This window comes from Mesorhizobium sp. WSM4846 (assembly GCF_055811415.1).
The window spans coordinates 1-115,343 of the sequence record NZ_JBVVPZ010000002.1 but is presented as its reverse complement, the minus strand read 5'-3'; the positions used below and the strand labels follow the sequence as shown (position 1 = coordinate 115,343).

Here is a 115,343-nt window from a genome sequence, read left to right as displayed (position 1 = left end):
CAGACCCTCATCGGCCGCTGGCCGCGGCTGGTGAACTATGCCGAGATGCGTCGTGTCGCGATCAACGCCTTGCAACGTCTTGGTGTTACCTTCGATGTCGATCTAGCACTCCACCACTTTCCCATCGCACAGCGGCAGATCGTAGCAATCGCCCGCGCCCTCGTCGGTGAGGCCAACCTCGTCTTCATGGACGAGCCGACGGCGTCGCTCACCCAATCCGAAACCGACTATCTGCTGGACGTTGTGCGCAATCTGTCGGCGTCGGGCGTCGCCGTTGTGTTCGTCAGTCATCGCCTGGCGGAGGTTCTTGAAATCTCCACCCGCGTCACCGTGCTGCGCGACGGCGCCCTGGTTGGCGTCTATCCAACCAAAGGCCTGACCCAGTCGCGCATCACCGAGTTGATGACGGGCAAGACCTTCGACTATTCCGTCCTGCATCGGGATTTGAGCAGGAGCCCGGTCATGCTTGAGGTCAAGGGACTGTCGCGGCCCGGCGAATTCGACGACGTGTCCTTGACAGTCCGGCGCGGCGAGACGCTCGGCATCACCGGGTTGCTCGGGGCAGGGCGCACCGAATTGGCGCTGACATTGTTTGGCATGCGCAAGCCGAAATCGGGCTCTGTCGCCCTGGATGGCAAACCCGTTCGCTTCGGTTCCAACCGTGACGCGATCGCCGCCGGCGTCGCCTATCTTTCGGAAGACCGGCTGTCGCTCGGTCTCATTCAGCCCCAGGCAATCGCCGACAACATGGTCATCGCCTCGCTGGACAAGATCCTTACAGGCGGTTTCATTTCGAGCGATCGCAAGCGATCTCTGGTCAATCGCTGGATAAGGGACCTCGGGGTCAGGATCGGAAAGCAGGACGACGCGATCTCGACCCTGTCAGGGGGAAATCAGCAACGTGTCGCCATTGCAAAATGGCTGGCGACCGACCCGAAGCTGCTTATCCTCGACGCACCGACGGTCGGCGTCGATGTCGGCGCGCGCGCCGGCATTTTCGACATCGTTTCCAAGCTGGCGGACAGCGGCCTGGCCATTATCCTGATCTCGGACGAGGTGCCTGAAGTCTATTTCAACGCGGACCGTGTGCTGCACATGGCTCAGGGGCGCATTGTCGGCGAATTTACGCCGGGCGCTACGACCCTCCAGGCGATCGAGGAGGCGGTCTATGCGTAGGTTTGTCCGCTCCCACGCAACGGAACTGGCTTTGCTCGCCGTTATCGCAGTCATCTGCGTCTTCCTTTCGTTCGCGACAGACCGGTTCTTCACCCTCGGCAACGCGTTTGACCTTCTGAACACCAGCTCGGTCAACATCATCTTCGCCGTCGGCCTGCTGGTCGTGCTGATCGCCGGCGGCATTGACATTTCCTTCGCGGTTGCTGCCTCCGTTGTGCAATATCTGACCGCGACCGTCCTCGGCTGGATCGGCGGCGGGAATTGGATTGTCGGCTTCATCATCGCTGGCGCATTGGGCGTCGCGTTGGGCTGCATCAACGCCTTCCTGATCCACGGGTTCAGGATCATCTCGATCGTCGCCACGATTTCGACTTTCAACATTTTCTTCGGCTTGCTGATGTTTTTCACAGGCGGCGTGTCGATCTACAACCTGCCGGACTGGCTCACCACCCGCGTCGTGCTGTTCGAGCGAGAGATGGCTGACGGGACCTGGGCGGAGATCACCCTGCCTGTGCTCATTATGGCCATATGCGTGTTCGCTACCTGGGCGTTGATCACGCGCACCACCACTGGCCGCCAACTCTACGCATTTGGCGACAACCCGGAGGGCGCGCGCCGCTTCGGCATCAATATCGGTGCCATGCAATTTATCGCCTTCGGCTGGCTTGGCCTGATGGCGGGTATCGCCGGTCTCGTCCAGGCGCATTACGCGCAGGAGGTTGTGCCGAATGCCCTTTATGGGCGCGAACTCGACGTCCTGGCAGCGGTGGTCCTTGGCGGTGCGCGGCTCGGCGGCGGCAAGGGCAGCGTGCTCGGCTGCATTCTGGGCGTTCTGTTGGTCTCGATTACCCAGAACGGACTTAATTTGATGGGCGTGTCGCCTTTCGCGTTCAAGATGATCGTCGGCGCCATCATTCTTGCCGCAATCACGCTTTCGAATACCAGCATCGAACGCCTGCTGCCGTTCCTGAAAAGCCGACGGGTGCCTTCATGACGGTTTTGATTGAACGCGTCCGCAACGCGCTCGGCCCCGAACTTACAGGTCCGTTTGCCGCGTTCGTAGCTGTCATGATCGTGTTCGGTTTTGCCGCGCCGAACTTTCTTTCCCGCGCTACCTTTGGATCCGTCGCCTTCCAACTGCCGGAACTCGGCCTCCTCACACTCGCCATGCTGCTGCCGATCCTGACCGGCGGCCTGAACCTGGCCATCACCTTCACGGCCAACATGGCCGGCTTGACGCTGGCTTGGGTACTGCAAAGCCAGGGAGGTGTCGAAGCGGGCGTCGGCGCCTTTGTGCTTGGCTCGGTCCTTGCCATCTCGGTCGGCGCACTGAGCGGGCTGATCATGGGGCTCGTCATCGCCTACACCAAGGCTCACCCGATCCTGGTCTCGCTGTCGATGATGATCTTCCTGCGCGGTCTCGGCGAATTCCTGACGCGCGGCGGCGACGTGTCCGGCATTCCCGGCTTCCTGGCGCCGATCGGCTACGGTTCGATTTTTGGCATCCCGGTGCCGTTGCTCATCTTCATCGCTTGCGTGCTGATCTGGCACGTCTTGCTGACGCGCATGAAGCTAGGCTTCAACACCTACATGATAGGCTCCAATATCGAGGCCACGCGCTATTCCGGTATCAATACGCGCAAGGTGCAGGTTCTCGTCTACACGTTGTCCGGTGCGATGTGCGCGGTCGCCGGCATCATCATGCTGGCGCGCTTCAATTCGGTGCGTGTCGGCCACGGCGAGTCTTACCTGCTGATCACCGTGCTTGCCTGCTTCCTTGGCGGGGTCAATCCGTTCGGCGGCTTCGGTCGGGTGATCCCGGTCTTCGTTGCGCTCGTCGTGCTCCAGCTTCTGTCCTCGGGACTCAATCTGATGGGCGCAAGCCAGCATCTTGCGACGGCAGTCTGGGGCATCCTGATGATCACGGTGATGATCCTGCGCTGGCTTGCCGGGCGCCTCAAATTCCTGAACACAAACAGAGGGTGAGTTAGATGCATGGTTTTGGGGTCCACACCTCGATGTGGACGATGAACTGGGACCGGGCCGGCGCAGAGAAGGCGATCGCGGCTTCCGTCAAATACGGGATGGACTTTATCGAGATCGCGCTTCTGAACGCGCCGGCGGTCGATGCCGCGCACACACGCGCCTTGCTCGAAAAGCACAATCTTCCTGCCGTTTGCTCACTTGGCCTGCCGGAGCGCGCCTGGGCCTCGGTGCGGCCGGATGCCGCCATCGAACATCTCGAAGTGGCGATCGACAAGACTGCTGAAATGGGCGCGCTGGCGCTTTCCGGCGTGATTTTTGGCGGTATCGGCGAACGCACCGGCCTGCCACCGACCGAAAAGGAATACGACAATATCGCCCACGTGCTGACCGTCGCCGCCAAGCACGCCAGGAAGCGCGGCATCGAGCTCGGAATCGAGGCGGTGAACCGCTACGAGAACCATTTGATCAACACCGGCGCGCAGGCCGTCTGGATGGTCGAGAAAGTCGGGGCCGACAACATTTTTGTTCATCTCGACACCTACCACATGAACATCGAGGAGAAAGGGGCCGCCAACGGCATTCTGGCTGCCCGCGACCACCTGAAGTACATCCACTTGTCTGAGAGTGATCGCGGCACACCAGGCACCGGCAACTGCCCCTGGGACGAGATTTACGCGACGCTGGCGGCGATCGGCTTCAAGGGCGGACTGGCCATGGAAAGCTTCATCAACATGCCGCCGGAAGTCTCCTACGGCCTCTCGGTCTGGCGGCCGGTTGCCAAGGACGAGGCCGAAGTGATGGGCAATGGCTTGCCGTTCCTGCGCAACAAGGCTCGCCAATACGGTCTGATCTGAGACGATGGGTGACGGGCAGAAGGCGGACGGCGCAAGGATCGCCGTCTTCGATGTCGGCAAGACCAACATAAAGCTCTCCGCAATGACGCTCGACGGCGTGCTCGTGGAGAGCCTCTCTGTCCGCAACGAAGTGCGGCCCGGTCCACCTTGGCGGCGGCACGATCTCAATGGCATTACCGACTGGCTGTTCGGCTCGCTCGCCACTTTGTGCCGACACCATCCGCTGGAAAAGCTGGTCGGCACCGGACATGGCTCCGCAGGGGTCTTGGTGAACGCAGATCCCGACGAGACTTGTGCCCTGCCGATGATTGACTACGAGCAGGATCTGCCGCCTGCAATTCGCGATGGCTACGCGCCGCTTTCGGGCGATTTCTTCGATCGCGGCAGCGCGATCATGCTGAAGGCTGCCCACCAGGCGCGCCAGCTGTACTGGATGCAGCAGGTTGATCCGGAGCGCGTCGCTCAGGCTCGTTGGTATCTGGGCTTGCCTCAATATTGGGCCTGGCGGCTGTCAGGCGTGCCATCGGCCGAAACGACGATCCTCTCGGCGCAATCCCATCTGTGGAACAATGTGCGCAAGCAGTGGTCGCCCATTGTGGCGGGGCAGGGATGGCAGCGCCTCATGCCACCATTCCATCCGGCCTGGGAGAGGTTGGGGCCAATCCGGCAGGATCTGGCGCGCCGACACGGCATACCGGAAGAGCTGTCTGTCCTGACCGGCGGCCACGACAGCAGCCTGAACCTCTACCGCTATCAGGCGGCAGGCATGCACGACGCCTGCGTGATCTCTACCGGAACCTGGATTGTCGGAATGTGCGCGGCGACACCTCTCGACCGCCTCGATGAAAATCGCGGAATGGTTCTGAACAGCGACGTGACAGGACGCCCGGTCGGCGGCGTTTTGACCATGGGCGGACGTGAGTTCAGTCTTGTGGCAGGGCACGGGGTGGCAGGGCAGGGGCAAGAAGGAACTGCAGCCGACGCTGCGCTGGTCAGCTTGCTGATTGAGCGCGGCACTTTCGCATTGCCGTCGTTCGGCGACGATGACGGCCTGTTTCGAGGCAGCGCTGGGCTCGGCCGGTTTGAAGGGCCGCCTGCAGAAACCCCTGCAGAGCGCAAGGCGCTCGCGGTGCTCTACGCCGCGCTGCTGACGGTGGAATGTATCGATGCACTGAACGAAACCGGGCTGGTTGCATTGGATGGCACCTTCCTGCGAGACCCGCTCTACGCCACGCTGGTTGCGGCGCTGCGGCCAAACGCCGAAACGGTCTACAACCTCGACTCCTATGGCACCGCCTCGGGTGCGGCGCTACTTGGCGAACACGAAACTCGTGACACGCCGGCTCCGATCGCGCTCAGCCTGCCGACTGCCTTTGCCAGCGATCGTGAGACGCTCGCAGCCTATGCACAGCGGTGGCGCGACCTGGCGAAGCGAAACAACCTGCAACGGGCCAAGACCAGCAAAAGGAACGATCGATGACTGATGACAGCGCTCTGCGCCGCGAGATGGTGGATGCTTGCCGCCGGATGAACTCAAGCGGCATCAACCAGGGCAATGCCGGCAATTTGTCGGTGCGCTCTAGCGACGGTTTCCTGATCACGCCCTCGTCGCTGCCCTACGAAACGATGACGCCCGAAGACATCGTCGAGATGAGCTTTGACGGCACCTATGTCGGCCGACGGCCCTCCTCGGAGTGGCGCTTCCACCGTGACATTTTGAGGGAGCGGCAGGAGATCGACGTCGTGCTGCATTGCCACTCGCTCTACGCCACGACGCTGGCCTGCCATCACAAGACGATCCCGAGCTTCCACTATATGACGGGAGTGGCGGGCGGCACGACCATCCGCTGCGCGGAATACGCAACCTTTGGCACGCAGGCCTTGTCCGACAATGCCTTGGTTGCGCTCAAGGATCGCCTCGCCTGCCTGCTCGGCCAGCACGGCCAGATTTCGCTTGGCAAGACCATGGAAGCGGCGTTGTGGCTGGCGAACGAGGTCGAAACCCTGTCGCGCATGTATGTCCAGGCGCTTAGCCTTGGCGAGCCGCCGGTCCTTTCCGACGAGGAGATGGCGCGGGTGATCGAGCAGATGAGGAAGATGAGCTATGGCCAGGCGCCGGACCCGGAGGGAACGAACGACCTGGCGCGGCCACGAGACGCTGCGGTCTAGCGCTGCTCCGGCAGATTTTAGTGAAGCAGGTCTTTCTTCGCGCTGGGTGGCAGGTGAAGACTGAGTTGTCCTCCTTACGGCAAACGGTGAATCAAATCGTTCAGCAAAAGCAGCGACGCACCGGCGAAGACAGCCGCAGCCGCGTCGTCCAGCATGATGCCGAGTCCACCCCTTACCTTCTCATGCACGATGCCGATGGGCCAAGGCTTGGCGACGTCGAAAAACCGGAAAGCAAGGAAACCTGCTGCCCACCAGACCGGGTCTAGCGGCAGCATGGAAAGCGTTGCGGCGGTCCCGAAGGTCTCGTCAATGACGACGATCTGCGGATCCTCCGTCCTGGTATGGGAGACGACATGCGACGACGCCCATACTCCCACGGCGAATAAGCCCATATAGGCTAGCACGATCAGCCAAGGCGATGCAGGTATCAGGACCGCGGCAACAGCCACTCCGACGCCTGCGCCGGCGGTGCCTGGCCATACCGGAGATAATCCCGCGCCGGCAGAGGTCGCGAGCAGGTAAGCAAGCCTGGGCAGAAATTTACGCATGGCGTTTCGAACGGCCGACAGGGTGAATTGCGAATATGCGTTGTATCAGTCTTCCAGTTACTTCCGCTAACGCAGGTCGCGCAAAAGCATGCCCTCGGGCGTGACCCGGTCAGGCGCGATGCGCTATAGACCGCCAGTCGATTTGCGACAGCGGACACAACGGGCATTGCGCTGACCACCTCGATCGGCGCCGACGGGCTGGAACGAACCCTCAATTTGCCGGTTAAACGTCGCGGAGCGACATCATCAGAGGAGCCAAGTCATCATGATCGCCGGTCTCATGAAACGCCGTATCGACCCGCTATGGGAGCACGCCGCCTCTCCGCTGATCGGGATCGGCATGACCCCGAACCAGGTTACGTCAGGCGGGCTGGTGCTCGTCGCCTTGTCGTGCGCCGCCTATCTGTACCACCAGTCAAGTCTTGCCTTTGGCCTTTGCCTGGCGTTTGCCTTCACCTTCGACGCGCTCGACGGGGCGGTTGCTCGCCGCAGACATATGAGCACCAAGGCGGGTGGCTATTTCGACGCCATGGCCGACCGTTATCAGGAATTCGCCGTGTTTGCGGCAATAGGCTGGGTCGCCGATATGTGGGCAATCGCCATGCTCGCGTTCGCCGGCGGACTCCTCACCAGCTACGCCAAGGCGCGGACGGCGATCGAAATCCCCATAGAAAACCAGGCATGGCCGGATTTCTTCGAACGGATGGAACGCCTGGTGTTCATTTGCGTGCTGTTGGTCGCCGACGGATTGGCGACCGCCATGGGCGCCGCTTCGCCCTGGATTCTGACGGGCGGGTTCGCGCTGTACGCACTCGTGGCCAACGCGACAGCGCTGCAACGGATGAATCGCGCATTTGCGATGCTCAAACGATCGGACGCGAAGCAGCCGTGAGACGGCCAAATCCCATAAGGATGAGGCGCCCGGCGCTCCCTGCGTGCCTGTTGTCCGCACCCCTCGTTAGACCGTTTCGAGCCGGCTGAACCGAACCGGGATGATTTTGCGGGTCTTCAGTTGTCCTGCCGAATCCTTGTCGATGACCGTCAGCAACTGCCCTTGTTCAGGGCCTACAGGCATAACCAAGCGGCCCCCCGGCTTGAGCTGCTCGAGCAACGCCGGCGGCGCCCGCCCCGCCGCGACGCTGACCAGGATCTTGTCGAATGGCGCGTGCTCGGGCCAGCCGCGAGACCCGTCCCCGACACGAATGCTGACATTGGACAGACCGAGGTCCTGCAGCAGAGCCTCGGCATGGCTTGCGAATTCCTCGATGATTTCGATGCTCCAAACGTGCCCGGCGAGTTCCGCGAGAATTGCGGTTTGGTAGCCCAGGCCGGTGCCGATCTCGAGCACCGCCTCGTGCGGTTGGAGCGCAAGGAGATCGGTCATGAGTGCGACAATGAACGGCTGCGAGACGGTTTTGTCGAAGCCGATCGGCAATGGCATGTCCTGGTAGGCATAAGGCGCGACCGAGCTTGGCACGAAGAGATGGCGCGGCACCCGCTGCATCGCTGCCATCACCCGTTCATCGAGCGCCGCCTTGCCGAGCTCCTCGCTTGTAAGGTCGGTATGGATTGCAATCATCTCGACCATGTGCCTGCGCAGCACTGCGAGGTGCTCTTCGTTCATTGGCTTCATGACCGTCAGGCTTTCTTCAACCAGGCTTGCTGCCTGATACGCTTATATCCTGTTCGTCACAGCAACGCCCGTCATCGTTTCCAGTTGCGGGTGGCCCACGGCGACCGGAGGTAATTTTGGCGTTGCGTCTGGTCGATATCGGCGGCGGGCCTGGAGATCCGGTGCCATGTAGCCATAACGGTATGTCCTGGCTCGCGGTGATTTGAACGATGAACGGCTGAATCGCGTGCATGCGTGGGCAGCCGGCGATCTCGACCGGGGCGTTGTCGTTGTAGTGGTGGACGCCTGTTTCACCGATGCGACTGCTGCATGGCTTCGGCAGCGGAATGCCGCGACGGGTGGTTCCTAAATATCCAGCTAAAGTTCGGAAGCCGCTACTTTATCGCTTCCAGGAGTGCTGAGTGGAACTCGCCGGGGCCTCTGCCTTGCCGTTCGGCCGTCGTGGTTGAATCCTCATCAGCTAAAGTAGTGAAATCTGATGGAACTACCGGCCCTGATGTGCCATTTTACCACGTCGTGAGAGAAGACGAAGGCAAATGAGCCAGCACAATGCCACTGTGATAGGCGTCGTGGTGCCCATGTTCAATGCCGAGAGAACCATTCTCCCGACGCTGACCAGCATCTGCCAGCAGAGCCACCAGGCGCTGGACATTATCGTAGTGGATGATGGGTCGACGGACCGGTCCGCGTCAATCGTGGCCGCCTATGCCGAGCAAGATCGGCGTATACGCCTTTTCAGGCAGCCGAACGCGGGTGTTGCGCACGCACGCAACAGCGGCGCCGCTGCCACCGATGCGGAGTTTCTAGCGTTCGTGGATGCGGATGATCTTTGGGCTCCATCCAAAATCGCACTGCAACTGCGCGTCCTGCAGGAAGGAGGCTCGTCAGCTGGCCTGGCATATTGCTGGTTTGCGGAGATCGACGAGGACGGTCGGATATTTTCATTCAAACAGCCCGATGCCGATGGTCGCGTGCTGCAACGCATGTGCAGAAACAACTTTGTCGGTAACGGAAGTTCGATGCTTGTACGTCGCTCTGCATTCGAGCGGGCGGGACAGTTTGATCCCTCCCTGAGGGCGAGGAACGCACAAGGCTGCGAAGATTTTCTAATGTGCCTCAGAATAGCGGAGAATTACGAGTTTCGTGTCGTGCCACAACATCTTGTGGGTTACCGGAGGACCATCGGCAACATGTCGAGCGATGTCATGCAGATGTTTCGTTCGTATGAAATTGTCCTAGCCGAGTTTCGCGAGAAATATCCGCAATTTGGGAGCGATCTCAATGCCCATCTGCTTGACACGATCAATGGGCTTGCCGTGAGGGCTTTGATTCAGGGGCGGCCTTCCGCAGCCTGGTACCTGTCGAAGAAGCTCTTTGTCCTGGAGCCGCACACGGCCATTTCACGTCTGCCTCACACGGTCGACGTCTACTGCCGGGGGCTGGTTCCTCGCTGGATCAAGGTTCGAGTGAATCGGATGCGAAACGCCGAGTCTCGGCCTCTTTATAAGAAGATTTATCTGGAGAGGTGAGCGCGTCACTGTTCGGGCGTGCCGAGCCGGAGCTGTTGAAGCTACATGCTTGATGCCAGGCTTTGGCGGCGCACGCGGCAATCACGTCACTGCTCGGAACCTGAGCGGCTACCGGAACGATCTTGGCCCGGACCACATTTCCATAGGACACGTGCAATTACGCGCCGCCTCTATACAATATTTAATTGTTTAATTCGCGACCGCCGCTCCTGGTGGGGCCTCCAGCGTAATTGTGATGGTGTCACCCGGAGCAAGCAGAGTATCTTCAGTCGCCTCGGTCGTCGCTGCCCGTCCGTCAGTGGAGCGGGTTACACCGATCGTAATTCGGTCCCCTTCGCCTACAAGGTCGCTGCGCATCTGCATCACGTAGGCGATTTGTTTGGTCAAGGAATCCATCTCAGCGCGCATTTGCGTCATCGCCGCGCGTTCAGTCTGCAAATTAGCCAACAGGTCAATTCGACCCTGGTCGATAAGCCTATCAAGACTGCGCTGCAAATCCCCTTGGTCGCGTTCAAGTCGAGCGATCTCAGCATTGGTTTGCAAAGCGCGGGTCGCTGACAAGAGCACTGCGCGTTGAGCAGAGTTGACGCTAGTGATCTGGACCAGACCTTTTTCGAAGAGCTTCTTGAGGCGATCAAGTTCCGCCGCATCTGCGGCTGCGCCCGCTTGATCCGCCTTCTGCTGCTCCTTAAGATAGCCCATTCGTTCCGCCGCCTTGGTTGCGGCCAACTTAATTGAAGCGCGCTCCTTCTCCTGATCCGCATAGACAGCTTCAAGATGCTTCCCCTCCTGCTGCAAAGCTTCGTCGCGACGAGGTTCGAGGCTCGGGTCACGTTCTGCGTCCGGAAGCTCAATCGCTCTGGCGCCGCTCAGCTGCGCCTCTATGCGAGCAGCCTTGATTTCGCTTTCCTGGTACCTGATACGCAGAATGTGGAGGCGGCCGCCAAGGTCCGCTGCTGTCATTTCAGGGTTTTGAAGCTCACCGCGACCGAGTTGGTAGCCGCCGCCAGCCGCCACAGCTTGTCGGACAGTCATGCCTGGTCTGAAGGGCTGAATCCCAGGAGAGGCAATGTCCCCGTCAATATAGATGGGTCGGTATTCCTCAATATCAACTACAATCTGATCCGGGTAAAAACCAGTCCAAGTCTCAGTGCCGTCGGCGGATCGTTGCGGAAGGGATTTTGGTTTTAAAACCTCAATTACCTCCTTGCGAACATCCCCTATTGTCTTCCCGAGAACGTTTAGGGGGCCCAGGGCCGGCAACACAATTACACCGCTTTGGTCGATCACAGCTCGCTTTTGCATCTCGGGATACCCTATGACGGCGAAGCCGATCACGTCGCCAGTCTGCAGACGGTACTCGCCGACATTGTGCTGCTCTGCTAGGGCAAGGCCAACCGATAGATTCGCGTTTGCGAACAACAGAAACATGCATGCGAGCGCAGCGCAGCTGCCTGCCCGCATCCAGCGCACCGATCTATTCAACATTCGCGATCACCCCGCAATGCTTGAGCGTGACATCGACGCAGACCTTTCTCACAATGCCATTCTTTTGAGGCGAATTTACGCTCTGAACAACGGCAACATGGCAGCCGATGTTTCGAGATCGCCCCACTCTGATCATCATCCGGCTGGAAGAACACAACTATCCGGCGGCCAGCGCGATCGCGGCGATCATGGTTTTGCTATCGTTCGCGATGCTCCTGGTCGTCAATCTGGTGCAGTCGTGGAGCCGCAAACGCTATGGCTGACGTCACGATCGTGTCGCCGATCGGAAGCGACACCGCCGGCCAGCGAGCAGCCAGTCGCGCTACCTGCTGATGGCAGTCGCGTTCGTCTTCCTGGTGGCCTGAGCGGCATTGGCCCGTCTGAGGCGGGGCCGCCATGTCCGCCGCTCCGCTAAACACTGAAGCTGCGCGGCGGACACACCAACGTCGAAGCCATCCCATTTTGCTCAACTTGACGCACACAACTCGATTCAGCCTCTGCCTAAATCCACATCGCATGGCATGGCCGGTCCCGCCTGGAAGCAAGCCTCCTGGCACAGGTTGGGGGTATTTATTCGCATATTCTAATATATCGGTCGCTCTGACCCGTTCCGATATGTTATGATGGTTAACGCGCTGAGGCCTGGATAGCCAAGGAGCGCGTCACGTCAGCGGCTGCGAGTGGGACGGCGATGTCCTTTTTGCTTTTCTTGCGAGGCCTTATCATAGTACTGTGGCATTCGCCATCAGTATATATTTGCTCACCGGCTCCCTCTGGGGCACGTTTGTCCAAACGTTAATTTGTGGGATCTTGATACAGATTGGGTACTTTGTTGCTGTCATGCTGCTAGTGTGGCGCTCGGTCTCCAAAGAATCGGTGACTCCGAAGTCACACATCGCGCGTTGAGTCCGAAAGGGAGCAACTGCCGAGCCACTTAGTGAGGCGGGCCACTCTCCGCCTTTATAGGCTCTGGCTGCTAGAGCAGGACGATCAGCAAGATGACACCCCACACCACGAAACAAAATGTGACTGCAACCTGTCTCATTCGGGCAGCGGAGAGGCTTTCCGCGAGGCGCCAGATGCGCGCAGGATCTTTGCGGTGATCGTTATCGCGCGTCTGTGATCGACGAGCCATTCCTGTTTCCCGCAGGACAGGCTCAACCGGAGCCCGGAATCTGCTCAGATGTTTTGCCATTTGGCAATACGACTCAATTTCTTCTTTCAATTGGAGCTTACGACATGCAGCGGAATTGCGGCAGTCGGAGCATGGGCCGCGTCAGGTTATTGCATCGAGGTTAAGGAGTTGCGCCTTTGGCGAAGAGCGGGCTGATGCCCGCCCCGAGCGGTGCGCCTGTGCTCCACGGGCGTCGATACTGAAGACATTAGTCAGATAATGTGGTATAGCGTTTGTCACTACAAATGCGCTGCCAGTCTCATCCCACAGGTTTGAAGGCTTATGCTCCGCGAAGTTGAAAAACACCCGGATTCTGCCTTCACATTCGGCGATCCTCAGTGGGGAACGATTGATCTCGAAACACTCGTGGCGGCAGCGCAACGGCAGTTGAGGTTAGTCGTTACATGCGCGCTCGCAGGACTTGTGCTGGGGCTGGCGTATCTTTGGGCCGAGGTGCCCTTGTACGAGTCGACGGCCAGAATCCTGATCGACAAGAACCAGCCATCCATCGTAACGGAGTTAACAGAGAGCGGAAGCTCCGCACCGCTTGACCCGATGATGCTGAGTCAGGTCGAATTGTTGCTTTCCGACCGCATCGGGCTAAAGGTCATTGACAGCCTCGGTCTTGCTGCCGATCGCTCTTTCTTGTCAGCGCCACATTCATTGCTCAACAGTCTCACAGGATCGGTCGCTCGGTGGCCATTCATCGGCAGTTCCGAAGCAAGCGGAGCGCCGGTGGAATCGAGTGCCGCGCGAGGTTCGGATCCTCGATGGCAGGCATTTGGCATTCTGGCTGAGAATATAACGGTAGCTCGTGTAGGGGATTCTTACATACTGCAAGTCCAATTTCGGTCGCCTAGCGCCGAAATGGCGCAAAAAATAGCCAGTAAGTATGCAGAAATCTATATCTCTGACCAAGTCGGAGCCAAAGACGAGTCGATTATCCGAGCTCGCAGCGCACTGGCGGAAGAGGTCGAGACGGTGCGGAAGCGATCGGTCGATGCCGAGCTCGCAATCCACAGGTTCCGAACAGACAATACGCTGACCAAGGAAACGCTGGTTACGTTGCGCCAGCTCGAACTTGAGGCGTCCTCTCTCAAGTCGCAATATGAACAGGTCCTGCAGCAGTACCAAGCGAGCCTGCAGAACCTTTCGATGGCGTTGACGGAAGCGCGGATTATCTCGGAGGCACCGTACCCCAGCGGACCGAGTTCTCCGAACAGAAGTCTTACGATGGCGTTCTGTCTCGTGCTCGGCGGCCTGGTTGGCGCCGGTGTGGGCGGAATTCGGGAGTACCGGGAGCGCTTTTTCCGCACGACGGCTCAAGTGCGCGATGAACTCGGACTTCAGACGCTCGGAATGATCCCTTTGCTGGACGGGAAGCCAATTCGCCGAAACAAGCACGATCGTGCGGCCGGAGAGCCGTCATTCATCGAGGTGGGGAACAGCGCTTTCAACTGGGTAGAACAACATCCGCGCTCGGAATTCGCTGAAGCGATGCGAACTGTGAAAGTCGCTGTTGACGTCGAGTTACCAAGCAAGAGCACCAAGGCGCTCGGCATCGTTTCTTGCCTCCCGGGAGAAGGGAAGTCTCTGATCGCTGCTAATTTAGCGATGGTTCTTGCTATGCAGCGTTGTAAGACGTTGTTGATCGATGCCGATATCCACAATCCTGGCTTGTCCCCTATGTTAGCCAACGGCTGGGAACGAGGCCTGGCCAACTTGTTGGCTGGAGAACTCAATCCGAGTGACTTGCTGGCCCATCAGTCATTGCCATTGAGGTTCCTGCCCGGTGTGAACCAGAGCCAACAAAAGCTCGCAAACACCGTGCAGCCTATCGAGAAAATGGGCGACTTTCTGCTCAAGGTGGGCCCTATGTTCAATTACGTCGTCGTTGATTTGCCCCCGTTGGCTCCAGTCGCGGACGTGAGGTCCTTTGTCCAGCACCTCGACGGCCTTGTTCTGGTTGTTGAATGGGGTGTGACCGCTCGTACATTCGTGCGCGAAATTCTCAACAACAACCCGATCCTGGCGGATAAATGCATCGGCGTTCTGCTCAACAAGGTTGATGTCAAAAGAATAAAGCGGTACCAAAAGTTCGGCAGTGCCGAATTTTACAGTGAACGTTATAGTCAGTATTACCAGGCCTAGTTGTGGAGCAGGCATTGTTTTGTCTTGAGCAGATAGCCCAAGGAGGGGATTTGACGAAAAAACTCCGTCCGGGCCTATCCGCGCGAGACGCAGGAGATGGTGTTCGTCGGCAAGGACTGGCGATACATCGTCGCTTCCTCCAGCCGGCGGGCTGCGCGCTGGCATCGGACTGGAGAAGGGCCAGGTCGAGAACCTGTCGAACAGGTGGGATGCCGAGCAGTCGGAATTCACGATCGGCCCGGCTATCCTGGTCGTCAGTGCTTTGCCGGTCCTTACATTCCGCCACCCAACACCGCCGCAGCGCGGACACGCAAAGCATCCTGCGAATAGGCCTCCAGCATATCGTGTCGTGCCTGTATTCCGATCTCTTTGCGAAGCGTTTCATCGCCCGCTAGCACTAACACTTGGGTCACCGCCATGTCCGCTGAGGGCACAGTAAGCTTCAGCATATTCTCTCCATGCTTGCCGTAATCCCGAATACCGCCGACGTCGGTCGCGATAATCGGAAGGCCGGCAAGCATCGCCTCGGCGACGACGATGCAGAACCCTTCGGTATCGGACAGATTAATGAACATGTCACGATCACAGGCTAGCTCGAACCAGCGTGCGACATATCCATGGAAATGCACGCGATCTCGAATGCCGAGCTCATCCGCCTTGCGCGAAAGCGCCTGCCGTTCCGGCCCATCGCCGTAAAGATCGAGGCTTGCAGAAACGCCGCGGTCTTGGAGCATTCGGATGGCCTCGATCAGGCGGTCAAAGTTCTTTCGCGCCATAAGGCGTCCGGCTGCAGCAAGGCGCAAGGGTGTGTGAAGCGCGTAGTCGCGCTTGTGGGAGGAAGCCCCATCGGCACGAAACAGAGGCACCACATGCGACCGGCGCCTGCGGGGCAGGAAGTATGCTTGTGTCTCCCGGAGCGTATTTTCGCAATCAGCCCAGATTTCGTCGACACGCCAGGACAGCGCCTTGAGCACAGGGCCATAAACGCCTTCAGCACGCCGGGAGCGATAACGGGCGATGTGCTCGAATGAAACGCAGCGAAGCCGAGGAGCGAACATCGCAGCGAATCGTCCCAGGAGATTGGCCTGCTTGAGCGACAACACAACCATATCCGGCCGCCACTCCCGGCTGAGGCGTAACATTATAAAGAACGTGCTCACGAAGGTGCGCAAGGAAGGCTCGTCGCTCTGCGACGTCAGGATAAGATTGTGCTCTCCGATCTTTGCGGCGATTTCGTCGGCAAGAGCCCCGCGACCACGGCAACAGGCTAGAATCTTCAGCTCATGCCCGCTGAAAAATCCTGCTTGCAGCAAGGTCAGCAGCCCGTGCTCGGCACCACCGGGATCGAAGCCGTTGATGAAGTAAAGAATTCGCATGTGATACGGAAGCGTTCCCGATTGCCTTGTGCCTCTAGCGCTGAGCGCCCCGATACTCGTCAATGCCGCTCCCTTTGCGCAGGGCGCGGTAGAACAACAGCTTGGCTGCGCGGCGCACCTGGGGCTCCACGCCCCTCGGCAGGACGCAAAGAAGGATGTAAACGTAGACGCGCCATGACAATGGATTGTGCCACATCGCGCGAATGAGCAAGCGCGCTCCGCGTTTCTTTTCGCCTTGAGCCACGCAATCATTGGCCGCCTTGGCGTACAAACGCGCGTTGCGCCGACGCGCGAGGTGCGTAAGTTCCGGCCGTCGCATGACCCATTCTCGCGTGAGGCGTTCGGCTACCGGCAGAAGCGCGTCGAGTCTGCGGGTCATGTTCGAGCCATGGCGCCGTTTATAGACGAGTGCTCCGGCCACATGTTGAAATGTCCAACGCTCGGCTGCGCGCAAACAAAACTCTGTATCCTCTCCAGCCTTGAATGCCTCGTTGAATACCCCGATGTCTTCGACCATCTCCCGCCGTATAACCATACTGGAAGGAATAATCGGCCCATCAAGCAGAAAATATTTCGGCAGCGTATCGCATTGGTCCGCGCGATAGCGGCGCACCGAGACGTGTAGAGCATCGGACAGATCCGGAGCGGAAAAATCGACAAAATCGCCATAGACAAGACCTGCCTTGCAGCCATTGCCCAAGACGGCTAATTGACGCTCAAGCTTGTCATCGGCCCAGAAGTCATCGCCGTCGAGAATTGCAATAAGATCGCCGGCAGCATGTCTGATGGCAAGATTCCTCGCCGATGAAAGCCCGATACCCGCCGTCGTCAGGACATGTACGCGCGGCTCCCTGCGACCCAGCGATGCAATCACTTCCGACGAGCCGTCCTTCGAGCCATCATTGACAATGATAATCTCTTTGATGTGGCTCGACGCGGTCTGATTGATCACGCTTTCCACTGCCTGCACGATGAAGCGTTCTTCATTGTGGCATGTCATGATAACCGAAACACTCATCTCGTGTTTCCTGGCAAGGGGTTCCCGAGAAATCGAGGATGTCTCATGCTCCTGGGGGGGCTCCTCCGCATCCTGTGCAATGATAGGTAAAGCCCGTGCCGCGTCAACTCAGGCAGGAGCGAGACAAGGATTAGTGTGACGAAAGCTCGTGTGCCGGAGGCTTCTGTTCCAACGTAAAAGGCGCAAGGAACAAGGAGCACGAGGGGCAGAAGCCGTGCCTGGACCGCTCCGATCAATCCGTGAGAAAGGGCCCAGCTTAGAGTACGGCTCAAGCGAAACCATGCAGCAACCCATATGAGAACATAGAGGCTGAGCCCAATGATGCCGTTCTCGGTGAGGATACGTTGAAACTCGCCATGTATCGCCAGCCGCAACTCGCCAGGAAGTCCGCTGAAATCCGTATCGATAATATTCTTGAATTGGTTCGTACCCACGCCCATCAGGGAATGTTCGGAGATGAGTTGTCTGGACAGATTGAAAGCAAACGCGCGCTGGACATTGCTCGGCGTGTCTCCAGGGGCATATTTCCCCTTCGCCGCCAGGTATTCGTGTTGACCCATGCTCAGCGGATCGAGGATGGTCTGCAACTGCTTTCCGACATATGAGTTTTCCACTGTGGTCGCCAGCACGAAAAGACCCACGAAGCCGACGGCGATCGCTGGCACCATCGCAGCGAGCCGTCCGCGCATCAGAAGCGCGGCGGTCAGAAAGAGATAGATCAAAAACGCCTTGCGTTCCCCAGATAGCACGAGCAGGGGAAGTATCCCCGCCCATACAAACCAAAGGGTGCGCCGCTTGTCCCGGTTGACGAAGAGGAGGAGCCCTGCGAGCGCAATTGGAAGGAAGGTGAACGCGAGCCTCGGATCGACCAGATGCTTCCAACCGACCGAGTAGCCATGGGCGACATGCCAGGTGATCGTATAGGCGAGAATCAGCACCATGCCGAAAAGCAAGATGTTGACGGCCTTCTGCGTCTCGAGCCATCTAGCCTCCTGTGCGATGGCGAACGCAAAGGCGCCCACAATGGACATCTGCAACAGCTCGCGCAGGCCGTTCTTTGCGTCCACGCTGAAGGCCGAGACCATGTGCCAGCCCAGGAAGGGCAGGAGCAGTAGAAAACCGGCTGAAAAAGCCAAATTTCGCCAACGACCCGTCGCCATGCCAATCACGAGCATCAGCAATGCGATCAGCTCGAACGGACGCAGCAATACAAGACCCGTCTCGAGCCTGATTGGCAGGAAGAGGCTCAGTATCGCGAATGTGAGGAGATAACGCATCACAGCCCCCTCGCGGCGCGATATTCTTTTAGCATGTTCTCTTTTCCGGAGACAGAACTTGTTGGATGTATCAATGCCAGCGGGCGAAGAAAGACTTCGCCATGCTCCAGCCGACGACCCCATCGTTCCGCCCGCTGTGGCAATCGCATATCGAAGAGGTTTCCGCCTGTTGGGAAAACTCACTCTCCTCGCTTGCGGTTTCGTTGCGGGTAGGATTACTAGTGGCAGAGCCCATCAGGCAGTCCGACGAGAGTGATGACGCATCCTGACGGCGCGCAGTCGATGACCTAGCCGACGGTCTCGCTCTCCGGGGTCCAGGCTTCTGGCTGGTCGAGCACAGAGACCGCGCGAACATGGCAGCGAATCTTATGCCCGACATCCCGCGAACTGAGCTCATAGCTTGTGCCGGTTTCGACCACGATCGGAACGCCGTCACGATACCATAGACACTCTATTTGCGACGCAATAACGTTCGGTACGACGGTCAACGCCTGGCCCGGTGAAGCCTGGCCCGAGAAGGCCGGCAATGCGCTGAAGCCCGTCGGGACCATAGCCAGATCCGTTTCCGTCTGCCGGACCCTTATATAGTCAATGACCATGTCATACGTCTGCGACGGGTCCGGTTGAGCGCGCCCCTTTTTTTCATCGTAAGCGAAATCCACCATGATATATTTTTTCGCTGCGAGTTCCGGTGTCGTCGGAACGCGCGCCACTTCATAGCCGTCGATCACGAAATAAGTATAATCATCTTCGATCTGCGCGCACCAAGTATGAAATTCGCCATCGTATACGTCGATGGTGCTGGGAAAACCACTTGATGGATCGACTTGATAGCCGGCGATTTTCCGGCGCACGTCACGTGGCGCGATATGTGGATCTGCATAGCCGAGTCTGGGTTTGTGCACGTGCTGGCTGATGTTGATATAGGCCCCATTGAGACCGTCATATTCCCAAAAGTCCGTCTCAAGACGATTGCGCGTCCGCCAGAATAGATGCTCCTTCCCATACGCCCAGAAAGCAGGGAAAAATCCAGGGCGGGGCGCTGCGATCTTCGGCAGTCTGGCGCGGATCTCAAAGATCCCCTTTCCCCAACACCGCCCCTGGCCATTGTTGTTCACGGAAGAGAAGGCACCTGTTCTCCAATGGCGGCCTTTTTGCAAGAGCCGGAGCGCCAGCGTGTGGCTGGTGGCGTCGTGCACATATGAGGAGGGCGTCGCCGAGATCCGCTGGGTAATGGCGTCAACACCGACGGTCGTCAGATGGGTCGGCGCATACCAGATGCTGCCTTGCGCGCCTTTGGAATCATCCACTACCGTGTTGGAAACGAAGTCGTCAAAAAAAACCGTTGTGTAACCGTGGATCGGGGGCGCCGCCTCACCACGATGAGCATATCGCTCATTGCCGATGGCCGCCCAGGACGCCCACGAGGCTGAATCGAACTCATAACGTGCGGGTTCGTCGTTCGCATCCACGGCTGAAGGAGGGCTCTGGCGATAGGGATGATCGTCGGGCAGGGCGGACTGCCGGCCGACGCGCCACATGCCCCATCCCATCAGTTTGTCGACCTGCGAGTCATTCAGTTCGCTTTGCCCGATGATGACGCAATCGACCGCGACATCGGCCGTCATCGGATTGTTCACATCGCCCATGAAGCTCTGCGATTTCATCAGGTTGGGTTTCAATGCATGAATCGCCTGGCCGGCCGTCTTGACCCCATTCACCACCGCCTGCATCACGAATCCGCGGCGGTACCCGACCATGACATTCCAGTCGTCAAAATCGGTCGAGTACTGCCCTTCCTCGCTCTTGAGCTTGCCGTCATGGAGCCGCGAAACGAGTGTGCCGGCCGAGGGCTTGAAACAAACCTGGGGCTGGCGATGCACCGAGCCACCCTCCGCGCCATTGACGCAAAGAACGGAAACGTTATCCGCACCGGTGTTGTTCACCGAATGGCACCGGGCGATCACGAGCCACCACCGGTGGAGATAGGGAGCATCCTTATCGACTGGCCAGGTCAACGCCTTTTTCGTGCCCTTCTTGAAGAGGACGCCGCCGTTATTCGGAAGCTTTGTCGGGCGCAGGGAAGGCTCGGCTTGCACCGCAGCCACCGGTTTCACGCCGCCGGATTGCCACGAGGAGACTTCGCCTTCGGCCAGATCCTCCTGATGCCAGGATTTCACGATCAACTCGGGGAACAGACCAGGATGCCAGGAGTGAGCTTTCGGCTGTGAGCCTTGCGCCGGACCGGCAGCGCGAGCGTCCCGTCCTGGGCGACCGGATGCCGTCAGCACAAGGGCGGCGCATGCGGCCAGCGCCAGATCCCGGCGAGAAATGCGGTGGGTCATTATCGTGTGCCTTACCTATCTCACATCGCGCCAATATCCGCTGGTTTCGAGCTAAGGCTGCACCACGACGCCCGTTACCGATGTTGCGCTTCTCCTCGCAAAGACAATTCGCCGCTTTAGTTTGGCTTTTCAATGACACCCTGCGGCGCGCCGAAGGGCAACAGATTCCTTCGAAACGGAGTGTCTGCGAGCGTCGAGATAATTTGGAACGAGCCGTTATCGTCATTCGTTCGGTCGAGGGGGGCTCGAACATACGGGTCAACATGATCGCTGCCTCTCTCTCGACGTAAGATGGCCGCAGATAAGTTCGGGCAATTCTGCTGCAAGGGGCTTAGCTTGCTCCGAAGATCTATCCGCGCGCCGGAACCCACTTGGTCAGGTCGTCTCCCGCGAGTTCAATGTGATGAACTCCGCCCGTCCTAGTACCTCCTTTCAGAAATCGGATTTCCCATGCGTTTCGTGTGGTACGAATAGCGCTTGCAGTGCTGTCCGGCACGCGGCGATGAAGCTGGCGCGCTCCTGACGATGGTCGACAACCAAAAACACGCGCGCTACGGGTACAGTGACACGAGCCTTTACGACGCAAGGGTTAGGAAATACTATCGCCCAATACACTCAGACAGGTCAATAGCGCACTGAACCGCAATCCCTGGACCCCAGAATGGATCGAGCCATTGTCATAAATTCCTTCGGCCGCGGCGGGTCGAACATTCTGGCGAATATGATCGGCTCTTCGCCCGGCGTCCTCATGACCTTCGATGAGTTTTGGCAGTTCTACTACAACGGCGGCTGGAATCTTCCTCCAAAGGTCTATCGGCGTCTGGGAGTCCGGGCGGGCAAGCTTGCCTCCAGGTCAGTGTTCTACGCGAAGCGATTTCAGAAGCGTCTGGAAAGAAGCATCCAAGCGTCGATCGCCGCTGACTACCAGCTGCGGAAGGAAAGGGGGCTCGATCTCGCGCTCGCGCGCCACGTCCTCTTCAAGGTGACTGAGTACGACATCTTCCTGAACTCTGAAATCGAGAAGCAGTTCGAAGAGACGATCTTCGTCGGGCTGGTGAGGAACGGCTACGGCCTTTGCGATTCATGGAAGCGCCGAGGGGTGCCGGCCATGATGGCGGGTCGAGTCTACAGCCACATTGCCGGCGAGATGCTTGAGGAACAGGCTGCCAGAAACAACTACCTGCTTGTCAGGTTCGAGGATATGGTTGCCGATCCTCTCCGCTTTCTGGATCGTTTGTATGCACATTTGGAGCTGCCGCGGCCGCGTGAGGACGCTTATATTCACAACCCGAAGGGTTATGGGCCCGGCCAGGAAGCCGCGGCGTCTGCCAGTCGCACCATGCGCTTAGTGGATAAAAGCTATTGGGCGTCACTCCTGGCTGAGAACATTAATGCTGCTGCGATGGAGCGACTGACGAGCGACGACCTGAAGGATTTCAACACATATGCCTCAGGCGTCATGGAGTCCTTGTACGAGGTTCGGTGGAGCAGCCCGGCCCCTGAACGCGCAGAAGGTTGAGCAACCTAACGATGCGAACGGTGATAGCGATGATGGCCTGTGGCAACAGGTGTCGCACACTGTAACTAGCGCATGGGGAATGCTCGCCGATGCATCCGAATGAAGCCAAGCACACTCAGGCGATCTTGGCTTCGATTCCGAGCGAGCAGTGAACCTCTGCCTGAACATCGGCTCCTCGACGGCCACTTCCGGGCGGTGGATTAGTCCCACGTCAATTTGGTTGAAGACATGCTGAAGCCGGCGCTGCAAGAACAACTGGGGTCGCTCCATCCATCCGCGGTACTTCACCTACTACCGCAGGGCAAAGGGCCGCAAGCGTGGCTCCGTCTCGGGCGGATAGTGGGACTGGAACAGCATGAACATCCCGGTTATCATCCCGGTCCGGAACAGAGCGGCCGTTATTCTGCGCGCTAGAGAGCGCGCTTTCGCGAGGCCTGCCCGGAGGGCGCTTGGACCACCAGCCAGTTCACTGTATGCTATTGATGTTGGAGTGTTGGTAGATGCATTCAAGATCCGATACCCTCTATACAGGTCCAAAAGGCGCGCAATATTTTGAGCAGCGGGGCAGTAGCCGAGCCGATACCGTACAGAAATCTAGAGCAAGGCTTTTTGAGGGTTTCAGCAGCCATACGGATGTCGTTCTGGATTTCGGCTGTGGGACAGGCAGTATCCTCTCGTGCTTGCCAGCGGTGAAGCGAATTGGCGTGGAGATCAACTAGACCGCTGCTAAGCAGGCGTCTGCACAGTTGGACCTTGTTGTTGGCTCACTTGCGGATATCCCGTCCAGCACGATAAACAAAATTATCAGCTATCGCGCTCTCGAGCATGTCGACAGCCCTTCGACGGTGCTCCGAGAAATGTTGCGCGTCCTAAAGCCCTCTGGCGAGATGAAGGTATTCGTACCGTGCGAGATGCCGATCATTGCTCAGCAGCATCGCTCATGGTCAAACAATCCCCACATGCATCTGCATTCGTGGACCCCGCTCACCTTGGGCAATCTGTTTACGGTGCTTGGCTTTGAGGTGACTGCCGCCCGCATGCTTCCGGGTTCTGAAGGTGGAAGGCTCGGTGCGATCTTTCCGAAGGACTCGGCTCTTCGTAAAGCTGCGGCTTTCTTAAAGGCATGTCGGACGGGAAGGTTTCATACGGCGGTCACCGCGCGTGCTCCTGCTGATTTACAGCACGACAGTTAGAATCACCGTGAAGGGTGGTATTAGGTCGTAAGTCAGCGTGGAATCCAATTGAGCCATGCTGCTTTCTTGGACGTTACGGCTTGCAGGACTTCCACTCCGCATTTCCCGAACAGAAGTGAAGCTCTCAAATAGAGAGTAACGGCAGATAGCGTGCCTATCATAAAAGCCCCGATCGCCAGCACAAGATAGTACGGCGAGCCGGCGAACAGCATCCTGATCGCAGAACCGGCAGCGTAGATGACGGCAGCGAAGACAATTGGCGGGATATGGACGAGCACGAAATCCACGAATGGCAATCCGGTCATGCGGCAGGTAATGAAGGAATAAAGGACGAAAGTCACTAGAATGGCACCCGACACCGCCGCCGCTGCCGCACTTACTCCGTAAGGCGCCGCTAAAAATACGAATGATGTGACAAGCGCCGCATGGAAAATCTGCATGGACGCGCTGCGGTAGCCACTGCCGGTGGCGAGCATAACGGCGCCGCATAATTTAAATGCGACCCGGAAATACATTGCCGCGGCAAATACGGCAATCGGAACCACTGCGTCCACCCATCTAGGGCCGAACATTGTCAGTACGATCTCCTTGGCGAAGCAGCACAGGAACGCGCTGGTTGGTAGGGTGAGGGCTGCGGTCAAGGCATAGCCCTTCAGCTGTGCGCTGCGCAGCCTGGCCCCGTCTGTCTGCACTTTTGACAGCAACGGGAAAACGACCGTTCTACTCAGGTTTCCGAATAGATTCGCCGGCATTGCGATTAGAGTGAACGCCCTCGTGTAGATGCCAAGCTCCGCGGTCCCGAGCAAACGCGCGACGATGATCTTGTCCATGTATTGGCCGCCGAAGGCCAAAACTCCAGCCAAGGAAAATCCTAGGCTCTGCGTGCGGATATCGCGGTAGGACTGCAGGTCGAAGCGCGGCTTGGCGAGATATTGTCGCGCGGTGATCAAGTAAATGCCAGAAAGAAAAATTGCCTCGGCCATGGCCGCGATCACCAGAGCCCAGTAGCTCAATCCGAGATAGGCAAGCGGAATAGCCAAGCCGACGTTGGCGACGGTCCATGCCGTCAAGTTCGCCATCGAGGAAACTTTGAATTTCAAGTTCCGCGATAGAACCGCCTCGGCCAAAAGGTTGAACGCGTTTGCAAACATAATGAAGGCGAGCACGCGCGAAACAATGTTGAGCTCTGGCACGCGAAAAAGATCGGCGATCACGCCCGCAAACACCCATTGAAGGACAGCGAGGCCTGTGGCGATGAAAAGGGACAGGAATGCCACGGTTCCCATATGGCGCTGGTCGAGATCCGCCCGCTGGACCACGACTTGCGACATGCCCAGATTAGCAATGACATTGCCGATGTCCACCATGATCAGCGCGGCGCCAACAATGCCGTACTCTTTGGGGGAAAGCAGACGCGCGAGAATGGCCGTAACCGGGAGAGTCAATAAGACCCGGGCCAGCAATGCGGCTCCCGACCACGAGAGCCCCTTGGCCGCCCTTCGCGTCAAGTCCTTATGTTCAATGTTCCCGTCCACGCTCGGTTGCCCAAAACTGTCCCATCATTATGCTGGCACTCCCTCCCTCCCACACGAGCTATGAAGAATATTTGCTGCTTCGGCGGGAATAGGCAAGAGACGGATATAGACAACTTTCTTGCTACTCATTCGTTGACTACCCGCAAGAGACGGAGATGGCAGTCATTCACTGAAACCGCCGAGCTGCCTCCAACAGCAATCTGCGGATTCCGCTGGTGTGCACGACTTCGAAAACCCCTGAGAGAAAGGGCAGCCGCCTCCGCGTCAAGTAGGTCCACCGCTTCAGAAGGCGCTCCAGACGGAAGCCAATCTGATCTTGAACGGCCTTGTGGTGGAGTTCGATCTCCCGTCTCTTCTCCAACGAAAGTCCCGGATAGGGTTGCCAGGCGGCCTTGGCCGCGTCGAGATCAAATACCGGAAAACTAGGCAGACAGAACTCCGTGCGTAGACGCTCCATGCTGGGCTGCAACTTCGAAAGGAGGCTGGCTCTTTCATCGGGTGAAAGATATTCGTAATTATTATTGGGGCTCGTCACTCTCCGATCGACCAATTCATAAATCGTGCGTTCCAGCTCCCGTTCAGAAAAAAGAATGTGCTCGTTCCTGAGGCGCTTGTATTCCAAGACATCCCGACTCAGGCGTTCATTGGCGCGCAGACAGAGCCATATAAACGCGGAGATATCGTCGATGCCGACGACATTCTTCATGAAATCATCGATCACGTTCGGCTGGGTCGACTCGTACACCCGTGCCGAACACGCGTTTGTCCCAAAGACCTCGCGCCAAATTGAAAGGCAGCGATGATAGTCTAGCATATCCTCGATAATGTTCAGAAAATCGATGACGTCTCCCGTGAACAGAACACCGCGCTTTATGTGCTGATTGTACAACGACTCGAGATAATGATCAGGTCTTCTGACGTAACACAATACATGACATTCCACCTCCGCCGGAATTGACGCGCGCAAACGTTCGATCAGACTGCGTTCCGACAGGACATCAGCGCTGGACGTCTTGCCCATAAAGCGCATCAGGTGCATGGCCATAGAATAGAGATTTTCTGAACTTGCGATGATTGTGTGCGCTCCGTCTCGTTCAGCCTTTCTCAGATGATGTAGAAAGAAAGGCCTGAATTTATCCGATCCGCACAGCGACTGCGTATTGATCTTGAAATTGAACTCGTGCGGAGAGGTGGCATAGTGAATGCCGTGCTCGCCGAGGTTCTTTGCATTCGCGCACAGGAATTGCTGTAGCGCCGTGGTGCCCGTCTTTTGAGTGCCGATGTGAAGAATGAGCTTCATGTTAGGTTCATATCCGGGACGCGGAGCGAAGATGTCTTTTCTTTGAGGAGAGCCGCGTAGAGCTCCATTTGCTGCAGGACGACGCTTTCCATGCTGAATCGCGCAGCGACAGTTTGTACTGCGCGGCGCGCCATCTCATAGCGCTCGGCTTCCGATAGGCCGAGCGCGCGACGAAGAAGCCCGGAAAACTCGGCATGCGAGCGGGCCAGAAAACCGTTGCGCTCATGTTCCACAATGTCGGACGCACCGCTGACATCGGTGATGATTGGGACCACGCCGCAGCTCATGGCCTCGAGCAGGGCGTTTGACATGCCTTCCGACGCCGAGGTGGAAAGATAGAAATCAGCCTCCCACAGAAAGGGAAACACATCTTCGACCGCGCCGGCGAAAGTGACCCTGCTGGACAGGCCCAACCGGGCCGCCTGCTCCTCGAGGGTGGCGCGGCACTGGCCATCGCCCAAGATGGTGAGTTGCACCTTTGCGTCGGCGGGAAGTGCCGCGAACGCATCGATCATGTGCCCGAGGCATTTTTCCGGATCGAGACGGCCAAGGCAGATAAAGCGTCGGCTGCCATCGGCGCTCGGCTCGCGGTGCGGCATGCGGGGCAGATCAATCCCATTCGGAATCATATGAATGCGATCCGCGTCGATGCCATGTCTCTTCAGATCACCAGCGATCTGGCGGCTATTTGCGATGAAGGCCGTGACGTGATGTTTAATCAAGGCGGACGCCCAGCGACCGATGATCTTCTTTTCGCGCACAACGTCGAGATCGAAACACCGTCCGCCCCGGGCCAATTTTGCGAGAACCGGTTTGCGCAGGAGGGCTCCTGCCAATGCCGCCGGAACAGCGTGAAGTCGGGCATGGATGATATGTACGACATCGAATTCGTCGCGACGGCGCAGCATCCAGATCAAAACCTGGACACACCACGACAGGAACGACAGCATATGCCGCCCGCCCAAATACGGAGCCGCGCGCAAACGAAGGCGATGGATAGGCACCCCGTCGATGGCCGACCGTTTCGGGGTCGAGTGCGACAGTCTGGGTGCCAAAATGGTTGCGGAAACGCCGCTTTCAACCAGCGCCCGAGCAAATCGCCGCGCCTGTTGTTCGCCGCCGCCATATGACTCAGGAAAATAGGTTGGGAGCACGAGCAGAACACGTATGCTGGGAAGAGCTTCGGCTCGCGGGGTCTTCGTCGGATGAGCAGAGGCAACTTCTGTTACATTCATATCAATCCACCGAATTTGCCGCCAACAAATCCGGCAATCTGCCCGATCTCTGTAGGGCACTTCATCGCGGAAGAGCCAGATTTCGAACAGGAGGCCTAGTCGACGCTCCCTTGCTCGCCAGATGCTGGTTGAGAGCATGGCGGTAAATGGAGTCGATCCGCTTGCCCATGCGATTGGCGTCCCAGTTCGAGAGGTCCGTCGCTGCGGCACCTTGGGCGAGGCAAGCCAGTTTTTCGCGATCCTCCAGGAGGGCGGCCGTGGCGTCGGCCATGGCGCTCAAGTCGTCCGGGGGTGTGATCACGCTATTGGTGCCAGGACGGAGCACTTCGCGAAGACCTGGCAGATCGCAAGCGACGCAAGGCTTGCCGCCGGCGAGATATTGCATGAGCACGCGGGGCAATCCCTCCCGCATGGAACAGAGCAGGCAGAGATCCGCGAGTGCGATCAGCCGCTCGGGGTCGTCCCGATAACCGGCAAAGACCACGCGGCGTTGGAGCCCCAGCCGGTTGACTTGCAATTCGGCGATCGAACGAAGCGGCCCATCGCCTGCGAGCACAAGTACCGTGTCGGGTAAGCGCGCGGCGATTTTCACGAAAAGCTCTAGAAATTCCGCGTGTCGTTTGCGTTGCTCGAATGCCGCAATCATCAAGAGCACAGGCGGGTGCGGCGCGTCCGGTGTCAAGCGCAGCAAATCGCGCCAATCGTCGGGCGGACGGGCGTTGCGGAAACGATCAAGGTCGAATCCGGAATGGACGACATAATGTTTGTCTGGATGTCCCACTCCTGCGCTCAAATATAAGTCACGGACGCCCTCGCTCACGCTGATGAACGCACTGGTGACTGGTGCTGCAAGCTTTTCCAATGCGAGATAGACAAACCGCTCGGCGACGCCGACATTGACAAAAGGCACGATATGCACGCCATGAACGATCGCTGGAACGCCCGCCGCCCAGGCCGCGAAACGCCCGAGAATGCCTGCCTTGCTGGTGTGCGTATGTACGATGTCGGCATGCAAGGCGCGGAACGTCCGGGTAAGCGCCAACAATGCCTTCTTGTCGGAGACTGGCGAAATGGATCGGGTCAAGCCCGGGACGCCAATGAGTTCCACCCGCGGGTCCACTTTAGCTACAATTTCCCGGTCGACGGCCTCGCCATGCAGCAGGACAACATCATGTCCTCCTTGCGCGGCCCAATTGCAGGAATGGACGGTATTCTCATCAGCACCGCCATTGATGAGACGGGTAATGACATGAGCGATACGCAGTCGTCGCCCCAAGTCAATCTTGCCTTCCGCGTCCTGTGCTTTCATATCACCGCACCGATCGCGCTGAATTTATCCGTTGGGTGCGTTCCCACGCCCAGCCGCGCGTTTGGTCCATGCGTCCCGATATCGGTGCTACTGCATTGGAGTAACATGCCACGCCTCGGTGGGTGCATGCCGTATGGAGATGAACCCCGAACCTAAGTGTGCCCCGGCCATGGCACATGCAGTCCGTAAGGAGGGTTATTCCAACGGCTTCCAGTCGATCAGATCTAACTTGTTGGATTTAAACGTCTCAGAGAACTGCCGCTGTTACCCCGGGCACAGCGGAGTGATTATTTTGTGGTATACCTTGTACCAATACTTCTGCCTTATCGCGTTTGCGCGAAAATCGGATCGGAACCGGACTCGTTCAAAAAAGTAGTCGCGCTCCCGTTCGCGGCTCGCCTCGACGAAACAGTGAAGAAAATTCCTGTGCGGATGCATCAGACTCGTATGACGCATGACGGAACCTCAGCAAAAAGCCGGGGGCAGTCGGATTTTGCCATTCAACGGTTCAGGACGGACCACGGGCTCATTGCGGCGAACGGAAAGCAGGCTTGCTGGCGGCGCAGCCGCCTTCAACAAGAGAAATTGCGCAGTCCTATGAGCTTCCGCTCGATGGCATCCGGCTCTTGATTTCCTCCAGAATGTTGGTTGCGCGACGTTGCTCCGACCATCTCCCCGCGTCGCGTTGATTTTCGCCTTGAGCTAAGCCTGCGAGATGCGCCACTGCCCGGCGACTGAACCAGCGCGAGTCCGATTGTGAGGCTCGATGTACTCGCTGGCGGCGGGATCGCCCGAAGCATCAGAATCAAAATTATCGGTTCAATCGGTCGGAGGATGGACTACATATGTCCACTCAGCTTCTTGAGAAGCATCAATAAGCGTTGCGATCCACAAACATCAGTAAAGCAGTTTTCCAAATTATCTTAATGTCGAGAAGCATGCTCCAGGATTGTATATACCAGAGGTCATGCTCAATGCGTTTTTCCATCCTCCAGAGCTCCTTCGTTTCCCCTCGAAAGCCATTGATCTGAGCCCACCCTGTTAGACCGGGTTTTACATGATGGCGATACGCATAGCTCGCAATGGTCAAAGTATAGGTCTCGTCATGAGCGACGGCGTGAGGTCGGGGCCCAACCAGGGACATCTCCCCCCGAAGTACGTTGAATAATTGCGGCAGCTCGTCGATGTTTGATCGGCGCAATATTCGGCCAAGTCGGGTAACCCGCGCATCATTACGCTGAGCCTGGCGAATTTGTGCACCGTTCTCCTGCACCGTCATCGATCGGAATTTGTAAATATTGAACGGCTTACCACCAAAACCTCGTCGCATCTGCCGGAACAGCACAGGGCGACCGTTCTCGAGCGCTATGGCACATGCGACCAACGCCATCAACGGACACAGGAACAGCAGTAGCAGGGATGCAACAACAATGTCGAACAACCGCTTGAGCAGGCGTTCGGCAGGCCTCAACGGCATACGCTGGACTTCGAAGGCTCGCTGCCAGCCGGTGTGCAGCGGGCACCCAGCCAGAATTCTATCTATGTAGGCGTCGGCGAAAAGATAGATCGGCAGCGGGACGCGGGACATTTCCTCCAAGATGCGTTCGATCAACTTCCGCTGATCCCAAGAGCAAAAGAGATAAACTGCCCCATACGAGCCATTACGGAACGCAGCCTGTGCAGCTGCGACGGCGGCATGCACCGATCGTGCTGCGATCGTGCCACCATGGTTCTCGATGTTCGAAACACCACAAACCGCGATGCCCTGTTGCCCGAGCTTGGCAATTATCCCCTGTTCCTTTCCAGGAACGCCAGAGTAAAACAGATAAACTGTGCGCAACACGAGTTTCTCAGCCGCCAGAAGCCGTTTCAGCCCGCGCGCTAGAACCGCGTGGCCAGGCAGCAGGATTGGGAATCCGAGCGAAAACGCCAGCGTCAAGGAGCCGCGCGAGAACGTCGACGTCGTCTTCGTGAGAAAGGCGAGCCAGAGAATTGAAAAGAAAACAAACAGCCAGCCGCTGAAGAGTGTTTTGATCCTGCAGTGATCGTCCAGGATGCCACTAACCGTGTAGGCGCCCCTGGCGGTCATGAATGCGACTAGCAATAGGCCGGCGGTAACACTTAGGCAGATGGAATCCCAGATATCTGGTGGCCTCACGCCGAAGGCCCGATGGTAGAGCTCAATTGACGCAAGAAATATTGTCTGTCCAAGGAGGAAATCAGCAGTTGCGAGAAACACGCAAACTGCTCCCACAGGGAGCCGTAGCGGCTCTACGCTCCGCTTCCAGAGCGCACGCGACGCCTCGGTTGGTGCATGCCGCATGAGACGACCCCCGAATCCTATTGCATCCCTTCTCCTCATTGGGTCATGGCAGACGCCATCCCATAAGGAGGGGGTTATCCCAACGGCTTCCAGTCGGTTAGATTTGATTTAAATGTCTCAGAGACATGTCGCTGTTACCCCGGGCACAGACGAGTCGCTATTTTATCGTATTCTAATGTGTTAATATTTTCTGTCGTAACGCGTTTGCGCGAGAACGGACTGGAGGTCGGCTCGTTCAAAGAGATGGTCAAGGCAATGCTTTAGGGGGCCGGGGCGCTTACCCTATCAGGGAGAGGGAGCCATGACAGAGAATGGCGCTGAGGTTCGGGTCAAACAGCTGAACAACATACGCTTATTTCGGCAATTTGGGCAAGATACTCTTAGTGAAATGGCGAAAGCAGCCATCCTACGGAGGGTTCCAAAGAATAAAGTCTTAACTCACCTTGGAGACATCCCGAGTTATATTTACTACATAATTCGCGGAAAAGTTCGTCTTAGTGTTCCCCTCTCAGACGGCCGAGAATTCATCTATTCAGATCTCGGTCCCGGTGACACTTTTGACCTGACTAGATTGTTCATCGCGCGACACAGTAACATGAACGCTGCATCAGTCGTGGACAGCGACTTGCTCCAAATCGAAGCAGCTTTCATGGCTAGTGTCTTCGACAAGCACCCAGAGCTCGCACTGAAGGTGATCCCGTACCTATGCCAAGCAACGCATGACGCGCAAGAGCGAGTCATCCACAGTGCGTCCAATGCCCTATCCATTCGATTGGCGAGCACGGTCTTGCGATTGACTGAGACCCCGCACAGCACGGCTAACGTGAATGGAGCTCTGAGCATCCACATTTCGCAGACCGACCTCGCGGCAATGATCCCGGCGTCTCGAGCGAAAGTGAATCGTTGCCTGAGAGAATGGGAACGGCGGGATCTGACCCAATACGACCGCGGCTCGCTGACAATTCTCAATCGCACCGCATTAGAGTCTGTTGCACTTGGCTACTCGCGTTTGATCGTTCAATGATGCCTTTCCCATATCGCTCGGGCATCTCCAGGCCATCCTCCGGGAAGATAGTGAACCGGACGTGGTGGCGGTCGTGCTCGGATCGCTCGGTAAAGTCCTTTACGTCGGCGTCGTAGGTCGCCGCACCGGACATGTGCGCCTTCCCAGGCAACGAGACACCGCTCACTGCCGTGCAGACTGCGTCGACTGCGCCCGAGATTGGACAATGGCACGCACACGAGCACCGCCTCTTTGCTGTGCGATGCGACTTTGCTGTTGGGGAATCCGGAACTATTATCGGCCGCCCATGTACCTCACGTCGGGGGAAGAATGGATCTGCAAGCCTTCAGAAATTCGATTGCGAAATCACAGCCGCCCGCCGGCCTGACCCCGGCCCTGCAGGCCCTGTGGTGGGATGCAAAGGGCGATTGGGACAAGGCGCACGAGCGCGCGCAGCTCCGCGACGACGCGGCGGGCATGCGCGTGCATGCCTACCTGCATCGCAAGGAAGGCGATCAATCCAATGCGGAATATTGGTATCGTCGCTGCGATGCCGTGCCATCGACCTTGACGCTTGAAGAGGAATGGCAAGAGTTGGCGCGTGCGTTTTTGGGGCAAAGCTGACGGCTTCCGCCGAAAAGTCTGGCTTTGGCCGCGATCCCGTCGCCGTATGCAGGTTTTTCCCACGAGGCTACCGCCTTATCGACGATTCTGGCTTGCAGGCCTAGGCGAGGGCAGGGGCTGCACTAGCTCCTGACTTTGATCAGCAAGCGGCACGCCAGCACGGCATCTGATCGTCGGTCCCGACGGCGCCGCCTGGGTGACCGACGGCGGCCTCAACGCCATCGTGCGCGTCGATCCCGAAACGGAAGCGGTGAAGGCGTTTGCGCTCCCCGAGGGGAGCGGCAACGCCAACCTCAACACCGGTTCCTTCGACAAGGACGGGAGGCTCTGGTTCACCGGGCAGGAGGGCATCTACGGCAGGCTCGATCCGGCGAGCGGCAAGGTCGAAGTCTGGAACGCCCCGCGCGGTCGCCGCCCCTACGGGATCACGACCACGCCGTCCGGTGAGGTCTACTACGCCTCGCTCGCCGGCAACCATATCGCCAGGATCGATGTTTCGACCGGCGAGGCTTCCCCGATCGACCCGCCGACCGCGGATCAGGGCGCCCGCCGCGTCTGGTCGGATTCCAAAGGCCGTATCTGGGTCAGCGAATGGAACGCCGGCCAGGTTAGCGTCTTCGATCCGGCCGCAAATGATTGGCGCAGCTGGAAGCTGCCCGGAGACGAGCCCCAGGCCTATGCCGTTTATGTCGATGAACGCGACACGGTCTGGCTCACCGATTTCAGCGCGAACGCCATCGTCCGCTTCGACCCGGAAACGCAGACCTTCGCGAGCTTCCCGTCCGACCGCGACAACGCCAATGTGCGCCAGCTCAACGGGCGCTCCGGCGAGGTATGGGGTGCGGAGTCCGGTACCGACCGCCTCGTCGTGATCGAGACCGAAACGGGCAAATAAAGCAAAAGAGGTCTAATGCATGTCGCGCAAAAGTGTGCAGCGGTTTTGCGATAACGACATGCATAAAAACAACAACCTAAAGCGCGTCGCATGAGGCCCGGCCAAACGCGACGCGCTTTAGCCAACGACGAAGGGCAATTTGCGCGAAGAGACCGCATGTCAGCGAGATGCCGCTCTACACGAAGAGAAAATCGCTGTTCGAGACGCTTGCGACGAGGACACCGTTTAGTGAAAGCGTGTCACTGTTGGAGAAGACGACCAGCGTGTCGCTCCCGACCTGCCGGAGTTCGCTATATCTTTGGTATCCTGAAATCTCCAGGAGATCATCGCCGGAAAGGTCGAAGTCGGTGATGGTGTCGTGGCCATGGCCGGCGGCGAAGACGAAGCTGTCGTTTCCCGTTCCGCCGGTGAGGATATCGGTGCCAAGACCACCGACGAGCCGGTCCGACCCGCCTCGGCCGTCCAGCCGATCTGCGCCGCCAAGGCCTTCGAGCGTGTTCGCTGCGCCGTTGCCGATCATGGTGTTGGCGAGCTCGTTGCCTTTTCCCGCCAGATTGGCAGCCGACCTCAGGAAGAGGTTTTCGACGTTGTCGGCCAGGGTCCAGTTTATATAAGCATGCGTCTCGTCGAAGCCGCCATTGTTCTCTTCGATGGTTTTGTCACCGGCATTGTCGACATGGAAGACGTCATCACCCGCGCCGCCGACAAGCGTGTCGGCGCCCGCTTTTCCGTTCAAGATATCGCTGCCGCCCATTCCATAAATGACGTCCGCACCGGGACCGCCGGCAAGCGTATTGTTGCCGTCGTTGCCTACGACTGACCCCGGCGGCGGCTCGTCGAGTGGATCGATCCAGACGAAATCCGAACTGCTCAAGGAGGCGCTGGTCACGCCTTTGAGGAGAACAGTGTCGCTGTCGGAGAAGACGACCAGCGTGTCGCTCCCGACCTGCCGGAGTTCGCTATATCTTTGGTAGCCTGAAATCTCCAGGAGATCATCGCCGGAAAGGTCGAAGTCGGTGACGGTGTCGTGGCCATGGCCGGCGGCGAAGACGAAGCTGTCGTTTCCCGTTCCACCGATGAGGATATCGGCGCCAAGACCACCGACGAGCCGGTCCGACCCGCCGCGGCCCTCCAGCCGATCGTCGCCGCCGAGGCCTTCGAGCGTGTTCGCTGCGCCGTTGCCGACCATGGTGTTGGCGAGCCCGTTGCCTTTTGCCGCCAGATTGGCAGCCGACCTCAGGAAGAGGTTTTCGACGTTGTCGGCCAGGGTCCAGTTTGTATAAGCATGCGTTTCGTCGACGCCGCCATTGGTCGCCTCGATGGTTTTGTCTCCGGCATTATCGACATAGTAGACGTCGTTACCCGTGCCGCCGACAAGCGTGTCGGCGCCGACCCCGCCGATGAGTTGGTCGGAGCCGCCGCGGCCCTCCAGCAAATCATCGCCAGCCAGCCCATCCAGCACATTGGCTCCCTCGTTTCCGCCGAGTTGGTCGGCAAAGGAAGAGCCTGTAAGATTTTCGATGCTGGTGAAGGTGTCGCGGTCGCTTCCGATACCGGTCCCGTCCAGGCCGAGATGTTGTTCCAGTGCGGCCATCCAATGTGAGGAGATTTTTGCATAGCCCCCGGCAGTCGGATGCAGCCCGCTGTCAAGCGGCGGCGCGGTGATGTCATCTGGTGTCAGATCACGCATGTCGACAAAGGCGATCTTGTGCCCCTGGGCGGCCAGTTCAGAGATCAGACCGGGCATTGCATCATTATACGCATCGACACGGTCTGCACGCCCTTGCGACTGTTGGCCGACGCGAACGGGAGGCAAGGAACCGACGAAGACGGTCAAGGCGGGATCGCTGGAGGTCAGGCTGAGCAAAAGACTGCGCAGATCCTGCAACATCGTTGGCACGCTATCGGTCGAGCTGTCATTTGTTCCGGCAATCAGCAGCACGGCATCCGGTTTCGCAGCGGCCACAACATCGTTGTCGATGCCGTTCAGTTGATTGAGCGTCCAGTTGCGGTGACCCTCGTGATCCCGATCGCCCATCCTGGCGGGTCCGTTGGACGAGGAACCGACGAAGTCGATCTTCACATTGAGTGCCGCCAACTGTTCCAGCATGAACTTCCGATACCCGCCGCTTTCGGTATCGGAAGAGCTCGCGATCACTCCATAGGTAATGGAATCGCCCAGCGGCAGTATCGACAGCAACTCGTAAGCATGGCCGGAAGCCAAATCGGCGATGACTCCACGGGGCGAAGCGCCGTAATTGACTGCGTCCGAACCGGCACCGCCGATGAAAGCGTCCGGACGGCTGCTGTCATAGAACACCGTCATTGTATTTTTTCCCCCCGGCAAAGCTGCTCACCGGCATGACCGCCTGGGCCGCAGCAGAAAGGCTCGAGATGGTCATAGCTGATCGGCCAGTCGAGACCGATGCCGTAGAGGCCTTTCAGCCTGAACTCGTAAGCAAGCAACCGCGGCGTCTGCCCGAACCAGCTGTTGGTGCCGCCGACCAGGCCGATCGTGTAATTCCACGATCTGCCGGCGTCCTTGTCCCGGATATTGCTGTTTGCGCGGCGTTCGAGCTGCCGATCATCCGTGTTGTGGCGTCCCCATTCGAGGGCGAGAACACGACCTTTCCTCCGTCCGACGAACTGGTGCAGGAAAAAGGCTGAATCGAAACCAACGCCGGTCGCGACGACACCATGGTGCTCGTCGGCGACCTGTTTGGCCCGGGTGTCGAGTACCATTGTCCATGGCCTCTTAAGCCACTGACCCTGCACCTGACGCCGATGCGATCGGTTTTCTGCAGGTCAGCGAGACAAATTCAATGTTGCATCGCACTCTTAGGCACTGCAACATGTTATTTGCCACTACTCTGGGTAGATTGGCAACATTTTTTTGAGCCTGCAATACTCTGGCTCGACACCGGGCACGGTGACGCGGGCGGCGATCGCTGTTGTTGTTGTTGTACCAAATTGCGACAGATCGGCAATTTAACGCAGGCATTTAGTCGGTAATTGGCACAAATTGTGCGCGCGCATTGAGCCAGAGGCATCTTGAACTTTCGTCGTTGCCTGTGCGTTTAGGTTGTAGTACGCATCCTGTTGCAGTGCAGCAATATCCGGCGGCAACGTGCGGTTGCGTGAGGGCTCATCCCGTCCGCCGGAAGGTGAGCACCGAAAACCGAACAGGTGAGGCGAAAATTCCGAAAGACGGGAGAAGCATGGGATGAGCATCGGAGCGGGCAGCGCCCGGCGTTGGCCGTCAGTCGGCATCGACCGTTCACCCGTTGAGCGTTATGTCCTTGCAGCCCTTCTTTTTTTCCCGGTCCTGTGCGGGGTCGTTCCAATCCTGTTGTACGAGAAGGCGGCATCCCGCGTGGCGTGGCACGATCCTGCCCTCGCCACGGTCAGCGCCATCGGGTTGGCTCTGCTTTGCTGCCTTTTTGCATTCGTGCGCTATCCCGCCGAGGCGCGGGCTGCGCGCATCATCGTCGTCGGACTGTCGATAACGCTGGGCCTCTTCAGCTTCGGGCTTGGAGACGAACTCGGCATTGCCGACGCAGCTCGCGCCGACGCGTTGGGCAATGTACTCGTCTATTCTCGCCTGATCGCGCTTGTGGCGGCGCTTTTTTCGATCCTGCGGCCATCCTTCGCCATTTTCCCGATGGTCTATTTCGCCTTCCACAAGAACGTCACGCGGGCAGTTTCCGATGCTGCGGAACTGGGCCGCAACGACTATGCGCCTTTGATTGAGGTCGGTCTCTTCCTGGCCTGTGGCCTGTTGGCCCTTGGCCTGCTGCAGAGTTTGAGCCGGCTGAAGCTCTTCACCAGGAACCTGCCCAGCGTTGGCGAACTCGGAACCAGGGAGTTCGCGGCCCAGGCTGCCGGCATACTGCTGCTGGCTGGGATCGGCGCCCATTTTGGCAACTACTTCATGTCCGGGATGGCCAAGGTCACGCTTGACGGAGGGCCGTTGAGCTGGATCCTCGAGAACCCGACCAGTTCCATTATGCTGGCCGGGTACGGGTTAGGCGCGGCCCCGCTGGGCTTTTCCGAATCGCTGCTCGCTCATGCTTATGAAGCGGTCAGGGCGGTCCAGATTCCGATGAATGTCGTTATCCTTGCTGCGCAGCTTCTATGCTTTCTCGCTTTTTTGCGCAGGCGGTGGCTCATCGGGCTGACCGCGTTCTTCGATATCATGCATACCGGGATCTTCCTTCTGAGCGGCGCCCTTTTTCTGCACTGGATCATCTTGAACAGTCTGATCGTCGCGGCTCTGACGAGAATGAAGGAAAGTTCGTTTTCCACGACTGCCATCGTAACCGGGATTGTTGTCACCATATTCGGCGACGCGGTCTTTTATAACGCGCGGCTCGGCTGGTACGATTCAAGGCAAATCCGGCAAGCACATTTCGAGGCGCTGACGAAAGAAGGTGACTGGGTGCGGGTCGCACCGAGCTTTTTCCGCGACGCCTCGTATCTGCTCTATGCCCGTCACTTCGGCTATCAGGAATATCGTCGTGAATCCGGCCACGTTCCGACCTCAGCCTGGGGCCAGATCGGGATCAGGAAGGTGCAGCCAAAGTCGTCGGAAATTGCCTCGTCCAACTACAAGATCATGAAGCTTACGAACGAGTGCGCCTATCCAGTCGAACAGCCGATCACGCCGCCTGACTACGATGCGGCCCGCCCGGCGTCGTTTATTCTTGGCCAGCACAATCGCGCCGTGAACCTGGCGAGCTCGGCTGTTGCGGTCGGTTATAACTTCTATCCACACCATCATTATTCCATGCCGTTCCTGCACCGCGCTTTTGAGGCGCTGGAGCCTGGCGACATCGTGGCGTATCGATACCTGGTCGATACCGTCTGCCTCGATGTCGCGGATGGCAAGGTCGTGCGGCGGGTCATGACCCAGACATTGGGCCCCAGGATCGATGTCCGCCAGTGAATCCGGCGAGGGCGCAGCGGACGTTCAGCACGCGAGTTGACTATAAGGCAGCACCAGTTTCCACGCTCGCGAATCCTTGCTCCTGACGCTGGTCCAAGATTGCCACGGAAGTCGAATTTCATTCCCTAGGCAGCCCGTCATAATGAGCCCGGCGGCGGCATTACCAGCATGTCTCGAGGAGGAGATAAAAATGCGGCTCAACAGGCCTTTGGTTTTCACGGATAAGGTTTCATCGGAGCTTTCTACCGCCGCAGGGAGGAAACGGCGTCGACGTCAGATCATCCTGATATGTGCAGCTGCGGCGGCCGGTTCCGCGATTGCAGGTTTTTCGGCACAAGGCGCCGAAAAGGCAGCCTGGATCACCACTTGGGCTGCCACACCTGCTCCGCGCTGGTCGGATGATCTTCCTGCGCCTTTCGGAGTGCCGGAGGTATTGGAGAACCAGACCGTCCGCCAGGTCGCCCGCATCAGCGTTGGCGGCAATAGCGTGCGGGTCGTGCTGTCGAATGCTTTCGGCGAAAAGCCGCTGACCATCGGTGCCGGCAGCGTCGCAATAGCAGGCAAGGGCGGCAACGCCGATCAGGCGACCTTGAAGCCTCTGACGTGGGGCGGCAATAGTTCTGTGGTCGTTCCGCCGGGAGCTCCGATCCTCAGCGACCCCATCGCTCTCTCGGCAGAAGCGCTTTCCGAAATCTCGGTCAGCATTTTCCTGCCGAAGAAGACGGCGTTGTCGTCGGTGCATTGGGATGGCGTGCAAACCGCCTACATCTCCGGCCCGGGCAATTTCACAAACGAGGCTGCATTCAAGGCTGACAGCACACTCAAATCGCGCCTGTTTCTGAGCGACATATGGGTTGACGCCGTGCCGGAATCCGAGGCGATCGTGTTTTTCGGGGATTCCATCACGGATGGGAATTGCTCGACCGCTGACGCCAATAATCGCTGGCCGGACCATATCGCCAAGCGATTGCAGGAGGCCAACCGCAAGGTCGCGGTGGTCAACGAAGCCTTTTCGGGCAATCGCGTGTTGACCGACGGTATGGGTGTCAATGCCTTGGGACGTTTCGATTCTGATGTACTGAGCCATCCCAAAGTCTCGACCGTCGTCCTTATGATGGGCATCAACGATATCGGCTGGCCCGGCGAAAATGCAATCACGCCGGACGACAAGGAACCGACGGCGCAAGACATCATCACCGGATACAAACAACTCATCGATCGCGCGCACGCCCATGGCATACGCATTGTCGGCGCGACGTTGACCCCCTTCGCCGAAACCTTCAAAGGACTTCCCACCGAGGGTTACTACACGCCCGAGAAAGAAAAGATTCGCGTCGCGGTGAACGAATGGATCCGCACCGGCGGCGGCTTCGATGGCGTGGTCGACTTCGACAAGGTGATGGAAGACCCGGCCAAGCCGGGGTATCTGCGCGACGACTACGACTGCGGCGATAACCTCCATCCCAACGACGCGGGATACAAGGCAATGGCAGACGCGGTCGATCTCGACGTCCTGTTGGGTTCAGCCAAGTAGTCGGCTGTCGCTGCTGACCTTGCCGCGCTGCTCAGGCATTGCGGCAAGGTCGGTTCGCGCATGGCTCAAGTGAGCCCGAGCCGGACAAGATGGCGTACGACCGGTGGGAACATCTCCTGGCCGATGTAAGCTCCGGTGTTCGTATTTTCGAAGAGTGGGCCGGCGACGGCCGCATCCTCGATCACCGGAATACCTGCCTGGCGTGCTTGAGCCGTCATCTCGTCAGCCGCTCGGCCCTGGCCCTTGCCGACGACCGTCGGCACCGGCGTTTCACCCCTGACGTAACGCAATGCCACTGAGCGGTCACCGGACACGAAAACGATGACCGCGTTTTTCACGCCCAGCTTCGCCGGTTGCATCACGGCCTCACGCCGCTGTCGCTGCTGTTCATGTCGAATCAGCGGATCGCCTTCGAGGTCCTTGTTTTCGCGCTTGTATTCGGTTGTCGTCATGCGCATGTCGCGCAGGAACAGCCAGCGCTGAATAGGAACATCGATCACGCCGATGACGACAAAGGCCAGGGCGGCGGCAATTCCAAGCGGTGTCAGCACCGCTTTGATAATTGGCTCCAGGCATGACGGAGCGCATCCCGGTGCATCGAAGAGCGGCTGCAGCCACGCGATCAAAAGGAATGCGAACAGGCCGGCCAGCAACACCACCTTGGCCAGGCCTTTGGTGAACTCGACGACGTTGCGCAGCGACAGGATCTTCTGAAGACCCTTCGCCGGGTTTATGTGATCGAATTGCGGCTTGAGCGGCTCAAACGAGAAGACCGGCCCGAACGTTCCCAGCATGCCGAAGACCACGGCGAGAACGACAACGATTCCGACCAGCGGCAAGGTGGCAAGCATCAGCAATGACAACGAATGGCGGATAGCCTGCAGGCTGACTTCAACGAACGAATCGCCGGGGGTGGTCACGGTCTGCACGAGTTCCGAAAGGTGCCCGAACAGCATCGGCCAGGCGAGATAAAGATAGCCAAGCGCTGCGAAAAGCGTGAAGCCGGAGGCGAGGTCGCGGCTCTGCGAAACCTGGCCTTTGCGGCGAGCGTCGCGAAGCTTCTTGTCGGACGCCGGTAGTTTCTTTTCCTCAGCTTCTTCGGCCATGTTGCAATCTTATCGCACTGTTGTGGTTCCAGTCGGCCAGGGCCGTGTGTAAGGTGCGGCGGGCTTGAATACGGAGAGGTGGATATGCGGCTGCACGTCGTGTTCTTGCCCGTCGTCGCCATGCTGGCGGTGACCGGTTGTCAGACGACCAAAACCGACACCGAGCAGGCAAAGGCACAGGGCCCGTCGTCGCAATCGGAGCGTCTGATCAAGCTTGCGGACGATATCCATGCGCAGGGAGACAGTGGCACCGCAATCGCGCTCTACCAGCGCGCGGCAGCGATGCCGGATGCCAAGCCGAGCGCCTTCGTCAAGGCGGGCGAGGCCTATATGCGAGCGGGCTATCCCGCCGAGGCGGCTAGAGCCTATCAGGCCGCGCTGGCAAAAGCGCCCAATGACGGAGGGGCAATGCTCGGGCTTGGCTCGGCGATGATGGAAACGGGCGATATCGATGCCGGCATGCGCGCGCTCGCGCAGGCCGCGCCGCTGGTCAACACCAGCAGCGCCTATATCAGGCTGGGCGTGGCGCAGACATTCGCCGGCCAGACGGCGGAGGCGCAGACCACTTTTGCTCAGGCGTTGAAACTTGCGCCGGGGGATCTCGACGTCGAGAGCAACATGGCGTTGGCCGCGGCGCTCGAAGGCAATTCCGCCACAGCACTCCCGCTGGTCCAGAAGATCTCCGCCGCACCCAATGCGCAGTTGCATCACAAGCGCAACGTCGTGGTGGTCTACGGACTTCTTGGCCAGGCCGATCAGGTCAGGGCCTCGCCGCCGATCGGCCTGGCGACCAAGGAGGTGAATACCTTGCTTGCGCGTGCCAGAACCATCCGGTCGAAGGGCAGCACACAGGCAAGGGCGAAAGCGCTCGGCTCTATCCTCGGCTAGAGCAATTCCAGGAAAAGTGTGAAACGATTTTCCCGGGAAAAGCGCATAGCGCTTTCCCTTGGGATTTGCGCAAAAACAAGGAGATAGAGCGGTTCGGCGTTTCCGTGAAACGATGAACCGCTCTAGCGCATCGGTCCGGAAAGCGCAAAGCCAAGTCGGGTCGAGCCCGACGCGCAAACAACCGGACAAACTAATGCATGTCGCGCAAACGCGATGCGCTTTTGCAAGGCCGCATCGGCTCACTCGACTGGCAGCGTTGTTTGCGGCGTCGGCGGCCCGCTGTTGGCTCCACCGATCGGCGCCTCTTCGCCATTGAGGTAGCGCCGCGCGGCATTTGCCGTCGGCGCGGCCGCCGCCGCCCCCATGCGCCGGCCCTCGACGAGGTCCCGCTGGCTTTCGGCCATGCGTTGAAGATTGTAGGCGTTGGCGCAGCCGGGCGGCAGGTGGGAGCCGACGCCGGTGACGATCGTCAGATTGGTCGCAGCGGCAGAACGGTCGTCATCGGCCGGTTCGTTCAGACATGCATTGGGAGCAAGGATGGAGCCGCCGACGCCCTTCTGCGAGCCGCCGGTGTCGGTCGAAACATAGCTGTAGCCGGGAGAATATTCCTGCGGCTGTTGCCGGTTGTTCGCGCAGCCGACCAGAAGCAGCACTGGAAGAACAGAGCACAATGCGATGCGAAATGTCATGTCCGGTTCCCCGCTATTTGATGATCAGGCCCATCGCCGATGCGTCATTGGCGCGCTTCCTGTGGCGCTTGGCTGCCGGACGGTCGAGCGGCGTGGCGAGGCTGTCGCGCACCGGCTCGACCAGGTAAGGCGTGATCAGGATCACCAGTTCCGTCTCTTCGCGCTGGAAGCGCTGTGACTGAAAAAGCGGGCCAAGCACCGGCACATCGCCGAGAACCGGAAACTTTTCCAGATTACGCGAGGTCCGCTGCTGGAAAAGACCGGCGATCGCAAAGGTCTGGCCGCTCGCCACTTCGACCGTGGTGTCAGCCCTGCGCACGACGAAACTCGGCATGGCAAAGCCATTGGCGCTGACTGAGCCTGCTTCCGACAAGGAACTGACTTCCGGCTGAACATGGAGCGCAATGCGATCGCGGCCGATCAGCGTAGGGGTGAACCCGAGGGAAACGCCGAACGACTTGTATTGAACGGTAACGACGTCCGTTCCTTGCGGAATCGGAACCGGGATTTCGCCGCCGGCAAGAAAGCTCGCGGTCTGGCCGGTCATCGCTGTCAGGTTCGGTTCGGCCAGTATCTTGACGACGCCGTTGCGTTGCAGCGCTTCGATGAGAATGTCGAAGTTGATGCCCTGCGCCTGGTCCATGCTCAAACCAAGATTGCCGGTCCCGGAGGGCACGCCATTGTCCTGGAACATGTTGAATTCAAAACCGCCGCTCCTGTATCCGACAGACCAGTCGACGCCGTAGGACTGCAACTCGGTGCGCGAGACTTCGGCGAAACGGACCCGGATGTTGACCTGCTGCGACCCCTGCACGGTCATGTTGTTCAGCGGAGGCTGTTCCGGCGGCGAGAACGTGCGGGCGATATTGTCGACATCCGTTGCCTCCTCGACGCCTTGTGCCTCGCCGGTCGCAACAATGCGGGTCCCGAAAATCGAGAGATTTGTCGCCGAGTTCGGCTGCATTGCGTCTTTCGCTTCGTTGGCAGGCGTGACGTCGGGGGTGACGCGGAACTGGGCCGTTGCCTCGACCCGCTCATCGGCCGTGATTGCAATGAGGTTGGTCAGGCCGGGTTTTAGGCCGAAGACATAGACCATCCCCGGCGACACGACCTGAAGGTCCGCGATCGTGGTGTCGGCGATCAGGACGGATTCGACGGGTTCATTGAAGCGCAGCAGGCGTCCTTGCCCGACCGGCAGGTCGACCGTTGGCCGGCTCGGCAATGGCGACACATCCTGTGCCGTAGCGTCGGTATATGTGAACAAAAACGCCAGCAAGACGGCAACCGTCGCGATAGCGAGCCAGCGCATCCGCCCGGCGAAAGTGGCGGATCGAACGCCTGCAGGGGTATCGTGAATTGTCATGCCGTTCCCCTCTTGAGCATGTAGTCCCCCCAATTGTCCCAATCCGCCCGGCTGGCATCATGAGGCTGCCTCTTGTCCGGCTTTCGCCTCAGCCGACGGCAGCGATCGAGAGACGTTGCCTGCCACGCCCGAGCGGCCGGATATCGTGGCCAATGGCTGGACGTTGAATTCCTGTGCGATTTCCTGGAAGGACAGGACCGGAAGCTCGATGGCATTGTGCGTGAGCAGGCTTCGCATATGACGGCGCACATCCATCGCCGCGAGGACGACCGGTGAGACATCGGTGGCGTTCTGCGACAAGGCTCGTTCGATTTCGGCGATCAATGCCTGTGCATCGTCATCCGAAAGGTTCAGGAACGTGCCGGTCGATGTGCTTTGCACCGCGTTTCGCAGGATATCCTTGGCCGAGCGCTGCAGAACATAGGCTGCGATGATGTTGTTACGGCCAGCGAAGCGGAAGCTGATCTGGCGTTTCAAGGACGTGCGGATATATTCCGTAAGCAGAACGACGTCCTGTTCGCGTTGACCCCATTCGATCAGCGCTTCGAGGATCAGGCGCAGGTTGCGGATCGGCACGTTTTCGCCGACAAGTCGCCGAAGCACCTCGGCGATTTTCTGCAGCGGCACGATCTCCTGCGCCTGTCTGACCAGATCCGCATAGTCCGGCTCCATGTCCGACAGCAGCCTGCGGGTCTCCTGGATCCCGACGAAATGGCCGGCATAGAGCCGAAGTGCATTTCCGGTCCATCTGGCCGCTGTTTGCGCCGGCGTGGAGAAGACGAATCCGGCTTCCTTCAACGCCGAAAGGTGGCGATCGTCGGCCCACATGAATTTGCGCTGGCCGGCAATCGGAGAACCCTTTTCGTAAGTCACATCGAGCAGATCGAGATGCGTTGGGTCCGCTTCGACAAGAACGCGGCCGGCGGGGATTTCGGCATCCAGGATGGGTGCGCCCTCCAGATCGATGCGCATGCTTCTCGCTGAAAGCTTCTCGTCGACCTGCAGGCCGATAGCCGGAACGTCGACACCGAGATCGCCGAAAAGCTCGCGGCGCACGCCATCAGCAAGCGTGGCGAATTCGGGTTCCGGGACCGAGCGTCCGAGTTCGGTTCCGAAACGTACGACGATGCGGGATGAAGAAGGCAGTGCTGCGACGGGCGTTGAAGAAAGCGATGCCGGTTTTCCAGCTTGTTCGGCCATGGCGGTCTGGCCGAGGTCGTTGAATTCGGCTTCCCCCGCGGTGCGGCGATTGATGGCATAGGCGCCCGCGCCGAAGCAGGCACCAAGGATCAGGAACACAATGGACGGAAAGCCTGGCACTACGGCAAGGCCGACCATGATCACCGCGGCGAGTGCGAGCGCACGTGGGTCGCGTAGTAGCTGGCTGGTAATTTGCTTGCCAAGGTCGCTCGTGCCGTCCGAACCGCCGACGCGCGTCACCATCGTGCCGGCGGCCACAGCGACGAGCAGTGCCGGTATCTGCGCGATCAACCCGTCACCCACCGTGAGCAGTGAATAGGTCACGGCGGCGTCGCCCAGCGACATATCGTGCTGCAGCGTCCCGATCGCGAAACCACCGATCAGGTTGACCAGAATGATGACGATGCCGGCGATGACGTCGCCTTTGACGAATTTCATGGCGCCATCCATTGCGCCGAACAGCTGGCTCTCACGCTCAAGCTGCTGGCGCAGCCTGCGTGCCTCCGCCTGATCGATGTCTCCGTTGCGCAACTCCGCATCGATGCTCATCTGCTTGCCGGGCAGCGCATCGAGCGTGAAGCGCGCGGCAACTTCGGCAACGCGTTCCGCACCCCGCGCAACCACGATGAACTGCGCAACGGTGATGATCAGGAAGATGACGAGGCCCACGGCAATACTGCCGCCGACGACGAAACTACCGAAGGCCGAAACGATCTCGCCTGCGTCGGCCTGGAGCAGGATCAGTCGCGTGGTCGTGATCGTGATCGCCAGCCGGAACAAGGTGGCGATGAGGATGACCGATGGCAGCGACGAGAACTGGAGCGGATGAGAAACGTAAAACGAAGCCAGCAGGATGAGCACGCTGACGGCGATATTGGCGGTGATGAGAATGTCGACGAGGAAGGTCGGCAATGGAATGAGCATCATCACCACTGCAACGAGCATCAGGATGGCGATGACCAGATCGCTGCGGCGTGACAGCTTGGCAAGGAAGTGCAGAAGGCGCTCCGATACCGTCATTCGGCGGCTCGATGCGACAGGAAGCTCCGCAAGGCATTGTGCGCCTCGGCCTTGCGGCCGGCCACAAGCAACGCGCGGCTCTTCAGCAACGCCAGCGTCGGGTGGTCCATCCCCTCCAACGTCTCCAGCCTGGCAATGGTGGCAAGCGCCTTGTCCGCTTCGCCATCGAGTATGAGCAGATGCGCCAGCGTGCGCAGAACGCCGGCATTTCCCGGTGACAGCTGCGCCGCGATGAGCAGGTATGCCGCGCCCCGCTTTGCCTGCCCGTGACACCCGTAGAGATAGCCCAGGACATGCAGCAGATGCACTGTGTCATGCGGATCAGTCAGGTTTCGATTCCTTCCTGTATCCGGGCAAGCAGATCGCGATGACGCTCGATTTCATCCTCCATCAGCGTTCTGGCGAGCGTCTTGAGTGGCTCGCCACCCTCAAGGCCGGGAACCAGATGCGTTACAAAATGCTGGAGGATGGCTACCGAGCGACGCAGGATGGCTGGCTCGGGAATACCAGGCATGACGAAGTTGATGAGCGCCTCGTCGAGCGATTCGCTGTTCGTGCCCCGAGAGGACTGGAATTCCGCGGTTCCTGGCTTTTCCATGCCAGCGGCCGATGTCGCTCCCTGGGCCCGGCTTGCGGCCTTGTCGACGCCATTCATCCGCCGACGGTTGATTGCCTGACCGCGCACGCCTTCCGCCTGCCGCACGTCGCGGCCGGTTAAGTCCATCCTTGCCGTATCGAAACGCGGGCCTTCAAGCCGGCGGTTCACGGATATTTCAGCGCGACCGTGGCGCCGCCCTTCGTCAGGAGAAGTTCCGTCTCGCCAATGCGCTTGATGGTCCAGCCGTCATTGGTGAATGCGCCTTCATGATAGCGTGCGCCGTCGGTGGCGATGACATAGGGCCGCTCGCCATACCAGATCGCCTGCAGCCTCAGGTGCGGAGCCTGCTCGGCGTTGCCGATCATGATATTGGAGGCGAGGGCGATGTGCGCGCCGAACGTCTGGTCGAACCAGGATTGCGTTTCGGTCCAGGCAGCATTCTTGTCATTGGCGATCATGCCCGAAACCACGAGCCGTCCAGGTGATTGCTGAACGGTCAATGTGCTGATGCCGGATTGCTCGAGGCGCAGCTTGAGCTGGCGTTCCGCGTCGGCGGCGCTGGGCACTTGTGTCGGCGATGAATCGTCCAGAACACTCTGTCCGGCCTCGCCGGCGAAGGCCACTGTGATCGGTTTTTCGACTTGAGCGGACGGCTTTTTGCCAATGTCCGGCTCGGCGAAGGAGAACCCATTGGCGGCGACGGAAACAGCGAAGACAGCAAAGAGAACGCTGCCTGCAACCAGCAGGGGCCGATTGGAAACAGACCAGCGATTCGGCGGGCGTTCCGGGTTGACCAGCCGGATATGGGCATCGCCGAGGCTTATCGACAGCGGCAGCTTGCAGCGGCTGCCTTGGCCTTCGCGGATGATCTCGCCGGTGGCGAGCGTGACATCGCCGCCGACGGCTTCGATTTCAATCTGGCTGCCCTTGCGCCGCAATCTTGCGTGGACCGGCGCGATGCCGGCGTCTCTGAGGACTATTTCGGACTCCGTGCTGGAGCCGACCGTATACAGAGGCTCGACCAGACTAAGTTGGGCGCCCGCGTGAAATCCCTGCGTTACGCTGAGCGCAACGGAATGTCGCGATGCCGGGGTGCGGCCGATAGCCCAATCTTTGCCGTTAGCCCAATCTTTGCCGTTAGAATGAGCGGTCATGCCACTTCATCTCCCGCTGATGACAATTCAGACGCAGCCTGGCAACGGCATCGAAACGTTCGTGCCGTGGACGTGCGCCGCCGGGTGCTTGCGGCGGCGCATGGTTCGAGAATCCCGCCTTAGGCCTTTTCGGCCGACTGGCCGAGCGTCCTCGCGGTGCTCATCAGCATGTCATGTTGGGACTTCGCGATCTCTTTTGTGATCTCGAGGCTAAACATGCGCTCCTGATGCTTGATCATCTTGTCCAGGTTCTGTTCCGGCGACCCGGCAGCGCCGGACGTAATGGGAGGGGTAGCCATCATTGTCTCCTTGAGGGACCATTCAAGTTACAAACTCCGGAATCACGTCGACGCGATCCGGCAGGTTGCGAAAGCAGCTTAAGGCAGCGTGATCGAAAATGAAAGTCCACTTGGAATATATGAACCAGTTCGGTTCCAACTGTTGCATTGCCACCATTGGAGGAGTAACCTGCCATCGGGGGCAATGGGGTATGGCAGAATGGAACAAGGTCCTTTGGCGGAGCTGTTGGTCGAACGGTTCGAGAATATGCCGCCGCAGCTGCGGGTCGCCGCGCGTTTCGTGCTGGACCATCCTAAGGATGTCGCACTGATGTCGATGCGCGAGCAGGCGCATCAGGCCGGCGTTTCGCACAGCACGATGATGCGGTTGGCGCGATGGCTTGGCCTTGAAGGCTATGAGGATATGCGCAGCCTTTATGCGCGCGCGCTGCGTGAGACAGGCGCCGGTGAGCCGGCGCGACGGGGTGCCGACCAGGGTGGCGTTCCCGGATATTCGACTGCAGGGGTTGTCGCCGACACGCTCGCGGCGCAGGTTTCAAGTCTGGGTGAGTACGGCAATGCCTCGCAATTCATCGCCGCCGCAGACCTCCTTGCACGATCACGCAATCTGTTTGGTCTCGGCGCGCGCTCCGGTTATCCGGTCGCCAGCCACTTCGTTCACATCATGTCGTTTCTGGCTGGCGGCGACCGCAAGGTGACGCTTGTCGGCGAGATGGGCGGACATGGTCTGGATGCCTTGCAGGGCGCGGGACGCGGCGACGTGCTCCTTGCTGTGGGCATGTCGCCTTATGAACGAACGACGATCGACGTGGCGCGCCAGTCGGCCAGGCAGGGTGTCGGCGTGGTGGCAATCACCGACAGCAGCGTGTCGCCGCTGGCCCGGATCGCGCGGGAGACCATCATCGTTACGGCAAATTCGCAGTCGTTCTTTCGCAGCATGGCGCCGGCGTTCGCCGCCGTCGAGATTCTGGCGGCACTGACGGCTGTGCAGTCTGAAGTGAATGCTGCCGAACGAGTAAGACAGTCGGAAGAGCAACTCGCTGCTTTCGGCATTTATTGGAAGCCGCCCCGGTAAGCTTCTGGGGCTTCCACTGTCGGGCGCGGGGGCGTTGACGGCAGGCAGACTGCCTGAACCAGGACTGGACCGGCTCCGGAGGTTGTTTGATGATCCGCCCGATTAACACCGTCAAGCCGCCGCCGCCGCCCAGGGTCGATCCAAAGGCCAATGCCGAGCAGATTACGCGGCTGCAGGCGGAAGCCACGAAATTGCAAAATGAAATCCGGCTCGCCAACAAGATGGGCGAGGCCGACGCGGCCGCGGGCGCCCGCCAGCGGCTGACGCAGGTCAATGCGGATCTGACGACGGCGCAGCCGACTGCCCCGTCGCCACAGTCGACCGCCCCGGCGCAGCCAGGACCGGAGCTGCCTGCCGCGGTCACCACGGCAAACGGCAATGGCGGCGCCACCGCCGCGCCGGCGCTTTTCACGCAGGATCTCGGCGGCGCGCCAAACCTCGTTGTTTCGCCGGAAGTCAAGGCGCCGGAAGTCAAAGCGCTGGAAGTCAAGGCGCCGAAAGTCGAGGCGCCGAACGCCAAGCCGAACGACATCCTCAAGGCGATCGAGGGCGGCAAAAGCATCGACAACATCGCCGCCGAGCAGCACATGGCTCCCGAGGATGTGGTGGCGGCTCTGAATGCCGGCGGCATGACGGCGGTAGCGACCGAGCACGCCAACGGCGATACCCGCACGGTGGTGATCACCGTTGGAGACCGCACGATCACCGAAAACCAGGATTATCATCACGGCGGCTACTACACCGAAGAGACCGGCCCCGACATGCAGGCGACTTCATCGCCGATCCGTGACGATCTCGGCCGCAAGGAAACCACCAGTGTCGACGCGCAGACCGGCGCGATCACGACGACGCTCGTGGACGATCTCGGCGACGGCGCGGTCACCGAACGCACGTCGAACCCGCAGACCGGCATCACCACCACCACCCACACGGCTGCCGACGGCACCGTCACGGTGGAGAAGGCCCTGCCGAACGGCGCAAAGGTTGAGACGGTAGCGCCCAACAACAGCGTCGCCTTGCCGGTAACCACGGTCACGGGGCCGGATGGCGACCAAGTAATCCTGGCGCAGACCCAGACCGCCGACGGCTCGGGCGCGGCGTCGATCCAGGAGCAGCTTGCCGAGGGCATGAGCATCGAGGAGATCGCCGAGGCGAGCGATCTCACGCCCGAGCAGGTGATCGCCGAGCTGAACGCCGCCGGCCTCGAGGTGACGCAGGGCGGCGACCCGGGCGAAACCCTGCAGATCGTCGTCACGGATCCGGAGACCGGCAAGACGGTCACCTACAACAACGACTACCAACACGGTTCGACTTCGGTGACGACCATCGAGGGGAATACCGAGACGACCGATACGGTCGACGGCAATGGCAGGACCAGCCACACCGAGCGCAACACCGAGACCGGCGAGCAGACCACCACCATCGTCGACCCTAAGAACAACACCGAAACGACGATCGTCGTCGACAAGGACGGCCGGCGCACCGAGACCATTGTCGAGACGCTGGGGGATGGCGAGCCGATCGATTACGAGGTCCAACCCGGTGACAATCTGAGCGACATCGCCGAGGCGCATGGTGTGACGCTGGAGGATCTCGCCGAGAGCAATCCGGAGCTGTTCACCTCTCCGCGCGATCCCGACCTTATTCATCCCGGGGAAACCGTGGTGATCGAGGGCGGTACCAACACCACCGTCGAGGTGACGTTCAACGGCTATACAATGACCACGTCGCCGGACGGCAAAATCACGCTGACCAACGCAACGACCGGCGCCGTCACGGATATCGCGGCCGGCACCGCGCAGGAAGCGTTGGCCGAGCTGTTGCTGCAGATCAACCCGAACAGTAGTGACCCGCAACAGGCCAAGGAAGACCAGATACTCAAGACGATGCTGGACGGCATATTCGGCGGAGCGACGCCAGAGCTGACCACGGAGGCGCTTGAAAAGCAGCAGGCCGTGGTCGCTGCAATGGAATTGTATGGTCCGGGACAAGACGCAACCGGCGCGACTCTCGACGGTGGCCCCACGTCGGTTGGTCCCTACGGCAACCCACCGTCACCCACGGCTCCTTCGGGCGGGAAGTGGGTGCCATTGCTGGTCGACGGGAGCTGGAAATGGTTCGACCCGGAGGTGGCCAAGGCGATCGCAGCCGAGAACGTGGCGATTGCGAACTTCGGTGAGGCAGAAGCAAAGGCTGCGCAGAGCGCGGCACAGCTCGACGTCTATGCGCTGGACCCTGAATTCAAGAACGCCATGGAGGGTGCCGAGTCAACGCTCGACAAGGCGTTGGCGCCTTATGGACTGGATTGGAAGCCGCCCGAGCCGAAGGGCACACTGGCAGATGCGCAAAGCCGGTTGATCCTCGCCAACAACGCGCTTGAAAGCGCCAGCACCGCCCGGGCCGAATACGAGCAGGGCCAGACGTCACTTCTCGAAGCGATCGACAAACAGGTAGACCTGCCGACGCTCAGCGATCCCAACCAGACGGCTGTCAGCAGCCCGGGTGGCCCCAGTGCCGAGGAAACCAACCAACAAGGAAAGGCCGCGCACGCGGAGGTCGCCGAGCTCTTTACAACCGTTTCGCTACACACCGCCAACGGCAACAAGGCCACGATCGATCAAATGATCAGCTCGACCGAGCTGGAGCTGAAGCTTACCGATGCCAAGCCTGGAAGCCCAGAATACACGGCCATCGAAGAGCGGCTTGAAGGTCTGCAAACGCTCCGGGGGGCCGCGGCCAATCAGGTGACCCTGGCCGAGGCATATCAGGAGTATGGGGTTGCACAGGCAGAGGCGGCGGATCTTGCCGTGACCATGGAGCCTCTCAAGCAGCAACTGCTTGCGCAGGCGCAGGAAAGAAACCCGCACCATTTCGATTGGGAAGGCTATACCAATGGACATGGTGACTTTACCGGCAAGATAAAATCGCAGGACATCATTGAGGAGAACGGTCAGCTCTATGTCGTTACCGAATATGAGAACGCCACTTTCACCGACGAGAACGGTGATGACACCAACATACATAAATCTGCCCTGACATATGACCTCAACGACCAAGGTATCAGGGAAGATTTCCGCAACGATCCGCTCAACAAGCAGTGGCAGGAGATGCTGGCCTCGACGCAGGACCTATCGGCGCCGGTATGCACAGCCAATGCAAACGGATCGCAATCGGCGCTGGACGCTGCCAGGTCGAAGATTGTCGGCGTGCAGGTCGACCAGCTTGATGCCGGGCTGAGAGATGCGAAGACGGCGCTCGCCGATGCGACGACGGCACGCGACCAGGCGATCACCGACTACGGGCCGGGAACCGTAGAGGCGCCCGCCGGCACGCTCAAGCCGGGCGAGACGGCGGTGAAGATCACGGTGAACGGCCGCGACCTGTGGGTCGCGCCGGAGGTTGCCGCGGCCTATGAAGAGCAGGGGCCGGGCGCGATCGGCGACAGCGGCAAGTGGGTCCAGATCGAGATGGACGGCCACAAGCTGTGGGTGCACCCCGAACTTGCGGCCGCGGAAATCGATCGAGGCCAAGCGGAGACCGAAAAGAACCAATTGGAGGACTGGGAAGAAAACGTGCGGCCGGCGATGGTGGCGGGGCGCGACTGGTACGCTTTTTCCGCAAGCCACCCCAAACTTCTCGAATACGGTTCCGCCGATCATGAGGCGAAAGCCAAGTACGAGTATTTTGAAGAACACAAGGACCAGGCGCTGGCTGGATATCAGGTCCAGTTGGAGAACCTCTACGAGGCCGGCTTCACCGGCGAATACGAGACATATACGCCGGACCAACTCAGCACTGCCGTTGGTCAGACCCTCGGGCCCGAGGCAGACGTCCAAAAGGTCACCGAAGAAATCACCGACCGCGGCGGCGACGACGCCGAGGTCAAGATCGTGCCGATCTTCTCCCTCGACGGCGAGAAGGAATCGGCGACGGCTTTGTTCGCGATCAAGAGCGGCGGCGACGAAATCGGCTATGTCGACAGCTTGGGCAAATATTACAGCACCTTCGATGAATTCCAGCATGAGAATCGCATCTTCAGCGAGAAGGGCAATCTGGTCATGGCCAAGGGCGGCGACATGTCGCTCGGCGAGGATGGTTTTTCGCTCGACGAACTGGAAGTGGCCGACGCACGCAAAGTGGATTTCTGGGACAAAGCTACCGACATTGGTCTTGGCATCGTCGCCGGTGTCTCCACCATCGTCTCGTTCGTGCCGGGCGGCCAATGGGCGATTCCCATCGCGATCGGCTCCGGTTCAATCCTTGGCGGCAAGGCTCTGATCAAAGAGGGTGATCACCTCCTGCAGGGCGGCGACTTCGACAGCCAGTCGGGTTGGAATATCGCCACCGGCGTAACTGCGTTCCTGCCCGTGGGCGCGGGTGCCCTGCGCACATTCGGCTTGGCAAAGACAAGCCTGTCCAGATCCCAGGCTTTCGCGGGCGGCTTCGGGATGACCCGCATGAAGGATGCCAGCTGGGGCATCGGCAGATTCCAGGTGAACGTAGAGGAGGCCTCTTATGCTGGTAAGGTTTCGGAGTTCATGCAAAGCGGCAACAGGCTGACCAACGCTGCGTGGGGCTTCGATGCCGGCGCCGTGGTTACCGGTGTTCCGTTGCTCGGCAAATCGGTGGAAGATCTGGCGGCGCATGGCGGCGAGATGTCCCTGCTCGAGCTCGCGAACGCAGTCGTGGGCATAGGCGTCGGCACTGTCGGCACGGGGCTGGGCGGCCGTTCGCTGTTGTCCAACATGCCTGGAACGGGCGGTACTCGGAGCGGAACTTTTCCGGATTCGGGGCCGCAACCGCGGGCCGTCTACGAGATGGGCGCTGACGGTGTCTACAGGCCGACCGGCGAGCAGGTCATGCCGGACCCGGATGAGATCATCATCGACGGCGATGTGGCCGGCGAAACATCCGGCCAGCAGGGAGCTGGTTTCAGCGCCCGGGACGGGTTTGACAACACGGGAGGGGCTAACGGTCCAACCGGTCCACGGGCGCTGCCGGCCGGCGAGTCCGACGGTCCGAACCCGCCGCCGCCCACGGGCGGCAAAGGTGATCCATCAGGCGACGGACAATCGTCGAGGCCGATGGTTGTGCATGAGCAAGGCACCGACGGCGTCTATCGCCCGACCGACAAGCTGGTCTTCCACGATCCCAGTCACCCCGTTATCGAGGGGACGGTTATCAACGTCCACGATGAAGGGCCGAGCGCCCCGGGTGAGCGCGGCGATCCCGAGAATGCCAGCGACCGAGACGCCCAGGGAGCGCGTGAGCAGAATGTGCGCGTCCCCGCCGACGGCGATCCGATTGTGGTTCCGCCGGTCCGCGGCGATGGAACGACGCGCCCGGCCGAGAGCGGCTTGCGGCTCGTCTGGGACCCGGCGACCAAGACGTTCACCGGCATGCCAAGCCCCAATCCCGCGGAATACGTCTACACCAGCGGCAAGGATCCGCAGCAGACGGGCTACCTCGACGGCGCACGCCCTTCCGACCCGGCCGTGCTGGCCACCCCGGACGAGGTCCTGCTCCAGTCCGAAACGGAAACACGCGGGGCGGAAGGCAGCCGCCCGTTGATGCGCTACACTCTCGGTAACCGCCATACCGGCGAGATGCTGGTCGATTTCAACCTGCCGGAAGGGCAGAGGATTGTCGCCATACCCGAACCCAAGGCGATCACGGCGGCGCCGGAGCCGGTGCCGGCTCCTGTCGAGCTCGACCCTTCCTTGCCGGTTCTTTATCTCGGCGCCGATGGCCGCTGGACAGCCGATAAGGCCCGCACCGAGCCATCGCCCGTGACGGACACCGAGCACCCCAGCCCGGTTCGGCCCGACGGCACGCCGATCATCAACAATCGCTCGTCAAACCCGTACAGCTTCGGCCAGACGTTCACTGCAGTGAAAACCGGCCTGCGGCGCATCGGCACGCGTTACCTGAATACCGAGCCTCGCTATGATTATCCGAAGCTCGGCGAACTGGTCGACAGCATCTATCACCGGCCGGTTCCGCAGGACGGCGTCACCGCCGGACAGGACATCTATGTCGAGGCCGGCGGCGAATACCTGCCGGCCAAGGTCGTCGTCGCCGGCCCGCAGGCGAGCATGACCCGCGACATCGTCCCCGACATCGTCCCATTGGGCGAGCATGCGACGGATGCCGGCTACCTGGGTTCCGGCCCGACCGTCGAACGCGCCAAGCGCGGGTCGATAACCACGCCGAACGGCCAGCTCAGGGTCAACACCCCGGCACGGGAAGTCCATGCGTTCGATCCTGCCAAGAATCCGGAAGTCAGCCGTCGCTCGGCGCTCGGCGAAACCATGGCCACGACCTTGCCGGCGCTTCCCGACGATGCGGCAACGCCCGCGCCGATATGGACGCCCGAGCAGCTGCAACTCGTCGGCGACTACCTCAATTCTCTCGAACGCTCCAGCGATCCTGTCGTCCGCGATGCGGTCACCATGACCAGAGTGCAACTCGGGGGCAGGGCCTTGCCTCAGTCCGGCACGGACATGACGCCGGCTCAGCATCATGCGCTTGGCGAAATGCTCAACGCCGACCGCAACAGCCCGTTCACCGGCTCCAAGCCGGCCGGCCAGCTTTCGATGAACGGCCTGACGACCCTCCAGGTGTTCAGCGCACAGGGCAAGTTGCCGCATCTGTCGCCGGGAGAAGTGATCGACCAACTCGGCCTGTCGTCCGACGCCAGGCTGCCGCGCGGCGAGCAGTTCCTTACCGCAGGGGCGCTGCCAGGAAAAGCCGGCTGGACCGATGCCAGCCGTGGCATCGTCGGCGATTACCTCAAGGCTGCATCAGGCTCCACCGATCCGAACCTTGCCGCCGCGGCAAATGACGCCTCGCCGTTTTTCAAGGGGCGCGCCACCAAGCCCGGCAAGGCCGTGACTGCCGCGCAGCAGGATGCGCTCATGCAGGTCCTGGCGGCCGACAGTGGCAGCACGTGGGTTTTCGGTCCGAAGCTTCAGCCGGGCTCTTCGTTCAAACCCGCCGGCAAGCTTTCGCCGGAAGGCCGCTACAATGAGGAGGTCCTGTCCGGCCACGACACCTGGACGCCGTATCTTTGGCGAGAGATGCGCGGTTACGCCGCCAACCAGCAGAAATCTGCGGACCCCGCGGTCCAGTCGCTCGCGCACGCGCTGGAGAACGCGCTGCCCGCAAGCAAGCCCAGGGCCGGGACCGAGATCAACAGCGAGGTGCCCGTCCTGCTGGAGCGGTTGCTGGATGCCGACAAGGCGAGTTCGTGGCGCGCCCCGACATTCTTCACCGATGCACAAGGGGTCTGGCGGTCCGACCGCGCCACTGTCTCCTGGTTCCTGCAGGAACACGAAGCCAATGTCCTGGGCGGCCCCGTGCTGAACGACGTGGTGACCAACGGCGCCTTGCTGGCTGCCGGGTGGATCCTCGGCCCCGACGGCCGCACGATCACGCTCGGCGGATCGATGCTCGGCATCGGCCTCAAAGTGCCGCTGCCCAGCCGTCAGGTCTATGGCGAACTCAGCCTGAAGAACAACGGCCCCGACGGCGGCACCGGCTTCCTGCTCCCGGTCCATCCCAACGATGCGAAGGGCCAGAAACTCTTCGTCAATGGATACCGGCCGAATTTCGCTTATGATGAGGCGGCGGCTCCCTCCGCCCAGTGGGTCGCATCGGCGCCGATGCTGTCGAAGAACACGTTCCAGAACGAAAAAGCCGCTGGCGTTTCACTATCCATCTTTGGCTTCTCTCTGAGCGGGGCCTACGTCAATCGCACGCTGCGCTATCTCGGGGGCGAAGGCGGCCGGCCGGGATATACGCACAGGGAGCCTGGCCCGCTCAGTCAACGGGCAGCCTCTTTCTGGGAGGAGGCGGCGAGAGGTGGCGCCAGCCACTATAGCTCCGAAGGCAAGGTGCCGGGTTTCGAGGATCGTCTCCTCTACCGCAACTACAACGTCATGGCGCCCTTCGGAGGCGGCAAGGAACCCTGGCGCGGCACCCCCGCCTTCGAGGGCGTTCCGCGCGAGACGGGCGCCGGGCCGCTCAACCGCCTGGACCGCAAGGACCACGGCGCCGGTCTCGCCCTGAACTATGGGCCATTGCCGCTAACGACGGTGGAACTCGGCTCGGTGAGGAAGGATGTTGTCCCGCATGCCCGTACCGCCCGCGCCCATCCCGGATCCTCCGAAGGCGCGCAAAAGGTTTTCTCCGCGCTGGAGACTTCGGGGGGGCAACTGACGCCGGACGTTCTGCAGCATCTCGACGCCTATCTCGCAGAGGTTGCGGCATCGCCGCACGGCGATTTAAAGTTCGCTGGTCAGCGCGTGTTGGATGTGTTCCCGGAACTGGGCGTGGCGCCATATCCGGACCAACTCGCCGGCGGACGGCCAGACGGCATAAGCCGGCCAGCATGGAAAGCGTTGCGGCAACAGCTGGACCAGCAGGCCCGCAGCGAGCTGACGCCCACGCAGGCGCATTACCTCAACCGGCTGCTCGAACAGGACGTGCTGCACAATTCGCCGCCGACCCCGCCGGCACTGGGCTCGGGACGGCCGGATGGAACCCCGCCGCCACTGGGCCTAGGGCCGTCGGATGACACCCCTCCGGCACTGAGCCCGGGGTCGTCGGAAAAAACGGTTCGGATCGTGGACGAGAATGGCGAAACGGCCACCGTGAGGTATCTCGGGACGCCGCCCAAGAGCGCGGAGAACGTATACGTGCCGCCTGCGGATGGTCCGCAACTCCGCGGCGACGACCCGACCTTGGCTCACAAGTCGCATATTCTGCATCGCGATCCGGAAACCGGGGAGCCGGTGGTGCTGCCCTGGATACGTGGGGCTTCCGATGACCATGTGCCGGGGAGCCTTCCCGAGGAAGGCAATCTGCCCGTCGACGGCGCCGGCGACCCCGCAAGACCCTTGCGCGGCAATGTCGGCCCCTATGTTTTCCGCGCCGATACACGCGCGCCGAGCGAGATCAGGGACGCCGGCGGCTTCTCGCCGCCGCCGCCGACCGGAATCTGGGTGGACAATCCGCAAGGCATCGTCCTGAGCAACTATGTGCTGGGCAATACCCATGGCCGTTTCGTTGGCACCAGCCAGTCGATCTCGGGCGCCAAGACTTTCGTTTCGGAAGAGTCACGGGCCGCGCGGCAGCAGGGCCATACCTATCTCTACACGCTCAATCCGAGTAGACCGCGCCTCCACGTCCCGACCGAGTTCGAGGCGATGGGCCGGCCGGTCAGCGACAGTATGGCCCGCGTCGACGAGACTGCAATCGACGGCAGCATACCATGGAACGAGGTCCATGGCTGGCGGATGATGGATCCGGACGGCAATTTCGTCGGTGAGTTCACGCGCAATGAGGATGCCGTCGCGCCTAGCGGATCGACACAAAAACGCCCGCAGGTGATCTTGCGGCCGGCCGACGAGTTCTGGGATGCGCCAGAACAGGCCGAAGCGCCGCCGCCGCCAGTGGCCGCGGTGGTCGGCCACGAAGCCCCGGCCGTGGCCGGCGAAACGCCGCCGACAGAGAATAGTGCTGCCGAAACGCCGACAGCCGCGACATGGCCGCCGGCGCCTGACCGGGGCAGGGCGGTTTTTGACCCCGTCAGCGGAAACATCATCAGCCTTGAGCTTCCGGCGAGTTTCGCCGCGGAGCCGGGATTTGCCGAACCTGTGCGGGCACCGACCGGGCCGGAGGTCAGAGCGCTTGCAGCCGATAAGATTGCCGGGCTGACCGGTCCGCAATTGCACGCCATCAAGCCGGAGAACATCGCCAAGCTGGCGCCTGAGCAGGTTGCTGCGCTGAGCCCCGAGCAGATCCGGCAGTTGACGTTCGATCAGCTTGCCGCGCTTCCGCCGAAGCAGTTGCGGGCGCTGGGTGCCGAACAGCTTCAGGCGATCAGGCCAAGCAAATTGCAGGCTGTTGCCTCTGGCCGGATCACCGGCTTGCGGCCGGATCAGGTCGCGGCCTTCTCGCAAGAGCAACTCGCCGGATTGACCATCGAGCAGGTGCGCAAGCTGACGCCCGACCAGATCGCCAAGCTCAGTGACGAGCAGCGCAACGCCCTTACGCCGGAACAGGTCACCGCCATGCGGCCTGCCCAATTCAGCCATCTCAATGCCACCCAGGTTGCGGCGCTGGACCCGGGCCTCGTCGCGGCACGCAATCCTGCGACAATGGCAAAGCTGTCTTCACGCCACGTCTCGGCGCTGACGCGGGAGCAGCTTGACGCTCTGACCATTCATCAGATCGAGGCGCTGACGAAACAGCAGATAGCGGCGCTGACACCGAAGCAGCTTGGAGAGTTGAGCCCCGGCCAGTTGCGCAAGTTCACGCCCAGGCAGTTTGCCTGGATGTCGACCGAGCAAACAAACGCGCTTTCGGTGCTGCAGATGACCACTTATCGGGCGACCCACAAGAAGATCATGACGCCGGATCAAACTGACGCCGTTGATCAGGCGCTGAGCCATGCCCGCTTCAAGGAGAACGCGCAACTGGTCGCGACCTTCGGTCCGATGGCCGGCTCCTCCTATGCGGTATGGCAGATCCTGCCACCGCATTGGGCCGCGACAGCTGCGGGTATTGCGTTCGGCGTGCGCGGCGTCGTCTTCAGCGCGCAGTCGGCTTTTCCGACCGCCACGGCAAACCACAAGCCGCTGGGGCGTATCCTCAATGCCGCGAGCGGCGCGTCGTTCATCTTCTCGTCTCCGGGCTCGGCCGCCGGGCTGCTGCGCGGCGACAATGTCTGGTTGAACGGCTCCTTCTCACTGGGCAATGTGGTCTACGGCACGAAATCCGCGCTGCAGTCGATCGCCGGACGGCCGGTGATGCGGAATGTGGCCGAGCATCTGGCCGGTCCCGGTTATGTCTTTGGTTCCCTTCTCTACACGGCACAGAACCTGCACTCGCCGCTGGCCGCGACGGCGGGCGCCTTGTTCACCGTCGGCAGCGCCGAGTTCTGGGTGTCGGCCGCGCGCACCGATCTGCTCAACCGCCGGGCCGTGCCGAGGACGCCAGAGCAGATCGACGCCCGGGCAAAGTCCGACGCGCGCTGGGGGATCGCCGATCGCATCGCGCTTGGCGTGACCTTCGGCGTCGGCATGCTGCTGTTTGCCTGGGATACGCTGGACGACCAGCCATGGAACACCGGCAAGACGCCGCCGACCGACCCGACCGCGCCGGGCGACGCACCTTCCGGCGTCGATGGCGCGCTACCGGACGAACAGACCGCGCCGGGTAACGATCCTTCCGGTGTCGAGGGCGCGCCGCCGGACGAACAGACCGAGCAGCCTGATCCCGGGACGCAAACCCCGCCGCAGGACTTCCCGCAACTCGCCGTGCTGGCCGATGACGGCCTGAACTTGCGGACCCAGCCTGACGGGGATTCGACCGTGGTGACGGTTCTGCAACCCGGGAGCTTCGTCGAGCAGACCGCCGCGCCTTCGGCAGACGAGTCAGGGGAGGCCTGGATACCGGTCGAAGGTTTCGGGCCGGACGGCGAAATGCATAGTGGCTGGGTTTCCGGCGATCATGTCGAGGCGCATGCCGACGGGAGCAGCAACCCTGCGGGCCGCACCAATCCAACGCTGGAGCAAGACGGCTACCAGTGGGTCGAGGTCAAGAACGGCGACAGCATTCGCCTGATCGCCAGGACCCATTCCGCGGATGTGGCCGAGACGGTGGTGCTCAACATGGACCATATAATGAGCCCGGATGTGATCTTCTCAGGCGACCGGATCTACCTGCCGGCCACCTTGGTCGGCTGAGAAACCGCGGGCCTGAGCTTGTCGGTTCTCGCAGCATAGGCATGCGCAACGCAGCCGGCCAGCTTTGCCGCCCGCTCCGCTATCGGATTGGAGGGTTCGGAAGAGTAGGAGGCGGTGAACTGCAGGTCGGACGGGTGCCATTCGCATTCGACGATGCGCAGTTTTCCGCTTGCGAGATAGTCCTGGACGACGCCCTCGGGCAGCGAGGCTATGCCGATCCCGTTGAGTGTCATCGTGATGGAAGCGGCCAGCGAATTGGCCGGAAAGATGCGCGGCGTCTCTTCGAATTCGCCGGTGAGCTTGCGGTAGAGTTCGCTGTAGGGTCGCGTGGTGCGGGCGTAGCTGATGATCGGAAACTGCATCAGGTCGTTCAGCGTCACCTTGCGCCGGTTGGGCAATTCCAATTGCGGCGAGCAGACCCAGACAAGCGGAAAGGACGGCATCTCGATATTCTCGATGCTGTACTCCAGGACAGGGCCCATCAGCACCGCAAGATCGAGCCGGTGTGACATGAGTTCGTTGCGGAGGGTCGTCGTCGCATCGACGACGATGTCGGTGTCGACAAGCGGAAAGTTTGCTTTCAGCGCCGTGAGGAAATCCGGCAGCCAAGTGTGCACGATCGTTTCGGCAACGCCAAGCCGTAGCACCCTCGTCGTCTCTGAAGTCTCTGAAAGCGAGCTGGCCATCAGCTGCAGCCGCTCCGCGACGTGCAGAACCCGTTGGGCAGGCGGCAGCAGCCGTTGTCCCTCGGCGGTCAGCCTGACCGTGCTGCTCTGCCGCTCGAACAGCTTGGCGCCAAGCGCTTCCTCCAGCCCGGCAATTCGGGTGGACACCGCCGGCTGTGTGGTGTTGAGGCGTTCAGCCGCCCTGCGAAAGCTTCCGAAGGTCGCCACCAGGAGAAAGGTTTCGAGCTGCTTGATGTTGAAAGGTATCACGACTGGGAATCACTCATTTGCGGCTTCGGGAACGGCCATCAATGCCGCACAATGATCTGGCTGCCGATCTTCACGCGGTCATAAAGATCGATGACGTCGTCATTGGTCATGCGAATGCAACCGGAGGAGTTGGCCTGTCCGACGGTCCATGGCTGGTTGGTGCCGTGGACGCGATAAAGCGTGTCGCCGATATACAATGCGCGCGCGCCCAGTGGATTGTTCGGTCCTCCCTCTACATGGGCAGGCAGGAAGCGGCCATTTGACGCTTCCCTGGATCGCATTTCGGCCGGCGGTCGCCAATCCGGCCAGGTCTTCTTGCTCGAAATCGTGTCGCGGCCGGACCACTCCAAGCCCTCCTTTCCAACGCCCACCGCGTATCGTAGCGCCCTGCCGTTGCCCAAAATGTAGTAAAGCCGCCGCTCCGTGGTGCTGATGATGATCGATCCCTTCGGTTGAGCCTCGCTGAAATGCACGATTTCCCTCGGGATTGCTGACCAGTCGCGTCGGGTTTCTGCATCGGAAGTCTGGTCGGGAGCGGAAGGGGAGACCAGTACATTTCTTGCCGGATCGTAAGTCCAGCTTCGTGGGTCATAACCGCTATTCGATTGGGCCTGCGCCGGCGCCATCGCGGCAATCGATAGGACGGCGATCAGAAATGCACGCAATCTCTGGTTAAGACGCGGGCTGGTCAGGACTTTGCGTCCCGCAACCTTGACGGGAACAGGCAACTTCGCAAGCAGGATCATGATTGCCGCCAAGACCGATCTCTTCTGCATCCAGGCGTCCATCTGGCGATCACCTGATTCCAGCGCGCACCATATCGCTTTGCAGGCGGTTCGCAACATTTGGCACCAAACGCTCGTGCGCAATCCAATTGGACTTCCAATTCTGCAATGTGCACGATAGAGTGAATCGGCGGGAAAACCATGAAACCAGCGACGCGGGCATCGCTCGTGCGTCCCTTTGCGATAGGACCAATTTTGACGGGACGCGACACCTGCCATGCCGATCGGATCTCGGGAACCAGGGCTGCTTTTGTCGCCTGCGGTCTTGCGATGGTCCTGGCGTTCGGCCTTGCCTCGTCGCAGGCCAACGCCGCCGAACCGCGCTGGCCTGCCGGCCCGTACAAATACATCACCGTTGATCAGTCGGTGGCCGACGCGCTGGTCGAGCTAGGCCGCAACATGCGGGTGCCGATGCGTGTCAGCAAACTCGTAAAGGGGCGTTTAAGCGCCGGCATGCCGGTTGGGACGGCGCGCGAGTTCCTGCAAGAGATCTGCGATCGATACGGGCTGGTCTGGCATTTCGATGGCATTGTCATGAACGTCGCGACCGAAGCCGAGGTCCGGACGGAAATGATCGCGCTTGATGCCAACACGGCTGCCGGTGCGGAAGATCGGCTTTCGCGGCTGGGGGTCGTCGACCCGAAGTTTCCGATCAAGGTGTCCAGGCAGGACGATGTTGTCTCGGTATCGGGGCCGCCGTCCTATGTTGAACTTGTCAGGAAAACACTGGGAGTTCCTGCGGCGCCGAGCACGAAGCAGGATGTTGGCAAAGTTGTGCCGGTCCGCGTTTTCCGCGGCAGGCAGGCGGAGGCGCAGAATGTTCCCTCCGGCAAACCGAACTAAGCAAGCAGGAGGGCAGGTTCATGCAAATCGCGCCGATTGGAGCCCTGGAAGCCACGCTGGCGAACTTGACCACCAGCATGGCTTCGCAGCAGCAGATCACCGCCGGCGCGACAGCGCAGCCGGGTAACCGGATGGTGGGTGCCAATCAGGAAAAACATGATGCCGCGAAGGTCAGTTTGCCTGAACGCGGTGATGTCGCCGCGCGGGCAGGCCAGCAGGTGGCGCAGTCGTCTTCGGGAGCCAATCCGGCGATGGCCGGACAATCGTCCAAACTGGAAAAGACCGAGCCGATCGCCGAACACAAGCTGTTCGATTATCTGGCCGAGGTGGAGAAGGCTGGGGGCGGGGCGCACACGGATCCGTCTGCATTGTTCGGTTCTGCGGTTCAGTCGCTGGAAGGGACGATGCAGCAGGTCCAGAAGGCCCTTGGCCAGGCAAACGCCCCTGTGAGTGCTGAAACGGCCGCCATGCAGGATGGCGCCGGCAAGTCCGCCCCGTCAGGCAAGCCCCCGTCAGGCAAGGAAGACGAAAACGCCACCGCAAAAAATGCCGAGCAACTGCTCGAACGATCCATTTCGGTGATGTGGGCAGCCGCCAATCTCGAAGTGGTCACGAGCAGCGTAACGGCCGTTACGTCGTCCACCAGCACGCTGATCAAGCAACAGTAAGCCTACGGAGTGTTCGTGCACACGATAACCTTGCCGCGGCGGTCGACACTATTGAATCGATGCGGCGTCCGGTGCCGCGTCGCGCTCGTCGTGGTGGGCATGCTTGTGCTCCAGGCGTGCTCGGTTGAGCTGTATTCCGACCTCAACCAGCGGCAGGCCAACGAGATCGTGGCCACGCTGATGCGTCATGGCATCCCGGCCCAGCGCGAGGCGGGCAAGGACGGCAAAATGACGGTTTCCGTACAGAAGGACCGTTTCGCCGAGGCCATGGCGATTCTCGACGAAAGCGGGTTGCCCAAACAGGAATTCCAGACCCTCGGCGACGTGTTCAAGCGAGACGGGCTGGTATCCTCGCCAGTCGAAGAGCGTGCGACGATGATTTATGGCCTGAGCCAGGAACTGTCGCAGACGATTTCGGACATCGACGGCGTGCTTTCCGCGCGCGTTCATCTCGTCCTGCCCGAAAACGATCCGCTGAGACAGCGGCTGGTGCCATCGTCCGCCTCCGTTTTCATCCGGCATCGCGCATCCGTTCCGATGAATGAGCTGATTCCTCAGGTCAAGATGCTGGTGGCCAAAGGCATCGCCGGGCTGACTTATGACAATGTATCGGTCACGCTCATTCCGGTGACCGCGGCGGTTCCCGAGCACGCAACCGGCGAGCCAGGTTTCACAACGTTCCTCGGCCTCTGGCTGCATCCCGACAGCGTCGCCGCCGCGATGTGGCTGTTTTACGGCATGACGGCGGCGATATTGGCGCTGGCTGCCCGCCTGGCTTACGTCCAGTGGTATCGACGACCCGGCGTTTATGCGCTCGACGCTTCGGTCATGCTGGTGAAGAAGACATGATCCAGACCGGCTCGAAGCAAACTGCCAGCCCGGAATGGCAGACATTCATGTCCAATCCCGCATTCTATGCGGATGCGGCCCGGCTGGCGCAATGCTTTGACGGCACGATCGGCGAGGCTGCCTGCGAGCGTATGTTGCGGTCGCAGCGCCTGCATCAGCGATTGTCAGTGCTTCTGCTTGAGCGTTACGGCCTCAGCGGCGCCGTCTGCAACCAACCAGCCGATGAGACAGACCTGGCGATTGCCTTGTCGTCGGGTGAGGAGTTGGAGGAACTTGCGCTTCGCGCCGGCGCGATCTACTGGGCCGGCAGTCTGGCCGCCGTCATCGATGGACGCCAGGCCGCCGCGTTGCAGGCAGCGCTCGGCGCGGAAATCTGCGCTTTCGCAGTCGCCAACCGCGATCTGGCCGGTCCAATGCAGCCGTTGGAGCCCCTGGAAGACATTGATCGTCGTGTCCATGGCGACGGCCTGCGTTGCCTTGGCGCCTGGTGTCAGGCGCTGCCGGGCGAAACGAGCATGCGAGTCCGCCTCAAGCTGATGCCGCATGCGCTTGTCGACCAGCCGGCAGCCGAACCATTTGCCGAAGCTGGTCCGGCAATCGTTCGACGGGCGATGAGTTAGGCGATATGGTCGAACCGGACAAAGTGACCACTGCCGTGCCGAGGCGCCCCGTCGCCCGCATCCTGCGCGCTGCCGAGGCACGCGCCTGGCAGGATGGGCACGCTTTTCTCGACGAAGCCAGGCGTGATGCGCAGCAGTTGCGTGACGCCGCTCGGCGAGCCTATGCGGCCGAATATGCGCAGGGTTATGAAGATGGCAAGGCGCGAGGCGACGAGGATGCCGCGCGTCTGGTGAGCGAGACCGCGGTCAAGGTCGATCGCTATCTCGGTGGGCTGGAAGCCGAAATCATCAATCTGGCTCTCGATGTGGTCAGGCGCGTGCTGGGAGAATTCGACGCGAGCATGCTGGTCGCCAAGGCGGCCGCGCAGGCCGTCACTGAAATTCGCCGCGCCAAATATCTAAAAGTCCGACTTCATCCTGCTTCCGTCAACAGGGTTCGCGACGAACTGAACGCGGTCCTGCGCGAGAGTGAGTTGGGCATGACGGTCGAGATCGACGCGGACGATACGCTGGCGACGGGCGCCTGCATCCTCTCGACCGACATTGCCGTCATCGACGCCAGCATCGAGGCACAGCTCGACGCCATTGCCGCGGCGATTTCATCAAAGGCCGAGGCGGCGGCATGACAAGTCCGGCCACCAAGCTCGAGAGCCGCCTCGCATCGATCGTTCCGAACCTGCGTTCCGGCCTGCGTGAGGATGCCAGCCGGCCCAGGAAAGGGCGTGTACGGCGGGTCACCGGCACGGTCATTCACGCGACGGTGGAGGAGGTTCGGATCGGCGAGATCTGCGAACTCCTCGATCCCAGGACCGGCACGGCGACCAAGGCGGAAGTCGTTGGGCTCATGGACGACATGGCGATCCTTGTCCCGCTTGGCGATCTCACCGGCCTTTCAAGCCTCACCGAGGTCATTGCGACCGGAAAGACCCAGACGGTGCCCGTCGGGCCCGGCCTGCTTGGTCGGGTGATCAGCGCGTTCGGCGAGCCATTGGATGGCAAGCCGCTTGCGCCGGATGGCATTACCGGCAGCTATCCCGTCAACGCCTATCCGCCGTCGCCGCTGGAGCGCAGTTTGATTTCCGAGCCTATCCAGCTCGGAATCCGCGCCCTCGATGGGCTTCTCACCTGCGCGCGTGGGCAGCGCGTCGGCATCTTCGGCGAGCCTGGCGTCGGCAAGTCGATCCTGCTTTCGGATATCGTCAGCGGCACCGACGCAGATGTTGCCGTGGTCGCGCTTGTCGGCGAACGCGGACGTGAAGTGCGCGAATTCATCGAGCATCAGCTTGGCCCGGAAGGGCTGGCGCGCGCGATCATCGTCGTCGCGACGTCCGACCGGCCGGCGATCGAGCGCGTCAAGGCCGCTTATGTGGCGACCAGCATTGCCGAATATTTTCGCGACCAGGGCAAGCATGTGCTGCTGGCAATGGACAACATCACGCGGTTTGCCCGTGCGCAGCGCGAGATTGGCCTCGCTTCAGGCGAGCCGCCGACGCGTCGCGGTTTCCCGTCTTCGCTTTTTGCAGTTCTGCCCCGATTGCTCGAGCGCTCAGGGCCTGGCCGCGTCGGCTCCATTACAAGCCTCTACAGCGTTCTTCTGGAGGGCGATGGCACGCTGGATCCGGTTGCCGAAGAAATCCAGGCGCTTTTGGACGGCCACGTTTTTCTGTCGAACGAGCTTGCACAGCGCAATCATTTCCCGGCCATCGACGTGCTGCGCAGCCGCAGCCGCCTCATGGACACGGTGGCGCCGGCGGAACATCGGTCGGACGCCGGCCGCTTGCGGGAGCTGCTCGCCCGCTACGCAGACGTCGAATTGCTGCTGCGCGTCGGCGAATACGAAAAGGGCAGCGATGCGGTGGCGGACGAGGCGGTGGCGAAGATCGACGCCATCAACGCCTTCCTGCGACAGCCGTCCGCCACCCACGAGACCATCGAGCAGACACGCGAACGCATGCGGGGGATCGTCAATGAAAGATCGTGACACGATCGCACGATTGCGCGACCTCAGGCGCCACGGTGAACAGCGCGCAAACGAATTGGTCATAAGGCGATACGCCGCTGCGCAGCGGGCCGCCGGGGCGGTTCGGGAGGCAGCCGCCGCGGTCAGCGAACACTTGCAGCAGACAGCCGACGCTGAGGATGCAGCGTTCGCTTCGCTTGTTGGACAACCGGTGAAGGCCGTCAGCCTTTATCGGCTTCAGGGGCAATTCGAGAACGCCGCCAGGCAAACCGAGCAGCTCCGGGAAAACGAGAAGATGGCCGGCGTCACTGAGCAACGACGCAAAGCGGAGTTATCGGCCGCCCGCAACGTTCATCGCGCCAGCATGAATGCGGTGACGAAGCTGGACGGGCTGTTGCAGCACCTGACCAAACGCACTGCGCGTCGCAGCCTCGCGCTTGCCGAGCTTTCCGAAGAAGACGAGCGCAGTCCAATGCGCTTGCCCGCAGAACGATAGTCCAATCCGTGATCGTGAATATGGAAGTGTGATGCCTCAGGCCTTGGCGTCGGCAAAAAAGAAAGCGCGCGCAGAGCCGGCGAGACGCACACGCTCGAGCGTTGGCGAGCCGCTGACATTGGAATCTGTTGCGGCTGGGGAGGTTGAGGCATTGAACGCCTTCTACCGCCGTCGTGCTGCCGCGCAGATCACGATTGCCGGGAAAACCATGGCGATCGCCGCCGTCTGGCCGGCGCCAAACCCTGTGGACCAGCCAATATGCACGATTGCGTTCACTCTCGGAGACATGGCGGGCAAATTGCGCTTGCCGTTATCTGTTGTCGAACGAGGCCTTGCCAAGGCTGACGAGCTGATCGACGTGAAACGACTGGCACCCGCTCACGCCGCACTGCTGCTGGAGTCCGAATTCGAAAAAAATTTCGAATGGATCGAGAGCAAGCTGGGCGAGACGGTCACTATTGCGTCCGTCGAACGAGAAGACAGCGTTCTGAACCAAACCGCTTTGGCTTTCGCCCTGTCCGGCAAGGACGAAACCATAGGTTGCGCCTTGCACACCGACAGCGTCGGTCTGGCGGTGCGGGCCGGGCGCTTTCTCGACGCGATCGGCAAAACAAGACCTCCGGTTCCTGCCGAATTCCCGTTGCCGGTCTGCCTCTGGCGCAACGCGCTTACAATCAGCCACGGCTATCTTCAAAGCCTGCAACCTGGCGATGTGGTGCTTTTCGATGACGAAGAGGAAGAGGCGGCATTGGTCATTGCCGAGCGGCTTTATGCCCCGGCGATGCTGACTGCCAGCGGGCCGCAACTGCTTGCCGCGCCGACTGCAATCGCTGGATCGAAATGGGAGTGGACCATGAACCAAGACACGCCGCCGCACGCCGACCAGGCATTGGAAGAGGCAACTCTGGACGAGTTGCCGGTTGCGCTTGCTTTTGAGATCGGCCGCACGGCAATGCCTCTCGGCGAGGTAAGGCAGCTTGCGCCGGGCGCCATCGTTCCGCTCGCCAATGTGACGAAGGAGACGGTCGACATCATCGCCAATGGCAAACGCGTCGGCCGTGGCGAGATCGTCCGGATTGGGGAGAGCCTGGGCGTGCGGATCGCCCGTATGTTCGACAATGCTTGACAATTCGCCGAACCTGCTTGGGATCCTGATTGCCGTCGGCTTTGTCGGTCTGCTGCCGCTGGCAGTCGTCACCATGACCGGATTCCTGAAAATCTCGGTCGTGCTGTTCCTCATTCGCAACGCGCTCGGCGTCCAGCAGATGCCGCCCAATCTGGTGCTCTACGGCATAGCGCTCGTGCTCACGGTCTATGTCACGACGCCGTTGCTGAGCGAGATGTCGGGACGGCTTCAGGAAGGGCAGGTTCAGTTCCAGACGACCGACGACCTCGCCAGGGCGGCGCAACTGGTGAGGGAACCATTGCAGCAGCACCTGATCAAGTTCACCCAGCCGGAAGAGCGGCAGTTCTTTCTCGATGGGACGAACCGCCTGTGGCCGGAACAGGCACGACAAGATCTGAAGGACGACGATCTTTCGATACTCGTTCCTGCCTTTGTCGCGTCCGAGCTTACGCGGGCGTTTGAAATCGGCTTTCTGCTTTATCTTCCGTTCCTCATCATCGACATCGTCGTTGCCAACATCCTGATGACGCTCGGCATGATTATGGTCTCGCCGGTCCTCATTTCGGTCCCGCTGAAACTGTTCCTTTTCGTCGCCATAGATGGCTGGTCGCGGCTGATGCACGGCCTGATCCTGAGTTACGTCTGACGCCGCTGGGAGGTTTGCATGAGCAATGACTTCATCCTGGCGAAGGTCCAGGGCGCGCTCCTGACGGTGCTGTTCGCGTCAGGCCCGGCGATCGTCGCGGCGCTGGCCGTCGGCATCCTGGTTGGGCTGGCCCAGGCGCTGACGCAAATTCAGGATCAGTCCCTGCCGCAGACGATCAAGCTTGTCGTGATCCTGCTGGTCATCATCGTCTTCGGCCCGCTGCTTGGCCAGCAGATCGCCGAGCAGGCCTCGACGGCGCTGGACGAATTCCCCGTCGTCACGCGTTGAGGCGCGCGGATGCCGGTCGAACCCTTCTTCGCGTCGGTCAAGGAGCTACAGTTGTTTCTTCTGGCGGGAGCTTTCGCGCTCGCCCGCATGACCGGGTTCATGCTGCTGATGCCGCTCTTTTCGCGCGTGCCGCTGTCGGGCCTTCTGCGCAACGGCGTTGCCCTGGCGCTGGCGGTTCCGGTCTTTCCGATGATTGTCGACAAGCTGACAAACACCGACATCGCGACGACGATGATCGTCGCCTACATGCTCAAGGAGGTCATCGTCGGGGTAACGCTCGGGCTGGCGATGGGCATTCCGTTCTGGGCGGCCGAGGCCGCCGGCGATATCCTGGACCTGCAGCGCGGCTCGACGATGGGGACGCTGATCGATCCGATGATGACCCATGAGACGAGCGCCACCGGCACCTTGCTCGCCGTCATCATGGTCACGGTCTACCTGGCTGCCGGCGGCCTCGAGCTTTCCTTGACCAGCCTCTACGACAGCTATGGCCTGTGGCCGATCGACCGGCTTCTGCCGGTGTTCAGCAAGGATGCGGCCGGCATCTTCCTCGATCTCTTGAACCGCATTCTGATGATGGCATTGACCCTGGTTTTCCCGCTCATCATCAGCATGCTGTTGTCCGACCTTGTGCTGGCCTTTTTGGCGCGCGCCTCACCGCACCTCAACGTTTTTGCGCTTTCGCTGATCGTGAAGACGCTGGTGTTTAGCCTGGTCTTCGTCCTCTATTCTGCTTTCCTGCTCTTCTACATGGAGCGCGACCTTGGCTTCCTGCACGAGGCAGGCCGACAGATAGAAGCGATCGGCTGCCGCAACTGTCAATGACAGCAGGAAGGTTTGCGCAAGCGTCGGTCGTAAGATGAAGCAATCGTTGGCCGGCCAATAAATACAATTTATCGTTGAGGAAAGATTCTGACAATTTGACAAGCAGCCGAGCCGCCAACGATCTTACGCCCTCCCGACTTGTCTCCGAACCGGAAGCCATGGCTCGCCTGACCACTTCACCGATCTTCGAGGACCTGCGACTGGTCGATGCGGAAAGGCTGCGCAGGCTTGTCAGAATGGGCGCCTATGAGGGGCATACAGGGGGGCTGGCGCATGGCAAGCTCCAGGCCAATGTTGTGATTGTGCCGCGCAGCTTTGCCAGCGATTTCCACCAGTTCTGCATCCGCAACCCGAAACCCTGTCCATTGGTCGGCGTTAATCGCGCCGGCAGCCCATTGATCCCAGCGCTGGGCGACATCGACATCCGCACCGATGCCCCCCAGTACAACATCTATCATTTCGGCGAGCTGACCCGTCGGAGGACGGACATCATCGACCTGTGGCAGGATGATTTTGCCGCTTTCGCGCTCGGCAGTTCGCTGACCGTCGAAGCTGCACTTGCCGAAAAGAAACTGAGCCGCATCGGCTGCGGCAAGGCCTCACCCAAGTTCCGAACCAGGATCCAGACGTGCCGCGTCGGACCGTTTGGTGGCGAAATGGTCGTCTCGATGCGTCCGATAAGCCGTTGCGATGTCGACAGGGTTCGCGCCGTCACCGCACGCTTCCCGCATGCCCACGGCTCTCCCATCCATGTCGGAGATCCCACGGTCATCGGAATAGCCGACTTGATGGCTCCCGACTGGGGCGATGCGGTGAAAATCATGGACGGGGAGGTCGCTGTATTCTGGGCCAGCAGCATCACCGCGCAGGATGCACTTGCTCGCGCCGAACTCGTGACCTCGATCACGGTATCGCCGGGGCACATGCTGATCACCGACGTCGATGCACGAGCCGATGCCGGCGCTTTCAAGGTCTATTAGCAGTTCTTCATCACCGGTCAGCGGTAATGCTATTCGAGATGCGAAATGCGGTGAGGTCGGTCTCGATCTGCCTCACCACATCTTCGATCATGTTGCAGTGGCCCAACCTTATGCACTCGAGGCAGTGAAGCTCCCCGGCAAGTGCTCCCACTACGTGATAACCATTTGGTAACCTTCCGAACTCGAAAGTGAGAAAGTGCTGGCTCCTTTTTCCCTCGATAGATGTTAGGGCTGGTATCGAGTGAGACAAAGGAGAAAGGACCGGGATGGCCACGGTACTGAACGCCAAAGGCGTTCCACTTCCCTACAGCGGATCCTCCGTAAGGTGGTATTCGGCGACGAGTTCCAGCTCAACACTTTATGGCAGCACATACAACGACTCGATGTATGGCGACGGTAACGTCACCGTCACAATGCGTGGCGGCAAGGGCGACGACATCTATTATCTGTATGCCGCGAAAAACAAGGCGGTCGAGCTTTCCGGCGAAGGGGTGGACACCATCTCGACCTGGATGAGCTACAAGCTCCCGGCCAATTTCGAGAATCTGACGGTCACCGGCGACAAACGCTATGCTTTCGGCAACGAGCTGAACAATATCGTTACCGGCGGCTCCGGCCAACAGACGCTCGACGGCTTGCAGGGCGATGACGTGCTCAAGGGCGGATCCGGGGCGGACATTTTCGTCGTCAACCCCGGCAACGGCAGTGATCTGATCCTGGACCTTGGCGCGACGGATACGGTTCGCGTCGGGAGCTACGGCTTCACCTCCTTCGAAGAGGTGCGCGCCAACATGGTCCAGTCGGGAGCCAACGTCCGGCTAAATCTGTCCGACGGCGAGTTTCTCGTCTTCGCCAACAAGACCATCGGCGATTTCACTGCAAGCCAGTTCAAGCTGGCCGTGGACAGGTCGGCCCTGGAACTCACCTTTTCGGACGAGTTCGATACGTTGGACCTGTGGAACGGCTCGAGCGGCACCTGGGATTCGAATTACTGGTGGGGGGCCGAGAACGGCAGCACGCTCACGAGCAACAATGATCTTCAATGGTACATCGATACCGACTACGCCCCGACACGCTCCGTCAATCCGTTCAGCATCGAGGACGGCGTTCTCACCATTACCGCCGCCCGGGCTCCTGAAGCGATCCGTCCCTATATAAATAACTACGAATACACGTCAGGGTTGCTGACGACCTACGAATCCTTCGCGCAGACCTACGGCTATTTTGAAATTCGAGCAGACATGCCCGAAACACAAGGTGCATGGCCGGCCTTCTGGCTTCTCCCGGCGGACGGCTCCTGGCCACCGGAACTGGACGTCATCGAGATGTTCGGTAAAGATCCAAACAAGCTCATCCTGACAGGCCACTCGAACGCGACGGGAACTCATACAACAGTAGGCACGACGGCCTATGCCGCGGATACCGAAGGGTTCCACACGTATGGTGTGCTTTGGACAGAAGACGAACTCGTCTGGTATTTCGACGACGTCGAGGTCGCTCGTGCCGCAACGCCTGCCGACATGCATGACCCGATGTATATGCTGGTGAATATGGGGATCGGTGGCCAAGCGGGAGAGCCCGCCGACGAGCTTGCGACGCCTGCGGAAATGCAGATCGACTACATCCATGCCTATGCGTTGCAAGACTGGGTTATCTAACATTTGACAGATGGGCTCGGCACCGACGCGTTCGTCATCATTTCGGGCGCAGCCATTGCCGCCTGAAACCGAACTGGAACTGACGTGAAGCCGACGTCGCATCCCATTCCACCCGAGCCGCCGCGCACGACACTCGCGGCGGTTCTCGCTTCTTTCCGTCGTGCATTGGGCGGAATTGCGTTGATGAGCGGCGTCGTCAATGTCCTGGCGCTGACCGGCTCGTTCTTCATGCTGCAGGTCTATGATCGCGTCATACCCGGCCGCAGCGTGCCGACGCTCGTCGGGCTTGCAATATTTGCCGGCACACTTTTCGTTTTTCAGGGCGTTCTCGAACTCATCCGGTCGCGTTTGCTGGTGCGCATCGGAATGGCGCTGGACGCGCGCTTGAGCGGACAGGTCTATGCCGCCCTGATGCGTTTGCCGCTGCGCACCAAGCTCGCAGGCGACGGCCTTCAATCCTTGCGGGATCTTGACCAGGTGCGATCGTTCATGTCGAGTGCCGGTCCGACCGCGCTTTTCGACCTGCCGTGGATGCCGCTCTACCTCTCTATCTGCTTCCTGTTCCACTTCTGGATCGGCATGACGGCGCTGGCCGGCGTGGTTATTCTGTTCAGCCTGGCATTGCTTGCCGAAATACGCACGCGAGAGCCCGCCAGAAAGGCAAACAGTCAAGCGGCAGCGCGCAATACACTTGCCGAAGCGACACGTCGCAATGCCGAGGTTCTGCAGGCCATGGGCTTTGGCTCGCGCATCGCCGAGCGCTGGTCAGGGATCAATGCCGGCTATCTCGACACCAATGCAACGGCCAGCGACCTTGCCGGGACGCTCGCAACGATCGCGAAGATCCTGCGCATGATGCTGCAATCGGGCATTCTGGCGATCGGCGCTTATCTGGTCATCCATCAGGAAGCGACCGGCGGCATCATGATCGCCAGTTCGATCATGATGAGCCGGGCGCTCGCACCGATCGAACTGGCTATCGCCCACTGGAAGGGCTTCGTCACCGCCCGCCAAGCCTGGGCCCGCTTGACCCAGCTTTTGGTCCTGCTTCCCGAAACTGCGACAAGTGTCTCGCTGCCTGCTCCGAGATCTGCTCTTTCGGTCGAAAGTATCAGTGTCGCACCGCCGGGTGAGCGCCGGATGGTCGTGCAGGACGCCACCTTTGCACTGGGACAGGGCGTCGGCCTCGGCATCGTCGGGCCGAGCGCTTCGGGCAAGTCATCGCTCGTGCGCGCGATTGCCGGCATATGGCTCCCGGTTCGCGGCACCGTCAGGCTGGATGGCGCAACACTCGACCAATGGTCGCCGGAAGAACTGGGCAAGCATGTCGGGTATCTGCCGCAGGATGTGCAACTGTTCGACGGCACCATTGCCGAGAACATCGCGCGCTTCGAGCCGCAAGCGCCTTCCGACAAGATATTGGCGGCTGCGCGCGCGGCCGGCGTTCATGAACTCGTCATCCACCTGGCGGAAGGCTACGAGACACGCATCGGCGAGGCCGGTTCGGCGCTTTCGGCTGGCCAGAGGCAGCGGGTGGCGCTTGCCCGGGCTCTCTACGGTGACCCGTTTCTGGTTGTTCTCGACGAGCCTAACTCCAACCTCGATGCGGAAGGCGAGGCCGCGTTGACGGTGGCGATTCAAGCTGTTCGCGCTCGAGGCGGTATTGCCATCGTGGTCGCACATCGGCCGAGCGCGCTGGCCAGCCTGGATCAGGTCCTTGTGATGGCGAACGGCCGTATTCAGGCCTTTGGCCCGAAGAATGAGATCTTGAACAAGATAACCCGCCCAGCGGGCGTTCCCTTGAAGGTCGTTTCCGGACTTGAAGAGACGGCATCCTGATGGCGCAACGCACGATATTCGCAGCCGATCGCACCATTCGACGCTATCTGCTTGGCGGTGTCGCAACCTGCATCCTGCTGGTTGGCGGGGCGGGGAGCTTGGCCGCCGTCACCGAGATTTCCGGAGCCGTCATCGCTTCGGGAAAGCTGGTTGTCGATTCCAGCGTCAAGAAGGTGCAGCATCCGACGGGTGGCGTTGTCGGTCAAATCTTCGTTCGGGAAGGCGATGCCGTGCAATCGGGCAAGGTCTTGATCCGCCTCGATGAGACCATCACCCGGGCCAATTTGGCGATCGTCTCGAAGAGCCTGGACGAATTCGAGGCGCGGCTGGCTCGCCTTGAGGCCGAGCGCGACGGCAAGGCAAGCATCGTCTTTCCAGCTTCGCTTGTGTCACGCCAGGATGCCCCCGAGATTGGTCGGGCGATGGCCGGCGAGCAATCTCTGTTCGAATTTCGCCGACAGGCACGCGCCGGTCAGAAGGCTCAGTTGCAGGAGCGCATTGCGCAGCTTGCCGAAGAGGTTTCCGGCTTGACCGAGCAAAGAGATGCCAAGAGCCAGGAAATCAAGTTGATCGGCTTTGAGCTCGAAGGCATGCGCAGACTTTGGCAACGCAAGCTGGTTTCGATCGATCGTATTACTGCGCTTGAACGCGATGCCGTGCGGCTTAAAGGCGAGCACGGGCAACTGACTGCGGCCATAGCGCAATCGAAGGGTCGTACCTCCGAAATCCGTTTGCAGATCATCCAGATCGATCAGGATTTGCGCAGCGAAGTGGCAAGCGAACTGCGAGACGTCCAGGCAAAGATCTCCGAGTCCGTCGAGCGCAAGGTTTCGGCCGAAGATCAGCTCAAACGCATCGACATACGCAGTCCGCAGAACGGTGTCGTTCATCAGCTCGGCGTGCACACGGTCGGTGGCGTTATATCTCCAGGCGAGCTCATCATGCTGATTGTCCCGGTGACGGACGACCTGACCGTCGAGGCGCGCGTGGCTCCGCAAGACATCGATCAATTGGCGCCAGGACAAAGCGCGACCTTGCGGCTGTCGGCATTCAACCAGCAAACGACGCCGGAACTGAACGGTGCCGTCAGCAAGATTTCCGCCGACCTCAATGTCGATGAGAAAACCGGCACCGGCTTTTACACCGTGCATGTTGCCTTGCCGCGCACAGAGCTTAGCCGGCTCAAGGGCGTGGCCCTGGCGCCAGGCATGCCTGTCGAGGTGTTCTTTTCGACCGGCAACCGCACAATGCTGTCCTATCTCGTGAAACCTTTGGCGGATCAGATCCAGCGCGCTTTCAGGGAGCAGTAGGCTCTCTCTGCGAGCCGACGAGCTGAATTCCGGAACAAGGATGCGATTTTGCCGTTTCGCCTGAAACCGGAAGCGATTCCACATGTCCGAGTTGACGAATGAAGAGATCGAGGGTCGGCTCAATGCCCAGCGAGAGACTCTGGCGCTGGTCGTCGCGCTGCTTGCCGGCCCCGACAAGACCTCCGAGCGAATATGGGCCGAACTGGAAGCCCGCTTTCAATTCCAGAACAATCAGGAAGACCCCGGCGCCGTGCCAAGCCGTGCATTCGCCATTGAGAGCGCGATGATGCGGGAGTTCAAGCTGATCTTCGAGGAAGCGCGGGCACGCCAGGCGGAATGGAACACAGACAAGCCGCCCACAAGCGGCGGCAGTTCCTCTGGACAGGGGATGGTCCTTGACTGACGGTGGCTGCCGCCGGCCTGATGGCGGAGCCATCAAAGGTTCTGCACAGTCGTGACGCTCTGAGGGGCGGGGCGGCACAGATCCACTCCGGACGGGAAAGCCATATTTTCGGGCTGACTCCGGAAACATTTCCGGCATGCCGGTGTTAACTCAGGGGCGGGGGCGCTTGCTTTGAGGCAATGATGAGCTTCGACAAGACATTGCAGATCGCCCACATCCGGCTGAACGAGACCACGGCTAACCGGGATCCGGACCGGCAGGTTGCCGGGTTGAAGTGCAGACGGCTTGGCGAACGGGCCTGAGCTGTGGCGAGTAACGGCACGACCCTTCCGACGGTTCTTATCACCGGCAGCAGCGGCTTCCTGGGGCAGGCGATCGCGCGAGGCTTGATCGACCGCTACCAAGTCATCGGCCTCGACGTTGCAAAACCGAAGCATGCCCCGGCCGGCATGGAGACGATCGAGATCGATCTCACCTCCGATGGGGGCGTGAGCAAGGCTGTGCAGGCGGCACGCGAGCGCAGCGGCGGCCGCATCGCTTCGGTCGTCCATCTTGCTGCCTATTACGACACGACCGGCGAGGACAACCCCAGATATGACGCCGTCACCGTGCAGGGCACGCGCCGGCTGCTGAAGGCGCTGGCGGCGGTCGAGACCGAGCAGTTCGTGTTCTCCAGCACGCTTCTCGTCCATGCGCCAAGCCCGGGGAAAGGCGCGAAAATCAATGAGGACTCGCCGCTCGACCCGGCCTGGGCCTATCCAAGATCGAAGGCCGAAACCGAGGCGCTGATTTCGAGGGAGCGCGGCCAGATCAAGACGGTGATCCTGCGGCTCGCCGGCGTCTATGACGAGAACTGCCGGGCGGCGTTCATTGCCCAGCAGATCGCCCGCATCTTCGAGCGCTTGCCGACCGCTTATCTGTTCGCCGGCGATATCACCGCCGGCCAGCCCTATCTGCACAAGGACGATCTCGTCGATGCAGTGGTGCGCACCGTCGACCGGCGCGCCGAACTTCCGGCCGAGACCGTGCTTCTGATCGGCGAAGAAGACACACCGTCATACGAGGAGATGCAGAAGCGCATCGGCCGGCTTATCCATGGCGAGGACTGGCGCACCCTGGCGCTGCCGAAGCAACTGACGAAGCTCGGCGCGTGGGTGCAGACGGAGGTGCTCGACCAAGACACCGACATCAAACCGTGGATGATCGAGAACTCGGACGATCATTACGAGATCGACATCGCGCGGGCCAAAACCCTGCTGGGCTGGGCGCCCAGACACAATCTGCTGGACACATTGCCGGAGATGATCCGCCGGCTGAAACAGGACCCCACGGACTGGTATGCGGCCAACAAGCTCGATCCGCCCGTTGTCGCGGCTTCGGACCCCGAGATCGAGCAGGCCGAAAGGCGCCTCAAGGGACCGCTCGAGCGAAGCAAGGAAGACGTCGAAGCGGCGATGACACGGCATCGGTCGAGGACACTCTGGGCGCCGATGACCAACGCTGCGCTCGGACTGTGGCTGGTCACCTCGCCGATGACAGTTGGCCTGTTCGATCCCGTCACAGCCGCAATGCCACCCGCTCTGGGGCACGCTGTCGCGGAGCCGCAATTGCGCAACGCAGGCCTCGGCGTCAGCGAGATCGTTTCCGGCCTGCTGGTGACGGCCTTTGCGTTGATCGGCATGTCCCGACGCTGGCGCTGGGTGCAGTGGATCACGGCGTCGCTCGGCGTTGGGGTGATGCTGGCGCCGTTGCTGTTCTGGACGACCAGCGCCGCCGCCTATGCCATCGACACGCTCGTCGGCATGCTGATCGTCGCCTTTGCGGTGATGATCCCGCCGACCCCTGGCATCAGCCGCCGCGCGCTGGCGGCCGACGACGACATTCCGCTGGGCTGGACCTATTCGCCATCGACCTTCACGCAGCGGATACCGATCGTGGCGCTGGCCTTCGTCGGCCTGTTCGTCTCGCGCTATCTCGCCGCCTTCCAGATGGGCCACGCGGATGGGCTGTGGGATCCGTTCTTCGGCCCCGGCGGCGCGCCGGTGCGCAACGGCAGCGAGGCGGTGGTGACGTCATGGGTCTCAAAGGGTTTTCCAATCGCCGATGCCGGGCTCGGCGCCTTCGCCTATTGCCTCGATATACTCGCCGGCGCGATCGGCGACCGACGGCGCTGGCGCACCATGCCGTGGATGGTGTTCCTGTTCGGCCTACTGATCGTTCCGCTTGGCGTGGTCAGTGTGTCCTTCATCATCATCCAGCCACCGCTGATTGGCGCGCTGTGCACGCTCTGCATTCTCCAGGCCGCCGTCACGGTGGTGCTGATCCCTTACTCCGTCGACGAGGTGCTGGCGACCATCCAGTATCTCTGGGGCGCGACGAGGGCAGGCGAGCCGTTCTGGCGTACCTTCTGGATGGGCGGACCGGCGCTGTCGGAGAACCAGACGCCCGGCGCCGACCTCGACCGTCCGGTTTTCGAGGTGCTGAAAGAATTTGTCACCGGCGGCGTCAACTTCCCGTGGACGCTGGCAGCAAGCACGCTGCTCGGCGCCTTGCTGATGACCACGCCATTGATCTTCGGCACGCAGCCACCGCTTTACTTCAGCGATCACGTCGTCGGCTGTCTCATTATCATGGTCGCAGTCACGGCCATGGCCGAAGTGGTCCGGCCGCTGCGCTTCCTCAATGTCGTGCTTGGCGCATGGGTCGCGGTGTCCCCCTTCGTGCTTGCCGGCGGTGAAACCCCGGCGATGGTGGCGGACGTTGCGATCGGTCTGGCGCTGATCGTGCTCAGCCTGCCGCGCGGCACGCGCAGCGACCAGCACTATGGCGGTTGGGATCGAGCGATTGTCTGAGCAACTCGACCTCAGCGCCTGGCAAGGCGAAGCGCGCGTGACGATCTGCAGGAGCAGGTCAAGGAAGAGATCGAATGGCCTGACAAGGCTCTGCCTGACGGGGCTAGATTTGTTCGCCGAGCAGGATCCTCGCGTCCTTGGCCGCGACGATGAACGCCTGGCGTGCAACCCTTGGCGGCTTTTCGCCGCGGATAACAGCAAGGCAGGCTGCGATTGCAGCCAGTCGCGTCTTGGACGCTGTCGGCTAGTCCTTCAGCAGCACTTCAGCCGCATCGGAGACAGACAAGACAACCCTGTCACGATCGATCCGACCGGGTTGAACGACAATTGGCTTCTGAAACGTCTCGTGCGCACGACACTCTCCAAAGCGAGGAGTATGTTAGCCGCGTCTGATCTTGTTGGCCACCTCAAATGTTAATTGCGGGAAGGCGGGGTTCGGACAACGTCCGCAAAGGCTGTGAACGACCATGATCTATTTCACGGCCGACACACATTTCAGCGATCCCCGCATTCTGCGCATCGATCGCCGCCCGTTCGGCTCGCTGGCCGAACACGATCGAGCGCTGATTTCGCTCTGGAACGAAACGGTCAGCCCGAATGACCAGATCTGGCATCTCGGCGACTTTGCCAAAGGATCGGCCGAATTCGTTGCATCGCTGCTGTCGTCTCTTCATGGCGAGAAGAATCTTATTATCGGCAACAATGATGGCGCGGCGACCATAGAGGCTGCGGGTTGGGCCAGCACACAGCATTACAAGGAACTGACGATAGACGGCAGGTTGCTGATCCTTTGCCACTATCCTTTTCGCACCTGGAATCAGATCGGCAAGAAATCGATCAATCTGCATGGCCATTCCCACGGCAGGCTGAGCCCGGTTACACGCCAGTACGACGCCGGCGTCGACAGCTGGGATTTCCGCCCGGTCACCCTTTCCGCCATCCTTGCAAGCCGACGGCGGCACCCCTCCACTTCGTCATCCCAGGGCGGAGCAAGGAGCGAAGCGACGCGCGCAGACCCTGGGATCCATTCCGTGACGCCAGCCGAAGAATGCAGCGGGTCAGAATAAAAGCGCTCCGTAGCGATCCTTCGCGCCCCCCTCTGTCCTGCCGGACATCTCCCCCACGAGGGGGGAGATTGGCCTTCATCACTGATTTCGCCAACTACCAACCGTGCAAAAAAGGGACGCTGTCCGCGAAGCTGCCGATCTCCCCCGTGTGGGGCCGGTGTGGGGGAGATGTCCGGCAGGACAGAGGGGGCGCTATCCCTCGGCGATCAAAGGTTCTGCACCGCAGCGCGCTCCAAGGTCACGGCTGGATACCAGCGTCTGCGCCCGCGCGGCGAGCCTGCCAATCCGGGCTGAACGTTCTGCCATCTGCTGCGTTCTCCCGGGGAAGGGCGCGTAGGACCGCAACATCGGCGCCCAATGGCCATAACGAGGAAGCACCGGAACGACCGATATGACCGAGCACAGAGGCACTCAGCCGAGCCAGCCAAAAGGCACCGTGATCGCATTCTCCGCGCCGGGCTGCGAGCCTCTCTACGCTCACGAGCGGGAAGCCATAGCTGCCGTCTCCCGCACCATTGCCACCCTCAAGGGGTTTGCCTTCCGGCAGGGTCTAGGCCACAGCAGCGGCAATGGCGGGCGCTTGTACTTCGTGCCGGACGACAGCTTGCTTGCCAGCGATGCGGCACGGCTGGGTATCAACGGGCCGCAAGACCTCTTCGGCGGCGTGGTGCCTTGGCGATTCGCGACCACCAAGGCGATAACCCACGAACTGGTCGACGACCTGGCCGAGCGACCGAAGGAATGGTCAACCGGCTTCGGCAGAACTGTCGCCGCCGCAGTATTGCCTGGCTACACCGTGTTTTCGCGGCACGATGCGCTGCGAGCAGCGCAACGCCTGCTGAGGCATGGGCTGGCCCGGCTCAAGCCACCGCTTGCCTCGCGAGGCCAGGACCAGCACATCGTTCGCACGGTCGCTGACGTCGAGAGACTGCTCGAGCGATACCGCTCCCCCGACTTGGACGAGTACGGTCTGGTGCTCGAAGCTGACCTTCGTGACGTCGTCACTTTGAGTGTTGGCAGAACCGAGATCGACGAAATCATGGTCGCCTACTACGGCACTCAAACGACGACGACCGATAATGCGGGACAATCCGTTTATGGCGGGTCGGACCTCATTGTCGTGCGCGGCGGATGGGAAGCTCTCGAAGACCTTCAGCTTCGCCGCGCACTGGCTTCGGCAATTGCGCAGGCGAGAGCCTATGACGCGGCGATGGCTGAGTGTGCTGGATTTTTCGCCTCGCGGCGCAACTACGATATCGGCCAGGGTGTCGATTCGTCGGGTATCTGGCGATCCGGTGTGCTCGAGGCCAGCTGGCGCATTGGCGGCAGCAGCACGGCCGAGCTTGCGGCAATAAAGATCATGAAGCAGGACCCGGACATCCAACTGGTGCGTGCGTCCGCGGTCAAGACGTTCGGCAATACCAGCCGGTTGCCTGACAACGCTGACGTTCACTTTCAGGGAGAAGACCCCGATGAGGGTCCGATCACGCGCTATACCGTCGTCACGAATGCGTCCCGGGAGCCGCCAAGGAAAGCGGTGGGTTAGTGTCTAAAAACGCTTAGGACCAGGGAACATCCGTCGGCGGCTTGAGTTGTTCGGCATGATCCCGAAAACCAATCCGAAGGAGGAAAAAGTGATCGAGGTTATTTCTGCTCCTGAGAATGTCGCCGCATTTCGCGTTGCCGGTACCGTGACCGCGGAGGACTACGACAAGATCATCCCGACCATCGAAGAGAAACTGAGCGAACATGAAGAGATCGGCATCCTGGCCGACCTTACCAATCTGGAGGACATGACGGGCGACGCGTTGCGCCGCGATCTGCAGTACGGCTTGAGCAAACTTGGCGAACTTCACCGCTTCCAGCGTGCCGCAGTGGTGTCCGAAAAACAGTGGATCAAGGCAGCTACCGAAATGACGGGCGCACTGTTCCCGCAGATTGAGGCGCGGGTGTTCCCGGCGGACGAAAAGACCTAGGCTCTGGAGTGGGTAGCACGCGTTCAATAGCGGTATCGAGGGGAGCGGCCATGCCAACCATCTACAACAAACGACAGAATTCGGACGGCCTGTGGGAAGTCTATGACGACGAGAGCGAGGAAGCCGTCGTGGTTGACGGCATGCCGCTTTCCGGCCTCGATGAACTCGAAGCCAGTGAGGCCATTCGAAAACTCAAGCGGGGTGAGGTGACTTCCGACAACATTCCGCCGACTGCCCAGTCTGGCTGGCCTCCGACCAAAGACGGCATATAATCAATGCAAGCGTCCTGCCCCGGCGCGAGCAGGTTGCAGGGGCGACGTTTCCAGTGCATTCTTGCTGTCGTCGATGACCACACAGTATCTTAACCACCAGTTGGAATGCCCTTATTGCTTGACGATAAGGCTGAGGATTCCGGCCGACGCCGGTCCTGACGACCGGATCTTTTGCGACGACTGTGGCGAATTCCTCGGGACCTGGGACGATCTGCTTACCGATTTTGAGAGGCAGGGCGGCCAGGATGGAGTGTTCCGTCTCGACAAGGGCCGTATCAAGCGGATCGATTGAGCCGATTGCTGGCGAAGCCATTTGCTCGCACCGCCGTCTCGCCAGCGTAAGCCTTGCAGCACCTGCGCGGCCTGAGGCGAAAAATTTCCAGCGGCTCAAATCATCAGGGAACTTGTTGCCGGCCGGCGGGGTTATCGGTCGCCTTCCCAGTTAGGGAGGCTAGCTCCAAACCTCAGCGGGAGACGACCATGGCAACTGCGAAAAAAGCTGCGAAAGCGACAACCAAGGGCCTTGAGGACCTGTTCCTCGACGGGCTGAAAGATCTTTACTACGCCGAAAAGAAAATACTGAGGGCGCTGCCGAAGATGGCCAAAAGCGCGGAGTCGGAAAAAGTGACTGCTGCCTTCGAAAAACATCGCATGGAGACGGAAGTTCACGTCGAACGGCTCGAGGAGGTGTTCGAGAAATTTGGCAAGGCGGCACGCGGCAAGACCTGCCCGGCGATCGACGGCATCATTGAAGAAGGCTCCGAGATCCTCGAAGACTATGACGGTGCTCCTGCGCTCGATGCCGGACTGGTCGCAGCGGCGCAAGCCGTCGAACATTACGAGATCGCCCGGTACGGCACTCTTGTCGCCTGGGCGGAACAGATGGGAAAGGCCGATGTCGCCGCCCTTCTCAAGGCAACGCTCAAGGAAGAGGTCGCGACAGACGAAGCGCTGACCGGGTTAGGCGAGGGTGGTGTCAACCAACGTGCCCTCCAAGCCGCCGCCTGATTCCTGTGGTGACAGGCTTGCGGAGCCCAGGCGAAGATCGCCAGGCTCCGCTCGCAAGATGCAGGTAGTGCCTTGCCGTCCGGGATTCTTGAACCGGCGTGGCCGACTGGCCATTGCCAGGCTTGAATTAGCTTGAACCGGAATCTTCAAGAAGACCAATGGGTTCAAAGACATTGCGCAGATGTCAGGTGAGAGAGCCCGCTGTCGTTGGCATTGGCGTTGGCGTTCGGCATGGCGTTGAGTGGCCGAGCGACCCGTTTAGCGAGCCCGGTCGCGGGTGATTGGAACATCTGCCGACCAACGCCGTTGATATGCTCGGCAGGCGAAAGGGACTGCATATGTCAAAACTTCAGGCGGTGACTCCAGAGCATCTGCAGCGGCTCAAGCTCGAGGCGTCTGCTTATTTTGGTCCGAAAATGCTCCAAGAAGCATTGTTGCGTCTTTGCCAGGCTTGCGGACGCGATAGCCTTGAGCGGTTCGAGAAGACCATGGTCAATAAGATCGAGGCAATGCGCGATGAGAGGGCCGATTTCGAGACAATGAAGGAATTTGCCATCGAACAGCTTTACGCCTGCGTTCGCGAGGTCAGTAGTTCGCCTGACATGAAACAGCCGCTGGAGGGAGCAGAAGCCCGAAGGACGCCTGGTCGGTCGGAAGAGCCGAAGACCCTGGAAGACCAGTTGCAGGCCGGGCTTGAGGATTCTTTTCCCGCGAGCGACCCGCCGGCGGTGGTGTCAACAGCGATATCCGGCGGGGCGAAAAAGCTGGTCGGGACTGACGAAGTCCTGAAAAAGCAGCGGGAAGAGGCGGCCAAGAACAACGACCGGTCATAGACGGCCGCCCGCCCAATCCGAGATTTTCCAGCACCTTATTTCGATGTCCGGAACGATCCAAACCTTCATGCATTTAGCTAGGTCTGCGTTCATCAACTCTCTCTTGCTGGGAGCTGGACCATTGTCCTCCAGGGGCTACCCGTTGGCCAACCAGGAAACGGATGACGTTTCCATCGTTGACCTGATACCTGCCTTGCGCGCCTTCGCCCGCACCTTCTGCCGGGTTCCCGACGATGCCGACGACCTGGTCCAGGAGACATTGACAAAAGGGCTCGCCAACATCGACAAGTTCGAGCCCGGAACGCGTATGAAGTCATGGCTCTTCACCATCATGCGCAATAGCTATTATACGCGCATCAAGGCCGCCGACAGGGAAAAGCCGGGCCTGCTTGACTGCGCCTCCGCAATCCCGATTACGGAAGCGACGCAGGAGTGGTCCGTTCAGAGCAAGGAAGTCTCCAACGCGGTCCAGAGGTTGCCGGAGCATCAGCGCGAGGTCCTGATGCTGATCGGGGTCCTTGGCGTCAGCTATGAAGAAACTGCCGAAATATGCGGTTGCGCGGTTGGAACGGTGAAAAGCCGCCTTAACCGAGCGCGTGCCAGCGTGCTGGAATACCTCGGCGAAAGTTCCTTGCAGACATTGGTGGAACGACGCAATCACCTGTCAGCAACACAGGGAAACGTCGCAGTCGACAGGCGCCGATAGCTAGTCCTGTTTCTTTGCTTTGCATCGACGCTTCTCGACAAGCGCATTCTGCAATTGAACCGCAAGGTCGGTCAGCTGGTCGGGGACCTTTTCCTGCTCGATAGCAGTCAGCAGAGATGCAATCTTCCGGTCTATTGCCAGCCGGAGTTTCGGGCTGATGCTATCGTCGCTCGAGCGAGACATAGTGTTCTCTTAACGAATCAGTCCCTTCACCAGTGTGGTGACGGCAATCAGAGTTTGCAAGGATTCGCGCGGCCTCACAGTCAGCGCCGTCCCTTGCACAGCCCGTCCCTTGCACAGCATTGTGTATCGAAGCTGCCGGTCTCGTCGGGGAAGCCTATGCTTTCCCCTCGGGTCCTCCCGGCGCTGTTGCCGGGTGCGCTCGACATTTCGACTCTCGTGACCTCGACTGGCCACTGGTCATGATTGGCGTTTGCGGTTGCAGCAGTCAGTCTTGGGAGAGACGATCTGCGGCGTGATACTGATCGGAGTTGATCCGATTGCCATCGAGCCGGCTTGCTCGGTGTGCTGCTTCCCAGGCTCTGCTGGACAAAGCAAAGCCGCGTTTCCTTGACCTTGTCCTTGGCCAAATCGGTCATCGCGCCGGCCGCCGGAGCCTTTATCTTGACGGCAGAGGTGATGTCTATCTTGCCGCCGGATGCCTTCTAGTCCTCCTTCGGATTGTCGGCACTCACAGGTACCCTGTCTGTTTGGTGCGCGTGTCTCTTTGACGCCCTCGTCTCTTTGACGCCCGAACAATCATTGCGCCGTAATGTTCCCTCGGATGCCGCAAGAAGAAAGGCATTGCCGTCCCACAGCCGGAACGGCTTCGCGCCGTCAGCCACGACCTGCATGCCATGGGCTTCGGCGAGGCGGTGAACATCGGCACGATCCAGCGCCGTCGATCCGCGATAGGAGTAATTCAGAAGTGCTGCCACGCCTGACGGTTTCAGAACACGCGCAATTTCCTCGAAATACCGCTCCGCCAGGCCAGCCAGCACCAGGTAGGGGAAGCTGTCGACAGCCAGCACGCAATCGAAGCTTGCGTTGGTAAAATCGGCGAGATCGAGACCAAAGGTCGGCCGCAGATCCACATTGCGCAGCCCGGCACATCGCCGACGAGCGACCGAAATCATCTCCAGGGATATGTCGATGCCGACGATCCGGTGCGCGGCATCCGAGAGCGCGCTTTCTAAGCGGCCGATGCCACAACCAATGTCTAGTATGTCCTGGTCGGGGCCGGTGAAGCCTTGCCGCTGCAACCATGCGACGATCTCGTCGGTGGCGGCGGTGAGTTTCTCCTCGTCTCCCAGCGACGACAGTTGAACGCTCGCCGCCTGGGAAATCGTCGCCGCGGCATCAAAGCCGGCGGCCAGCCGCCTGACGACCGCGGCGTCAGTTTCCCATTCATCGCGTTCGTGGCGGACGGCGGCACCTGTTTCGCGCAGCGTGGTGAAGATGTCAGGCCTGTGACGAAGCAGATCGGCGATCCGCTCCAGTCTGTCGCGTTTTCGCAGGTCGGCTGAACGCATCTCCAGCGCCACATCGGCCAATTCTGCGGCATCGACCCCGGTCTCGAAGCGCAGCGCCAGTCTGGCAATGATGGCGTCGACGCAGGCGCCGTCGGCCATGCACTCCTCGATCAGCATTTTTGCGGTCGATGCCGCCTGGGGCGATGGCTTTCGTCCGGTGGCGCTCATCGAGCCATGCTCCGCGTCCAGACCTTTCGCATTGTCCATTGGTCGACGGCCCCCCAGCCATACTTGTAGCTCTCCTGGCCGCGCAGAAAATCGAACTCCCGCGCCCCTTCACGAGCCGCTTCGGCAATCGCGTGACCGATCAGGATTGCGCCGGGACTTTCCTCGGCATAGGCCGGATCAAAACCGCCAAGGTAGGCGTAGGCGCGGTGGCGATGATGAAATCCGTAATAGGCGCCGACGACCGCATCGTCGATGGCAACAAGCCAGCATCGGACAAGACCCTGTGCGGCAAGCATGGGAAGCGCCTGCCGATGGAATTCTTCTGCAGCCGGATCGGCCAGGACGCCGTCGCCGCGCCCGGCCCAACGCGCGCCGTGAAGGCGGATCAGGTGATCGAAAAACGCTTTGAGATCGGCCTGCGCCGGTATGATGGAGACGCAGCCGCGCCGGCGTGCGGCATTGTGCGCGCGGCGCAACTGGCGTCTTCGCCGCGCCGGAATGCAGACCGCGAGCGCATCGTCGCCAGCGATCGGCAGCACGGGACAAGCGGCGTGGTCGACGAGTTGATCCGCCTCCAGCGCAGGGTGCGCGATAGTGAGACCGGCAGCACCGGCCGGCAGGTCCGGTAAGATCCATTGCGACCAATTGATCGCCAGAACCCGGTCGGCGATGACGGCGGCGACAGCCGCTTCGATGCCGGGGCAACACAGGACATCCAGGTAGTCGCTCAACGAAATCCCAACCGGAAGCAGTCTCGACCCGCAAGTTGCGTGTTCCAGGTAAAGCGGTGCCAATCCCACCAGATCGTCGCCTCGCCAGACGGCGATCGTCGCCAGCTCTCCGGGCGCGAATGCGCGCCACCACGGCACCAGCCAGGCGGGGCTTTGGAACGGCGTCGCTGTCCGGCTGTGCGCCCACAGCTCCCGCCAGCGCGGCGCCAGCGCCTCAAAGGCGGCCGGATCGTCGATGATCTCGGAGCGGAGCATGAAAGCCGCTCACTGCACCGCCGCCAGGCGCCTGCGGCCGGCACCAAGCCCTGCCAGCGCCTGGTAGGCGTCCATGTAAGACGAAATCATTTGGTCGAGCGAAAAGCGCCGCCGCGCCTCGGCCCGGCATGTCTCGGCATTCAGGCCGGAGGCTGCGACGATGGCCTCCGCCATCTCATGGATGTCGTTGACCAGAAAGCCCGTCTTGCCGTGTTCGACCACATCCGGCAGCGCACCGTTTGGAAAGGCGACGACCGGCGTGCCGCAGGCGAGAGCCTCCATCGCGACAAGCGAGCTGGTTTCCGCGGCAAGGCTGGGAATGACCAGGCAGCGGGCGGCGTTGAGAAAGTGCCGCTTCGCGACGAAGCCGAGCGGACCGAGGAAGCGGCGGCGCTGGTCGAGGCGCGGCTGGACTTCGTCACGAAAGTACAGCGTGTGCGTTTCGTAAGGGTAGACCTTGCCGCCGATGATCAGCCGCACGCCAGCATGTTTGGCCGCGTCCAGTGCCAGGTGGATGCCCTTTTCCGGGCAAATGCGGCTGAGCACCAGCGCGAAGTTGCGCTTGAACTGCCGACCGCTCAGCGCATCGATATCCACGCCGTTTGGAATGGGTGCCAGCAGCCTGGCACCCGGCGGCGCGGTCCTCTGTTGGGCCATCGAGACGGCGTGAAGCCATAGATCGTCGCGGACCGTGCGCAAGGCATCGGCGGGATACCAGTCGAGCGGCAGGTGCAGGCTTACCAGGGTCGGGCCATCATCAGGCAGATAGGCATCAAAATCGATGCCGTGCAGATGAACCACGTCGATCGGCCAACGGGCGCGTGCGACTTCTATCGCGGTGCGGTGAGAGCGCTGTGCCCGTTTCTTCGCCGCATCGTCGAGCACACCTGGTTCAGCAGGCGTCTCGATGAGCACGCCCGCCGCTTTCGAGCCTTGGCAACCGATCACGATGGAAGCGTGTCCCGCGCGCACGAGTGCCTGGTCGAGCATTGACAGCACCTGCTCGGCACCGCCAACCGCATCCGGGCCGACTGGCGCGAGAGGGTAGGCGACGTTCAGGACGGTGAGGGTCATGGCCGGTCGAGCCCAAGCTCCTCATGCGCAGCGGCCGCGGCGTGAAGCCAAACCGCCGGCTCGAAGCCGAGCGGCAGCGCCTCGTAATAAAGCCTGCCGCTGTTCGGCAGCGCCAGGAAATCATAGGCAGGCGCCACCCGGAAACGTTCGATGCGCGCCGTGAACGGCGCCAGCGTCCGTTGCTGTGTCCGGTGGCAGGCCAGCATGCACTGCTTCCGTTCGAAAGCCGCTTCCGTAAGGTGCAATTCGATGCGCTCGCTGCCGGAATGACTGTTGAAATCCTGAAGGACCGCACCCTCAGGCCCGGCCGAATAGAACGCCATTTCGACGATGGCCGGTGCCTGGCGTCCGTCGCGGCGCAGCAAATGGCAGGCCGCATGGACGGCAAAGGCGGTCGCGTCATGATCGGGGTGACCACCTTCATAAGGATGCGTGCAGACGAAGCTGACATCGCGCTCGGCCAAAAGGCCGGTCAGTTCCCGTGCGAGCGAGCCAAGATTTCCGGCGGCCTGCTTGTCGGGATAACCGAGGCTGATCAGGGCCGTCGATGGCAATCCCGCTGCGGCCAGCACCGCCTCCAACTCCCGATGGCGGGCCTCGGCATAGTCCTGCCACGTCTCGAAGCCGTATGCTCGCGCGTCTTCAAGATCTCGCGGCGCGCCATCGGTGACATGAACGATGCGAGATCCGCGCAAGCCGGCAAGATGCCCGCCGATGCCGATGGTTTCGTCGTCCGGATGCGCGACAACGATCATGATCTCAGCACCGTCTGAGCGGTGCGGAGCAGCACCTAGCAACAAGGCCGCGAATTCGGCAAGCGGTCCGGATCTGTCAGCTGCGTGTTGCATGACACACTCATGCTGCCGAAGCCCGCACCGCTCTGACGGGCGAGGCAGCGATGGCGGGAGCATAGCGGCGGGTCATCGTCGCGCAAAACTCCGCAAATTCCTCCGGCACCAGCGGCGGACTGGTGTGATGCGGCATCACTCCGCGGTGCTCCGGCGTGAAGCAGAAGGTGATGGTCACGTCGAAATCGGCAAGTGCTTCCATCTGCCGGTCGTACCAATCCAGCGCATTCGGCCTGAAACTGTCGGCCCAGGAAAGCCCGGTGCGCAGATTGGTGACGCCCAGCCGTTTCATCCAGGCGACGGCGTCGTCCAGCCGGGGATCTTCAAAGTGGAACCATTGCACCAGCCCCATCCCGGGTAAGTAACGCAGGAATTCTTCGAGCGCGGGTTTGGGCGTGCCATCTTCGCGGAGCAGGCCCATGTAGAAGTGGCGATAGTAGGAGGAGCCTTCGGCCTCGCGATGACGCGTCGTTGCCCCCCATTCGCGCGGAAGATCGTAGAGGCTGTACCATTGCACGCGCGAGGCATTGCCGAGCAGCAGTTCGGCGCTCCGACGCAAACCCCAGAGCTGCACCTCCTCCGCCCCGAAGCTCGACACGCCAACTTCGCTGACCCATACGGGAAGATCGGTAACGGTCGAAATCTCGCCGATCTTCTGCGGCCATTCCTGAATCTGCCAGAGATTCCAGTCGAGTGGGAAACCATGCACACCGACGGCATCGACATGATCGAGCACCCCGTATTGCTTCATGAGCGCCATGAAATCGGCATCGATCGGCGAAATGCCGCCCAGTATCCTGGTCACGGCCGGGTTTGCCGATGCGATCGCATCGGCGGCCAGTATTGCCATGTTGGCGAAGCGGCTCCAGTCGGGGTCGAGTTCGGGATCCCAATGGGATTTGTTGTTCGGCTCGTTCCAGATCATCGCGGCTTCAATCATGAAGTGGTCCTTTCGACGGGTAGACGGCGCCGCCGCAGGCCGGCTCACCGGCGGCGCGGCAGAAATAAACCTCTTGCTCCGGGTGCAGCACGATCTCGAAGCCGGCGCTGCGCAGCATCGCCTCTGTGCAGGCGCGATTGGGAATCCACCAGTTGGTCGGGTCGTCGGCATAGCGATGCTCGACGAAATGCAGCTTCGGAAACTCCGGCCGGTCGAACAGATCGTGGGTCCAGAAAGGATAATTCTCATCGAGTGCAGGCAGTTCGATGCTGCCGCGCTGCATGGACTGGAAGATCATCAGGTCGCCGGCAACGTGCTCCCGGATCAGATCGAGAGCGAGCAGCGGGTGGCGCAGGTGATAAAGCACGCCCATGAACAGGACGATGTCGAATTTCTCCCGCAGGGCGCCAACGTCGTAGACCGAAAGCTGCTGGAATTCGATGTCGCAGTCAGCGATTTCGGCGGCGAAGCGCGCCTGCGCCAGATAGGCTTCATCGAAGTCGATGCCGAGGACGCGGCCGGCGCCGCGTCGCTTCATTTCGATCGAGTAGAAGCCGGCGTTGCAGCCTATGTCGAGCACGGCCTTGCCGGACAGATCGGCAGGAATGGCGTCGGCGAACTTGCGCCATTTGATCAGCGGATAATTGCCGAGGAAATGGTCGGGGGCGGTTTCGACGCCCGCCAGTTCCATGTTGTGGAACCACGGGCCAAGGGCATCGATGCGGCGGCGGATTTCGGCGTTCGAATGCAGCATGGCTAGCCTCCTTCGCCTGGATGGCTTGGTATCTGCGCTTGCCCCGGCAGCACGAACATGAGGTTTTTCGTGTCCTCCAACGTAGTGTCGTTGTTCTCGAGCAGCCGAAGTGCGGTGCGGTAGCCGTTGAACGTGCCGACGTCGACATAGGCGGTGCCTGCCTTGACGCCGCAAGCCTCACCGCCGGCCGCCAGATAGGCGTTGATAAGGGTGCCGACATATTCGTCGCTTTGATCCCGCTCGCGCCAAAGCGCGGCAAGCTGGTGAAGTATGCGGCCCGGCATCTTGAACGCCCCCCAGATCCAGTTCGATGCAGCGCCTTGTTGCTTGACCTGGATCTCCTTCACCCGGTCATCCCCGTCGAGAACGACGGCATCGAAGAGTTCCGGGTGATCCACCGGGAAGAGCAAAAACGACAGCCGGTCGTCCGGCAGGCGGCAAAAGCCATCTTCCGGAAACCAGATCGTGTCGGGCAGGCCGACCAGAACCGTCTCGTCCGGCGCGACCAGCGGCGCGGCGCGGAAGATCGCGTCGCAAAGACCGACGGGGTTGGGCTGCACGACAAACAATGCGGCGGCGTCGCCGTAGCCGGCGGCGTAGTATTCGAGAATGTCTGATTTTCCCGATCCGATGACGAAGCAGATCTTGTCGACACCGTTGCGCACCATGCGACGCACCAGATACTCGCTCACCGCGCAAGGACGCTCGGTCTGGCCGTCGATGCGGCTGCCGACCGGCAGGAGCTCCTTTGAGAAGCCGAGCGGTTGAATGCGGCTGCCGCGGCCGGCGGCGGGCACGATGCCCAACATCAGATTGCTTCCTTCAACGGCTCGCCCGCCGCCAAGCCCTGTCCCAAGCCCGGCAATGAATCGGACAGGAGGCGGTCGAGTTCCCTGGCGCGCTGCGCAGAGGTGTGTTCGTCCAGCACCCGCTCGCGCGCCCGGCGCCGGATGGCGTCGACTTCGCTGTCAGGCAAGCCGACTGCCGCGACCACGTCGTCGGTGCTGCCCGCCAGGATGATCTCGCTGCCGGGCTGGAAAAAACTGCTCAGCCCGGGCCAGGTGTCGCTCACGATCGCCGCGCCGCAGGCTGCCGCCTCGAACAGCCTGCCCGAAGGACACCAGCCCCTCTTGGCCATCGCCTCGCGCGTCACGTTCAGCGTCAGGCGCGATGAGCAGAAGAAGGCCGGATGATCCGCAGGCGGAAGGTGCCTGACAAAGAAGATGTTTTCGCCCCACGGAAATTCATGCGGATATTGGGCGCCGCCGATGACGAAACGGCGGTCCGGCAGGCGCGCTGCGGTGCGGACCAGCAGCTTTTCGACGCCGGCCTGGCGATCGGCCGCATAAGTTCCGAGATAGGACAAATCCCCGGCGAATTCAGCCCGGGGCTCGGCCGGTCGGTGTCGCTCGGGATCGACATGGCCGTAGAGAGGCAAGACATGGCGGGCGCCCAGCAGCGTTTTCAGCGCATCGATTGCGGTTCCCCCGGTATAACTGAGGACGAGGTCGAAATCGCGCAGCCCTTGGGGCCCGTAATAGGCCGGTCGCAGACCTTGTTCGATCCGGGCGAGTGTGACGGGGGTGTCGAGATCGTAGAAGACCTTCAGCCCGCGACAGGCCTGCTGCGCCAGGCGTGATGCTTCCACGGCGTCGGGACAATAGGACGTGACGATGACGACGTCCGATTTCCCGATCGCCTGTTCCGCGACATGGCGAATGTCCTCCCACTCCGGATAGAGAACGACATTGCCGCCATCGAGATGGTCAAGATCGCGTGCGCCGGCATAGTACGGGGTATTGCGTTCGAAAAAGCTGACCGACCAGCCCAGGCGACCGAGCGCACGGATCAGCCCGCGCCACAGCGTCGCGTGTCCGTTTCCCCACGAGGAGGTGACGGTGAGACCGAAAATGACCATGCGCATCCGGCAGTCCTCGTCAGGCGGCTTCGTTCAGTCGGATCAGCTTGGAGCCCCAGTCACCGGACACGACCGTGGTGATCGAAGCGGGGTCGATATCGAAGCGAAAACAGTCTCCCAGCGGCAAGCCGAGCACCTTGCAGACGGCGGCTTTGATCACGTCGGCATGGCTGACCAGTGCCACGGACTGGTTCTGGTAGCGTTTGCGAAGCTGCTGCATCAGCGAGACGACACGTTGCTGGACGTCCAGCATTGTCTCGCCGCTGGGCGTCCTCGCCTGCTGGCGTTGACTGTTCCACGTCAGCCAGTCGGCGTCCTGGCTCAACTCTTCGAAGGTCTTGCCCGACCACGCGCCGAAGTCGATCTCATCGAGTTCCTGGCGGATTGTAATCTTCTCGCGATTGCAGGCGATTGCGATCGGTTTTGCGGTTTCCAGTGTTCGTTCGCGCGGGCTGCAACAGATGGCCGCCAGCGGCCGCGGCGCCATGTGGCTGGCAAGGCGCGAGGCTTGTGCCCTGCCGGTTTCGCCGAGGCAAACTCCAGCCATGCGTCCGGCAAGATAGTCGCCGACATTGTCGTGCGCCGCATGGCGGATCAAGAAGAACGTCGTCGTCATTCCGCGGCATCGAGCATCGGCTCGTCCCTTCCGGCTATGAAAGACAGCGTGCGCAGGCGTGCCTCGGCATCGGTGAACTGCTCGGGCGGCGACTTCATGAAATAGCTGCAAGGGCCGGTCAGCGCCCCCGCGATGCCGCGGTCAAGCGCCAGTTTGGCGCAGCGGACAGCGTCGATAACGACTCCGGCCGAGTTGGGCGAATCCCATACTTCCAGTTTGAGCTCTGCATTCAGCGGCACGCCGCCGAACGTCGTGCCTTCAACGCGGATGTAGGCCCATTTTCGATCGGTAAGCCAGGGCACATGGTCGCTAGGGCCGACATGGATGTTGCCGGCCTCCAGGGGGACGTCGAACTGGCTGGCTACGGATTGTGTCTTGGAGATTTTCTTCGATTCCAGCCGCTCGCGTTCCAGCATGTTGAGGAAATCGGTGTTGCCGCCGAAATTCAGCTGGTAGGTGCGGTCGATGCGGACGCCGCGCTCGCGGAACAGATTGGCGAGCAACCGGTGCACGATCGTCGCGCCGACCTGGCTTTTGATATCGTCGCCGACCAGCGGCAGACCGCGCTGCTCAAAGCGCCGGCGCCATTCCGGCCGCGATGCGATAAAGACCGGTATGCAGTTGACGAAGGCGCAGCCGGCCTCGAGCGCGCACTCTGCATAAAAACGCGTGGCTTCTTCGGAGCCGACCGGCAGATATGAGACCAGTACGTCGGCGCCGCTTTCCCGAAGCAGCGCGCTGACATTCGCGACCGGTTCTTCTGCCTCCTCGATCTCATCGCGCAGATATTTGCCGATGCCGTCAAGTGTCGGTCCGCGCTCGACGCGAACGCCGGTTGCCGCAACATCGGCAAAGCGGAAGGTATTGTTGGGCGCATTGTATATGGCTTCCGCCACATCACGCCCAACTTTGCCCTTGGCGACGTCGAAAGCACAAACCACCTCGATATCGGCGACATGATAGCCGCCAAGATCAGCATGCATCAGGCCCGGTATCGGCTCATTGCCTCTGGCGTCCCGATAATATGAGAGGCCCTGGACAAGGGAGGATGCGCAATTGCCGACGCCGACTATTCCAATCCGTACCTTTTTTGATCCCACGAAACTGCCGCCATCGCTGTTGAAGGTATGTTCCTCGCGCCGAACTGTCGACTGCCGGGAATGTTCCTTGCGACCTGGAAAAATCACGAACTTCTATTCGGATCAAAGCTGCGCGCTGGTTTGCGCTGCCTGAGCCGATCCACGCCTCAGCGCCGCAAGCCTCAGTCGAGCCTGCGCAGCATATCCGCTTCTTTTTCCAGGATGGTGGCCACTTCCTCGAGCTCGAGGTGCGTCATCATCAGGCTCACACAGCATTCGAGGTAGGTGATCGAGGCACGTTTCAGAAAGGCAGCTGTCTCCCTTTCGGCCATTTGCTCGATGTCCTTGCCGGATCGTTTTCGATGCATGGGTCCGTCCTCCACGCCGATATCTTCGCCCAACGGCGAGCTCGACCGGATGTTCCCATAATGAGAAAAAGTGAAAGCGCCTGCTGGCAGGGTCACCGTCTCACCATGAACATGCCCGCGGGCGGCAGCTCTCCCTGACCTCAGGCCGGCAGGTTTTGCAGTCGGCCTGAAGCGGACCTCACGCTTGTCGCAATTGGGGAAATTTGATCCTCGTTGCGGCTGGCTTCGAGCTCCGTAAAATAGCTGATCGTTTGCATCAGGCCTTGCTTGAGCGGCACCTTTGGCGACCAGTCGAGAAGGGCTTTTGCACGGGAAATGTCCGGTTGCCGCCGGCGAGGGTCGTCTTGCGGCAGTGGGAGGAATTTGAAGACCGAGTTGCTATGGGTCAAATCTCTCACCAATCCGGCCAGTTGGAGAACGGTGAATTCCCCAGGATTGCCCAAATTGACCGGTTGGCGCGGATTGGGATCGAGATCCATGAGGCGGACCAGACCGTCGACCAGATCGGAGACGTAGCAGAACGACCTGGTCTGCAGCCCGTCGCCGAAAATCGTCAGTGGCCTCTTTTCGAGCGCCTGCATCACCAGGTTCGAGACAATCCGGCCGTCGGCGGGATCCATCCGCGGACCATAGGTGTTGAAGATGCGCGCGACCCGGATGTCGGCCGTTTCGGTTCTCAAATAGTCGAAGCACAAGGTTTCGGCGGTTCGCTTGCCCTCGTCATAGCAGGCACGAGGACCGGTGCAGTTCACGTGACCTACATAGTCTTCCGTTTGCGGGTGCTGTTCCGGATCGCCATACACTTCGCTTGTCGATGCCTGCAGGAGGCGCGCATTGTTTCGGGCGGCAAGCTCAAGCAGATTGAGGGTTCCGATCACGCAGGTCCGCGTGGTGTGAATCGGGTCAGCCTGGTAGCGCGGCGGCGATGCGGCGCACGCCAGGTTGAAAATGCGGTCGACCGGCTCAGCAAGGTCCAATGGTCGGCAAATATCCTGCTCGATCAGCCGGAAACGAGGACTGTCGAGCATCGAGACGATGTTTTCCATCCGACCGGTAAGAAAATTGTCGACACAGATCACACGGCACCCGGCCTGAAGCAGTGTCTCGCAAAGATGCGAACCGAGGAAACCCGCGCCGCCGGCGACAAGCGCCGTTCTGGTCCGTTGTGTCCTTCTTGATTGCCGCATCTCTATTTTCTCCTATCTGCCAGTCATGCTGCACTTTCGATGTTCAGATCGAGCGCTGGACGTGCCGATCTTGGCCGCGCCAGCAGCGAAACGAATTCGCGGGCTCTCGCGGCGCTTGTATGTGCCGCCAGGATCGTTGCACACGCTCGCTTGGCCAAAGCAAGCCTGACGCGGTCGGATTGGCTGGACAGGATATCGATCACGTCTTCGGCTTGGCCCGCCGTGTTGATCGTGGCTGTCGGAAAGAAGCTGTCCAGACCGGTCCAGCGATCGCTGATGATCGCTGTGCCACAGGCAGCCGCCTCGAAGAGGCGTACGCTGGGAGACCACCCAGCCGCTATCATTGAGCTGCGCGTGACGTTCAACGTATAGCGCTGGCGGCTGTAGAACGAGGCGTGGTCCGCCGGCGGCAGGTGCTCGATGCGATCGACGTTGCTTGGCCAGACGGTCTCGGACGGGAATTGCGAGCCGGCCACGACGAAGCGACGGTCCGGCATGCGTCTTGCCGGTTCGAGCAGGAGAGCATCCAGCGTCGCCTGCCGGTCCGAGCTGTAAGTGCCGAGATAGCCAAGGTCCCAGCGGATCGGATCGGCCGTTCGGCGATGCCGCTCCGGGTCGACGGAGCAGTAGAGCGGCTCGGCGCACCGTGCACCGAAGTCCGCCGCCAATCGGGCGAGTGTTGGCCCGCCGGTGAACGAGAAATAGACGTCGAAATACGGGATCTGCCGCCGGCATAGGTAATCGCAATCATCCGCGGCGAGCTTGGCCAGCGTGACCGGCGTGTCGATGTCGTAGAAGCAGAACTGGCCCGTGCACAGGGACGCGACGATGTCGATGACGGCTCGCCCCTCCGGAACGAACGACCCGACCACCACGACATCGGCCTGTTGCAGACAGCCGGCATAGGTCCGACGAAGATCGTTCGTCGTTTCGTAGTAGCGCAACGTGCAGAAATCCGGGTCGCGCAGATCGCGATGGTTCGCATACCACGGCACGTCGCGCTCCAGGAAGGTGACGCGATGGCCGAGCTCGTGCAGGCCCTTCAGCAACCCCCTAAAGGTCGTGGCATGGCCGTTTCCCCATGAAGAGGACAACGACAGGCCAAGAAAGACGATGTCGAGCCGCTGGGTCATTCCGCTGCCTCCACGGTGGGGCGCTCGAAATGACGCCTGAAGACAGCGTCGGCGACAGCGGCCCTTAACGCATAGGTATGCTCGGCGAGAACACGCCGAAGCGCAGATGCGCCGATCGCCCTTGCCCGCTGGGGGGTGAGGGTGCGCAAGATCTCAGTGACATCATTACCATCGCGCGCCACCAGGATCTCTTCCCCGGGGGCCAGGAACAATTCGACGCCGAGCCAGGCATCGGTGATGAGGCATGCGCCGGCACCGGCAGCCTCGAAGACGCGCGTGGCAGGCGAAAAGCCGTTGGCGGCCATGCTGTCGCGGCTGATGTTCAGCACCGCCTTGGGGGTGACGTTGAACGCATTGTGGTCCCGCGTCCCGACGTGGCCGAGCCATGCGACATTTGCCGGCAGCTGCTTGTCACCCCAACCAGATCCGCCGAGCAGGAAACGCTGATCGCCCGAACGGTTGGCCGGATCGAGGAAGAAGGCTTCGACGCGTGCTTCACGGTCCGGCAGGCGGTTGCCGAGAAAGGCGAGGTCGCAGGCGAAACGCTTGTCCTTCGCGACCGGATGGTGCGTTTCGGGATCGAGCGCGTTGTAGATCGGCACGCATTCGGCAGCCCCCAGCGCACGATAGGCCCAGACGACCGGATCGCCGCCGCCATAGGTGAGGACAAGGTCGATCTCCCGCAACGCGCGGTGCAGGGGGTGATCCGGCTCGTCGCGCAATTGGCCCAGAGTGGCCGGTGCGTCGACATCCCAGAACACTGTCAGCGCATCCGTCCGGGCGTGGTCGAGCACGGCGCGCAGCAGCGCCTCGTCCTCGAAGCCCACTCCACTCGCCTTGACGACGATGTCGGCTTTGCCGGCGCTTGCTGCCACCTGCATCAGTGCATGCGGGGTCGCCTCGTAGATGACGACGTTGCACCAGTCCGGTGCCTCGATATCGCGGTTCTTCTGCCGGTCGTAGACGTCCGGTTCATAGAACGTGATCTCGTAGTCAAGTTGAGAAAGAGCCTTCAGCAATCCGCGGTAATAAGTCGCCGCGCCGTTCCAATAGGACGACAGCAGGCTCGATCCATAAAATGCAATCTTCATGCGACTGTCTCCTCTTTGGCGATGCGATCGATGGCTTGGCGGTTGCCGCATTCGGCGAGCACGTCGAACAGCTCGTCCGCCCGGTGCCGGCAAGTGTGTCGCCTCCCGATGGTTTCAAGGCCGGATCTCACCAGAGAGGCGGCCAGGTCAGCATCGTCCAGCACGTCGCGAAGATGGCGGCACATCTCGGAACCGTCGCGCGCGAAAAGAAAGTCGATGCCTGGCCTGAAGAGTTGTTCGACATCGGCCCAAGGCGCCGAAACGAGCGGGATGCCACAGGCGAGCGCCTCGAACATGCGGATCGTCGGGATGCCGGGCAGGGTCTCCCGATATGGGCGCCGCGGGATGTGGACGGTAACGCGGTGGGCCGCGAATGCCTTGGTCACGTCGGCATTGGCAATCCAGCCTTCGTAACTCAGGCCGGCGGCGGCAAGATCGGCGAGCGCTTCGCGTGGATAGCGCACGCCATGAACAGTGCCACGCAGGCCAAGTTCTTCAACTGGATCGATCAGGAATTCCTTGATTTCGGCACTGCGCTCGTCATCGCCCCAGTTGCCGATCCAGATCAGGTCGGCTGTAGGGTCGATCCCCGGGTGCGGCCTGAACAGGCGCTCATCCGCCGCCTCGTGCCAGGTGAAAGCACGTTTGCCCCAGCCGGCGCGCAAATAGCTTTGCCGCAACGCCTCGCCGAAAGCCAGCACGCCGTCATATTCCTCCAGCCGCAGAGCCGAGATCGCCTGCGTCGCCGACACGGCGCGATGGTGGGTGTCATGGAACAGAAGCGTGAAACCGCCTCCATTCGCCCTGGCCCTGCCGATGCGCGCGACAAGGTCCGGGTCGGTCCATTCGTGGACGATCACCACATCGGCGTCGGCAATCCAGCCTTCATGGTCGAAGGACGCGTCGTAGGTCACCGACATCAGCTCCGGAAAATCTTTTCTGAAGCGCTCGACCGCGTAGGGCCCTTTCTCTGCCAGCAGGTTCGAACGGCTCCAGCCGTCTGCTGGCTCCAGCGCGATCGCCTGGTGCCCGCGTGCAACAAACTCCCGCATGATGCCGCGCAGGAAATGTGCGTTGCCGTGGTTCCAGTCGGAAACGACCGAATGGGTATAAAACAGGAACCGCATCGTCAGCGTTCCGCAACGGCCAGGGCGGCCCGATCGTAGATGTCGTGCATGGCCGCCGCTTGCCTTGCTGGTGAAAACTTGCGCGCTCGGCGTGCGGCGGCGTCGCCGAGCCGGCGCCTGTACTGGGCGTCGTCAGAGAGACAATCGACACGTCTGGCGAGATCGCCTGGATCGTAGACGTCGTAGAACAAAGCCGCGCCATTCCACAATTCGCGATAGGTCGGGATGTCGGCAAGCACCAAAGGTGTCGCCGACGTCGCTGCCTCCAGTGCGGCAAGGCCAAATGGTTCATAAATGGAGGGCGATACGAAGATGCCGGCCCGCGCCATCAAGCGACGCACCTCGTCGTGGCAGACCGAGCCCAGAGCAACGACATTGCTGAAATTGACGCGTTGGCCATCGCCGCCCTCGATCGGCCCGGCAGCGAAGACTGGCCATTTCGTCAGCGCTGCTGCCTGGTCCAGCGTAGCTGCGTTCTTTCCATCGTCCCACCAGCGCGCGGCGGCGAGAACCACCGGTTCGCGTCGCTCTGCCTTTGGACCCGGCCGTGTGCCGTTGCTGACAACGCTTAGGCCGGCGATCGGCCCGTAGCAGGCCTCGAGCATGTCGGCATGGCTGCGGCTGGGCGCGATTACCGCATTGGCCCCATCGAAACCGCGTCTGTTGCGGTCCTTCTGCCAGGCCCATTCGCCGTCCACAGCCTGTCCCCTGACGGCGTGGAGCCAGGTCACGACGCATGAGTGCGAGACCGTCACGACCGGGCAGGGCAGATCAAGTCCAACGGCCTGTGTCGGCGCATTGAGATGGACGAGGTCGATCGCGTGATCGCCAACAAGCGCGCGCAGTTCCTGCGGCAACATTTCCAGATCGTCCTCATTGCGGGTCATCCAGTCCGGCGGTGTCTTGAGCCACGCCAAATCAGCGAAAGCCTGTGCCTCCTTCGCCTGCTCTTCGGACGGTTCCGGGCCTAGCCCGGCGAGCACGATGCTGTCGCCGCCATGAGCCAACTCCCGCGCCAGATCGAGCGCGTAGCGCCAGACGCCGCCGACGGCATCGACGGTCATCAGGATTCGCCGCGGGCGGCGGATCAGTGACTGCAACATGTCGCCTCCAAATCGGCCAGCGCTCGCGGGCGCTTCTCCTGGATGTCGCTGAACGTCCGGAAAGAGGCCAGGTAATGCTCGTGGGCGCGCTCCCAGGCGAGATCGTCGGGCTCGCCCCAAAGCTCGCGATAGCTGGGCGAACTGGGATAGGGATAGAGCGGCACCGGCTCGTTGGCCCACACGCCGCGGTCAATGAGGTGCTTGCGCCAATGATCGACCAGAGCCGGATCGTCCTCGACGACGCCGATCAGATTGGCTTGGACGAACGGGACGTGACGTCGTGCATTGACCAGCAAGGCGGCCAGTTCCTCGGTGCCCAGCCGGCAACGCTTTGCCAGCATGGCCCGGCCTTCCACCGTCAGGCTTTCGAGGCCGGCTTCGATCGAAACGCAGCCGGCGGCACCCAGCAGTTCGAGGAGCTCCGGCTTCCAAAGATCGATGCGGGTCTGCACGCCGAACTTGACGTCGCGATCGACCAGCGCCTCCAGCAGCGCCTTCTGCGGCAGGAAGATCTCGTCGATAAAATAGATGTATCCGACGCCTTGCCCGATGAGCCGATCGATTTCCGCGGTGATCGCATCGTGGTTCCTGCGGCGGTAGGCGTCGCGGAAATCGATCTTGGCGCAGAAGCTGCAATTGTAGGGGCAGCCGCGAGACGCCTCGACCTCCGCTCCGAAACCAACCTGATCGTCGTCGAACCGGTGGTGATGGTGCAAATGCGCGGCAATCCAATCGGACGGCCAGCTGAGCGGCGGATGATCGACAAACGAACTGGCGTGAACGCCGCCGCTGCCGACAAGTTTTCCCTCGTCGAGGTGGGCGGTGTGTGGCACGGCGCTCCAATCGTGACGGCGGGCGAGTTCTGCGACGACCTCTTCGCATTCGCCGCGCACGACGACATCGACGCCCAGCTTGCGCAGCGTCGGCGCCGGCGTCGCCGAGCCGTGCGGCCCGACAGCCACTGTGCGGCCGCCCCGCCGGGCGAGGCGGTTGAGGAAGTCGGCTGGTACACGCAGCTCGGGCGGCGCGCAGCGCCAAAACAAATAGGTCGGCGCCGTGCTGACGACGGTCATGGCCGGTGCGAAAGCGGCGACGCGATCGGCAAGTGCCGCGTTGTCGAGCTTCTGGATTTGCCCGTCCAGCATCAGCACCTGATGGCCGTCGGCCTCCAGCGAGGCTTTCGAGTAGCCCAATTCCAGCGGCAGATGTGGCTGGCGGCAGCCGAAATAGATGCTGTCTTCGTAGGTCCAGAACGGATTGACCAGGGCGACTTTCATGCCACGTACCTCGCTGGTTCAGGCTCGAGGCGATGACGCTGGAGCCAGTCGGCGAGATCGCGGACGCCGTCGCGCCAGGAGACATGCGCTTTCCAGTCGAGCGTCGCTTCTAACTTGCGGGTATCGGCGACAAAGAAAGGTTGGTCGCCGGTGCGTTCCCGGTCGTAGCGGATCGCGAGGTTCCGCCCGGTCAGCTCGCCGATCTCCTCGATCAGCATGCGCAGGCTGACGGCGTTGCCCGGTCCGCCACCGAGATTGAATGCCTGGCCCTTGATGTTGTCGATCCGGGCAAGTACCCCGCGATAGGCCGCAACGGCGTCGCTGACATGAAGGATATCGCGCACCTGCTTGCCGTTGCCGTAGATCGTGATCGGCCGGCCGGAAAGCGCGCTGAGCAGAAAATGGGCGACCCAGCCCTGGTCCTCCGTGCCGAACTGGCGCGGCCCGTAGATGCAGCTCATACGCAGGACCGCGGTCGGCAGATCGTACGACTTGGCATAATCGAGCACATATTGGTCGGCCGCGCCTTTGGAGCAGCCATAGGGGGTGCAGAAATCCAGGCCGCAGGCCTCGTCTATGCCGTTGGCGCGGATGCCGGCATCGCAGGGCACGCACCGATCGTCCTCTTCGCGCACTGTGACGTCGGGCAGGCCGCCATAGACCTTGTTGGTGCTGGCGAAGATCACGGGAATGCGTCTGCCGCTGCGGCGAGCCGCTTCCAAAACGTTGAAGGTCCCGCGCAGATTGATGTCGAAATCTTCGCTTGGCTGGGCCAGGCTCGTGGTGACGGCGGTTTGCGCGGCGAGATGGAATATCGCCCTGGCATGCGCCAAAAGCGGCGCCAGCACGTCTTCGTCCCGGACATCAGCGGTTTCCACGGCAAGTTGATTGCCGTGCTTCTGCGTCAGCCAAGCCAGGTTCTGGTCGACGCCCGGGCGGCTGAGATTGTCGATGACCAGCACCGGCACCCCATCCGACAACAGGCTGTCGGCGAGGTTCGAGCCGATGAAGCCGCTGCCGCCGACGATGGCAACCGGCGCTTCACGAAAACCGTCCGGCCTCATGATACCAGTCCCCGCTCTTCGAGTTCCCGTTTCATGTCGGCGCCGCGGTCGATGGCGACCGTGTTGCGCACCCATGCGACGAACTCGTCGAGTGACTCCTCCAGCCGGTGCTGCGGCTCGAAACCGAGCAGTTCGCGCGCCTTCGAGATGTCGGCAAAGCAATTGCGGATATCGCCGGCGCGCGCCTTGCCGAGAATTTCAGGCCGATGGTCCGGCACACCCATGGCGTCGGCGAGCAGCCGGGCGACCTCGCTGATCGCATAGGCCCGTCCGCTGCCGATGTTGATGACGTGGCCGCGCGCCTGGCGTTGTTCCAGCGCCAGGCGGAACGCGCGGGCGACGTCACGCACATGCACGAAATCGCGTTTCTGCTCGCCATCTTCGAAAATCATCGGCCGCTGGCCGTTAGCGAGGCGTGAAGCGAAATTCGCCAGAACGCCGGTGTAAGGATTTGACAGCGCCTGTCCGGCGCCGAACACGTTGAACAGGCGCAGCGCCACCGCATCGACGCCATAGGCATCGCCGAAGATCAGCACGGCGCGCTCCTGGGCATATTTCGTCAGCGCATAGATCGAGGCGAGGTCGACCGGCTTTTCCTCGTCTGTCGGCAGCGGCGACAGGCTTTTATCCGCCGCCGACAGCGGATTCCATTGGCCGCTCTTGACGTCGCTGGCCTGCCGCCGTGCATTGTCGACGCGCCGACCGCCTGGCGTGGCATAGAGACCCTCGCCGTAGACGCTCATCGATGAGGCGACGACGATCCTCTCGACCGGATGCTTGATCAGTGCCTCGAGCAGGGTGGCGGTGCCGAGGTCGTTGGCGCCGACATAGCGGGCGATCTCGTACATGGACTGGCCGACGCCGACCTCGGCAGCGAGATGAACGGTGGCGTCGACGCCCTGCAGCGCCTCGGCGACGGCGGCGCGATCGCGAACGTCGCCTTTGATCAGTTCGGCTCCTGCCGGCAGGCTGATCGCTTCGCTGCCGTGCACCTGTTCCAGCAGCGCATCGAGAATGCAGACGGCATAACCATGTTCGACGAGTTCCTGGACGACGTGGCGGCCGATGAAACCGCACCCTCCTGTAACCAGTATGCGTTTCACGACAACTCCTTACGCAGTTGGCCTTGGCGCCCCGAACTGTTTGGCAAAAGGTTTGTTCCCTCTGCTTCAACAAAGATGGTTTTGGCGAGGCTGCAACCTGAGGTGAACGCATGGCGAACGAGCCTTGGGCGATGCGCGGGAACATTGCAGCTTCTTTGGTGTTAGGGGCGCTCATCCGGTCCGTGGGCGGCCCGTGGGCGCAATCCAGGAAGCCACACGCCTGCAAGGTCTGGATCAAAGGAGGTTCCAATGTCTGAATCGAAGACAACCACCAATCATGACGAGATCCGCCAATGGGCCGAAGATCGTGGTGGCCGACCGGCGGTTGTACGAACCAGGGGCGAGGGCGGCATCTTGCGGATCGATTTTGGCGAGCCCGAGGAGAAGCTCGAACCCATCGAATGGGATGAGTTCTTCCGGATTTTCGACGAGAACGATCTGACTTTCCTTTACCAGGACGAAACCGGCTCCGGAAAAAACAGCCGGTTCAACAAATTCATCGACCGCAAGAACGGCTGAGGAAGCTGCTAACTCAGCGCTGTCGGGTAGCTCTTAGGCGCGCCTCGCGTTCTGATAGAGGACTTAACTATAGATGGCTGTTTTCGCCTACTTTGCAGACTGTTAGAAAACCAAGATCAGTGCAGCAGGCTGGTTCCGCCCGATCCGGCAATGTTTCGCATGATGCCGTTCAGCCAGTCTTCGGTCGATACACCGGGCCGCCGCCTGTCGATCTCGCCGATGGCGCGCTCCAGTGTTCGCTCGACCAGCCGATCCGAAGCACCGACGTCGCCCAGAAGCAGCCGCGCCGCGAGCCTGAGCTTCGGCAGAAGTGAAAACACGTTGTCCGACAAGTTCACGGCAGGGCGACCGGCAAGGGCGGATTTTTCCGGAGGGAACAAGGCGTCGAAGACGGCGTAGCTATCCGACGATTTTTGAAGATTGCTGGCGTGGCGGAGACGTTCGGGAATGACGATGTCCTCGTCACCGCTGAAAAAGACGAAGGGAACGCCGCGGCGCATCAGTTCGTCGGCGATCGGAAACACCCGCCGGCCATTGAGATTGACGTCGAGGATCGCGGCCTCAGCCACCTCGGTATGCATGGAGGCGTGTTCGACCGTCGCCGCAGGGCCAAGGACGACCGCGCCCATATTGCCGAAATATCTTGCAAGATCGCCGGCCAATACCCAATCGTCTTCGACAATCAGGATGCGCACTCCTCGGAGATCGCGCACCTCATCGCCCTTTCTTCGAGCGGGATTTGCAAGTGTCCGCACGGGCCTGTTCGGAATGTTCCTGCAAGGCTGCCTGCAAGCGCTTCGCCAAAACAAGCATGCGCGGCGGAATGGATTCGTTTCCCGGCAAACTCAGCAGATCCTCGAAGCGCAACGACGCTCGTCTTGTCAGCTTCAGCTCAGGTGTGCGCTTTGACATTGGAGTTCCACAATAATCCCGACTTTAACGCCGTCTGCACGGACTTGTTCCGGCCCTCGCGCACGTTATATGCTGGGCGTTGCGTTCAGCCCGGTCGTGGGCTTTGGGTCGATTTGGCGGCCTTGTCGTCTAGGCTGTTCAACCGAGGGCTTGGGGTGACATCTCAGGTGAAGAGATTTCCAATTGTGGGCGTCGGCGCGTCGGCCGGCGGCATTCCTGCAATGGAGGGCCTGTTCAAAGGCATCAGCGGCCAGCCCGGCATGGCGTTCGTCATCGTCACCCATCTCAGCCCCGAGCGCGAAAGCCTGCTTCATGAGGTCGTCGGACGTTACACGCAACTCCCGGTTGTTGTCGTCGAGGACGGCACCACTGTCCTGTCCGACCACGTCTATGTGATGCCGCAAAACGTCGTTCTCACGATCGAGCGGGGAGTGCTGCACCTGCGGCCATCCAACGTGCTCAGCCGCGAGCGCAAGCCGATCGATATCTTTTTTAGCGCGTTGGCGGAGGATCAGGGCGAATATGCGGTTGGCGTCATTTTGTCGGGCGGCGATTCCGATGGCACGCTTGGCGCCAAGGCGATCAAGGAGCGTGGCGGACTGACGGTCGCCCAGGCTCCCAACGGCTACGGTCCGCGCAACCCGGACATGCCGAAAAGTGCGATCTCCAGCGGGCTGATCGACATTGCGGCGCCGGCGGAGGAGATCGGCGCGAAGCTCGAGGGGTTCGCCCGCAGCTTCGACATGCTGAACGGGGTTGCCGGAGGCGGCGAGCACGAGACGGCAGAACTGGGTCGGCTCCGCGACGAGATCTACGGCATTCTGCAGGGCCAATCCGGCCACGATTTCTCAGGCTATAAGACCAAGACATTCCTGCGGCGCATCAAGCGGCGCATGCAAATCGGACAGCTTGATTCCATTGAAGAGTATGTTGAATGGCTGAAGAAGGACCCTCGCGAGGTGGCGAACCTTTTTCGTGACCTTTTGATCAACGTCACCGATTTTTTCCGTGATCCCGACGCGTTCAAGCTGCTCGAGGAGAAGGTCGTACCGCAGCTGTTCGAGGGCAAGACCGCCAGCGACGCCGTCAGGATCTGGGTGCCTGGCTGCGCCACCGGCGAGGAGGTGTTCTCGATCGGCATGCTGTTGCGCGAACACATGGAGACGCTTCCGGTTGTGCCACGCGTCCAGATATTTGCGACCGACATCGATGAGCCCGCGCTTGCGGTGGCGCGCGCGGCGCGTTACCCGGCGGCATTGCTGCAGGGCGTCTCGCCCGAGCGCAGGCAGCGTTTTTTCAGCAGCGACGGCGAGAGCCACGTGCTTGCCAACGAGGTCCGGGAGCTGTGCGTCTTTTCCCCTCACAGCGTCGTCCGCGACCCGCCGTTTTCACGCATGGACATGGTTTCATGCCGCAACCTGCTGATCTATTTCGGCTCGGACATCCAGAACCGGGTGATTCCGATCTTCCACTACGCGCTGAAGCCGGGCGGTTATCTTTTCCTCGGCACGTCCGAAAGCGTCGGCCAGCACGACAACCTCTTCGCCACCGTCGACAAGAAGCAGCGCATTTTTCAGGCGCGGGAACATGCCTCGCCACACATTAGGCTGCCGATGCTGATCGGCGATGGCCGTTCAGGCGCCTTCCTGCCTGAAGGAACGGGGCCGAACAAGCGAACCGCCAGCTATCCGCTTCGACAGGCGGTCGAGGCACAAGTGCTGGAGCGTTTCGCGCCGCCGCATGTCGTGGTGAATGGCGACGGTGACGTCGTCTACTATTCGGCGCGGACCGGCCGATATCTCGAAGCGCCGCAAGGCATTCCGAGCCGGCAGGTGCTGACTTTGGCCCGCTCCGGGCTAAGGCTCGACCTGCGCGCGGCATTGCGGGAAGCCGCCACGACGCGCCGCACCGTCGTGCGGGAAAATGTCGTCGTTGACGAGGACGACGAACAGGCCCAGTCGATCAAACTCACTGTCGAGCCCCTGGCGGAACGCGGCAAGGGCGAACGGCTTTATCTCGTCCTGTTCGAACCGACGGGGCCGGTGCAGCCGCGGTCGGATGTGCGGGGCGAAAACCGTGATGGCGAAGGCGCTGCTGATCTCGAGCGGGAGCTGCGCGAAACGCGGGAGCGACTGCAGTCGACAATCGAGGAGTACGAAACGGCGCTGGAAGAGCTGAAATCGTCGAACGAGGAACTCGTCTCCGTCAACGAGGAGGCGCAGTCGACCAATGAGGAGCTTGAGGCCTCGAAGGAGGAGATGCAGTCGCTCAACGAGGAGCTCAACACGATAAATTCGGAGCTGACCAGCAAGATAGAAGAGCTCGACCGCGCCAACAGCGATTTGCGCAATCTGTTCGAGAGCACGCAGATCGCAACCATCTTCCTCGACCGCAATCTGGTGGTGCGGACCTTTACGCCGGCGGCCTCGTCTTTCTTCAGCCTGCGTCCCTCCGACGTCGGCCGGCCGCTGACCGAGCTTTCGAGCCAGCTCGACTATCCCGAGCTGAAACAGCACATCGATGCTGTCTTCGAAACCGGGGAGACCCTGAACCATCATCTGGCGCGCGACAATCGGGGCCGGTTTTACATGGTTCGCATCAATCCCTATCGCGACAAGGACAACCGGATCCAGGGCGTCGTGGTCACGCTGGTCGATGTCACCACATTGGCCGAGACGGAAGAGCAAAACCGGGTGCTCATTTCGGAGCTGAACCACCGCGTCAAGAATATGCTGGCGGTGGTCGCCAGCATCGCCAACCGCACCCGTGAAAATTCGGAATCGAAGGAAGAATTCGCCGAAGCGCTGATCGGTCGCCTGCACGCCATGTCGCGGGCTTACGGTCTGCTGTCGAAGGAGCGCTGGAAAGAAGCTTCGATCAACGAACTGCTGCATCAGGAACTCGAAGCTTTCAGCATTGACCGGTTCGAACTTGACGGCGCTGAAGTGAAGCTTAGCCCGCAGCAGGGTCTTTCCCTCAGCATGGCCATTCATGAACTGGCGACCAACGCCGCCAAATATGGCGCGCTGTCGAAGCCCGAGGGCAGGGTCGTGCTGAAATGGTCTGGCGAGGGCGATGTTTTCACGCTCGCCTGGCGCGAGAGACACGGGCCGCCGGTCAGAAAACCTGAAGTTAGCGGCTTCGGACTTTCCCTGCTGCAGGGTGAGATCGGATATCGGCTTGGCGGAAACGTCGAGACGACCTTCAACCGTAACGGTCTCGAGGTCCAGATCACATTCCCGATGCTGCGCAAGGAGACGCCGTGACCGACCCGCTGCGCGTTCTGGTGGTCGAGGATGAATGGCTCATCGCCGAGGACATCGCTGCTTGTCTGCGCGATTCGGGACATCAGGTGATCGGCCCGGCCCCTTCGGTGGCGGCGGCCCTTCGTCTTATCGGCGAAAATCCTGTCGACGTGGCGCTGCTGGATGTTCAACTGCATGGCGAAACGAGCCTGGCGATCGCAGAAGAACTAAAAACCCGCCATATTCCGTTCGCGTGCCTGACCGGCTTTGGGCCGCGCGATGTTCCATCCGCGTTCGCCAACGCTAGATTTGTTCGCAAGCCGGCAGATCAGGCGGCCATTCTCAGAGCCTTGGCGGAATTGGTCCCGACGTCCTAGCTCGTTTGCCCTTCAGTCCAGCGGCTTTTCGGTCGGCCGCGGCGTGGCGCCTTGCTGGCGCGGCCGGCCGGCATTGCGGTTGGCCACCGGATTGTCCAGCGGAGCGGTCGAGGGCTTCGAGGCTCCCGCGCTTTTCGGCGTCGGTGGCCTGGCTCCGGCATCCGTATCGTCAGCATCCCGCCTTGGACGTCGCAAGCCAGCGGCATTTGCCTGCCGGATTGCCGGTTTCGATGTGGTTTCATTATTGGCCATGGTGTCTCCTTCCTGCTGCGACGGAAACAACGGAGGCTTCGTTCACCGCTCGCAGCCCTGCGTGTCAACCGCCGGCACGGTGCGAAGTTCCATGACCTGCCGCTGGATGGGAACCATTTTCGATACTGGCTGTTCGGCTCGCAGGAAGGAGCGGGACATGGAGCGACGTAACGCCATACTTTCGCTGGTGATAGCAGCGATCATCATCGTCGGCTTTCTCATCGGCTTTTTGTATGCCGATATGGGCTGGCGCACCTCGCCACTCGAAAGAGCCCAGGAGCAAAACCAGGGTGGGAACGCCCCGGCCGACACCTCGCCTGCCGCGGGCATCGAAAAGAACCCCCAAGAGAATACCGAGATGCCGGATCAGCAATAACCGCGATCTGTCGGGCAGGAACCGGGCAAGCTGGATGGTCTTGCCCAGAACCAATGCATCGGACTTACGGTGGCTGCTGGTACCCGGCTGCCAACGCCGCGGCCTCTTCCCCCGTCGTTGAAATCCCTCCTGCTGATGTAAGCGATTTCTGGCATTTGCGTATCGGCAGCACCGCGTGCTCAGTCTCCGGAGACGAGAGCCGGCCGATCCTGCTGCTTCTTGCCAACGCATCTTGGTTGGCCCTTGCTGCGAGCCACTCTGCCCGCTCCCGCGGCAAGCCGATAAGGCAAATACCAGCGAAGTGCGCCGGCACATCCACCGTCGTGTCGAACACGGCCCATGTGTTGGTAGGCTCCTGAACCGGCAAAAACCTCATAACAGCTCCTGCTAATATATAGCACGAACTTACGGACGAAGCACTGTTCCGGCATCAACCAAACGAAGGAGAATTTTTCGTTTTGCCACGCTGCGGCGCGCTGAGCCTCGCAAATTGATCCACACCGTCTGTATCGCGGCTGCGACGTGGCCGAAAATAGATCTCGACGAGCGAACGCATCCAGGAGCCCGCCAGGCGGCGGCGCTTTTGCGTGTCGGCGATCCGCCTTCAGCCCCATCTCGCGGCGCCTCGGCGTATCCCTTGGGGAAGTGTCAACTGGCCTTAGGAGCGCTGCTCGGAACCAGGAATCCACCCTTTAGCAACTCCAGGGCGTCGAGCGCCTCCTCATCCAGCAAATCTGTCAGAGCCACCCCTTCTGCGAAGACCACCCTATCGTCGTCTATGTCGTAGACCTCCCAAAGCCCTTCCTTGTTCCGTCGAATGGCGTGCCGATGCTCCATAAGCAGACGCTAATTGAGTCGCGGAAATGGTGGCTAGGAAAAATCAGGGGCAGGCCGACATTAGCAGTGGAAAACCTCAGGCGCCCTGACGCGTGATGCATGCGCAAGTCAAGGCTATGCCGGCCGCGCGCGGCCCGAGGGGACCGTATCGACCACGGAAAATAGCCAGGTCGAGAATCCGATTGACGATCATTGCGGACACTCGGCCTCTGATGTAATTTAGGGATCGATCAAGTGAGGAATATACCGCTGTCGCGACGGCTTTTCTCTCTTTTCTGTCTCGGCAGATAGCATGCTCTCTAACGGACCTTGGCACTGCAAGCTGTGTTCTTGTGGTCGCCAGGTAACGACGGTTAAGGGATTTGCCATGCTCCGACGTTGCGGATTCGTTGCGGCCTTGATGCTCGCAAGCGTCGCGACTTTCGATGCTTCTGCAGTCGAACGAAGGGTCGCCTTTGTAATCGGCAACTCCGATTACCAGGAAATCTCGGCCCTCAAGAACCCGGCCAAGGATGTGGTGGACGTGTCCAACACGTTTCGAGCGGCTGGTTTTGATGTTTTCGTCGCGAGCAATCTTACGAAGCTGCAATTTGAAGATCAGTTTCGCAACTATCTTGCCGCCGTGGACGGCGCTGATGTGGCTGTCGTCTACTATTCCGGCCACGGCTTTCAGATCGGCGGCGAAAATTTCCTGATCCCTGTCGATGCCTCGTTGAAGGATGCGGCGGACGTCGAGGTCCAGGCAATCAAGCTGAACGATGTGCTGCAGCAGATGCGTTCGAAATCGAAGATCCAGGTGATCATCCTCGATGCCTGCCGCAACAATCCATTCCCTCGCAAGGACTATTGGCTCAGGGACCAGCTTCTTACCGCCAGCGGCACCGGCCTTGCGCAAGTAAGAAGCTCACTGAACACACTGATTGCTTTCGCCACCGAACCCGGCGCGGTCGCCTATGACGGCGCCGGCGACCTCAGTCCTTTTTCATCGGCGTTTTCTCGTCGCGCGCTCGCCCCAAACCAGGAGATCCGCACGGTCATGTCGGCCGTCCGCCGGGATGTGGTTGAGGCGACCAAGGGCCTGCAAGTTCCCTGGGAGAACTCTTCGCTGATTGACGAAGTCGTTCTGATGCGTCGCATCAGCCGCCCATCGCTGCCGCCGGTATTGGAGAAGGTCGTGCTGTCCGGGGCCGGCCCCGTCGATCTGGACCTCCCGGAACCGGTCCAGGTCGATGGCGGGACAATAACCGTCAGCATCGAAAGACTACCCGCCTTGGGACGCCTGATGCTGGACGGCAAGGTCGTCGAGGCGGGAGAACCGATCCAGGGCAAGGATTTGCCGCGTTTGCAGTTGGATGTCCCCAAGGGAACTGGCGAGCCGGAAGAGATGGATATGCTGGCCTATGCCGCACGCGACAGTTGGGGCGGCGAAGCCAAGGGCATGCTGGTGTTCCGGGTCAAGAGCGGCGAAGGAGCCGAGGGCGAACAGGTGATGGCCTCGCTCGAAGCCGAGCAGAAGCAGCAGGTGCTGCAGCGCGGCATTCATGTCACCGGTGCGGCCGAGGCGATCGAGAACCGGGACGTCGACGTTCCGGTCGGCGTCGGCGCCGTTGCCCTGAACCTCGACGTCCCGACAGACGATGCGGCGGTCAGCCTGAAAGTCACAAACTATCCGGCAACGGGGACGCTCTCCCTGCCGGATCGGACCCTGTCGCCCGAATCGAGCTTGACGGTCGGCGAAGTCGAGGGGCTGCGCTATGAACCCCAGATCGGAGCCAGTGCACCGGTCGAGATCGCCTTCGAAATTCGGGCGGACAGCGGAGCAGCCAAACCCGCCAAAATGAAACTGTCGCCGAGCGTCGATCCATGCGACCTGGCTGCCGGCGAACCTCTCGACCTTCAAGGCGTGGTCCCCGGCCTGCTGCCGAATGAAATCGGCGCCGACGCGGTCAAGCTGTGCGAGGCTGCGGTGAAGGCGTATCCCGATGTCGCCCGCTTCCGTTATGAACTGGGGCGCGCGCTGCTTGCAGCCGGCAAGGTGGACCAGGCCAGGAAAGCGATCCAGCAGGCCGCCGACAGGGGGCACGTGCGCGCGGTGTTCGAGCTCGGCTACCTCCATGCGACGGGAACGGGCCAGGCTGTCGACCGCAAGCAGGCCAACACCTTCTACGCGGTGGCATCCGACAAGGGTGACCCCTACGGCATGACGGCATGGGGTCGTGCCCTGTTCCATGGAAACGGCGTCGAGCGCGACACCGGCAAGGGGCTGGATCTGCTGCTCAAGGCGGCATCGATGGGGCACACCTATGCCATGAACGATCTCGGCGCGATCTTCACCGAAGGCCGCAACGGCGTGCCCGCCGACCAGGCCCGTGCCGTTGCCTTCCTGAAGGCCGGCGTCCAGCGCCAGGACATGTATTCGATGAACTTGCTCGGTCGCAATTACCTCAGCGGTCGAGGCGTCGAGAAGGATCCGAAGGCTGCGCTGGAGCTTTTTCAGAAGGCCGTCGACCTCGGCCAGCCCTATGCGCCGGCCAGTCTTGCGCGCATGTACCGTGATGGCGTTGGCGTCGAGCAGAACCTTGATGAAGCCCAACGCCTGTTTGAACTGGCAACCTCGCGCGGTGACCAGTCCGGCGCCTATGATCGCGCGGCTCTCGAGATGCAAAAGGGCGACCAGGCCGACCAGGCCGTCGCCGTGCGTTTCCTGGCATTCACAGTAGCGCTCGATTTTCGCAATGAGTTGCCTGACGCCCGCGCGACGTTGGCGAAATTCGGGGCCAAGCCGAAAGCGGCGGCGTTGAAGCAGCTGCGTGGGGAACTCAAGTCGAAGATTCCGTTGAGCGGTTCTGTCGACAAGCAACTGGTCAAAGTGGCAAGGGCGGTCTGGGAACAAGCCAATCCGCGTCGGGATTTGTTCTGATCAACAAGGAGGCAATGGTGGGCAGAAATCGAAAGCAGGCAACACTCGGGATAACTCTGTCCATCGCCTTGGCCGGGGTCACGGGCTGCACATCCTGGCCACCCCTTCAACCGACGCCGCTGGTGGCGACGCCAGCACCGGCGCCGAAGGTCGTTCGCAGAGCCCCGGCGCCGCGGAAGGTCGTCAACCCGGCTCCCAAACCGGTAGCCGCCAGGAAAGCGGTTAAACCGGTCGCGGACGAGCCGGCTGCTCCCGTAATCATTCCGACTTCGGGAGGTGGTGGCGGGACTGGCCGGAGTGGGGGGAGT

General features: G+C 60.9%; 98 protein-coding genes and 1 pseudogene (1 of these 99 running past the window's edge). 51 read left to right on the top strand and 48 right to left on the bottom strand.

The features are described 5' to 3' along the window. The 6 genes in view from AC0L15_RS02825 to AC0L15_RS02800 are tightly spaced (at most 5 nt apart) and all read left to right on the top strand, a layout consistent with a single transcriptional unit that may run on beyond the window. A protein-coding gene (locus AC0L15_RS02825) for a sugar ABC transporter ATP-binding protein (protein ID WP_473495881.1) crosses the window boundary here: on the top strand, positions 1–1,176 show its 3' portion. It extends 339 nt beyond the left edge of the window; only the last 1,176 of its 1,515 coding nucleotides appear in the window; its start codon lies off the left edge, out of view; its stop codon occupies positions 1,174–1,176. Next, positions 1,169–2,170, top strand: a complete 1,002-nt coding sequence (locus AC0L15_RS02820; protein WP_023799539.1) for an ABC transporter permease — start codon at positions 1,169–1,171, stop codon at positions 2,168–2,170. The genes AC0L15_RS02825 and AC0L15_RS02820 overlap by 8 nt, the downstream gene beginning before the upstream one ends. Further along, positions 2,167–3,162 carry an ABC transporter permease gene (locus tag AC0L15_RS02815; RefSeq protein WP_473495880.1) on the top strand — a complete coding sequence of 332 codons (996 nt, stop codon included), beginning with the start codon at positions 2,167–2,169 and terminating at the stop codon, positions 3,160–3,162. Before AC0L15_RS02820 ends, AC0L15_RS02815 begins: the two co-directional genes overlap by 4 nt. Positions 3,163–3,167: 5 nt before the next feature. After that, complete coding sequence (locus AC0L15_RS02810; protein WP_287171974.1) at positions 3,168–4,016, top strand: sugar phosphate isomerase/epimerase family protein; 849 nt, start codon at positions 3,168–3,170, stop codon at positions 4,014–4,016. A gap of 4 nt (positions 4,017–4,020) precedes the next feature. Then, the gene (locus AC0L15_RS02805; protein WP_473495879.1) at positions 4,021–5,496 is read left to right on the top strand and encodes an FGGY family carbohydrate kinase; all 1,476 of its coding nucleotides are present in this window, start codon (positions 4,021–4,023) and stop codon (positions 5,494–5,496) included. Next, positions 5,493–6,185: a class II aldolase/adducin family protein gene (locus AC0L15_RS02800; RefSeq protein WP_287341711.1), complete on the top strand. Its 693-nt coding sequence runs from the start codon at positions 5,493–5,495 to the stop codon at positions 6,183–6,185. The genes AC0L15_RS02805 and AC0L15_RS02800 overlap by 4 nt, the downstream gene beginning before the upstream one ends. A gap of 74 nt (positions 6,186–6,259) precedes the next feature. Here AC0L15_RS02800 and AC0L15_RS02795 read toward each other — a convergent pair whose 3' ends face one another. Further along, positions 6,260–6,733, bottom strand: a complete 474-nt coding sequence (locus AC0L15_RS02795; RefSeq protein ID WP_473495878.1) for a phosphatidylglycerophosphatase A family protein — start codon at positions 6,731–6,733, stop codon at positions 6,260–6,262. Between the two features lie 265 nt (positions 6,734–6,998). Here AC0L15_RS02795 and AC0L15_RS02790 point away from each other — a divergent pair, with 265 nt between their 5' ends. After that, positions 6,999–7,625, top strand: coding sequence for a CDP-alcohol phosphatidyltransferase family protein (locus tag AC0L15_RS02790; RefSeq protein WP_287244637.1), 627 nt, complete (start codon positions 6,999–7,001; stop codon positions 7,623–7,625). 66 nt (positions 7,626–7,691) lie between these two features. Here the strand turns inward: AC0L15_RS02790 and AC0L15_RS02785 are convergent, their stop codons facing one another. Continuing rightward, positions 7,692–8,366, bottom strand: a complete 675-nt coding sequence (locus tag AC0L15_RS02785) for a protein-L-isoaspartate(D-aspartate) O-methyltransferase (protein WP_287244635.1) — start codon at positions 8,364–8,366, stop codon at positions 7,692–7,694. Between the two features lie 536 nt (positions 8,367–8,902). Between AC0L15_RS02785 and AC0L15_RS02780 the strand changes: the two genes are divergently transcribed. Next, positions 8,903–9,895 carry a glycosyltransferase family 2 protein gene (locus tag AC0L15_RS02780; protein ID WP_287244632.1) on the top strand — a complete coding sequence of 331 codons (993 nt, stop codon included), beginning with the start codon at positions 8,903–8,905 and terminating at the stop codon, positions 9,893–9,895. A 189-nt stretch (positions 9,896–10,084) separates the two neighbouring features. Here AC0L15_RS02780 and AC0L15_RS02775 read toward each other — a convergent pair whose 3' ends face one another. Further along, positions 10,085–11,326: a polysaccharide biosynthesis/export family protein gene (locus tag AC0L15_RS02775; protein WP_473495877.1), complete on the bottom strand. Its 1,242-nt coding sequence runs from the start codon at positions 11,324–11,326 to the stop codon at positions 10,085–10,087. 179 nt (positions 11,327–11,505) lie between these two features. Between AC0L15_RS02775 and AC0L15_RS02770 the strand changes: the two are divergent. The 3 genes and pseudogenes from AC0L15_RS02770 to AC0L15_RS02760 all read left to right on the top strand — a co-directional run. Further along, positions 11,506–11,646, top strand: a pseudogene (locus tag AC0L15_RS02770) (molybdate ABC transporter permease subunit); the annotation flags it as partial. 469 nt (positions 11,647–12,115) lie between these two features. Continuing rightward, positions 12,116–12,289 carry an exopolysaccharide production repressor protein gene (locus AC0L15_RS02765; protein ID WP_287244627.1) on the top strand — a complete coding sequence of 58 codons (174 nt, stop codon included), beginning with the start codon at positions 12,116–12,118 and terminating at the stop codon, positions 12,287–12,289. Between the two features lie 550 nt (positions 12,290–12,839). After that, positions 12,840–14,708, top strand: coding sequence for a Wzz/FepE/Etk N-terminal domain-containing protein (locus AC0L15_RS02760; RefSeq protein WP_473495876.1), 1,869 nt, complete (start codon positions 12,840–12,842; stop codon positions 14,706–14,708). 272 nt (positions 14,709–14,980) lie between these two features. On the opposite strand, the gene AC0L15_RS02755 is transcribed toward AC0L15_RS02760, so the two are convergent. The 4 genes from AC0L15_RS02755 to AC0L15_RS02740 all read right to left on the bottom strand — a co-directional run bounded on the left by AC0L15_RS02755 (position 14,981) and on the right by AC0L15_RS02740 (position 20,724). Next, entirely contained in the window at positions 14,981–16,084 is a 1,104-nt protein-coding gene (locus AC0L15_RS02755; RefSeq protein WP_287244624.1) for a glycosyltransferase, read from the bottom strand. A 34-nt stretch (positions 16,085–16,118) separates the two neighbouring features. Continuing rightward, a complete protein-coding gene (locus AC0L15_RS02750; RefSeq protein ID WP_473495875.1) occupies positions 16,119–17,102 on the bottom strand; it encodes a glycosyltransferase family 2 protein in 984 nt (327 codons plus the stop codon). Beyond that, positions 17,099–18,379 carry an O-antigen ligase family protein gene (locus tag AC0L15_RS02745; RefSeq protein ID WP_287244621.1) on the bottom strand — a complete coding sequence of 427 codons (1,281 nt, stop codon included), beginning with the start codon at positions 18,377–18,379 and terminating at the stop codon, positions 17,099–17,101. Before AC0L15_RS02745 ends, AC0L15_RS02750 begins: the two co-directional genes overlap by 4 nt. A 287-nt stretch (positions 18,380–18,666) precedes the next feature. Next, the gene (locus AC0L15_RS02740) at positions 18,667–20,724 is read right to left on the bottom strand and encodes a LamG domain-containing protein (protein WP_287244619.1); all 2,058 of its coding nucleotides are present in this window, start codon (positions 20,722–20,724) and stop codon (positions 18,667–18,669) included. 661 nt (positions 20,725–21,385) lie between these two features. Between AC0L15_RS02740 and AC0L15_RS02735 the strand changes: the two genes are divergently transcribed. Then, the gene (locus AC0L15_RS02735) at positions 21,386–22,243 is read left to right on the top strand and encodes a sulfotransferase (RefSeq protein ID WP_287244618.1); all 858 of its coding nucleotides are present in this window, start codon (positions 21,386–21,388) and stop codon (positions 22,241–22,243) included. 746 nt (positions 22,244–22,989) lie between these two features. Next, entirely contained in the window at positions 22,990–23,436 is a 447-nt protein-coding gene (locus AC0L15_RS02730) for a methyltransferase domain-containing protein (protein ID WP_473495874.1), read from the top strand. A 32-nt stretch (positions 23,437–23,468) separates the two neighbouring features. On the opposite strand, the gene AC0L15_RS02725 is transcribed toward AC0L15_RS02730, so the two are convergent. The 5 genes from AC0L15_RS02725 to AC0L15_RS02705 form a co-directional block, all read right to left on the bottom strand. Beyond that, positions 23,469–24,971, bottom strand: coding sequence for a lipopolysaccharide biosynthesis protein (locus tag AC0L15_RS02725; protein ID WP_287244616.1), 1,503 nt, complete (start codon positions 24,969–24,971; stop codon positions 23,469–23,471). Positions 24,972–25,137: 166 nt separating this feature from the next. Continuing rightward, a complete protein-coding gene (locus AC0L15_RS02720; protein ID WP_287244614.1) occupies positions 25,138–26,271 on the bottom strand; it encodes a hypothetical protein in 1,134 nt (377 codons plus the stop codon). Continuing rightward, positions 26,268–27,506 carry a glycosyltransferase gene (locus AC0L15_RS02715; RefSeq protein WP_287244613.1) on the bottom strand — a complete coding sequence of 413 codons (1,239 nt, stop codon included), beginning with the start codon at positions 27,504–27,506 and terminating at the stop codon, positions 26,268–26,270. The genes AC0L15_RS02720 and AC0L15_RS02715 overlap by 4 nt, the downstream gene beginning before the upstream one ends. Before the next feature lie 61 nt (positions 27,507–27,567). After that, positions 27,568–28,815 carry a glycosyltransferase family 4 protein gene (locus AC0L15_RS02710; RefSeq protein ID WP_287244610.1) on the bottom strand — a complete coding sequence of 416 codons (1,248 nt, stop codon included), beginning with the start codon at positions 28,813–28,815 and terminating at the stop codon, positions 27,568–27,570. Between the two features lie 871 nt (positions 28,816–29,686). Then, entirely contained in the window at positions 29,687–31,054 is a 1,368-nt protein-coding gene (locus AC0L15_RS02705) for an exopolysaccharide biosynthesis polyprenyl glycosylphosphotransferase (RefSeq protein WP_287244607.1), read from the bottom strand. A 385-nt stretch (positions 31,055–31,439) separates the two neighbouring features. On the opposite strand from AC0L15_RS02705, the gene AC0L15_RS02700 reads away from it, so the two are divergent. The 3 genes from AC0L15_RS02700 to AC0L15_RS02690 all read left to right on the top strand — a co-directional run bounded on the left by AC0L15_RS02700 (position 31,440) and on the right by AC0L15_RS02690 (position 33,660). Beyond that, positions 31,440–32,162 (top strand): Crp/Fnr family transcriptional regulator, encoded by a 723-nt coding sequence (locus AC0L15_RS02700; protein ID WP_287244604.1) that lies wholly within the window; start codon positions 31,440–31,442, stop codon positions 32,160–32,162. Positions 32,163–32,471: 309 nt separating this feature from the next. Beyond that, the gene (locus tag AC0L15_RS02695; protein WP_128245311.1) at positions 32,472–32,765 is read left to right on the top strand and encodes a hypothetical protein; all 294 of its coding nucleotides are present in this window, start codon (positions 32,472–32,474) and stop codon (positions 32,763–32,765) included. A 166-nt stretch (positions 32,766–32,931) separates the two neighbouring features. Then, a complete protein-coding gene (locus AC0L15_RS02690; protein ID WP_473495926.1) occupies positions 32,932–33,660 on the top strand; it encodes a Vgb family protein in 729 nt (242 codons plus the stop codon). A gap of 175 nt (positions 33,661–33,835) precedes the next feature. Here AC0L15_RS02690 and AC0L15_RS02685 read toward each other — a convergent pair whose 3' ends face one another. From AC0L15_RS02685 to AC0L15_RS02675, 3 genes are all read right to left on the bottom strand, one after another. After that, positions 33,836–35,986: a GDSL-type esterase/lipase family protein gene (locus AC0L15_RS02685; RefSeq protein WP_287244602.1), complete on the bottom strand. Its 2,151-nt coding sequence runs from the start codon at positions 35,984–35,986 to the stop codon at positions 33,836–33,838. Next, complete coding sequence (locus AC0L15_RS02680) at positions 35,983–36,402, bottom strand: hypothetical protein (RefSeq protein WP_287244599.1); 420 nt, start codon at positions 36,400–36,402, stop codon at positions 35,983–35,985. The genes AC0L15_RS02685 and AC0L15_RS02680 overlap by 4 nt, the downstream gene beginning before the upstream one ends. A gap of 535 nt (positions 36,403–36,937) precedes the next feature. Then, a complete protein-coding gene (locus AC0L15_RS02675; RefSeq protein WP_287244598.1) occupies positions 36,938–37,342 on the bottom strand; it encodes a hypothetical protein in 405 nt (134 codons plus the stop codon). Here AC0L15_RS02675 and AC0L15_RS02670 point away from each other — a divergent pair. Together AC0L15_RS02670 and AC0L15_RS02665 are read left to right on the top strand one after the other, a co-directional pair. Continuing rightward, entirely contained in the window at positions 37,322–38,605 is a 1,284-nt protein-coding gene (locus AC0L15_RS02670; protein WP_473495873.1) for a hypothetical protein, read from the top strand. The two genes, AC0L15_RS02675 and AC0L15_RS02670, sit on opposite strands and share 21 nt — an antisense overlap. A 190-nt stretch (positions 38,606–38,795) precedes the next feature. Further along, on the top strand, positions 38,796–40,139 hold the full coding sequence (locus AC0L15_RS02665) for an SGNH/GDSL hydrolase family protein (protein WP_287244593.1): 1,344 nt from the start codon (positions 38,796–38,798) through the stop codon (positions 40,137–40,139). 65 nt (positions 40,140–40,204) lie between these two features. On the opposite strand, the gene AC0L15_RS02660 is transcribed toward AC0L15_RS02665, so the two are convergent. Further along, positions 40,205–41,245: an EscU/YscU/HrcU family type III secretion system export apparatus switch protein gene (locus AC0L15_RS02660; protein ID WP_287244591.1), complete on the bottom strand. Its 1,041-nt coding sequence runs from the start codon at positions 41,243–41,245 to the stop codon at positions 40,205–40,207. Between the two features lie 84 nt (positions 41,246–41,329). Here AC0L15_RS02660 and AC0L15_RS02655 point away from each other — a divergent pair, with 84 nt between their 5' ends. Beyond that, positions 41,330–42,133 carry a tetratricopeptide repeat protein gene (locus AC0L15_RS02655; RefSeq protein WP_091590139.1) on the top strand — a complete coding sequence of 268 codons (804 nt, stop codon included), beginning with the start codon at positions 41,330–41,332 and terminating at the stop codon, positions 42,131–42,133. Positions 42,134–42,372: 239 nt separating this feature from the next. Here the strand turns inward: AC0L15_RS02655 and AC0L15_RS02650 are convergent, their stop codons facing one another. The 7 genes from AC0L15_RS02650 to AC0L15_RS02620 form a co-directional block, all read right to left on the bottom strand. Continuing rightward, positions 42,373–42,822, bottom strand: coding sequence for a hypothetical protein (locus tag AC0L15_RS02650; RefSeq protein WP_128180173.1), 450 nt, complete (start codon positions 42,820–42,822; stop codon positions 42,373–42,375). 13 nt (positions 42,823–42,835) lie between these two features. Continuing rightward, the gene (locus tag AC0L15_RS02645) at positions 42,836–44,185 is read right to left on the bottom strand and encodes a type II and III secretion system protein family protein (protein WP_287244588.1); all 1,350 of its coding nucleotides are present in this window, start codon (positions 44,183–44,185) and stop codon (positions 42,836–42,838) included. A gap of 57 nt (positions 44,186–44,242) precedes the next feature. Further along, positions 44,243–46,405, bottom strand: coding sequence for a type III secretion system export apparatus subunit SctV (sctV, locus tag AC0L15_RS02640; protein WP_287244586.1), 2,163 nt, complete (start codon positions 46,403–46,405; stop codon positions 44,243–44,245). Beyond that, positions 46,402–46,713, bottom strand: a complete 312-nt coding sequence (locus AC0L15_RS02635; protein WP_023799520.1) for a tetratricopeptide repeat protein — start codon at positions 46,711–46,713, stop codon at positions 46,402–46,404. The genes sctV and AC0L15_RS02635 overlap by 4 nt, the downstream gene beginning before the upstream one ends. A gap of 17 nt (positions 46,714–46,730) precedes the next feature. After that, complete coding sequence (locus AC0L15_RS02630; RefSeq protein ID WP_287244584.1) at positions 46,731–47,171, bottom strand: hypothetical protein; 441 nt, start codon at positions 47,169–47,171, stop codon at positions 46,731–46,733. Beyond that, positions 47,168–48,157, bottom strand: coding sequence for a SctD/MshK family protein (locus AC0L15_RS02625; protein ID WP_287244580.1), 990 nt, complete (start codon positions 48,155–48,157; stop codon positions 47,168–47,170). The genes AC0L15_RS02630 and AC0L15_RS02625 overlap by 4 nt, the downstream gene beginning before the upstream one ends. Before the next feature lie 119 nt (positions 48,158–48,276). Then, a complete protein-coding gene (locus AC0L15_RS02620; protein ID WP_023799517.1) occupies positions 48,277–48,456 on the bottom strand; it encodes a hypothetical protein in 180 nt (59 codons plus the stop codon). A gap of 214 nt (positions 48,457–48,670) precedes the next feature. On the opposite strand from AC0L15_RS02620, the gene AC0L15_RS02615 reads away from it, so the two are divergent. After that, positions 48,671–49,531: a MurR/RpiR family transcriptional regulator gene (locus AC0L15_RS02615; RefSeq protein WP_128167793.1), complete on the top strand. Its 861-nt coding sequence runs from the start codon at positions 48,671–48,673 to the stop codon at positions 49,529–49,531. An 89-nt stretch (positions 49,532–49,620) separates the two neighbouring features. Then, positions 49,621–61,284 (top strand): LysM peptidoglycan-binding domain-containing protein, encoded by an 11,664-nt coding sequence (locus tag AC0L15_RS02610; protein ID WP_473495872.1) that lies wholly within the window; start codon positions 49,621–49,623, stop codon positions 61,282–61,284. On the opposite strand, the gene AC0L15_RS02605 is transcribed toward AC0L15_RS02610, so the two are convergent. Both AC0L15_RS02605 and AC0L15_RS02600 read right to left on the bottom strand, forming a co-directional pair. After that, complete coding sequence (locus AC0L15_RS02605) at positions 61,257–62,219, bottom strand: LysR family transcriptional regulator (RefSeq protein ID WP_287066462.1); 963 nt, start codon at positions 62,217–62,219, stop codon at positions 61,257–61,259. The two genes, AC0L15_RS02610 and AC0L15_RS02605, sit on opposite strands and share 28 nt — an antisense overlap. 38 nt (positions 62,220–62,257) lie before the next feature. Next, positions 62,258–63,007 (bottom strand): L,D-transpeptidase, encoded by a 750-nt coding sequence (locus AC0L15_RS02600; RefSeq protein ID WP_287244574.1) that lies wholly within the window; start codon positions 63,005–63,007, stop codon positions 62,258–62,260. 363 nt (positions 63,008–63,370) lie between these two features. Between AC0L15_RS02600 and AC0L15_RS02595 the strand changes: the two genes are divergently transcribed. The 17 genes from AC0L15_RS02595 to AC0L15_RS02515 all read left to right on the top strand — a co-directional run bounded on the left by AC0L15_RS02595 (position 63,371) and on the right by AC0L15_RS02515 (position 80,367). Next, a complete protein-coding gene (locus tag AC0L15_RS02595; protein WP_287209898.1) occupies positions 63,371–63,847 on the top strand; it encodes a type III secretion protein in 477 nt (158 codons plus the stop codon). A gap of 20 nt (positions 63,848–63,867) precedes the next feature. Next, entirely contained in the window at positions 63,868–64,515 is a 648-nt protein-coding gene (locus AC0L15_RS02590; protein ID WP_287244573.1) for a hypothetical protein, read from the top strand. 9 nt (positions 64,516–64,524) lie between these two features. Beyond that, the gene (gene sctJ / locus AC0L15_RS02585; protein ID WP_287244572.1) at positions 64,525–65,364 is read left to right on the top strand and encodes a type III secretion system inner membrane ring lipoprotein SctJ; all 840 of its coding nucleotides are present in this window, start codon (positions 64,525–64,527) and stop codon (positions 65,362–65,364) included. Beyond that, positions 65,361–65,984 (top strand): SctK family type III secretion system sorting platform protein, encoded by a 624-nt coding sequence (locus AC0L15_RS02580; protein ID WP_287244571.1) that lies wholly within the window; start codon positions 65,361–65,363, stop codon positions 65,982–65,984. Before sctJ ends, AC0L15_RS02580 begins: the two co-directional genes overlap by 4 nt. 5 nt (positions 65,985–65,989) lie before the next feature. Beyond that, a complete protein-coding gene (sctL, locus tag AC0L15_RS02575; RefSeq protein ID WP_287244570.1) occupies positions 65,990–66,610 on the top strand; it encodes a type III secretion system stator protein SctL in 621 nt (206 codons plus the stop codon). Continuing rightward, a complete protein-coding gene (locus AC0L15_RS02570) occupies positions 66,607–67,965 on the top strand; it encodes a FliI/YscN family ATPase (protein WP_287244567.1) in 1,359 nt (452 codons plus the stop codon). Before sctL ends, AC0L15_RS02570 begins: the two co-directional genes overlap by 4 nt. Beyond that, the gene (locus tag AC0L15_RS02565) at positions 67,952–68,440 is read left to right on the top strand and encodes a hypothetical protein (RefSeq protein WP_473495871.1); all 489 of its coding nucleotides are present in this window, start codon (positions 67,952–67,954) and stop codon (positions 68,438–68,440) included. The genes AC0L15_RS02570 and AC0L15_RS02565 overlap by 14 nt, the downstream gene beginning before the upstream one ends. 208 nt (positions 68,441–68,648) lie before the next feature. Continuing rightward, complete coding sequence (gene sctQ / locus AC0L15_RS02560) at positions 68,649–69,566, top strand: type III secretion system cytoplasmic ring protein SctQ (RefSeq protein WP_473495870.1); 918 nt, start codon at positions 68,649–68,651, stop codon at positions 69,564–69,566. Beyond that, positions 69,559–70,212, top strand: coding sequence for a type III secretion system export apparatus subunit SctR (gene sctR, locus AC0L15_RS02555; protein ID WP_202363682.1), 654 nt, complete (start codon positions 69,559–69,561; stop codon positions 70,210–70,212). The genes sctQ and sctR overlap by 8 nt, the downstream gene beginning before the upstream one ends. An 18-nt stretch (positions 70,213–70,230) precedes the next feature. Then, positions 70,231–70,500, top strand: coding sequence for an EscS/YscS/HrcS family type III secretion system export apparatus protein (locus tag AC0L15_RS02550; RefSeq protein WP_023799503.1), 270 nt, complete (start codon positions 70,231–70,233; stop codon positions 70,498–70,500). A gap of 9 nt (positions 70,501–70,509) precedes the next feature. Then, positions 70,510–71,325 (top strand): type III secretion system export apparatus subunit SctT, encoded by an 816-nt coding sequence (gene sctT, locus AC0L15_RS02545; RefSeq protein WP_287244560.1) that lies wholly within the window; start codon positions 70,510–70,512, stop codon positions 71,323–71,325. Positions 71,326–71,483: 158 nt separating this feature from the next. Next, entirely contained in the window at positions 71,484–72,305 is an 822-nt protein-coding gene (locus AC0L15_RS02540; RefSeq protein WP_287244558.1) for a D-glutamate cyclase family protein, read from the top strand. Positions 72,306–72,571: 266 nt separating this feature from the next. Further along, the gene (eglC, locus tag AC0L15_RS02535) at positions 72,572–73,963 is read left to right on the top strand and encodes an endo-1,3-1,4-beta-glycanase EglC (RefSeq protein WP_287244557.1); all 1,392 of its coding nucleotides are present in this window, start codon (positions 72,572–72,574) and stop codon (positions 73,961–73,963) included. Between the two features lie 84 nt (positions 73,964–74,047). Next, complete coding sequence (locus tag AC0L15_RS02530) at positions 74,048–75,802, top strand: type I secretion system permease/ATPase (RefSeq protein WP_287244555.1); 1,755 nt, start codon at positions 74,048–74,050, stop codon at positions 75,800–75,802. Then, the gene (locus AC0L15_RS02525) at positions 75,802–77,112 is read left to right on the top strand and encodes an HlyD family type I secretion periplasmic adaptor subunit (RefSeq protein WP_287244553.1); all 1,311 of its coding nucleotides are present in this window, start codon (positions 75,802–75,804) and stop codon (positions 77,110–77,112) included. Before AC0L15_RS02530 ends, AC0L15_RS02525 begins: the two co-directional genes overlap by 1 nt. Positions 77,113–77,194: 82 nt before the next feature. Next, positions 77,195–77,515 carry a hypothetical protein gene (locus AC0L15_RS02520; RefSeq protein WP_287244552.1) on the top strand — a complete coding sequence of 107 codons (321 nt, stop codon included), beginning with the start codon at positions 77,195–77,197 and terminating at the stop codon, positions 77,513–77,515. 305 nt (positions 77,516–77,820) lie between these two features. After that, positions 77,821–80,367: an NAD-dependent epimerase/dehydratase family protein gene (locus AC0L15_RS02515; RefSeq protein ID WP_473495869.1), complete on the top strand. Its 2,547-nt coding sequence runs from the start codon at positions 77,821–77,823 to the stop codon at positions 80,365–80,367. A gap of 103 nt (positions 80,368–80,470) precedes the next feature. On the opposite strand, the gene AC0L15_RS02510 is transcribed toward AC0L15_RS02515, so the two are convergent. Next, positions 80,471–80,590: a DUF982 domain-containing protein gene (locus AC0L15_RS02510; RefSeq protein ID WP_473495925.1), complete on the bottom strand. Its 120-nt coding sequence runs from the start codon at positions 80,588–80,590 to the stop codon at positions 80,471–80,473. A gap of 244 nt (positions 80,591–80,834) precedes the next feature. Here AC0L15_RS02510 and AC0L15_RS02505 point away from each other — a divergent pair, with 244 nt between their 5' ends. The 8 genes from AC0L15_RS02505 (at position 80,835) to AC0L15_RS02470 (ending at position 86,229) form a co-directional block, all read left to right on the top strand. Then, positions 80,835–81,434 carry a metallophosphoesterase family protein gene (locus tag AC0L15_RS02505; RefSeq protein ID WP_473495868.1) on the top strand — a complete coding sequence of 200 codons (600 nt, stop codon included), beginning with the start codon at positions 80,835–80,837 and terminating at the stop codon, positions 81,432–81,434. Positions 81,435–81,825: 391 nt separating this feature from the next. Further along, complete coding sequence (locus AC0L15_RS02500) at positions 81,826–82,980, top strand: DUF3182 family protein (protein WP_473495867.1); 1,155 nt, start codon at positions 81,826–81,828, stop codon at positions 82,978–82,980. Between the two features lie 55 nt (positions 82,981–83,035). Next, positions 83,036–83,410 (top strand): SpoIIAA family protein, encoded by a 375-nt coding sequence (locus AC0L15_RS02495; RefSeq protein WP_473495924.1) that lies wholly within the window; start codon positions 83,036–83,038, stop codon positions 83,408–83,410. A gap of 50 nt (positions 83,411–83,460) precedes the next feature. Beyond that, positions 83,461–83,682, top strand: a complete 222-nt coding sequence (locus AC0L15_RS02490; protein WP_473495866.1) for a hypothetical protein — start codon at positions 83,461–83,463, stop codon at positions 83,680–83,682. Between the two features lie 118 nt (positions 83,683–83,800). After that, positions 83,801–83,974, top strand: coding sequence for a hypothetical protein (locus AC0L15_RS02485; protein ID WP_245268652.1), 174 nt, complete (start codon positions 83,801–83,803; stop codon positions 83,972–83,974). Between the two features lie 188 nt (positions 83,975–84,162). Next, positions 84,163–84,690, top strand: coding sequence for a YciE/YciF ferroxidase family protein (locus AC0L15_RS02480; RefSeq protein ID WP_473495865.1), 528 nt, complete (start codon positions 84,163–84,165; stop codon positions 84,688–84,690). Between the two features lie 281 nt (positions 84,691–84,971). After that, a complete protein-coding gene (locus AC0L15_RS02475; protein WP_287285454.1) occupies positions 84,972–85,523 on the top strand; it encodes a hypothetical protein in 552 nt (183 codons plus the stop codon). Between the two features lie 121 nt (positions 85,524–85,644). After that, positions 85,645–86,229: a sigma-70 family RNA polymerase sigma factor gene (locus AC0L15_RS02470; RefSeq protein WP_473495864.1), complete on the top strand. Its 585-nt coding sequence runs from the start codon at positions 85,645–85,647 to the stop codon at positions 86,227–86,229. Here AC0L15_RS02470 and AC0L15_RS02465 read toward each other — a convergent pair whose 3' ends face one another. From AC0L15_RS02465 to AC0L15_RS02370, 20 genes are all read right to left on the bottom strand, one after another. Continuing rightward, a complete protein-coding gene (locus AC0L15_RS02465; protein ID WP_023801247.1) occupies positions 86,230–86,412 on the bottom strand; it encodes a hypothetical protein in 183 nt (60 codons plus the stop codon). 482 nt (positions 86,413–86,894) lie between these two features. Continuing rightward, positions 86,895–87,968, bottom strand: a complete 1,074-nt coding sequence (locus AC0L15_RS02460) for a class I SAM-dependent DNA methyltransferase (protein WP_473495863.1) — start codon at positions 87,966–87,968, stop codon at positions 86,895–86,897. After that, entirely contained in the window at positions 87,926–88,915 is a 990-nt protein-coding gene (locus AC0L15_RS02455) for a GNAT family N-acetyltransferase (RefSeq protein WP_287066487.1), read from the bottom strand. The genes AC0L15_RS02460 and AC0L15_RS02455 overlap by 43 nt, the downstream gene beginning before the upstream one ends. 9 nt (positions 88,916–88,924) lie before the next feature. Next, a complete protein-coding gene (locus AC0L15_RS02450; RefSeq protein ID WP_287066488.1) occupies positions 88,925–89,989 on the bottom strand; it encodes a glycosyltransferase in 1,065 nt (354 codons plus the stop codon). Beyond that, complete coding sequence (locus tag AC0L15_RS02445; RefSeq protein ID WP_128172222.1) at positions 89,986–90,837, bottom strand: PIG-L deacetylase family protein; 852 nt, start codon at positions 90,835–90,837, stop codon at positions 89,986–89,988. Before AC0L15_RS02445 ends, AC0L15_RS02450 begins: the two co-directional genes overlap by 4 nt. A 7-nt stretch (positions 90,838–90,844) precedes the next feature. Next, on the bottom strand, positions 90,845–91,777 hold the full coding sequence (locus AC0L15_RS02440) for a glycoside hydrolase 5 family protein (protein WP_128245345.1): 933 nt from the start codon (positions 91,775–91,777) through the stop codon (positions 90,845–90,847). Then, positions 91,770–92,531: a TIGR04290 family methyltransferase gene (locus tag AC0L15_RS02435; protein WP_027153515.1), complete on the bottom strand. Its 762-nt coding sequence runs from the start codon at positions 92,529–92,531 to the stop codon at positions 91,770–91,772. The genes AC0L15_RS02440 and AC0L15_RS02435 overlap by 8 nt, the downstream gene beginning before the upstream one ends. Positions 92,532–92,533: 2 nt before the next feature. Further along, entirely contained in the window at positions 92,534–93,340 is an 807-nt protein-coding gene (locus tag AC0L15_RS02430) for a sugar phosphate nucleotidyltransferase (protein ID WP_027153514.1), read from the bottom strand. Further along, positions 93,340–94,455: a CgeB family protein gene (locus AC0L15_RS02425; RefSeq protein ID WP_473495862.1), complete on the bottom strand. Its 1,116-nt coding sequence runs from the start codon at positions 94,453–94,455 to the stop codon at positions 93,340–93,342. Before AC0L15_RS02425 ends, AC0L15_RS02430 begins: the two co-directional genes overlap by 1 nt. Before the next feature lie 13 nt (positions 94,456–94,468). After that, positions 94,469–95,065 carry a histidine phosphatase family protein gene (locus AC0L15_RS02420; RefSeq protein WP_473495861.1) on the bottom strand — a complete coding sequence of 199 codons (597 nt, stop codon included), beginning with the start codon at positions 95,063–95,065 and terminating at the stop codon, positions 94,469–94,471. Further along, positions 95,062–96,165 carry an inositol-3-phosphate synthase gene (locus tag AC0L15_RS02415; RefSeq protein ID WP_128180235.1) on the bottom strand — a complete coding sequence of 368 codons (1,104 nt, stop codon included), beginning with the start codon at positions 96,163–96,165 and terminating at the stop codon, positions 95,062–95,064. Before AC0L15_RS02415 ends, AC0L15_RS02420 begins: the two co-directional genes overlap by 4 nt. Before the next feature lie 161 nt (positions 96,166–96,326). Then, positions 96,327–96,545 carry a hypothetical protein gene (locus AC0L15_RS02410; RefSeq protein ID WP_287066491.1) on the bottom strand — a complete coding sequence of 73 codons (219 nt, stop codon included), beginning with the start codon at positions 96,543–96,545 and terminating at the stop codon, positions 96,327–96,329. A 107-nt stretch (positions 96,546–96,652) separates the two neighbouring features. After that, on the bottom strand, positions 96,653–97,699 hold the full coding sequence (locus AC0L15_RS02405) for a UDP-glucuronic acid decarboxylase family protein (protein ID WP_287066492.1): 1,047 nt from the start codon (positions 97,697–97,699) through the stop codon (positions 96,653–96,655). 23 nt (positions 97,700–97,722) lie between these two features. Further along, positions 97,723–98,832, bottom strand: a complete 1,110-nt coding sequence (locus AC0L15_RS02400) for a CgeB family protein (protein ID WP_128180239.1) — start codon at positions 98,830–98,832, stop codon at positions 97,723–97,725. Then, the gene (locus AC0L15_RS02395; protein ID WP_287066493.1) at positions 98,829–99,923 is read right to left on the bottom strand and encodes a CgeB family protein; all 1,095 of its coding nucleotides are present in this window, start codon (positions 99,921–99,923) and stop codon (positions 98,829–98,831) included. Before AC0L15_RS02395 ends, AC0L15_RS02400 begins: the two co-directional genes overlap by 4 nt. Continuing rightward, a complete protein-coding gene (locus tag AC0L15_RS02390) occupies positions 99,920–101,050 on the bottom strand; it encodes a CgeB family protein (protein ID WP_287066494.1) in 1,131 nt (376 codons plus the stop codon). The genes AC0L15_RS02395 and AC0L15_RS02390 overlap by 4 nt, the downstream gene beginning before the upstream one ends. A gap of 2 nt (positions 101,051–101,052) precedes the next feature. After that, positions 101,053–102,153 carry a glycosyltransferase family 4 protein gene (locus tag AC0L15_RS02385; RefSeq protein WP_473495860.1) on the bottom strand — a complete coding sequence of 367 codons (1,101 nt, stop codon included), beginning with the start codon at positions 102,151–102,153 and terminating at the stop codon, positions 101,053–101,055. After that, positions 102,138–103,430 carry a TIGR04295 family B12-binding domain-containing radical SAM protein gene (locus AC0L15_RS02380; RefSeq protein WP_287119929.1) on the bottom strand — a complete coding sequence of 431 codons (1,293 nt, stop codon included), beginning with the start codon at positions 103,428–103,430 and terminating at the stop codon, positions 102,138–102,140. The genes AC0L15_RS02385 and AC0L15_RS02380 overlap by 16 nt, the downstream gene beginning before the upstream one ends. Then, on the bottom strand, positions 103,427–104,494 hold the full coding sequence (locus AC0L15_RS02375) for an NAD-dependent epimerase/dehydratase family protein (protein ID WP_473495859.1): 1,068 nt from the start codon (positions 104,492–104,494) through the stop codon (positions 103,427–103,429). The genes AC0L15_RS02380 and AC0L15_RS02375 overlap by 4 nt, the downstream gene beginning before the upstream one ends. After that, the gene (locus AC0L15_RS02370) at positions 104,491–105,597 is read right to left on the bottom strand and encodes an NAD-dependent epimerase/dehydratase family protein (protein ID WP_473495858.1); all 1,107 of its coding nucleotides are present in this window, start codon (positions 105,595–105,597) and stop codon (positions 104,491–104,493) included. The genes AC0L15_RS02375 and AC0L15_RS02370 overlap by 4 nt, the downstream gene beginning before the upstream one ends. Positions 105,598–105,846: 249 nt before the next feature. Between AC0L15_RS02370 and AC0L15_RS02365 the strand changes: the two genes are divergently transcribed. Further along, positions 105,847–106,116, top strand: a complete 270-nt coding sequence (locus AC0L15_RS02365) for a hypothetical protein (protein ID WP_027153502.1) — start codon at positions 105,847–105,849, stop codon at positions 106,114–106,116. A gap of 116 nt (positions 106,117–106,232) precedes the next feature. Here the strand turns inward: AC0L15_RS02365 and AC0L15_RS02360 are convergent, their stop codons facing one another. Further along, positions 106,233–106,829 (bottom strand): response regulator, encoded by a 597-nt coding sequence (locus AC0L15_RS02360; RefSeq protein ID WP_473495857.1) that lies wholly within the window; start codon positions 106,827–106,829, stop codon positions 106,233–106,235. Between the two features lies 1 nt (position 106,830). Further along, the gene (locus AC0L15_RS02355; protein WP_023801270.1) at positions 106,831–107,028 is read right to left on the bottom strand and encodes a hypothetical protein; all 198 of its coding nucleotides are present in this window, start codon (positions 107,026–107,028) and stop codon (positions 106,831–106,833) included. Between the two features lie 167 nt (positions 107,029–107,195). On the opposite strand from AC0L15_RS02355, the gene AC0L15_RS02350 reads away from it, so the two are divergent. From AC0L15_RS02350 to AC0L15_RS02335, 4 genes are all read left to right on the top strand, one after another. Then, entirely contained in the window at positions 107,196–110,294 is a 3,099-nt protein-coding gene (locus AC0L15_RS02350; protein ID WP_473495856.1) for a CheR family methyltransferase, read from the top strand. Next, positions 110,291–110,650 (top strand): response regulator, encoded by a 360-nt coding sequence (locus AC0L15_RS02345; RefSeq protein WP_023801272.1) that lies wholly within the window; start codon positions 110,291–110,293, stop codon positions 110,648–110,650. Before AC0L15_RS02350 ends, AC0L15_RS02345 begins: the two co-directional genes overlap by 4 nt. A gap of 79 nt (positions 110,651–110,729) precedes the next feature. Continuing rightward, positions 110,730–111,278, top strand: coding sequence for a hypothetical protein (locus AC0L15_RS02340; RefSeq protein WP_419696479.1), 549 nt, complete (start codon positions 110,730–110,732; stop codon positions 111,276–111,278). Positions 111,279–112,515: 1,237 nt separating this feature from the next. Beyond that, positions 112,516–115,035: a caspase family protein gene (locus AC0L15_RS02335; protein ID WP_473495855.1), complete on the top strand. Its 2,520-nt coding sequence runs from the start codon at positions 112,516–112,518 to the stop codon at positions 115,033–115,035. Positions 115,036–115,343: the final 308 nt, after the last annotated feature.

Excerpts from the sequence above, each read along its gene's own strand:
- AC0L15_RS02820 (WP_023799539.1), top strand. The coding sequence starts at position 1,169 with ATGCGTAGGTTTGTCCGCTCCCACGCAACGGAACTGGCTTTGCTCGCC.
- AC0L15_RS02815 (WP_473495880.1), top strand. The coding sequence starts at position 2,167 with ATGACGGTTTTGATTGAACGCGTCCGCAACGCGCTCGGCCCCGAACTT.
- AC0L15_RS02810 (WP_287171974.1), top strand. The coding sequence starts at position 3,168 with ATGCATGGTTTTGGGGTCCACACCTCGATGTGGACGATGAACTGGGAC.
- AC0L15_RS02805 (WP_473495879.1), top strand. The coding sequence starts at position 4,021 with ATGGGTGACGGGCAGAAGGCGGACGGCGCAAGGATCGCCGTCTTCGAT.
- AC0L15_RS02800 (WP_287341711.1), top strand. The coding sequence starts at position 5,493 with ATGACTGATGACAGCGCTCTGCGCCGCGAGATGGTGGATGCTTGCCGC.
- AC0L15_RS02795 (WP_473495878.1), bottom strand. The coding sequence starts at position 6,733 with ATGCGTAAATTTCTGCCCAGGCTTGCTTACCTGCTCGCGACCTCTGCC.
- AC0L15_RS02790 (WP_287244637.1), top strand. The coding sequence starts at position 6,999 with ATGATCGCCGGTCTCATGAAACGCCGTATCGACCCGCTATGGGAGCAC.
- AC0L15_RS02785 (WP_287244635.1), bottom strand. The coding sequence starts at position 8,366 with ATGAAGCCAATGAACGAAGAGCACCTCGCAGTGCTGCGCAGGCACATG.
- AC0L15_RS02780 (WP_287244632.1), top strand. The coding sequence starts at position 8,903 with ATGAGCCAGCACAATGCCACTGTGATAGGCGTCGTGGTGCCCATGTTC.
- AC0L15_RS02775 (WP_473495877.1), bottom strand. The coding sequence starts at position 11,326 with ATGTTTCTGTTGTTCGCAAACGCGAATCTATCGGTTGGCCTTGCCCTA.
- AC0L15_RS02760 (WP_473495876.1), top strand. The coding sequence starts at position 12,840 with ATGCTCCGCGAAGTTGAAAAACACCCGGATTCTGCCTTCACATTCGGC.
- AC0L15_RS02755 (WP_287244624.1), bottom strand. The coding sequence starts at position 16,084 with ATGCGAATTCTTTACTTCATCAACGGCTTCGATCCCGGTGGTGCCGAG.
- AC0L15_RS02750 (WP_473495875.1), bottom strand. The coding sequence starts at position 17,102 with ATGAGTGTTTCGGTTATCATGACATGCCACAATGAAGAACGCTTCATC.
- AC0L15_RS02745 (WP_287244621.1), bottom strand. The coding sequence starts at position 18,379 with ATGCGTTATCTCCTCACATTCGCGATACTGAGCCTCTTCCTGCCAATC.
- AC0L15_RS02740 (WP_287244619.1), bottom strand. The coding sequence starts at position 20,724 with ATGACCCACCGCATTTCTCGCCGGGATCTGGCGCTGGCCGCATGCGCC.
- AC0L15_RS02735 (WP_287244618.1), top strand. The coding sequence starts at position 21,386 with ATGGATCGAGCCATTGTCATAAATTCCTTCGGCCGCGGCGGGTCGAAC.
- AC0L15_RS02720 (WP_287244614.1), bottom strand. The coding sequence starts at position 26,271 with ATGAAGCTCATTCTTCACATCGGCACTCAAAAGACGGGCACCACGGCG.
- AC0L15_RS02715 (WP_287244613.1), bottom strand. The coding sequence starts at position 27,506 with ATGAATGTAACAGAAGTTGCCTCTGCTCATCCGACGAAGACCCCGCGA.
- AC0L15_RS02710 (WP_287244610.1), bottom strand. The coding sequence starts at position 28,815 with ATGAAAGCACAGGACGCGGAAGGCAAGATTGACTTGGGGCGACGACTG.
- AC0L15_RS02700 (WP_287244604.1), top strand. The coding sequence starts at position 31,440 with ATGACAGAGAATGGCGCTGAGGTTCGGGTCAAACAGCTGAACAACATA.
- AC0L15_RS02695 (WP_128245311.1), top strand. The coding sequence starts at position 32,472 with ATGGATCTGCAAGCCTTCAGAAATTCGATTGCGAAATCACAGCCGCCC.
- AC0L15_RS02685 (WP_287244602.1), bottom strand. The coding sequence starts at position 35,986 with ATGACGGTGTTCTATGACAGCAGCCGTCCGGACGCTTTCATCGGCGGT.
- AC0L15_RS02680 (WP_287244599.1), bottom strand. The coding sequence starts at position 36,402 with ATGGTACTCGACACCCGGGCCAAACAGGTCGCCGACGAGCACCATGGT.
- AC0L15_RS02670 (WP_473495873.1), top strand. The coding sequence starts at position 37,322 with ATGGTCTATTTCGCCTTCCACAAGAACGTCACGCGGGCAGTTTCCGAT.
- AC0L15_RS02665 (WP_287244593.1), top strand. The coding sequence starts at position 38,796 with ATGCGGCTCAACAGGCCTTTGGTTTTCACGGATAAGGTTTCATCGGAG.
- AC0L15_RS02660 (WP_287244591.1), bottom strand. The coding sequence starts at position 41,245 with ATGGCCGAAGAAGCTGAGGAAAAGAAACTACCGGCGTCCGACAAGAAG.
- AC0L15_RS02655 (WP_091590139.1), top strand. The coding sequence starts at position 41,330 with ATGCGGCTGCACGTCGTGTTCTTGCCCGTCGTCGCCATGCTGGCGGTG.
- AC0L15_RS02650 (WP_128180173.1), bottom strand. The coding sequence starts at position 42,822 with ATGACATTTCGCATCGCATTGTGCTCTGTTCTTCCAGTGCTGCTTCTG.
- AC0L15_RS02645 (WP_287244588.1), bottom strand. The coding sequence starts at position 44,185 with ATGACAATTCACGATACCCCTGCAGGCGTTCGATCCGCCACTTTCGCC.
- sctV (WP_287244586.1), bottom strand. The coding sequence starts at position 46,405 with ATGACGGTATCGGAGCGCCTTCTGCACTTCCTTGCCAAGCTGTCACGC.
- AC0L15_RS02625 (WP_287244580.1), bottom strand. The coding sequence starts at position 48,157 with ATGACCGCTCATTCTAACGGCAAAGATTGGGCTAACGGCAAAGATTGG.
- AC0L15_RS02620 (WP_023799517.1), bottom strand. The coding sequence starts at position 48,456 with ATGGCTACCCCTCCCATTACGTCCGGCGCTGCCGGGTCGCCGGAACAG.
- AC0L15_RS02610 (WP_473495872.1), top strand. The coding sequence starts at position 49,621 with ATGATCCGCCCGATTAACACCGTCAAGCCGCCGCCGCCGCCCAGGGTC.
- AC0L15_RS02600 (WP_287244574.1), bottom strand. The coding sequence starts at position 63,007 with ATGGACGCCTGGATGCAGAAGAGATCGGTCTTGGCGGCAATCATGATC.
- AC0L15_RS02590 (WP_287244573.1), top strand. The coding sequence starts at position 63,868 with ATGCAAATCGCGCCGATTGGAGCCCTGGAAGCCACGCTGGCGAACTTG.
- AC0L15_RS02580 (WP_287244571.1), top strand. The coding sequence starts at position 65,361 with ATGATCCAGACCGGCTCGAAGCAAACTGCCAGCCCGGAATGGCAGACA.
- sctL (WP_287244570.1), top strand. The coding sequence starts at position 65,990 with ATGGTCGAACCGGACAAAGTGACCACTGCCGTGCCGAGGCGCCCCGTC.
- AC0L15_RS02570 (WP_287244567.1), top strand. The coding sequence starts at position 66,607 with ATGACAAGTCCGGCCACCAAGCTCGAGAGCCGCCTCGCATCGATCGTT.
- AC0L15_RS02565 (WP_473495871.1), top strand. The coding sequence starts at position 67,952 with ATGAAAGATCGTGACACGATCGCACGATTGCGCGACCTCAGGCGCCAC.
- sctQ (WP_473495870.1), top strand. The coding sequence starts at position 68,649 with ATGGCGATCGCCGCCGTCTGGCCGGCGCCAAACCCTGTGGACCAGCCA.
- sctR (WP_202363682.1), top strand. The coding sequence starts at position 69,559 with ATGCTTGACAATTCGCCGAACCTGCTTGGGATCCTGATTGCCGTCGGC.
- AC0L15_RS02550 (WP_023799503.1), top strand. The coding sequence starts at position 70,231 with ATGAGCAATGACTTCATCCTGGCGAAGGTCCAGGGCGCGCTCCTGACG.
- sctT (WP_287244560.1), top strand. The coding sequence starts at position 70,510 with ATGCCGGTCGAACCCTTCTTCGCGTCGGTCAAGGAGCTACAGTTGTTT.
- AC0L15_RS02540 (WP_287244558.1), top strand. The coding sequence starts at position 71,484 with ATGGCTCGCCTGACCACTTCACCGATCTTCGAGGACCTGCGACTGGTC.
- eglC (WP_287244557.1), top strand. The coding sequence starts at position 72,572 with ATGGCCACGGTACTGAACGCCAAAGGCGTTCCACTTCCCTACAGCGGA.
- AC0L15_RS02525 (WP_287244553.1), top strand. The coding sequence starts at position 75,802 with ATGGCGCAACGCACGATATTCGCAGCCGATCGCACCATTCGACGCTAT.
- AC0L15_RS02520 (WP_287244552.1), top strand. The coding sequence starts at position 77,195 with ATGTCCGAGTTGACGAATGAAGAGATCGAGGGTCGGCTCAATGCCCAG.
- AC0L15_RS02505 (WP_473495868.1), top strand. The coding sequence starts at position 80,835 with ATGATCTATTTCACGGCCGACACACATTTCAGCGATCCCCGCATTCTG.
- AC0L15_RS02500 (WP_473495867.1), top strand. The coding sequence starts at position 81,826 with ATGACCGAGCACAGAGGCACTCAGCCGAGCCAGCCAAAAGGCACCGTG.
- AC0L15_RS02495 (WP_473495924.1), top strand. The coding sequence starts at position 83,036 with ATGATCCCGAAAACCAATCCGAAGGAGGAAAAAGTGATCGAGGTTATT.
- AC0L15_RS02490 (WP_473495866.1), top strand. The coding sequence starts at position 83,461 with ATGCCAACCATCTACAACAAACGACAGAATTCGGACGGCCTGTGGGAA.
- AC0L15_RS02480 (WP_473495865.1), top strand. The coding sequence starts at position 84,163 with ATGGCAACTGCGAAAAAAGCTGCGAAAGCGACAACCAAGGGCCTTGAG.
- AC0L15_RS02465 (WP_023801247.1), bottom strand. The coding sequence starts at position 86,412 with ATGTCTCGCTCGAGCGACGATAGCATCAGCCCGAAACTCCGGCTGGCA.
- AC0L15_RS02460 (WP_473495863.1), bottom strand. The coding sequence starts at position 87,968 with ATGGACAATGCGAAAGGTCTGGACGCGGAGCATGGCTCGATGAGCGCC.
- AC0L15_RS02455 (WP_287066487.1), bottom strand. The coding sequence starts at position 88,915 with ATGCTCCGCTCCGAGATCATCGACGATCCGGCCGCCTTTGAGGCGCTG.
- AC0L15_RS02450 (WP_287066488.1), bottom strand. The coding sequence starts at position 89,989 with ATGACCCTCACCGTCCTGAACGTCGCCTACCCTCTCGCGCCAGTCGGC.
- AC0L15_RS02445 (WP_128172222.1), bottom strand. The coding sequence starts at position 90,837 with ATGCAACACGCAGCTGACAGATCCGGACCGCTTGCCGAATTCGCGGCC.
- AC0L15_RS02440 (WP_128245345.1), bottom strand. The coding sequence starts at position 91,777 with ATGATTGAAGCCGCGATGATCTGGAACGAGCCGAACAACAAATCCCAT.
- AC0L15_RS02435 (WP_027153515.1), bottom strand. The coding sequence starts at position 92,531 with ATGCTGCATTCGAACGCCGAAATCCGCCGCCGCATCGATGCCCTTGGC.
- AC0L15_RS02430 (WP_027153514.1), bottom strand. The coding sequence starts at position 93,340 with ATGTTGGGCATCGTGCCCGCCGCCGGCCGCGGCAGCCGCATTCAACCG.
- AC0L15_RS02425 (WP_473495862.1), bottom strand. The coding sequence starts at position 94,455 with ATGCGCATGGTCATTTTCGGTCTCACCGTCACCTCCTCGTGGGGAAAC.
- AC0L15_RS02420 (WP_473495861.1), bottom strand. The coding sequence starts at position 95,065 with ATGACGACGACGTTCTTCTTGATCCGCCATGCGGCGCACGACAATGTC.
- AC0L15_RS02405 (WP_287066492.1), bottom strand. The coding sequence starts at position 97,699 with ATGCGGCAATCAAGAAGGACACAACGGACCAGAACGGCGCTTGTCGCC.
- AC0L15_RS02400 (WP_128180239.1), bottom strand. The coding sequence starts at position 98,832 with ATGACCCAGCGGCTCGACATCGTCTTTCTTGGCCTGTCGTTGTCCTCT.
- AC0L15_RS02395 (WP_287066493.1), bottom strand. The coding sequence starts at position 99,923 with ATGAAGATTGCATTTTATGGATCGAGCCTGCTGTCGTCCTATTGGAAC.
- AC0L15_RS02390 (WP_287066494.1), bottom strand. The coding sequence starts at position 101,050 with ATGCGGTTCCTGTTTTATACCCATTCGGTCGTTTCCGACTGGAACCAC.
- AC0L15_RS02385 (WP_473495860.1), bottom strand. The coding sequence starts at position 102,153 with ATGTTGCAGTCACTGATCCGCCGCCCGCGGCGAATCCTGATGACCGTC.
- AC0L15_RS02380 (WP_287119929.1), bottom strand. The coding sequence starts at position 103,430 with ATGAAAGTCGCCCTGGTCAATCCGTTCTGGACCTACGAAGACAGCATC.
- AC0L15_RS02375 (WP_473495859.1), bottom strand. The coding sequence starts at position 104,494 with ATGAGGCCGGACGGTTTTCGTGAAGCGCCGGTTGCCATCGTCGGCGGC.
- AC0L15_RS02365 (WP_027153502.1), top strand. The coding sequence starts at position 105,847 with ATGTCTGAATCGAAGACAACCACCAATCATGACGAGATCCGCCAATGG.
- AC0L15_RS02355 (WP_023801270.1), bottom strand. The coding sequence starts at position 107,028 with ATGTCAAAGCGCACACCTGAGCTGAAGCTGACAAGACGAGCGTCGTTG.
- AC0L15_RS02335 (WP_473495855.1), top strand. The coding sequence starts at position 112,516 with ATGCTCGCAAGCGTCGCGACTTTCGATGCTTCTGCAGTCGAACGAAGG.